The sequence below is a fragment of the Bombella intestini genome, assembly GCF_002003665.1.
Taxonomy (GTDB): Bacteria; Pseudomonadota; Alphaproteobacteria; order Acetobacterales; family Acetobacteraceae; genus Bombella; species Bombella intestini.
Genome location: NZ_JATM01000001.1, coordinates 230687 through 344292, shown reverse-complemented (window position 1 = coordinate 344292; position 113606 = coordinate 230687). Strand labels below are relative to the sequence as shown.

Here is a 113606-nt window from a genome sequence, read left to right as displayed (position 1 = left end):
TGAAACAAGCTCCGTAAGTGCTGTTGCCTGCTCTTGTTTCGTATTTTTTTAGGAAAAAGGCCACCTATGCGATGCATGGGTGGCCTTTTTCGCTGTCATGTTAACCTATAGCTGATTCCGCACGTGCTGCCTTGCTGGCGTAAGCAGCAGCAGCCCCGTACAGTCCCGGCTGAGGATGGGTGATAATTTTCACCGGCATCTCGCTCATCATGGTTTCAAAACGACCCTTAGCGATGAAACGTTCGGAGAAACCTGAATGTGGCAGGATATGGGCCAGACGCTGTCCCAAACCACCAGCTACGACAACACCGTGCGCTCCATGGGCAAGAGCAAGATCCCCGGCCACTGCACCAAGGCTCAGGAAGAAGCGTTCTAGGGCAGCGGCGGCTAGAGTATCCGTTCCTTCCATCGCTGTGGTCCATAGGGCACGATTGTCCTTAATGGTGATAGGACGATCCTGAAGCTCCGCAATAACCTCATACAGGTTGGTCAGGCCGGGGCCGGAAACGATTCGTTCAACCGAAACACGCCGGAAACGATCCCGTAGGGCTCTGAGAATATGATCTTCAACGGCATCTAGCGGAGAGAAGTCCATATGTCCTCCTTCCGTTTCGATCACATGATAGCCCTTCTCGCCCCGCAGGAGAGTCGCAACTCCCAGCCCTGTCCCCGGGCCTAGAATGGTGATGGTTCCCTTAGTAGGAAGATCAACATCCGGTCCGCACAGATGGTTCATATATTCTGGGCCAACCTGAGCCACTGCATGACCGATCGCGCCAAAATCATTTACCAGAGCGAAATCATCCAGCTTTAGACGACTACCAAGCTGTGCAGGCTGGATGATCCACGGGTTGTTGGTCATCTTCAGGATTTCACCGTTAATCGGGCAGGCCACGGCAATGCCTGCCTCCCGCGGTATAGGTCTTCCCAATGAACGACCGAATGCTTCCCATGCCAGTGCGAGAGAAGCATGTTCTGCACATTTCAGCGTGGTGGCCTCTCCGAGAGAGACCACATGACCATCCTTGATTTCAGCGATGGCAAAGCGGGCGTGGGTTCCGCCGATATCAACGGCAACAATTTCCTTCATACGTCTATTCCTTCAGTACGCAGAGAGATGTGTCGCCCCTTTTCCCACGCCGCTATCGTGTCTGCAAGCACCTAGCCCGTGAGGCTCTTCGCAATTAGGCTTTAGTGGTTTTTTCATTTTCCGGATGCTGCATAACATCCAGACGACGCAGGATGCGATGTGCAATCGGCCTAGGCAAAACCATTTCCAGAAGGCGGGTCAACTGGAACACCCAAGGGAATACCAGCACACCTTTACCCTGATTGATGCAGCGCGCAATCTTACGGGCGGCTTTATCTACTGGCACGAGAAACGCTTGGTCACCATCCAAACGCTGGCTCATAGGTGTGTCTACAAAGCCCGGAGCAATCAGGCAGACACGAACGTTATAAGGCGTCATGGCAGCCTGAAGAGCGGTACTGAAACGGCCTATCCCAGCCTTGGAACCGCTATAGACCGTTGCCAGTGGTAGATCATGGAAGGATGCTACGGACCCCATAAGAGCGATACGACCATGTCGGCGGGCGGCCATGCGGTTCGCCATCTCGGTTGCCATAGCTACCGGCGTAGCAAAATTAACCATAGACATCTTGAGAGCTGTCTCAGCTGATTCGGCTAGAGCATTATGGGGACGAATATCCGCCATGCCTGCCGAAAGGATCAAAATATCAATAGATAGAGCGTCATCTGCACTGGCCAGAGCTTTTAACGCTTCGTCAGCCTTTGTTAGGTCAATGCTAAGCGTATCTACGCTAGCGCCCTTCGTGCGTGCCACGAACGCCGTTTTTTCTAGCCGTTCTTTACTCCGTCCCCATAGTGTCAAATGTACGCCGGGCCGGGCATAATATTCCGCCAGAGCAGCCCCAATGCCACTAGAAGCGCCAGTTATGAGGATGTGATGCCGAGGCATCGTTGAGTTTTTTTCTGGTCTGGACATGAAGCCCCTTTCATTTTTGCCCTCTAGCGGGAAGGCTCGTGTACGAGTATAGCCATTGCTATGCAATGTGAAGCGCCAAACTCTCAGTCTGCCAAGGTCGATGTTCGTCCCGTGAACACACGGGGAGATTTACGTCGTTTTATCACACTTCCACGCCATATCTACAAAGGAATGGACGGCTTTGTTCCTCCGTTGGATATGGAGCAAAGACATTTGCTCAGCCCTAAGGAATCACCAGTTTTCCGCCATGCGGAGATACAGTATTTCCTTGCTTGGCATGGAGATCGTCCTGTTGGTCGAATCGCCGCTATCGTCGATCATAAGGCAATTGAGCATTGGCAGGAAGTTATCGGGCAGTTTGGTGCACTCGATGCTATTCCTAAAATGGAAGTCGTTTCAGCCCTTCTACAGGCTGCGGAAAAATGGTTTCAAAAACGGCAGATATCTAAGGTACGTGGGCCTGTCACGCTGAGTGGAAATGCGGAGAGTGGTACCATGGTAGAGGGGCAACGTTCTGCCCCCATGATTGCCATCCCATGGCACCCTAAAGGTCTGGATGCCCTTGTCCGCCAGTGCGGGTATGAGAAGGCTCAGGATCTACTGAGTTACCGCCTAGAACTTGATGGTAACATGGAAGAGCGCTTCAGAGTTCCTGGTGATATGAGACTCGGTGAAGGACGTCTCAGCAAGATAACCACCCGCAATCTTTCCAAAAAGGAGATCACCGCTCAAGGTGAAGTGTTGCGGAAGCTATATAATGATGCATGGTCGCATAAATATAATTTCGTGCCTATGCAGGATTACGAAATGACGGCGATGATTGAGCAAATTAAGCCGCTTTTACGCCCCGAGCATTATGTCCAAATTGACCAAAATGGTGAGCCAGTCGCCATGGCGATGGTTCTGCCTAATCTTTATGATATTGCGGGAGATTTAGGGGGAGCACCCTCACCTCTTGGTTGGCTACGCCTTGGTTACCGGTTAGCCACGCATCGTTTCCATTCCGCTCGTGTCATTTTGCTTGGTGTTTCCAGCAAAATGCGGGGAACGATACTTGGGTCACTACTTCCCTCTTTTGCTATCGTGGAGCTAATGCGCCGAGGGAATTCACTGCCTTATAAATGGGTTGAGCTGGGCTGGGTCCTAGAGAGTGATGCAGCGATGAGAAATCTAGCCGAATCTCTCGTACCCCATCCTCATAAGACGCACCGCCTCTACGAAAAGACCCTTCTTTCCTGAAATTTTCAGGAAAGAAGGCGTATTTCTCTAATATGGTTATTGAGTAGTCAGCTCAAAAATGCTGCCAACCTGTCCGTGAGAAATTTATGGGGCGTCGCTGTTTGTCCAACATGGCTACTCCTCGCCCCTCCCTCACCGTTCCTACTTTAGTGAGAGGGACATCGTGCTCTTTGCAATGGGCCTGTAAGGCCGCCTCCTGAGTAACAGGACAGGTCATGAGCAACTCATAATCATCGCCTCCAAGAAGAATCATTTCTCGATGCGTTTCCATGTGAGCCATAACCTCAGGTGCAAAAGGCAACTCTTCCTCAAACAGAGTGATGCCGACACCAGACTCTTCGGCAATATGTCCGCAATCCTGTAACAGACCGTCCGATATATCCATGGCTGCACTGACTATACCATATAAGGAAAGGCCAATGCGGGGTGTTGGTACGCGATATGCCTCTACAAGAGACGTTTTCCCACCATTCAGTTTACCTAGGCGAACCTGCAAACCTAATGCAGCTCGACCGAGGCTGCCAGTAACCCAGACGCCATCCCCCGGCTGGGCACCGTCACGTCGTAAAGCTTCTCCCTGACGAACCGACCCAAGGATGGTGACATTCAACATCAAAGGAGAGGGGCTACCAGTTGTATCCCCTCCCAACAGAGAAATATCATATTGTTTCTGATCCGCTGCCAGACCAGCGGCAAATCGTGTAAACCAGTCTTCATTATAATGGCGACCAGATGGGACGCTGACATTCAGCATATAGTGCTGTGGGCGACTACCCATAGCTGCCAAGTCAGAAAGGTTACAACGTAACAATTTCTGGGCCACAGTGTAGGGTGGATCATCTGGGAGGAAATGTAACCCTTCGACCATGGTATCGCTGGAAAGGACAAGCTCCCCTCCCTCTGGAAGGGACATAGTCGCTCCATCATTGCGGAGCTCCATAGCACCCCGGCCAGCGAGTGGCCGAAAATGCCGCGCAATGAAATCAAACTCTCCCATTAATTGCCGCCTTATTTTACGCTTTGTTCTCCGCCTTGTTGGCGAGCAAATTTATCCAAAATCCCGTTAACCATCTTTGGGGCGTCACCGCTGAAGAAACCATGGGCAACATCCAGATATTCATTAATGGCAATTTGAGCAGGAAGACCTGCCATCATCTCGCCGATGGCTGTCCGCAATAAGGAGCGTAAAACTGGGTCAAGTCGATCCATCGGCCAGCTTTCCGGAAGAAGACTGATTAATGTGCTATCGATCGCATCTTGTTTCAGAACAGCATTGCGAACAATCTCTTCCAACAAATTCAGATCTGCATCAGGAATATGGCCGTCTTCAAAACTGGCTGTAGGAGCAATATGCCTGTGCCGGATAAACTCCATGATGACGCTTTCAGGATTGGCCCCGGTCTGTTCGCATTGATACAGGGCCTGAGTTGCCGCCATGCGGGCAATGGTCCGGCTGCGTTTGCGGGGGGTAGCGGATGACGGTTCAGTCATGGGGTCTCCTGAGAGGGGGGATTGGCAGGCTTGTCCATATTCATATCAACAAGTATCTTGGAGAAGGCCTCAATCTCCCGAAAATCTTTATAAACACTGGCAAAGCGGACATAAGCTACGTCATCAATGTCACGTAGTGCATCCATGGCAAGTTCTCCGATCCTATAAGATGGGATTTCCTGCTCACCAGATGATTCCAGCTGCCTGACAAGTCCGTTAAGCAGGCGTTCCTGCCTTACATCATCAACCGGCCGTTTCCGTAAGGCGATACGGATGGATCGGGCCAGCTTGTCACGATCGAATGGAATACGCCTACCGTCCGCCTTGATGACGGTCAGTTCTCGCAGCTGCACACGTTCAATGGTAGTAAAGCGCTGGGTACAAGCACAGCAGACACGGCGACGGCGGATAGCAGCACCATCCTCCGCCGAGCGGCTATCCTTCACCTGCGTTTCCTGATTTCCACAAAAAGGGCAGTACATGACATAATCCGAAAAGCAACCAAAGCATGGTCTTCCTTGACCCTGCATGGTGCACAGTCTATCGGAAATGGCGGCACTGAGGAATATGGAAGGGTCTTTTTCTTTATGATTGCCCGGTATTTTCCCTCAGTTTAAAAGCGGGAGCAGGAATGATGAATAGGACGATACGCAACACCTTGACAGTGGCGGCCTTGCTAATCAGTCAGAGTGTAGGAAGAAGTGCCATTGCAGTGGGTAACGATGCGGCGCCCCCACCAGTTTCTATAAAGAGCATCACTATCAGTGATACCGCCCTGCATACACGGTATAAAGAAGCCCCTTTTATTTTCGGTACGTTTTCGCTGACAAATCATGGCGTAACGGACATGCTGCTTCGTGGTATCACTTCCCCCGGCTGCAACTCTGTCACATCAAACCGGAGTAGTCAGGTAGCGATTCAGTCTCCTCGGCAGACTTACGATATTTTCCAGCGTATGGCTGTCCCGCATGAAGGAACACTCGTCTTTCCTATCAGTGGTTATCATTTGATCTGCCACGGGCTGAAAGTTCCTTATCAGCCAGGTAACAAGCTGGATTTCACATTCCATTTTCAAGATGTTGGTGATGTAACTGCTTCCTTCACTATGCAGCCCATCGTGGAAGAAAAGCACGTCGGCCCTTGAAGGAATAAACCTTCAAGGTGCTTCTTGAAGAATCGCCAGAACAGCATCGCCGTAACGGTCGATCTTGCTTTGCCCAACTCCCCGTATCTCGCCTAGCTCCTGCTTGCTGGTAGGGTGGGCCCGGATGATATCCCGTAGTGTGGCATCACGGAAGATGATGTAAGGCGGAATCTCTTGTTGATAGGCCTCTTCTCGTCGCCACATTTTTAGCGCCAGAAAATAACGATGTTCTTCCTCTGAAAGCTCTTCAGAGGGGGAGCCCGGTGTAGTATTCCCCATGCTGGCTAGATGGCGTAATGTTGCATCTTCCCTCAAACTAACAGCAACATCGCCTCGTAGGATGGGGCGGGCCGTTTCCCGTTTCAGCCCTAGGCCACCGTGATCTCCTACCATTCCAATGGCACCACGGGCTATGAGCTGCCGAATAACCATTCGCCACCAAACATCCGTTCTATCCTTACCAATACCAAAGACTGAAAGATGCTGAAGAGCATGACGTTCTACAGCTTCGGTCATTTTCCCCTTCAGAACAGCAATAAGCTGTACAGCTCCAAACCGTTCTCCTGTTCGGTAGATAGTAGAAAGAACCTTCTGGGCAGCTTCAGTTGCATCGAAAGTAGAAGGCGGATGCAGGCAGTTGTCGCAATGTCCGCATGGTTCATGCAGTGCCTCTCCAAAACAGGCGAGGACAGCCTGTGTTCGGCAACCTGTCGTTTCTGTCAGAGAAATCATGCTTTCTAGGCGTCCCTGCATCGCCCGTTTTTCACTTTCAGGAACTTGCGCTTCCTCGAGCCAATAGCGGGCTCTGGCAACCCCCTCCCCATTATATAACAACAACGTATGCGAAAGTTCACCATCACGGCCAGCACGTCCTATCTGCTGGTAATATCCTTCTGGTGATGTTGGCATATCCAGGTGAATAACAGTACGGACATCGGGACGATCAATCCCCATACCAAAGGCGATAGTGGCGGCCACAACCATTGGTTCGCCAGAGCGAAACCGTAAAAGAACATTTTTCTTATCTGCTGGAGACATGCCAGCGTGGAATGAGAAAGCTGTATAGCCCTTCTCACGAAGCTGCCGGGCTAATGATTCCGTCTTTTTTCGACTGCCACAATAGACAATGGCCGCTCCCTGCCCCATATGGCGGCTCAAAGCATCTAGTACTTGCCGTGTCTCGGAGAGTTTTGGCTGCGCTTGAAGAAATAGGTTATTTCTGTGGAAACTACCCATTAGGATGCGGGCCTGCGGCATGTCCAGCGCAGAGAGTATATCACTACGTGTACGAGGGTCTGCCGTAGCTGTTAGCGCAATGCGAGGAACGCCGGGGAACAGTTCCTTCAGATTAGCCAGTTCCCGATACTCCGGCCTGAAATCATGCCCCCAAGCAGAGACGCAGTGAGCTTCATCAATCGCAATGAGGGATAGGCTGCATCGTTTGAGCAGATTGAGACTGTACGGGGTTAATAGCCGTTCTGGCGAAATATAAAGAAGATCAAGTTGATCACAGATTAGATCTTCCCGGACTGTCTGCTGATCCTGATGATCCATTTCAGAGTGCAGGGCGGCTGCCCTTACCCCGAGTTGCCTTAGCCCAGCGACCTGATCTTCCATCAGGGCAATTAGAGGCGAGATGATGAGTCCTACCCCTTTACGGCAGAGAGCAGGAACCTGATAACATAGGCTCTTACCGCCCCCTGTAGGCATGAGGACGAGAACATCCTCATGATTCATAACGGCCTGAACCGCACTCTCCTGGAGTCCTCGAAAAGCCGTAAAGCCAAATACTTTATGGAGGACTTCTTCAGGAGATTCGCCAACGTGGCGGGTGAAATGATCGATCGGGTTACCTATCCCTTCGTAAAGCTCCCCGTCACGCTGATCATGATACTGGATCAATGGTCGGCCAAATGAACCGTGACACGGCGGAACGCAACGCGTGAATTCTCAACATCTGTCGGGATGAAAGTTTCCTTCCGGATGTCTTCACGTTTGATGCCATCCTGCACCAGCACATCAATCACGGTATCTGCCCGCGCATCAGCCACTTTTTTCAACACATCCGCATCGCCACTTTTCCCGGCAGAGCCGGCCACAGTGATATGCGAAATGTGACGCTTATGAGCTGCCTCTACAGCACTAGCAATGATAGCTTTCCCCGTAGGGGTGAGCGTCACAGATTCTGTATCAAAGAAAATGACATAATCATTTCGCGGTAAGTGCGAAACACAGCCAGCCAGAAGCCCGGCTACCATGAGGGAAGTCGCCCCCACGGGAGCAAGACGACGCATGAAAGCAGAAACCTTCTTCATGGGAGCCCCTTTTCTCATCAGCGATAAAAAACCTCATCTTTAACTGCCCGTGCTTTGCTCTGTGGTCAATATGGCCCAGCGCTCAATAACAGTAAAAATGCCCCTCTTCTCAAAGAGAGTGGGAGGTTAAGGTGCCATCCTGAATCGTCCACAGATGGTCAAGCTGCTCTACCCCCGTAAGGCGATGAGTGATCAGCAAGATAGTACGGGAACGGTCCAACTGATTGAGGGTTGCCAGAAAAGCGCGCTCGGTCTCCATATCAAGCCCGGAACCGGGTTCATCAAGAATCAGTACCGGAGCATCGGAGAGTAGGACACGAGCCAGAGCAATACGACGCCCCTGCCCTCCAGATATGTGTGATCCATTTTCACCAATCCAGCTATCCAACCCATCAGGCAGGGAGCGCACGAAATCGGCAATCTGGGCTTGCTCAAGAGCCGCCCATATAACGTCTTCGGAGACGCCATCTCTCCCCAGCAAAAGGTTGGAGCGAACTGTATCATCAAAAAGATGGCTTGACTGTGAGAGCCACGCAACTTTGCTCCGCAGAGCTTCAGTCTGGATGGAAACGATATCATGCCCACCTAGAGTGATACTCCCCTTTTGAGGAGCAACCACCTTAAGAAGCAGAGCCGCAAGACTGGACTTTCCTGCGCCAGAAGGTCCGATCAATGCTGCTCTTTCCCCTTCCCGGATTCTGAAATTCACATTGTGCAGAATGGTCTTATCTGGAAGCCAGCCAAAGGTGATGTTCTTTCCTTCAATTTCATGCCCATTAGGCGCAGGCTCTGTTCCTTCCTTCGGCGTTCCGTCAGGAACGATCGTAGCTTCCACGACACGCTCTGCCGCATGACGGATACGACCAAACAGCAAGCCGGCTCTCGGGAGGTCTACAATATTGTCGAGAGCGGTCATGACAACAAACAGAATGGTAATTCCCATGACTGCTTGTTCTTTTGGGAAGAAGAAACCAGCACACCCCGCTAAAGCAAATATGACACCTAAACGAGTTAGTAACAGAGACAGTGCGTGGACATGCGCCATAGCACGTCCTTGTTGACGTTGCGCTGTATAGAAAACATCCTCAGCCGCTAGGAAACGCTTCGTGGCTGCATCTTCCTGTCCGAAAATCCGCAGTTCACGCATACCGCCAACAAGATCAAGGGCCTGATTATTCATTTCAGCCTGTGTTCTCTGGAGTTCTGGTCCCCAACGATATGAGATTCTTGCCATGAGGGCAGGTAAGGCAAAGGCGACCAGACAGAAAATAATTCCTATGCTGAATGCCAGTAAGACGCTTCCCTTCAGGCAGATCCAAAGGACGATGCACAGGCTAAACAGGGCGGTCGCCAGAGGAACCAAAATACGTAGATAGAAGCTGTCTAGGCTTTGCACGTCAGCAACAAGACGTGACAATAGATCACCAGAACGGCGGAATCCCAGTCCAGCTGCGGCTCCTTTGGCAAGCCCCCTATAAAACCAGAGACGTATATCAGCCAAAACCCGGAAGGTAGCATCGTGTGTTGCTAGACGTTCCAGATAACGCAGTATGATGCGGGAAGCCCCAGCAAATCTAAGTATTCCGAATGCAGCGACCCCACCAACAGCAATCAATCCGAGGCGAGACCCTGTCTGCCCCATGAGAAGAAAGGCGGCACAGACGGAGAGTTCAGCCAGAAGAAGCCCCACAAGCAGGCGACCTCCACGGGATTTCCATATATTCCATAATGGCTGTAGCTGTTTCATTACAGAATCTCCTGTTCCATAACCCGTCCTTTTTCGATAGCGAGATGCACAGTCTCGCCGATATTGTGGAACTGGGAAGAATGAGTGGAGATCAGAGCGGTGCGTCCCTTTAGAAGGCGCCGTAGGGAAACAAGTATGTCCTGTTCTGTCGCAGGGTCGAGATGGGCTGTTGGTTCATCCATGATGAGTAACGGTGCATCTTTCAGGAAGGCTCTGGCAATAGCGATACGCTGTGCTTGTCCGCCAGAAAGGCCATACCCTCCCTCACCTAGTTTTGTTTCCAGTCCATCAGGCAAAAGAGGCAGATAATCCACAATGGCAGAAGCCTCCAGAGCTTCTTGAAGCTGTTTTTCTGAGGCAGCCGGTGCTGCAAACATGATGTTCTCACGCAGAGTTCCAGCGAAAATAACCGGCTTCTGACCAATCCAACTGACCTGACGTGTTACATCGGCTGGTTGTAATGTTTGAAGGTCAGCACCACCAAGCAGGATATGTCCTTCAAGTGGACGGATAAAGCCCAAAAGCATCTCTATAAGAGTCGATTTTCCAGCTCCCGAAGGGCCAGTTAGCAGGGCAATATCGCCGGCTTTGAGGTGGAAGGAGACATCGTCTAGTGCTAAGGGGCGGTCCTCCACCCACTGATAGGAAATATTCCGCACAGCCAGATCAATACCCATATCCGTCCGTTCCGGGACGAGACGGGTGGCGGATTCTTCTACTGTCAATTTAGGTAGGAGCGGTAGTTTCTGGATGGCCTCACCACTGTTAGTAATCTGTGCCCTGTCCTGATAAGCTGCAGAGAGAGCTCGGAATGGTGCAAAGGCTTCTGGCACCATAAGAACAGCAAACAGGATGCTAGTTGTTTGTGTGATGGAACCACCATGGAGCAGACTGTGACGCTGGTCGATCACAATCCAGACTAGTGCGACAATCATAGCAATGTCGGTTGAAGCGGAAGTTAGGAACGCCATACGCAGCACCTTCATGGTCCGCTGACGTAACTCATCAGCGGCATGACCGAGGTTCTGGGCATCCTTTTCTGCATTACCCGAGAGCACAATGGTAGCGATACCGCGGATGCGGTCAAGAAAACGAACCTGAAGGCGGTTGAGTGCTAGCAGTTGGCGACGTGAGGCAATGGCCGTAGCAATACCAAAGACAGCTTGAAAGACTGGGAGAGAAAGGCAGCACCCTCCCAAAATGAAACCGGCACGATGATTCTGCCAGAATACAACGAGCACAACAGACCACTGGGCTACCACCCACAGGGCTGAGGCAGGTAGCCAACGGGCAAAATACCCTTCTAACGCTTCGATGCGATCTGTCAGAAGGGAGGCCAGTGCCGCGCTGTGCTGGTGCCGAAGTAACGCAGGCCCTTGTGCAAAGAAACGAGCAAGCAACTCACGCCTCAAGCGTTTGCGAGCTTTTTCACCGCTGGACACAGCCAGTTGTTCTTGCGCATAGCCCAGAATGACACGGAGGACAGAAGCTAGGACGAAGAGTACAAGCCAGCGCAGAGTTATCCCCTGCCCGTCTGCTAGTAGCTCCGCCAGAATGGAAGCGAGGCTCCACACCAGAACCATTCCGGTAAGAACGTTACACATCCCCACCAGAGCCATCATCATAGTAGCCGAGCGATTGGCGCTATTCTGCTGCCGTACCCAGCTTTTTAGCATCTTCTTGTCTGCCTTCATGCGGGGATATATACAGGTGAAAACAGGGAAATAGAAACAGACAGAGTAAAAGTTTTCTATCGGAAAAATCTTTCTTACATCTCTTTCCCTGTTTCATATTGCAAATCTGTTCAGTTTTCCGCACATCAGGCACATGTCTGCACCAATTCTCAATCTACAGAACATTTCATACACGCTGGGCGGGCGTCCCCTACTGGACGGCGCTACGCTCTCCGTACAACCGGGCGAGAGGCTCTGCCTTGTCGGGCGTAATGGCTCGGGCAAATCCACTCTGCTCCGTATCGCTGCAGGAGAGCTGGAGGCTGATAGCGGGAAACATTTTCTACAGCCCGGCCTAAAAGTACATTACCTGCCGCAGGAGCCGGATCTGTCCGTTTGGGACACAGTCTTCGATTATGTCACGGCAGATTTGGATGAAACGACACATTATCGAGCTCGTTCCATGCTCAGCGAGTTGGGTATGAGCGGTAATGAGAAATGTGCCAGCCTTTCTGGAGGGGAAGCGCGCCGGAGTGCTTTAGCTCGTGCCCTAGCGACTGAGCCTGACCTTCTTCTGCTAGATGAGCCAACCAATCATCTGGACCTCCCCTGCATCGCTTGGCTGGAACGAGAACTTTTAGCCTCGAATGCCGGGATGGTTATCATCAGCCATGACCGTCGCTTTTTGGAAACCTTGTGTAAGGCTGTTATCTGGCTGGATCAGGGTGGCACGCAGAGGCTTGATGCTAGCTTTGCTCATTTCGAGTCATGGCGAGATGAACAGATCGAACTTGCCGAACGAGCAGCTCATAAACTGGATCGCCAGATCGCTCGTGAAGAAGACTGGATGCGATATGGTGTGACAGCTCGGCGGAAGCGAAACGTCCGGCGTGTTGCCGAGTTAGCAGCCCTGAGAGCAGAGCGACGTGAGGTAGCTTCTCGTCAGAGAGGCACTCTAAAGCTTGAAGCCAGTGAAGCGGAGAACACCAGCAAGATTGTCATGGATGCCGAATCCATAGGCTGGACCTACCCCGAACGTCCCCTCATCTCTGATTTGACACTCAAGGTTACCAAGGGAGACCGGCTAGGTATTTGCGGCGCCAATGGCGCTGGGAAAACAACGCTCTTGCGCCTTCTTATAGGTGATATGGAGCCGCAAACAGGAGAGATTAAGCGTAGCCCATCTATTCAGATGGTCACACTGGACCAGCAGCGCAGTGCGCTGGATGGAGATCAGAGTGTTGCGAACTTCCTGACGGACGGCCATGGCGAGATGGTGCAGGTTGGTACAGAGAAACGTCATGTCATTGGTTACATGAAGGACTTTCTCTTCCGGCCGGAGCAAGCACGCACACCGGTTAGCCACCTTTCGGGAGGTGAGCGTGGGCGGTTGGCTTTGGCAGCAGCTCTTGCCCGCCCTTCCAATCTACTAGTGCTGGATGAGCCAACGAACGATCTGGATCTTGAAACGCTAGACCTATTGCAGGACATGCTCGGCGATTACGCTGGGACAGTCCTACTCGTCAGCCATGATCGTGATTTTTTGGATAGGTTAGCAACATCCACTTTAGTCGCGGAAGGTAATGGTAGCTGGATTGAATATGCCGGTGGCTATTCGGATATGTTGGTCCAACGCAGGGGGCAACAACCTGCGGAAAGACAGCAGAAAGATGCTGTATCATCTTCAGATGAAAAAAATTCATCCTCCGCTCGCTCTGAAAAAAGCCCTGCTAAATTGAGCTACAAGGAGCAGCGGGAACTAGACCAGCTGCCGGAAAAGCTCGAGAAACTCGAAAAAGATGCAGTACTCTGCCGGAACGCTCTGGCCGATCCTGAACTTTATACGCGAGACCCAGTCCGTTTTGAAAAAATTACAGCTGCATTGGCGGAGACTGAACAGAAACTAAGTCTCGCTGAAGAACGCTGGGTCGAGTTAGAGAGTAAACGGGAAGAACTGGAGGGGTGACCTCAGTAGGATTGTTCCAGCCCGTCTATTGCAGGTAGGCGGGCTGGAATGGCATTGCCTTACAGACGATTGATGAGCCGTTCTTTCGCCTTGGTAAATTCTTCTTCTGTCAGCGTTCCGTGATCTCTCATTCGAGCAAGTTGAGCTAGTGTCTCAGCTGTAGAGCCGGAACCGTCGAAAGATTGCGTCTGACTGTGTGCCTGATAAGGCCCCCAGCCCTGCTCTTGCCCGGCCTGGAAAGCGGTTAATTTTTCTTTTGGCCAAAGCGCCCAAATGAGCAGACCAATCCAGAAAAACCCGGTCCAGCCTGCAAATACGTTCAAGGCGATGAGTAACCATTTCTGTGGGTGCTGTCGCATAATAGCGATAATGCTAGGCAGGAAATATAGCACCAGCATGGAAAGCATAAGGATGGCAAAGATCAGCAGGCTAAGATACGGATTTATCGCATTAAGCTGCTGCGTATAGTCGGTCACGTCCATGAGAATTGTCTCTCCATAGTATAAGGAATTATGGGGCGGTAAGCCGGTCAGTCAATCAAGCCCGCCTGCCGGACCAGAGCCTGTGCAGCCTGTATCTCTTCTCCGACTCTCAAGGCGGCGTCAAGAGCCCTTAACCCAGCCCGTCCATCCACCATTACGGAGGCTCCATCCAGACAGGATGCAACAAAAGCATCATGCTCGGCGGCAAGGTTATCATGTTCTTTCCAATGAAGGCTCTGCCGTCTGAAACCGTTGCTGCTCGGCAAAAGTATGCCCTCATCACGATTGATGAAGGTTAACTTCCGGCTCATAAAATCTGCTGAAAGATAACCTTCTTGTGCAAAAAGGCGCATTCTACGCTCGGTTTTAAACGAAATGCGACTGGCCGTAATGGAAGCAACGCAACCATTTTCAAAACGGACACGAGCATTCGCGATATCTTCATGCGCACTGGAAACAGCAGCCCCCATAGCGTCAATATGCACGATGGGACTGTCTACAAGGGAAAGAATGAAATCTAGATCATGAATCATCAGATCCAACACGACAGATACGTCTGTTCCCCGCTCCTTGTAAGGGGCAATTCTTGTAGCCTCGATATAAAGGGGATGTTTTATGCGGGTACTAATGGCCTGATGCTCAGCAGAGTAACGTAACAAATGCCCTACTTGGAGAATGCGGCCCTGTTCCTCCGCATAACGAACCAGTTCCGCTCCTTCCTCCCTTGTAGAAGCAAGGGGCTTCTCAACCATTACATGACATCCGGCTTCTAAAGCCTGTCGGGCTAGATGATAATGTGTCTCGGCGGGAGAAGCGATAAAAACAGCGTCACACTGTTTCAGCAAGTCTTCATAGGTCTTGAAGGCAATAGTTCCTGCCTCTCGTGAGACTATTTGAGCCCGTCCATGGTCAGAGTCATAAAGCCCAACAAGATGCTCCCGCTTATGCCGGGAGGCCTGAAGTGCATGGAAGCGGCCAAAATAGCCTGCGCCTGCAATGGCAACATTAAGGGGCCGTCTCTCTATCATGTGGGCGATCATAGCACCCAGTGGAGGTTGTGCAAGACGCTATACACCCCTGCATAATGGTTGCAATAAAAGACCGGAACGGGCATGGTCACACCCCATCTGCGAGATTAGTTCTGGCCACTTCCTCTTCACGCTTTTGAGGTTCTCTGACCCCCTATGTTGTATTACAGTCGCCTCAGGATGTTAGGCGTGGTGGGCATCTGCCTGATCAGTGCCCTCCTCTGTCTTCCTAATTTCATGAAATCCCCCTCATCATTCCTGCCCTGGCATCAGGTGCATCTTGGGCTTGATCTGCGAGGTGGTTCCTATCTCCTGTTGCAGCTGGATACGAAGACACTCCAGCATGACCGGCTTCAGTCTCTAGAGGGTGAAGTACGCCAGGGATTGCTGACGGCTCATCTCGGCTATCGCAATATTGAGCGTGATGATGCTATGGCTTCCGTGCTGGTTACGCCTCGGTCAGATAGCGAAAAAGATAGCGACCGAAAAGTTCTAGAAGGGCTGACACCATCTAGTCCCGGTGAACTTGCTGTCAGTGAAAAGAATGGCCAGTTTATCGTCAGCCTGACACCAGAGGCCATCCGTAGCCGTGCCCGGGAGGCCGTTTCACGTTCTATTGAGATCGTGCGCCGCCGTATCGACAGCACCGGTGCCATTGATCCAAGCATCGCCCGTGAAGGTGAAGATCGTATTGTGCTGGAGCTCCCTGGCATTAGCGATCCTCAGCGTATCAAAACGTTACTCGGTACGACGGCTCGTATGACCTTTCACCTTGTCTCTCCAGACCCTATTCATGCTGGACCCGGCACAACTATGCTGCCTTTGTCCGAAGGGCGTGGGGAGCTGGCTGTGGAAGACAGAATTGATGTCGATGGTGCTAACCTGACGGATGCTGCCGCCACGATGAGCGAAGGACAGTGGGTTGTCGAATTGAAGTTCGACAATAAGGGAGCCGATGACTTTGCCCGCATCACAACACAGAATGTTGGCAAGCCATTTGCTATCGTGCTGGATGGCCGCATCCTGACAAGTCCGGTCATCAATGGCCCAATTACGGCTGGCCAAGGGATTATCACAGGCAGCTTTACGGCTCGGTCGGCCTCTGATCTGGCATTACTGCTACGTGCCGGTGCGCTTCCCGCCCCGCTTACCGTGGTGGAACAGCGGAGCATTGGGCCAAGCCTAGGTGCAGCATCCATTCATGCAGGTATTATCAGCCTTATTGTTGGCTTTGTGCTGGTCGTACTGTTCATGCTGCTCTTCTACGGTCGGTTTGGCCTTTATGCGGATGTTGCTCTTTTTGCCAACCTTGTCATGATTTTGGCTATTCTATCTCTTTTCGAAGCAACCCTGACATTGCCGGGTATGGCAGGCATCTTGTTGACGCTCGGTATGGCTGTGGATGCTAACATCCTCATCAATGAACGTATTCGGGAAGAAGTCCGGAATGGGCGCAAGCCACTTCAGGCTCTACAGGCTGGGTTCCAGCGGGCAACGAGTACGATTATCGACAGTAATGCCACAGCCTTTCTTGCGCATGTCATGCTCTTTGTCTTCGGTACTGGGGCTGTCCGAAACTTTGCCTTGACCATCACCATTGGTATCGTCACCACACTGTTCACGACACTGGTACTATCCCGCATGCTGATTGTCCGTTGGTATGCTCATAAACGTCCACAAGAACTGCCGGTCTGATCGCCATGTTTTCTCGCCCTCTTCTCCGTTTCGTACGTGATGACCGACAGATCCGCTTCATGCGTGGCCGTCATGCCGGTTTGATCGTTTCTGCACTCCTTTCCATCGCTTCGGTGGTGTTGTTTTTCGCACCTGGCCTGAATCTTGGGTTGGATTTCCGTGGCGGCGTTATCGTAGAGACCCACTCTCCAACTGCGGAAGACCCTGCACATATGCGGGCTGTTCTGAAGGCTGGTCAGATCAATGCGGCTTCTGTTCAATCCTTCGGGTCACCTCAGGATGTCCGAATTGCTATCAATCTCCCCCGCGGTGGGGAGGATGAGCATGTTACCCAGAAACTGGTCGATCATGTCCGGGCTGTCATTGTGCAGGCTATTCCCGGTGTTCAGATTCAAAGGGCCGATGCAGTGGGCGGGGCCGTTTCCTCTGAGCTGTTCCGTGATGGTGTTCTGGCACTCCTATTCAGTCTTGGAATGATTCTCATTTATATCTGGTTTCGATTTGAACGAGAATTTGCCCTAAGTGCCGTCATTACACTTGTGCTGGACCTAACAAAGACCATCGGTTTTCTGATAGTCACACGTTTTGAATTTGATCTCGTCATGGTAGCCGCACTGCTTACCATTCTTGGGTACTCCACAAACGATAAAGTCGTCGTTTATGACCGTGTTCGTGAGAATCTCCGCAAGTATCGGACAATGCCTCTACGGGAACTTCTTGACCTTTCCATCAATGAGACGCTTAACCGGACACTGGGAACATCTATGACAGTGTTTCTCGCTGCTTTGCCTTTGGCTCTGTTTGGTGGCAGTACCTTGACAGGCTTTGCTACCGTCATGCTGTTCGGTATCGTGGTAGGAACATCATCATCTATCTTTATTGCTGCCCCGCTTCTGCTTTTAATGGGACAGAAGAGATTGCGGCGGGAAGGATGAGAAGAAGTTTTTCAATAGTTGGATAAAAAAAGGGGGCGTGATGCCCCCTTTTTTATGACCTTTTTTCCAGACGTTCCTTCATTTCAAGATCAGGTCAAGATAACGGGTCAGCACCTGTTCTGCTTTGAAATCTGACCGGATCGTCTGGGAGTCTAGATTACGAAGCACTACTTTGCGGGTTGTTTCATCCATCTGGATCAACAGGGGCATATCCTTCTGGTGTAACTTACCAAGAAGAAAGGCCCCACGAGCCATACCGTTGATGATGAAATACGAATAAAGATGCACGTTGGGGGATAAGGGTACGCCAAAAGCAGTACTCTCCGCCCTTGCAGGACCGATAGAGACAGCCCCCGCCAAGACGAGGGCTGCCATAGAAACCCGCCCTAATGTTTTCGTAACAAGAGAACAGATCATTTTTCGGATGAACGCGCAGCCAGAATGTCGCGGATCTCGGTCAGCAACACTTCTTCTTTGGACGGTGCAGGCGGGGCAGCAGGCTGAGCCTCTTCTTTGCGGTGCAGTTTACTAAGAAGGCGCATCATCCAGAAGATAAAGAAAGCAATGATCAGGAATTGAATCACTGCATTGAGGAACAGACCAACATTGATGGTCACTGCTCCCACCTTTTGGGCTTCTGCTAGCGTATCCTTAACCGGCCCCTTCAAGGTAATGAAGATATTGCTGAAATCCACTCCTCCGGTCAGGAGGCCTAGAATCGGGGTCAAGATATCCTTGACAGCACTGTTGACGATGGAGCTGAACGCAGCACCAACGACCACACCGATGGCCAAGTCCACAACATTGCCACGCATGATGAACTTCTGGAAATCAGCCACCCAGCCAGGTGCTTTAATAGGGCTCTTTATGGGGCTCATATAGCCTTTCCCTGAAATTTGGAGAACAGACGCTGTTGGCAGATGCTCTGCCACTGGTTAGTACAGCGTTTACCTCATCGTAGCATACAGCGCATTATGGCAAAACTGTATGAGGTTTTTCAGAAATTGCCCTATCGGCAAAAAGAATGACACTCAACCTTTATTTTATGGGCTAAATCCTTTATGGAAGGCTCCGTCTGCTCCGGTCGGTATCGGAGCTTCTTTCATCAGGTTCAGGAAATATTATGAAATCCGGCATCCACCCCGACTACCACGAAATCACAGTCGTGATGGCTGATGGCAGCGAGTACAAGACCCGCTCCTGCTACGGCGAGCCTGGCGCTAAGCTGCGTCTGGACGTTGACCCCAAGACCCATCCGGCCTGGACTGGTGTTCAGCGTATTCTGGATACAGGGGGGCAGGTTGCCAAGTTCAACAAGCGCTTCTCCGGTATCGGTAATATCAAGAAGTAAAATTGACTTCACTCTGTGGGAAACCCGGAGCAAGACCCCTCCCTTCCCTTATGAGGAAGCGGAGGGGTTCTTTTTTTGCTGCAATATCCATTCAATTTTTGCAGCATTCGTATCTTGACCTCTCATACTCTCTAGCGCATTTTGGCGGGAATGTCGTGCATTATGCAGGCACCGCCCCTTATCAGGGTGGCGGGTGATTCTTTTCCAGAGTGGCCCGGGCCCTGCCAGATGCCGGACCATATTATCGCTCTGCAAAGGACTGCGTTGACATGACCCTGCCGCTAATGCCGAAGGCGACCGCCGTCTGGCTGATTGAGAAAACTGGCCTTACTTTTGATCAGATCGCTACTTTCTGCGGGATGCATCCGCTAGAGATTCAGGCTATTGCCGATGGCGAAGTTGGCGGTGGGATCAATGGTTATGATCCTGTAAAAAACAATCAGCTAACCGAAGTTGAGATCAAGCGCTGTGAGGCCAATCCTTCCGCTCGTCTTAAGCTGATCGCTACCCCGAATCCTGTAGCACGCCGTGCTAAGGGCGCACGCTATACTCCTGTTGCTAAGCGTCATGATCGTCCTGATGCGATTGCTTTTGTCCTACGGCAGTTCCCTCAGTTGAATGATACACAGATCGTTCGGCTTCTGGGTACCACGAAAGACACAATCGCCAAGATTCGTAATCGTGAACATTGGAATAGCCCCAACATCAAGCCGCGTGATCCGGTCATCCTTGGTCTTTGCACCCAGACAGACCTGAATGCTGCGGTACAGGCGGCCAATGACCGCCTCGTCCGTGAGGGTAAGCCGCTTGAGACCCTTCATGAGGACCTTGATCCAAACAGTCTCTTCTCATCCCATGATGGAACAGATTCCAACATCTAGGAAGGAGGAGAGAAAAGACGATGAATGCCTCACCGATGCCGACAGTGGGTGTGATCATGGGCAGTCAGTCCGATTGGGAGACCATGAAACATGGCTGTGAACAGCTGGAAGCTCTAGGTATTGCCTACGAGGCCCGGATTGTCTCTGCGCACAGAACCCCGGACCGTCTTGCTGATTATGCCAAAACTGCCCGTGAACGTGGCTTGAAGGTTATCATCGCAGGAGCCGGTGGGGCAGCACATCTTCCGGGAATGTGTGCTGCATGGACGACCCTACCCGTTTTCGGCGTCCCTGTGGAAAGTCGAACGCTCAAGGGACAGGATAGCCTGCTGTCTATCGTGCAAATGCCCGCTGGCGTTCCTGTAGGAACATTGGCTATTGGGAAAGCCGGGGCCATTAATGCGGCTCTGCTGGCAGCTTCCGTTTTATCGCTTTCTAATGACGAGCTTGCCGCACGGCTAAAAGGGTTCCGAGATAAACAGACGCATTCTGTTGCAGAGGTGCCTGTTGGATGAAGACTGAAGCATTAAAGCCCGGCGCCTGTATCGGTATTGTTGGTGGTGGACAGCTGGGGCGTATGTCTGCTGTTGCCGCCGCTAGGTTGGGCTATAAGGTTCATATCCTTTCCGATAGTCAGCCTAACCCCGCAGCAGAAACGTCCGCTTATTTGACGATCGGCTCCTATGATGACCCTATCTGTTTGGAGAAATTCGCTCGGTCCTGTGATGTCATCACTTTTGAGTTTGAGAATATCAGTGCAGAAGGTTTGAGCCATCTTGCTCGTTTTTGTCCGGTTCATCCATCGGGACGCATCTTGGAAATTAGTCAAGATCGTATAACGGAAAAGACAACGCTTGGCTCTTTTGGGTTGCCCGTAGCACCGTGGCGGGAGGTTGCCTCTCCAGATGAGTTACGTTCCCTGTCGTCATTCGGATTCCCTTGTATCCTGAAAACCACTCGTTTTGGATATGACGGGAAAGGCCAGTTCCGCTTAGATGATGAAGAGGCTTTCAGAACACTTCTAGAAAAAGCGGATGCTCTCCCCTACCCTCTGGTCGCTGAGCAAAAAATTGATTTTGCTCGTGAGGTCAGTGTGATGGTAGCCCGGAATGCTGAAGGGACTATTCGTTGTTTCGATGTGTCAGAGAACCATCATCGACAGGGTATTTTGCGTGTTTCCGTTGCTCCGGCGCCCATTATGCCTTCATTGGCTGAAAAGGCGCAGGCTCTAGCAACAGAACTAGCTGAAAAGCTCGGGCTAATCGGTATTATGGGGGTAGAACTGTTCGAGGATCGGAACGGGACCCTTCTGGTCAATGAGATTGCTCCCCGGCCTCATAATTCAGGCCATTGGACCATGAATGCCTGTCTTGTAGATCAGTTCGAGATGCATATTCGTGCCGTGACAGGGCTTCCTCTTCCTCCTGCCCGGCGTCATTCAGATGCGTATATGCATAATTTGATTGGCCCGGATGATATGGCCCTGTTGCCGGGGATTTTTCAGGAAGAAAATGCGTCCATCCATCTTTACGGGAAGAAAGAAGCTCGTCCCGGTCGTAAGATGGGTCACGTTAATCGAATCTTCCCTCGTGGGGGGCTACCTGGAAGCATGGTTCTATCTAGTTATCAACCTAGGCTTGAGGGGTGATCAATCATCATCAAAAAGCCCGAGCTGGCGAAAGCTGGTTTGGGCTTTTTTTGTGATGATGAAATGGTCAATCAGTTTGATATCTATGACAGCTAGGGCCTTTTCAATATTTTGAGTCATGATGATATCACTGCGAGATGGGTTGACCTGTCCTGATGGATGGTTGTGAACTATGATGATGCCCGTTGCTTTTAACTCCAAGCAGCGTTTGGCTATCTCTCGTGGATAGACTGATACATGGTTGGTTGTACCATGGTTCTGTACTTCATCACGGATAAGGTAGTTCTTCTGGTTAAGGAAAAGGATACGGAATTGCTCCACCTTTTCCCGAGCCATCTGAACCATCAAGTAGTCTTTCAGCACATCCGGTTGTTCTAACAAATTCCCTTCTGGTAGAAGGGCACGTCCATACCGATGGGCAAGCTCTTTCAATACAGCACAAAATACGGCCAGAGATATGTTCTCTTTGGCGATATTCTTTCGGTCCGTTGGTTGATCAAAAATAAGTGCAGCTAGTGATTCATGATGGAGCAGTAAATGTTTTGCTAATTCTTTACGTGCTTCTTCACTAGATACGATAAAAGACGCAACCCTGTGGAAGATTTCTTCCACGGATAATTGATGCTTTGTAATTATTTTTGCTCCTTATAGAAGCCCTGATTCGCTCATACTGACATACCACCCATCCCCTATGAGGACTCCCTCATGTACGAGGATATCCAAAGTTTGCAATGCCAACTTCAATCCACGTATTTCAGGGGCTAACGCTGTGGCTGGAGATTGTGAATGGTAATAAACGATGATAGCGGCCGTGGCATGACAAGAAAGAAGATGCTGCGCTATCAAGCGATGGGAGCTGTGTAAATTGCTGCTGGCAGGCAAGAGCTTTTCTGTAATGAGGCTGTTGTTACTATCCAGACAGATCAGGCCGATTTTCGGTTCGTGCATTCTCTGTAAGGTGCCCTTCAGATAATTCATCAAGGCTGAGGCATTACCCAGTTGGAGTGGTATGTCATCATCACTTTCCATGAGAGAACGAGCAACCAATACTGGGAGCTCCAAGAGGGTGATGAGACGGTCAGTAAGACCGTGCTGTTTCAGTTTGGCTTGAGAAGATTGCAGCAACCTTCCTAATGATCCAAAAGCCGTAAGCAATGCCTTAGCCTGCGGGTTCGTATCTCGTCTTGGTATGGCGTAAAAAAGTAACACTTCCAACAGCTCATAATCAGCAAGGGTCTCTGCCCCGTGTATGAGGATACGTTCTCGCATCCTAGCTCTATGTCCTTGTTTGGATGAAACTGCTTTTTTCACAATCTATGGTTATATCCTAGCCAGCGTGTATGAGCCGCATTATACCAGATAATCGTGATGGATGATCTTTTTTCCCCCCGCTTCCCGCCCGCAGGTCCTGATTATCTGCAGGGTCTGAATGAAGAGCAGCGTCTTGCCGTTGAAACAACACAAGGTCCCCTCCTGATTCTAGCTGGTGCTGGTACAGGAAAGACCAGGGTTCTGACAACACGGTTTGCTCATATCCTGTTAGAGAAACTGGCATGGCCGGAACAGATTCTTGCTGTGACCTTTACCAATAAAGCTGCCAGAGAAATGAGGGAGCGTATTAGTGCCATCCTTGGCAGGTCGATAGATAGCCTATGGTTGGGCACATTTCATTCCCTTTGTGCCCGTATGCTACGGCAACATGCACCGCTTGTCGGACTGGAGCGTAACTTCACCATTCTAGATACGGATGATCAGCTCCGCCTACTCAAGCAGGTTATTGAACCTTGGAAACTTGATCTTAAACGCTTCCCTCCGGCCCAGATTATGCATCAGATCCAGTTATGGAAAGATCAAGCTCTACTCCCTGACGCCCTCACTCCCGCACAGACATCTGAACTAGCGAATGGCCAAGCTCCGGCTATTTATGTGGCCTATCAGACCCGTCTTAAAGAGCTAAACGCATGTGATTTTGGGGATCTCATGTTGCATATGATGACTATCCTACGTCAGCATCCTGACGTACTGGAACAGTATCAGCAGCGCTTTCGGTATATTCTGGTTGATGAGTATCAAGATACGAATGCTATTCAGTATTTATGGCTCCGTTTGCTAGCTAAAAGGCAGGATGGAGAGGATTCGAATATCGCTTGTGTTGGAGATGATGACCAATCGATCTATTCGTGGCGTGGTGCTGATATTGCAAATATTTTGCGATTTGAAAAAGATTTCCCTGGTGCAAAAGTTATTCGATTGGAACAGAACTACCGTTCTACGCCTCGTATTCTGAGTGTAGCTTCACAGGTTATTGCCCATAATGAAGGTCGGTTGGGTAAGGTCTTACGTCCTGGGTTGAAGACTGAAGAAGGTGAACCTATCGAGGTGATCAATACGCCGGATTCAGATGATGAAGCGCGTGTTATTGGACGGCGTATTCAAGAGTTGCACACAGCGGGTCAGTCCTACGGTTCCATTGCTATTCTCATGCGCGCGGGTTTTCAGACACGTCCCTTTGAAGATGCATTAATGAAAATGGGGATTCCTTATCAGATCATTGGTGGTCTAAGGTTCTACGAACGGGCTGAAATACGAGACGCTATCGCTTATATGCGAGCGGTCTTATACCCTACTGATGATCTTGCTTTTGAACGTATCGTCAATCTACCCAAACGAGGCTTTGGCAAGGTTGCTTTAACCCGTCTGCGTGCGGCAGCAAAAAATATGGGCTGTTCTCTTCAGCAGACACTTCAGCATCAGTTACAGCAGGGAGAATTGAAGAGTAAGTTAGCGTCTAGTTTGACAGACCTAATGAATATTCTTGTAAAGATTCGGGAGGTTGTCAGTAAGGAGGGTCATGTTGTTGCAACAGATATGGTGCTTGAAGAAAGCGGCTATCTGGATATGTGGCGGGATGATCCTAAAACTGTAGAGGCAGCGGGACGCCTTGATAATATACGGGAATTGCTTCGAGCACTTGGTGAATTTCCGACAATGGATGCGTTTCTGGAGCATATTGCCCTTGTCATGGATAGCGATAATGCACAGGACGACCCGAATAAGGTCAGTTTAATGACTTTACATGCTGCTAAAGGGTTAGAGTTTCCGAATGTTTTTCTTCCGGGTTGGGAAGAAGGTCTCTTCCCTTCTCAGCGTTCTTTGGATGAAGGGGGAAATAAGTCCTTGGAGGAAGAAAGGCGGTTGGCTTATGTTGGCTTGACCCGTGCTCGTGAGCGAGTGGTTATATCGTATGCGAATAACCGTAGGCTTTATGCCAACTGGCAAGATTCTATACCAAGCCGTTTCCTTGATGAATTGCCTGAAAGCCACATCATCAGAAATGTTGCAAAAGCTGAACACGCTCTAGGTTCAAAGAGCTTTTTTAATCGTCAAGCTCCTTTCCCAGCAAAACGCACCATAAAGCCCTCCCCTGTACAGGCAACTATCCCTATAGGAGCAACAGTACGCCATAAACGTTATGGTGAAGGTGTAGTCATTGGGGCGGAAGAAGATCGTCTGTCTATCAATTTTGAAAATATCGGTCTGAAACGGATCATGGCCGGTTTTGTGGAGATCGTATCGTGAAGACCAAACAAAGTTCCATCGCCCCGTCCCATATTGGTACCCGCCACGCCCGGGCACTGGAAACACTCTCCATCGTAGTAGAGGAAATGCATGTACCTCTCTTCGAACAAGCTCTTCTTGGAGTGTGCGACACAGTCGGGATGTTTGAAGAAGATGATGAGCAGCGTTACTGGCGGCTAGAAGCCGTTAAGGAAAAGGGCCGGAACGAAGAGGAGTTGGACAATGCCCTAGCCCTTGTTCGTGCTATGACAGGTGTTGAAGCTCCCCTACACCGACAGAATATCGAGGCTGAAGGCTGGCTTGCACGCACGCAGGAGGCTTTCCCTCCACAATATGTAGGCCGGCGTTTCTGCATCCGAGGAACGCATTTGCAGGAAACACCCCCTTCTAACAAGCTAAACATCACATTAGATGCCGGCATTGCCTTTGGCTCTGGAGAACATGGCTCTACTCGTGGGTGCCTGAGGGCATTGGAAATGATCGCCCATCGCCACCCCCGGCATATTCTAGATATGGGGTGTGGGTCGGGTATTCTTGCTATGGCAGCGGCTAGTCTACTCCATCGCCCTGTTCTAGCCGTAGATATTGAGCCATGGTCCGTCCGTGTCGCTGCCTCGAATGCTCGGCTGAACGGTATCGGTCCACTGCTTGACTGCCGCTTCGGCAATGGCTGGCATACAGAAGCTGTCCGCCGGAACGCACCGTATGACCTTGTATTTGCCAATATTCTAGCCCGCCCGCTGTGTCGCATGGCCAAGGACCTTGCCCGTAATCTTCAAGCTGGGGGAACGGCCATTCTAGCTGGGCTGCTCAATACGCAAGCCCGTATGGTACTGGTAGCCCACCAGAGACAAGGCCTAGTCCTAGAAAAACAGCTCCGAGAAGGCCCCTGGAGTACACTCATCCTTCGGAAACCCGCCTAACCTTCTTCCTTTCATTTTTTCAATGGTGGCCTTGTGTCTCTCTCTTCCATCCCCCTACAGGAACGTCCTGCCCTCGTTCGCCAATATTTCAATAAGCTCGGTATTTCTGGCTTCATCATCACGCGTGGTGATGAATATTTAGGGGAATATGTCGCCCCACATTCCGAAAGACTAGCTTGGTTAACAGGGTTTACTGGCAGTGCTGGGCTTGCCATTCTTCTGGAAGAAAAAGGCAGCGTCTTTTCAGATGGCCGCTACACAGTCCAAATGGCCGAACAAGCACCTTCCACTTTATGGAAAACCCATCATAGCGGGCACGTTCCTCCCCGGCAGTGGCTATCCCAGAATGGACAAGGTCTACGTATTGGATATGATCCCAGATTGACCAGCCAAAGGGATCTCTCCTCATGGCAAACTGCTGGAGTTCAGTTAATTCCTTTATCTGAAAACCCGATTGATTTGGCTTGGCACGATCAGCCACCTCCACCAGCTGATCTGATTTATCATCAGCCTTTCAACCTTACGGGCGAAACCAGCCAGAGCAAACGGAATCGTCTGGCTCAGCAGCTGCGTGAAGAAGGACAGGACGCCATCATCCTTGCGGACTGTCCGTCCCTTGCTTGGCTTCTAAACATCAGGGGGCAAGATATTGCTATGACCCCCGTCGCTCACGCCTATGGTATCCTTCATGCTGACAGCACGGCGACTATTTTCGCCGATGCTTCACGTTTTCATGATGAAATTGAAGATTCAGGCATACACCCACGACACCCTGATGAACTTCCCGATGCTCTGAAGGCTCTTTCCAGCAAAGTGGTCCGAGTAGACCCGGCGACCACGCCCGTCTGGTTTAACATGATGCTCAAGGAGGCCGGAGCTCACATTATTGATGCAACGGATATTTGCACCCTTCCGAAGGCCATCAAAACGGTTGTAGAGCAGGATGGCAGTCGTCAAGCGCATGAGTTGGATAGCATTGCCCTTGCTCGTTTCCTCTACTGGCTGGAAGAGCATGGTATTGGCCATCATGAAACAGAACTGGCGGAAAAACTTGAAACTTTCCGGGCTATGTCTCCAGCCTATAAAGGTCCTAGTTTCGAGACAATTTCAGCAGCTGGACAGAATGGAGCCTACCCCCATTATCGGGCAGAGGTTGGGCGTGATAGCATACTTCAGGAGAATAGCGTCTATCTGGTTGATAGCGGTGCTCAATATCCTTTCGGCACTACGGACATTACACGAACAGTCTGGACCGGTCCGGATGAAGCCCCCCCTGCCATCCGACAAGCCTTTACAGCTGTTCTGAAAGGTCATATCGCCCTCAGCCGCCAACGCTTCCCCGTGGGGCTCCCCGGTTACCGACTGGATAGTCTCGCTCGCTCAGCCCTCTGGAATCAAGGGCTAGACTTTGATCACGGAACAGGCCACGGCATCGGCAGCTATCTTTCCGTGCATGAAGGGCCTCAATCCATTTCCGTGGCACCACGACCAACTGGCCTTGTGCCGGGAATGATTCTCTCCAATGAGCCAGGTTATTACGAAGTCGGGGCTTATGGCATCCGTATTGAAAATCTGCTTCTTGTACGAGAAAGCTCCCTTCCCGAAGGCACTCGACCTTCCCTTGAGTTCGAGGTTCTAACTCATACACCTATTGATCGCAGACTGATTGCCATAGAGCAACTAACCACAGAAGAGCGTCACTGGTTAGACCGCTATCACGCTGTGGTTTTAGACAAATTGCTCCCACTGTTGGAAACAGAGCTTCATCCTTGGCTGAAGCGTAATTGTGCACCTCTATCGTGAAGGCAAAAGACATAAAAAAAACCTCTCACCTTTTAGGGTGAGAGGTTCTGATCAACAAACTATCCCGTTGATCAGGCTGGGGGTAGATCTTCTTCCAATACCGTCATATTGATGGCGTAAGATACTTCGCCTTCATCTTCATCACGATAAACGGTTCCAACGACCTCACCAGCCACTGCAATTTCGACACTCATGCCCTTACGGGGTGGAAGCTGCACCGTCAATTCTGGCGAACCCAAAAGACGGCGTAGTGCTTTCTGCAAACGGGGGGCTTCAGCAGCTGAAATATCGGCCATAAAGAAAACTCCAAAAAGGGGAAACGGCCCTCCTCTCTAACCGATTGCTCCGGAGACTAAAACCCATCTTTCCGACAGAAAGAAAAACATGATACAGCATCTCATACTTACCTGCCTTTCTACTCTTATGGAGAGAGAATGACGTTTCGGAAAATCCTATTCCGGCTTACCTGTCTACTACCCATACCTTTGTCTGCTTGTGGTTACTGGGATGCTCTAGAAGCTCACAAAGCACAATATGAAATGGTGGGCATGACAACATTTGATCTACAGGCCTGCGCGGGAGCTCCCAACTCTACCAAAGCCCTTACCAATGATGTTGCCATATGGGAATATGATATAACCCGCTCTGTTGCGACAGTCAGCAGTACGCAGGGTACGTCTCTTTTTCCTATCAATATCCCTGATGTTATCAACGGGTATCAACAGCTTTTTGGAAAACCGGGTTCAGCATGCCGTATGCTCGTCCGTATTGACCATGACCGCATTTCTGAGATCCATTACGCGGGGGACAATGACGAATATGTAGGTGAAGATGGTATCTGCTCTATGATCACCCGCGGCTGCGCACGACAGCCTGAAGGAACAATGCGTAGTGCCCCGGGCTTCTGGCCAATGGGACCGATCTCAGCTTTCCATTCTATGCCGACAGAGGAGCAGCGTCCGGAGGCTACCTATTCCGACAAATCGGGCAAGTTTGTTCCAAACTACGATCATAAGCCGGGCGAACCTCTTATCCAGCCCGCCCCTAAGGATGGAGCTATCCCGAAGGTCTATCGGAATAATGGATTGCTCAACATCCATCAGGGTAATGACGGCTTGCCCATCATCAACATGCAATCCAAGTAACAACAACAGGAGAGTTTCCGCACCGGCAAGGAAACTCTCCATAAAAAGCTACTTGTTTTAAGAAAGTAGATCTTTCATTCGCCGTACAGATGCTCCCAACCCTACAAAAACAGCCTCACTAATCAGAAAATGCCCAATATTGAGTTCTCTCAAGCCTGGTAGTTTTGTAATGGGAGACACATTTTCATAGGTCAGCCCATGCCCTGCATGAAGTTCCAGACCACATTCTATAGCGATTTGGGCAGCCTTGTGCAGACGCTCCAACTCTCCTTCCTTCCCCAAAGCATAAGCCCCCGTGTGCAGTTCAATCACCGGAGCGCCCAGCGCAGCTGCCGTACGGATAGCTTCTGGTTCTGGGTCAATGAATAATGAAACACGGATACCTGCTTCCAGAAGACTTTTGATAGGCGACGCTATGCTATCCCGCAATCCTACGACATCAAGCCCCCCTTCGGTTGTCAGTTCTTCCCGCCTTTCAGGGACGAGACAACAAGCGTGAGGTTTCAGGTCACAGGCCATAGCGACCATCTCATCCGTAACTGCCATTTCGAAATTGAGAGGTGCAGACAGATCCCTAAGGCGTCTGATATCCTCATCCCGAATATGACGGCGGTCCTCACGTAGATGGGCAGTGATGCCATCAGCCCCATGCTCTAAAGCAAGTTTAGCGGCACGGACAGGGTCCGGGTAACACTCCCCCCGTGCGTTACGCAATGTCGCAACATGGTCAACATTGATACCAAGACGGATCATGGACCGTTCCTTTCCCTCTTCATGAAGTCTGCGCATCACTCATGACACGCTGGAGAGCCATATCATGGGCCATAGCGAGAGCAGACAAAAGGCTTGAAATACTTGCCTTTCCTGTTTCTTCCGGCCCGACAGCAATATCAAAGGCCGTGCCGTGGTCCGGCGAAGTGCGAATAATAGGCAGCCCTAACGTGATATTCACACCTCCGGCCATGTCTAGCGTCTTAACTGGGATCAACCCTTGATCGTGATATAAACAAATAGCCGCATCATACCGAGGACGGGCAGCTGCGCTGAACATCGTATCGGGCGGCATAGGACCGATTACATTCATTCCTTCTCTGCGAAGGGCCTCCACAGCAGGCTGGATGATCCGCATCTCCTCACCCCCCATCATACCATTTTCCCCGGCATGAGGATTCAAGCCTGCTACGGCAAGCCGTGGCTGAGGAAGGCCAAAATCCCGCCGAAGTGACGCTTCTGTCACTCGTGACACGGCAACGATCCGATCTGTCGAAAGTGTATCAATAGCTTTCTTTAAAGGAATATGGACGCTAGTCAGCGTGACCCTGAGCTCCGGGCAGGCCAACATCATAACCTCTTGCCCAGTCGCTCCACATAACGCTGCAAGAAACTCTGTATGTCCCGGATGAGGAAAGCCGGATGCCATAAGCACATGCTTGGCAATCGGATTCGTCACAACAGCACTGGCAGCACCTTCTAACGTGTAATGAACGGCCTTTCTGATACTCTCAATTACCGTTACGGCATTGCCCGGCGAAGGACAGCCAGAATAAACCGGCTCCGGGCAAGATAACGGCAGCACGGGCAATGCATCAACAAAACAGGAGGCCGCTTCTGAGGGATGTCGTATCTCACGATATGGAGTGTTCGCCCCCAATAGAGCGGGGTCACCTATCCAGAAAAACACCCGCCCGCTGGCCTTAAGGTTGCTCCATACACGACGTGTCAGTTCTGGCCCTATGCCAGCTGGGTCTCCCATAGTCAGAGCAATGGGCAATGCCATATCGGCCTCCTATAGGAATCAGCGTGCCAGAGCTGCCAGTATACGCACCCATGAGCGGATGCCATGGAAGAACGAATCCAGACCATACTGCTCATTGGGCGAATGAATCCGATCATCAGCCTGGGCAAAGCCAACCATGAGTGCATCCATCCCGAGGGCTTCACGAATTTCCTCGGCTACCGGGATCGATCCTCCGCACCCAGTCATGACGGCCCGCTGTCCCCATTCCGAACTTAATGCCTCCAACGTTGCCAGCAGAAAGGGACTTTCGCCATTCACCGCAAAGCCAGGGGAAGCTCCATGGCTCGTAAAAACAGCATCAACATCTTCAGGAAGAGCGGCACGAACATAAGCCCGGAACGCCTCTCGAATCTTTAGAGGGTCCTGCCCTGGTACCAGACGAAATGACAATTTTGCGGAAGCCCGTGCCGGAATAATGGTCTTAAATCCGTCATCTTGATAACCACCCGTCAGGCCATTGACTTCAAAACTCGGACGGCACCACGTCTGTTCAATAGCACTGAATCCCCGTTCCCCTGCCGCCTGAGAAAGACCGACACCTTCCAGTAGGGCCGCATCATCAGGATAAAGAGCCCGCCACTGCGCACGTACCTGTTCATCTGGTTCAGTCACGCCATCATAAAAACCGGGCAGTGTAACCCGCCCCTTCTCATCACGCAGACCACTAATGATCTGACAAAGCAGAAAAGCCGGATTGGCAGCTGCATTACCATACATGCCAGAATGAAGATCCTGACACGCAGCGACAAGTTCTATCTCCTCTGCCACAGTGCCACGAAGAGAGGTCGTGATAGCGGGTGTCTTCCGGTCCGGCATGGCAGTGTCGCAGATCAGAGCGACATCGGCTTTTAACTCCTCCAGATTCGCCTTGAGGAAGGGTAGCAGATTCTCCCCACCGGATTCTTCTTCACCCTCCAGTAGAAAACTCACGGCGACAGGCAATTCACCATGGACAGCCTTCCACGCCCGGCAGGCCTCGATAAAGGTCATCACCTGCCCTTTATCATCACTCGCCCCCCGTGCCACGATGACTTTACGGCCATCATCAGTTTCTTTCAGGCAAGGTTTAAACGGGTCTGTGTTCCAAAGCACTTCAGGGTCTGTCGGCTGCACATCGTAATGACCATAAAACAAAACATGCGTCTGCCCGCTCTGTAACTTCTCTTCATTGGCTTCATCATGTCCGACCACCATAGGGTGTCCCGGCTCCGCCCACGAAACCTCTCGAAGAGAAGCTGTAAAACCAAGCCCCCGTAGTTCATCAGCCAACCAGCCCGCAGCTTTTCGGCAATCAGCAGAGTGATGCTTTTGTGTAGAAATGCTGGGAATACGCAGCAGATCACACAGCCTTTCCAAAGCGGCATCCCCATTGCTCTCCACATAGCGGAGAACTTCTGCCATTTTTTCACTCATTTTCAGCATTCTCCTTCTGGCCCCGCTGTTCCTCTGGCAATGTCACGCCCAAACGGGTGGGAAGTGGCATGAGCTCGTCTTCCAATTCCTCGTCAAGCTCTTCTGAATTCTCTTTTACAGCAGATAACACTTCGCCACTTGGTTTCAGCACAATACGCAAGGGGGATGGCGCAAAAGCCCGGCGCTGTGGCCTGCTCTCCTCCCTACAAGGCCGTTCCATCGTGGTGGGCCCCTTAAGCAATGTCTCGATAAATTGTCCGAACATCTTATGCAGACGGTCATGACCATGCCTTTCACGCACCGTGTCACGCGCTTTGTGGCGTATCCGACTCCAAAGCTGCGGGTCTTCATAAAGACGGATGATCTGCTGGGCAAAGCGCTGCGGATCATTAAACCCACCATCCAACGCTTCTTCTTCATCCTTCCAGCCAAGACGCTCCATCTGGACGCTATTCAATACGGCCGGCACACCCCGCCCTGCGGCTTCCAGTATTTCAGTAGCCTGCGTCGTGAGAACTCGTGATGGATCCATAAGAATACGGCAGCGATCCATCATGCTCGGCAACGTGTCCATCTCGGCCAGCCCGTCCAGCGGTGCCAAACGTTCATAGAAGCCTAAATCAACCAGAGGGTGATGATATCCCCCAATGCCGATAGAGGGCTGTGTGCCAAAGTGACGCTGCAGATGCGGCATTACAGAAAGGCAAAACCAGTCAAAGCCATCATGCCCAGCATCCCCGGTACGATAGATGGACAGGGGGAAAAGAATACCCTGACGCCGCCCAAATTCATCGTCCCTCCCCAACTGACGAGAAGAAACAGCGTAAGGAAGAGACGTTACAATGCCATAGCCCAGCCTGTGCAACAGTGCAGCCGTCCGCTCATCGCCTGTTACAATCCCCTGACAGAGCCAAGCATATTCCAGCTCCTTCCGGGCCTCTCTCATGAGGCGTGCCGGCTCATCTACGACACCAACCAGCCGCCGTAGATGTTCTTCCATAACCTTGAGGGACGTGCCATCTTGATTGACGGTATCCAGAACAATCAGCCTGTCTTGGACAGCAAAGTCTCCTGTCGCAAGAACGGGGCCAAGGCTGGAAAGAACCTGCGTCCCACTTAGCCAGAGCATCTTCATGTCGGCCTGCCATTCTCGCAAGAAGGATGGAAAATCCTCTATGCCCCGCCAGCATTCCACATCAGCCGGATAGTCATGAGGGACAACCAGCCGATCCTCATGCCTCCGGTCCAGACCGACAATAAGCACACGCCACCCTAGCCAGCGGAAAGCGTCAATCTGCTGCATAATCCGCTGCGTTGGCCCCCCCTCAACCAAACGTGGCAGATGAGGGAAAACCATCATAACAAGAGGGCGATAACTTTTCCCGGTTCTGACACTTCCCCCAGCTATGGCATGTCCAGGTAGAAAAATAGGAAATAGTCGCCGTAATGCCTCCCTTTCCATGGTCCGGCTTGTATAATTTTCCGGCGTAGTATTTAGCATTTTGGCCTGAACAGTGGGCCAATATGACAACGTCCTTCCCGTTGCTCTCAATGCTATGGAGAAACAAGGAAAGAAAGGTTCTGCTTTATGTCCGTCTAGATACCCTAGAGCGTCTTCCAGACCCTTGCGATGGCAGAATAGCATCCCTCCCTGCACAGCCTCTACAATCCTCTGGAAACTGACGGATTGCGCTTGTGCTTTCTCTCCTTGCCCGTGGCAGGTCATACTACCATCACGCCACACGGCGCTGCCTGCCTCTAGTACAGTATTGCTGCTTGTTAACAGTTTACCGCCACCTTCAGTTCCTTCCTCCATCATGAAGGTCAAAGCGGTAGGAAGAGTCATTGGCAGCAATTGCACGCCAGATTCCAACAGCAGAATGCGCTCTCCAGCAAGAAGCGGCACAGCTCGCTGCAGTTGCTGCGCTTGTGGCAGAAGCTTATCACTGACGATATGCTGCAGGCCTTCAACAGCCTGATCTAGCCGTTGTCGAGACAGAGCATTACCCGTCCCCACTACGATAACCTGTAGGTTGGGAATACCCTGTGTGTGCAGGGAGGTCAGCGTAGCAATGTCGAGCAGGTAGTTGCCCTCTGAGAACAGAACAACACTCAGCTGTGGCTGCTCTTGCTGAACAAATCTCAGCGGACGACGAAAAAGAGAAGGCAAGCTGGCCTCTACCTTCTGCAAGGCCAGCTTGTTGGCTGCTGTCACGGATATCTCGGGCGAGTTGGCACTGACCTGCCCCTCTTGCCGCAGAACCCACAGTAGAAATGGATTATCGACATGAGCTAGATTAAGCACATGGGGTAGGTCCAGTGTTGCCACAAAAGACCGGAAGTCTAGGTCTGAAGATGGACTACGCTGCTCATCAATGCCTGCCCGTATAAAATGGGCGTAACCATTGCGGAATACCCCGCTTCTTACGGCCTCTGCAACATCGGGATTCTGTGCCAGATAATATGCTTCATCAAAATATGGGTTCGGGTCATAATCCCCCGGATTATCACAGCTCATGTAATGATGGAGAGGACTTACAAACACCCCATCATTGATCAAGGCTGCAACCTCAGGGTAACGCTCAAGATACCAAATAGGGTCAAAATACCATGATGTTCTGAGCGTCCTGACGTCCGAATTCTCAAGGGACAGATACTGGCTAAAAGCCCCTTGTGAAGGATCGAATGGGATATTCTCCCTTAAACATTCACGAATAAAAAGTTCGGCATCAAACAGAAAATGGGGTGAACGGAACCCATAATCTCCCACACATAGAAAATGGTCATACGCATTAACATAGCCAGCATCACGCATGGCCCGGAGGCTATAATCTGTATTTTCTCTGAGATAATATTCGGCCAAAAAAAGCCAGTGTCCTGAACAACTTTGATAGCCAACATCAACGTAATGTTGGAAGCCACTCTGGAAAATGCCTTTCTCCTGCACCCCACGCCGGACATCGGGATAAGCCTTCAGATACCATTCTTCATCAAAATACCTATTGGGAGATGCGCCTTCTTTTTCTTTATGATTTTGCCATCTTTCAACAAGCTGGGCATCCGTCCAAGTAGCTCCTGATTCTGCCAACTGACGAGCATAACGACGGCGATACCACGCAGCATCAAATTCACACCAGACAGGAGCCCTTGCCCGATCGTCTACAACTACTTCCAAAGAGGTCCCGTCCGTGTTCATTTTGTTCCCACAAGCCCTTCCATCATTAGGATGACGCCCAAGTGGCTATACCAGAGTTTCTTCCTTTTAGGGAGGATAACACCTCCCCCCGTTAGGGGCATCATGTAAAGATGAAACCCATAGATGACATAATGGGAGAGTTCTTCTAAAGTCCGCCCACAACATTCAACAGCATTCTTCATCCCTCTCTTGGTCTATCTTGTTCACTGCCATGAGGCAGGATAGGAGCAGTCTTCATGATTCGCCTTTTGATCATCGTTCTTTTTCTGGCCTTCACGGCCATTTTTGCCATGAGCAATCTGGATGATGCGACCGTCTGGTTGGCGTCATTCGGTTTCTCCATCAAAATGGGGAAACTCATCGCTCTTCTTGCTGTCCCCTCCTTGGTGCTGGGAATTCTGCTCGGCCTGACCGGTGAGCTACGCCAGCGTCGACGGGCTCGCAAAGCCGAATCACAGCTTCGCAGCTCCCACAAACAGCTCATTGAGCTCCATCAGCGTCTGGACCAGCTCAAATCCAGCAGTTCTGCCCCGGGCACAGAGACTGCCCAGCCTTCCTCACAGAAATAAGATCTTATTCCCTATGTCTGCTCATCGTACCCGCCTCATCGCCGCACTGGATACCGCTTCTTACGACCAAGCCCTACAATGGGCTACTGCACTCGATGGAATAGTCGATGCTATCAAGCTAGGACTGGAATTCACCTACGCCTGTGGGCTGGATGCCGTCAAAGCTCTGGGAAACCGGCAAGATCTGTTTCTTGACCTGAAGCTGCATGATATCCCCAATACAGTTTCCTCAGGCCTAAGGGCATTAACCCCTATCAAGCCGCGCTTGATGACTATCCATGCGCTCGGCGGTGCCGAAATGATTAGCCGCTCCCGTGCTACACTGGAAGATGCTTTCGATAATGATGAAAAGCGGCCTAAACTGCTCGCCGTCACCGTACTAACGAGCATGAATGAACAAAGCCTTAATGAAATCGGCATCAATGCCACTCCACTAGACGAAGTGGTGCGTCTAGGGCGAATGGCCATTCGTGCTGGGGCTGATGGACTTGTTTGCTCCGCTCATGAAATCACAGCACTCCGTGATGCTCTAGGCGACGGGCCGGAGCTTGTTGTGCCCGGTATCCGCCCTGCTGGCAGCAATACAGATGACCAGAAACGTATCATGACACCCGCACAGGCGGCACAGGCCGGAGCCGACTGGATTGTTGTTGGTCGCCCTATTACTAGAGCAGATGATCCAGCTGCTGCAGCACAAGCCATTCAGAACGAGCTTCAGGCCGTTACCCGATGCAGGTAAAGGTTAAAATCTGCGGCCTAACCCGCACAGAGGACATGCAAGCCTGTGCGGCAACGGGCGTACATTGGGTGGGGTTGGTGTTTCATCCCGCCTCCCCCCGTTTTGTAACACCCGAACAGGCTGCCAGGCTTCATAACGCCATTCCAACTGCCGATAAGGGCGGACCTCTCCGTGTCGGTCTTTTCGTAAAACCAACCTTTGAGCAGGTCGCTGCAACACTGAACCAAGTCCCGCTGGATATCCTTCAGCTGTATACAGATGAAAAAACAGCTCTGACGCTGAAACACCAGACTAACAAAAAAGTCTGGCTGGCCCGTGGAGTTGCCAGAACCGAGGACCTGCCCAGTGATACATCCTTTGATGGCTACATCATTGAAGCCCCTTCACAAAAAGGCGACACACGTCCTGGCGGTCTGGGACGTACCTTTAACTGGACCCTGACAGAACACTGGCATGCCCCTGCCCCGTGGCTTCTTGCGGGAGGACTGACACCGGATAATGTGGCACAGGCCGTGCGTGTCAGTAAAACGCGCGCCGTGGATGTTTCATCAGGGGTGGAAGAACGTCCTGGCATCAAATCTGCCCTTCTCATTGAAAAATTTATAAAAAATTCTCAGAAAGGGGCTTGCGTTCATCAGGAATAATGATATTGTTCCCTCATCGCTCGCGGAGAGATGGCCGAGCGGCTTAAGGCGCACGCTTGGAAAGCGTGTGTACGTTAATAGCGTACCGAGGGTTCGAATCCCTCTCTCTCCGCCACTTTTACTTCCCATGCCAAGTGAGCGATGTTAGAATATCATACCCACCGTAGATAGCCTAACCTCAGATGCTATGATAGTTTGATCCTTCAATAAGTTGTAGACTTGGACTATCTCCTATCGTGGTTTTTAGAACATTTCCAAAAAAAAAGAATTAACCAATTAATACTACCGATTGTATCAATGGTGGATTTTCAATGAGAAATCATCTACACAATTAAGTATAGATAGTGTGAATGCTATTTATTGTGTAGTTAGCTCCTATCGAAAGATTCTTCTTATACTATGACGATCCATCATACAGCCGCTTTTATCAGAAAAAATATTTCAATAGTTGTTCAAGGAGCTGTCACAAGAAAAAATATTTTCCAAGTTGCCAACCATTGTGCACATTGGAGAAATATATTACCCGATGCCGAAATCATTCTTTCTATATCAACAACAGATTGTCTATTTTTTGAAGGTACGTCGAGTAGCAATCAATTAATAAAAAGAATTATAAACAATCCACAAGATGATTATACGATTTTGCCTGCTATCAATACTTTTAACAACGCATGCAACTATCTTCTCTTTAATGAAAAATCTACGGCCCTTCCCCTTCCGCCTATTAAAGACGATACACGTAATCCCAATAATATTAATTACCTGATAGAAAGTTCATATAACGGACTATCGATTGCCAGTAAAACTTATACCTTACGCATTAGAAATGATGCTATTTTCCTCAATTCTAACTTTATTGATCTATATTGCAACAATCATGCGCTTCCCCGCAAATCCGAAACAGCCTTCTTCCAGAAAAGAGTGCTTGTTCCTTGGATATATACTCTCAATCCCTATTCAGATGAACGTCTTCCTCTACATATAAGCGACTGGCTAAATTTTGGTCTAACAAAAGATCTCAAAAAAATATGGGATATCCCTCCTTACACCTTTCAAGACGCTGTCTTTTTTGAAAAAAACAAACCAAGATATGCGAATATCTCAGAAAGACACTTCAATCTAAGATTGGCCGTAGAGCAATATATATATATTCAATATTTTCAAAAAATTCACCCTACTCTTAAAGTCGACTATCTTAATGACCTGAGCTCCCGGGAGCTATGCATGGATATAATGCTAGATAATTTTTATATTTTCAGCCACGAGGAGTTTGACCTAAGAATTAACAAAAATTATCAGAAAGAACTTACCAATCCATACAAACGTTCTGCCTGTCTTACAGAAGATGCCTGGCGCTTTATGGTCTTGAATAGATCAATACAATATGAAGAAATCCTTCAAGGGGATGTAGATAAGAACATTCGTAGAATATCTCAAAATACTTTTTCTTTTAAAGAATTTACAAAAAACGCTTCCCCCCTCCATGAGGATCTGACACCAATTCAGAAAATAATATTTTTTGTATACTCTCAAATTCTTTCTAAAAAAATGCGCAATAAATTTCTTTTATACCCTCAAGCCTTCTTTAGAGATTCAAAATCATTTTTCACACAAAAAATCATCGGAAGAATCTATATAAAACAACCATGATGCTTGTAAAGCAGGAGTATTATATATTCTTAATACTCCTGCTTAGACTAAGCTACATAAAATATTTCCTTCCAAATGAACGAACTAAACCTACCTTTGAATCCCTACAAAAAGCTCTAGGATTTTCTAATAACTTCCTCTTCTTATCGCCCTGATTCAATAGACGGAGAGTACTATAAAATAGTTTGAATACATAAGGCTTCAAATAAATATGAGCCATCCATTTTCTATCAGGATCATGAAACTTTTCCACGACCTGAATATATTTCTTCCAAGCTTTATCCCTAGATGCCCTAGCAAATGGAGCCTTTGCTATCCAAGCATTAGCACTAAGTACTACTCTCCTGTTTGTGAACTCCCCATCGCGCCAACTCCAAAATGAAAGAACATACTTATCGTCTTCCTGATAAAAAAACTTTTTCATTTCATCAATGTTATCTGCGACATTCAATACATCATTGCCCGCAAACGGGATCACACACCAATCAAGACCTCTCTTCTTATAAAGATTAATCTCTACTGACGGGTTATTATCATTATTAATAACCTCTACCCAGCACTGTCCTGTAAAAGGATTTTTAAATGATATATACAATGGCTCCGTTATTTTATTGAACATCAATGTTTCCATAGACTTCAATTTATCTGTAAAATACTCAGACAAATCATAAGAAATAGGCAGATTATCCGTCTTTGACCACCAAATATGTTCTTGATCATGTAGAACTCTACCAATATCAAAAATCTTCATTGGAAGCTCACGCATTAATGCATAAGGCAAGTCAACCATAAGTGGTTTAATTTGATGTTCTAATATATTTTTTAGAAGGATATATTCCGGATTAAAAAATAACTCACTAATATTTTTCTTAATATATGAAAATGTTCTAAAATAAGTCTCCATACATTTTGTTTCTCCAATAGCTATCTGATCATTAATTCCCTTTGAATGATAGTTCCTAGGGAAATAAATTGATCCTTCATTAAAATCACCTAAGTCGGTTATTTTAATTAAAATATCTTTCAGAGACAAGTCAGGATAGATATCAGGTCTCAGTCTCACAACAAAATCATACTGTTCTACATCATTCCCAATCAGATTAAATGCCTGCTCTAAACTATAAAACATAGATAGAGAACCATGATCACGGCCTTCTTTAAGTCTCGGCTCACGAAACCAAATTTCCTCTACTAACGAGGTAAAATCTTTTCTCTCTTCAAAAAGATACTTTTTAGGCTTTAATTCATTAATAATCAAAGCTTCTGACGTAGAGTGCCATCCATGGATGAAAACATCACATTCAACGCCAGATAAGAAAGATTTTAACATTCTAACTTGCTGTTCAGGAACACGGTGAATCTTATGCCTAAATTCACCAGAAATACAGACAGCAATCCGTTTCTTTAGCCAAATTGCATGATGCGAAGAAATAGTAGAAACTAAATATGGAGCTTTCTCCAACTCAAGCAAATACCTAGTATCAAAAAAAGCCGGCTCCAACCTTAAAAAAGGCAACCTAAATTTCTCCAAAAAAGGATAAATTGTCTTTATATCCTCAGGAGCCAATATATTTAAAATATAATCATTTCCAAAAAGCGAAAATGGAAGCTCATCTAGAATAAAACGTCCAGATATTTCCTTTGGCAACAAAAGAGAAAATTCTTCTTTCAAATCAAAAAAAACATATTCGTTATTATACTTCTTCCACAAGAACCCATAATAAAGAATATTTTCAAAAAAATCTACATGCCGTCCTTCATAGAGAAAATCACTATACCCCTGCTTCTTATCTGTAAGATAAGAAAAGAATAGCGTATCTCTACAATACTCTATAAGTTCATTAACCTTTTGTGTTTCATAGAACCAATGAAAACATTCCATAAACCAACGTGAGGTAATGTTAAATTTCAATGTATGAGAAACATTTTTATTCACTTGGCAGCCTAAAGAATTATTCCAAAGCTGCCCTCGCGCTTCTGTTCCTGAATAAAAAATATATTTTCTCTTTTTATAATCGTCAAGAATATCTCTTATAGAAAATCTCTTTAAAAAAAGTCCTTCACTATCGAGTATAATAGCCCATTCTGTCTTAATATATTTAAATGCTCCCAATTTTTTAGAAGTTTGGAAGGTAAATTTTCCTACCCTTTTTAAAAAAGAAGAAGCAGTATCCCCAACACCCCAATCAGATAAAATTTGTTCTGTCTCTACAATTCTAAAATTTTCTATACCCATCTCTTCAAAACGTTTTTCAAAAAGACGGTTATTAACCCTCTCTAAGACAACAACAAAATCAATTAAATGAAAATCAGTACAAAATTTCTTTATACTCCTGACCATAGAAAAGTACTGATCCACGTGCTTTTCATAGCTCGGCGTCAAAATTGATACACGTTCTTGAAGCATATTCCCCCTCCCCAGCATGATTATAAGCCCTCAGAAAGTAAAAATTCATACTCTGATGGTACGCCACAAAAAATTGTCTCACTATCCTCAATTAAATGGTAATTAACAAGCATTTTTTTTTCGAGAAGATGATTATACAATGGAGCAATATACAGCTCGTTAGAAGAAAAGTTTTCTCGTTCCAAAGCTAATGCCTCCAGAAAATATTTAGTCTGCGCAAAATAATACAAACCATTCGAACAAAGATCTGAAATAGGATCTTTTTCAGTAGTACGCTTTACAAAAGGGCCATTAGCATCAGGCATAGGCTCAACGTAAGACCAATTATTCCCCTCTCCCTTAAATACTTCCAAATACCCTGAACACTTCAAAAACCACTCCGTATTCGGATAGGAAAAATTCTTACGAAAACTATCAATATTAAAAATAGTCAAAGATTCAGCCATTGGCACTTCAGCTCTTTCCAAGCCAAGCTCCACAGTTTCAGCTTGACCAGAAGTAGCTTGGTCTAAAAGAACGATCTCATAGTTTTTGATACCTAACTCTTTAATTTCATTCGCTAAAAAACGTGCTGTATCCTGCACATCACGCGCAATAAAAAGAAATCTCTCACTTTCAAAATAACGAACAAAACTCATGAGAGAATGCCAAAAAACAGTCTTCCCAGCCAGCGGAAGCATATATTTGGGTTTAGCGTAACCTGCCTTCGTAAAGCGGCTTGAGAGGCCAGCCATAGGAATAACAATCATTAAACACCCTCCTCTATCTTAGAATAAAGCCTCACCGCATTTGCAACAAATGCCCTCTGCCTATCTGGACGATCAGCATGTAGAGGTAACATCGACACAAACAAAAGTGCCGTGATTGCCTGGATCTCTTTGCTATTAGTCGCCACACCGGCTATCTTCAATCTGGAAAATTTTCTTTTCAACCAAGAACGCAGTGGCACACACTCAAACTCAAGAGTCATCTCATAAGGTGACTGACTACTCAATGAATAACGGCCAGCTACAATTAAGTCGTAAAAACCTATGATAGAATGTGAAAGTTTGGCAATATCGTACCTTATATCACCATATATTTCAGCTCGATTAGGAAAAACATATCCTCTAGGATCTATTACGGATATTCTTTGTGTCCTAGAATTATATAATATGTTGCTAAAGCAAAAATCACCATGCATTACAGTAGAAAACTGCGTAGGATCATCTTTTACATAACCCTGTAAGCGCCGCACAATTTCCCTCATAGAGGGAAATTTTTCCCCATTTAGGGATAAAGGATGGTCAAGATCAAAACCAACATCATTCGCATAAGCGTTTATACGATCATTTGTTTTATTATGTACTAAATTAGAGAGATAGCTGTCACGCGGCATACTTCCCTTATATAAAGAAGCGGCCTGAAGGAAATCGGCACAGGAGTTTAATATTTTATTCCATGTTAAGCGCCCGACCCTAGAGAATACAAAAAGTTCCGCTAGGTTGGGTGCATATTGATAGTCCGTGGAATAATAACTTTTCGACTTATCTTCTGATATTCCACTATTGAAAATTCTTACCCCATAAGGCTGAATAGCCTCAGGAATACTCTTCAACCAATTTGCTTCAGCCGCCATCTTGAAATGATCAGAAGATGACTTTTTGACGGTATATTTAGTGATCTGCATAGAATTAAATGACCTAGCGGTCGTTACTAAACGACGCGAATGGAAATAATTCTGCAAATGCCCAAAATCATACCAAAAATCTACGGGTAATACTTTCATTTTGAAAATATTATTATATATATTCAGCGCATCAACAAAGTTATACTTTGCGATAACAAGGCTTCTTATTAATGAAATTGAGCTTGAGAAACTAAAAAAACCACAAGCAACAGGAGAAACTACCGCCTCTTCAGAAGAGGGTTTGATTTGAGAAAAATTTTCTACGAAAAAATTACGATGCTTTACGACTGCCCATGAATAATCATCTGAATCTTCATGTGTAACAACACAATCAGTTTCAACAGGCAACTTCTCAAACATCGTGTCGCCGTTTAAAACCCGGACAGATACAGGTCCACTCGCCAACATATTAATGGCATAGATAATAGCCTCGCCCAGTGTTTTATCATCCGGGACAAGAAGTAATGAGACATTCTTTTCCCTAAGCGCATCTTTATCGTATTGCGACAACTCAAAAGATTCAGGAAGCGTTAAGTAAATACTCTCCTTTTCACCAAGAGTTTTCTTAAATAATTCAATTTGCAGGTCATATAGACGCCCGACACCGACCGGCAGAAATGCTGGCGGAATCATACCGAATTCGGCTGCTAGCTCTTGCCCGACATAAGCTCCGGACATTATCAAATTCAAAGAAGACATCTTTTTTACTTTTCCTTATCTAATATTAAAAGAAGCTCTTCCATTGATAATTCTGCAAATTCAGATGGTCGTACAGCTCGATCATCAACATAAAACCCCTCACTACCACACCACGGTTTACCAACATAGATTTCATCGTATGGCACTTCGTGTTGATCAAGCCAAGCAATAATGGAGGGCAAGGTATGTACATTAATTTTCCCAACATCCCCTTCGTATGTTTTCATATTACGAGAGGTATGGATAGCAATACCAAACCCCTGTGCCTTATATTCACGCAAACGCATAATGACTTTTAAATTGGGCTTCTTTTTTGAATAATCCGCCTCTGACTTGTGAAGTGTTATTGTATTATCCAGATCTATTATAATACGCTTCATACGACCCTCATTGTATTCCTTAGGTAAGGTATTGTAGCTCTTTTAAAGAATCAACCTTAAGTTTTCTAGACCTTAGCAATCATAGCTCATGATACCTGTCTATCCCTTCATCTACAGAAAAACATTCATGTATTTTCCTCTGGTGAATCAAAACTGTCCTATTACAGGTAGACCTAATAAAGTCCATATTGTGAGAAACAATTAAGAGAGTTCTATCGGATCGTTTGTTAAACAACTCATCCTCGCACCTCTTAGTAAAACGTGCATCCCCCACCATAATAACTTCATCAATCAAATAACAATCAAACTCAATTGCTAACGACAAAGCAAAAGCAAGCCTAGCATGCATACCCGATGAGTATGTTTTTACAGGATCGTAGAACTGCTTCCCTAGTTGAGCAAACCCTTCAACGTAATCTAATGTTTCCTTATAGTCCAAATCGTAAACACGACATATAAAACGCAAATTATCGTGTCCAGAGAGACTTCCTTGGAAAGCCCCTCCAAATGCTAAAGGCCACGAAACCGTCATTCCCTTGACAATTTTTCCTGCGGTAGGCTGCTCTACTCCACCAATCAACTTAATAAGAGTAGACTTACCAGCACCATTTCTTCCAAGTAAACCTAGTTTATCACCTTCTTTCACATCCAAATTAATACGGTCTAAAATAAGACGTCTCTCTTTCCCAACATGAAAGCTCTTACTGAGACCAATACATCTAACACTGCGTTCCATACCATCTACCTTATGAAATCTTGATATGTGGTCTTATCCGCTGAGTCATATACAGACCCACTAAAAACTGCAGCGTACAAGAAGCGAGAAGAAACAAAATGGAATAATGTGGAACAACAGCTATTCCAAATTCACCAGAACGAATCATTTCTATGCAATTTGCCAATGGTGAATATTCAAGAATAAATTGATAACGTGCAGGAATCCATTCCGTCATCGCAAAGGCCCCAGTTAAGGGCAAAGACACATATGTGAGAATACCTACTGCTTTTTCCAACAACTCAGAAAGTTCACTTAACGCAGCAACAATTAATGCGAACCCATAACAAAAATACACTAAAAAAAATACGCCCACATAAACCAACCACCAATTCTGAGGAGCAGGCATATAACCTAGAATTTCAGAACCAAAAAACACTAAAGCTCCAGCAAGAATAGTTCCAAATATTTCAAGTGTAGATCGTGCTACGTTAATATCAAAAGGTGTAACCAATTGATGAAACAACAAACTTGAGTTCACCTCATATGCCTTAACAGAGCGCATTACGACATGTCGCCACATTGTCAATGGCACATATCCTGTAACAATCATTGCCGTCATCTGCAGGCCATGTTCATGTGAAGGTCGAATAGCCGTCCACACTATCGCAACACCTGCGCAGAAAAGAATTGGCTCACCAATAACCCATAAGAAACCAATATTCTCACGACCATAACGTGTATGTATTTCACGCATCATAAGCGCATAAATAACACGCCATTGCGTAGCAAAAGCCTGACGCAACGTCGGCGTAACGTGCCGTGCGGCACTTCGCCGACCATGCCTTGATACCCGCTGATTACTGGAGGGCATGTTCACGCGCCCCAGAAACAAGAAGCGAACCTGTAGCATATACAGTCAGACAGGTCAGGAACGTTATCAGCAGAAAGATTAAATTGCGCGGATATTCAGCGTAATCAGGCAAACTCGGCTGGGCAACAACTGTAACATAAAGCATCTGCCTATCAGCCTGAGCCTTAGCCATTTCCAAAGCCGTTGCCTCAGCAGCAAGCTTCTTCTCGATAATGCTACGTTTCACAGCCAACTCATCATAGTTCAGAAGCTTAGGAACTAAAGAACCTGATGTCCCCTTCTTCCCCGTTATATGGGATTGCATTTGCTGCACTTGCGCTTGAATAGATGCAATACGTTGGCTGTAGACCTTACGTAAAGGGCTATTAGGAGCCGTCATATCAAGCTGCTTCTTTTCAGCCTCCAGCATAGACAGTGTTGTCTCAAGCGATAAAGTAGCCCCCACCATAGGAATGGCTTGCTTCATTGGGTCAATCGTAGCGTTTGTGTACCGATAAGCAGCTAACTGCAATTCAGTATCATGAAGCTCTTTCAAGCTTGTATCCAGCTCAACTTGAGCTGCATGCAACGTATTATAACGCTGCCTATCATTCATTTCATTTACCAGTTTTTCAGCGGCTCCCAACAAAGTTTGGGCAATACGCTGAGAATCTTCAGCAGAAAAAGTACGTACCCTTAGATGAGAAATACCTGTCTCTTCATCAATACGTGCTTTCACGTGCCCTAAATAGAAATCATAGAAACTTTCAAAATCACTTCTTGTAAAAAGAGACGGGAAACGCGCTACGAAATCAGCATATGGACGATTAAAGATGCTCTTTATATCTACCTCATGAATTAACAATCTTAAAGCATCTCGAGACATCATATAATCTTGCACAGCATATGTGTCCTGACTTCCCCCATGACTAGACTCCAGCAGACTACCGAGCCCACCGAGGGAACCACTACCAGGAGCTTTACCACGCACAAGAAAATGCGTCTCTGACACGTATTGAGGCGCTGCAATGAAGCAAAGATATATGGCCATCATCAAGGTCGGTAACAAAACGACAACCGAGAATACCCACTGTCGACGCAACCACCCGATGATGCTCAAGCCAACCTTTCGTAGAAAGCTAACAGGAGTATTCTTCTCAGGGCTGTACACCTCAGATTTAGAGCTATTCTGTTCACCATAGGGAGCAGTCGCAGGTACATGCCCTATATTTTCTGAGAATGTTTCCTTCACCGTCAGCTTCCTAACATTTTTAGCGGCCATTTTATCCCGCGGTTTTACCAAGGGAAAATTTTCTCTGCAAGTTCGCTACATGCAACACTCAGGAAACGCTAGCAAAGATGAAAAACCTGAACATTATAGGATGTTTGAGCGAATTTAATTGATAAACACATAGAAACACTTATTTGCATTATAAAAAATAATCGTTTTTCCAATAAAATACCAGAGAGAGAAAGATCTCCCTCTGGTATGATTTTTTCTTAAGCCTTTGAGAAAACTACATCCGGAGAGAGACGAGATTTAGGACGTTTTGCATTATTATCCTGCTCCGCATGATAACCGAGAGATACAATCACCTGAGGCGTCAAGCCTTTCTCTTGCAAACCAAACTCCTCAACAAGGATATCCGGGTAGAAACCTTCAATTGGGGTTGCGTCAACCCCCAACAAACCAGCCGATAAGAGAAGGAAGCCCTGCGCCAGATACACCTGTTTCTGATTCCAGAAGGCAACATCGCCTGCCTTAACATGCTGCTGGACGTAACCCGCACGAGCAGCCTCTAGCCACTCACGATCGGCCTGTGTGTCATACCGACCATCCTGCTCTTCTTTATTCAGAACCTCTGTCAGGTAAGACTTCGGCAGCTCATCCCGTGAGCAGAGTAGAATAACGTGAGAGGCCTCAATAATTTTCTTCCGGTTATAAATAACCTCGCTATCAGCAGGCGTTGCTTTAGCCAAACGCTGTTTGCCAGCCTCATCATCAGCCACAATAAAGTGCCAAGGCTGAGCGTTAACGGAAGACGGGCTGTAACGCAAAGCTTCCAGAAGCTGCTTTACTGTTTCTTCAGGAATACGACGTGTGGCATCATATGCCTTAGTAGCGTATCGTGTTCTCAGAGTATGTGAAAGATCCATAACCCTTATCCCTTTCCAAAGTTATGTTCCATGAATATCAAACAATAAGAGTCCGGTAAAGCACCCCTCCTCCTGCCGATACCTTTATTAAGCAGGGAAAACCTATCATCGTAATAAGATTTCCAAAAACAACCGTAACACCTAAGAAATAGAACAATATCTCCAAAATGAATTTGATAATCCTTTTCAATAAAACTCGATGATAATGATTATCAAATACGAATACATGAAAAATATATTTTTTTATTGCATTCCATCCTATTAAAAACTAAACATCGGCCGTCGGATACGATCCAACAGTTCATACATAACATGATGGAGAGCCCAATGGCTGCGAAAGACCCAAAGGTAATTGAATATCTCAACGCACAGCTCGCCAATGAGCTGACAGCAATCAACCAGTACTTCCTCCACTCCCGTACCCTGAACCACTGGGGCGTTACCAAGCTTGGTAAGAAAGAGTATGAGGAGTCCATTGAGGAAATGCGTCATGCCGACTGGCTGATCGAACGCATCCTTTTCCTGGGCGGCCTGCCGAACCTCCAGCATCTGAATCCGCTTCAGATTGGTGAAAATGTTAAGGAAATTCTGGAGTGCGACCTAAAGGTCGAAGCTCTGGCTCTGGAAAACCTGCGTGAAGGCATCGCCTACTGCGAAAGCGTCCGCGACTTCGTGTCACGCGACCTGCTGTTCCGTATCCTTGCAGATGAAGAATCTCATGAAGACTTCATCGATACACAGCTAGACCTCATCAAGCAGGTTGGCCTGGAACGCTACATCACGCTGAACTCTGACAGCGCCGACCAGAACAACGGTCACTGATAACTGTCAGAAACTGACCTTATAAGAAGGAGCCTTCCCTCACAGGAAGGCTTCTTTTTTTTGTTCGATCTCATCATTATTAACAGCCTGCGCCGCCATATTCTGCTCAATCGCAACTGTTGTCGGGCAAGGACAGTGCTTCCGCCGAGCCTCTTTTAAAAGACAGGCAACGCCCTTTACACAGTTCCCGCACTTCACCTGACACTGGCGTGCTGAATAGACCTCAGAAACCTTCATGATCCCGGCCTGAATGGCAGCCTGCACATCCCTGTCAGACAAACCGTTGCACGAGCATATAATCATCTGAACCCCATCCCTCATTTGGCTCTTATTGAGACGCTAATGATAATGACATTCTTTCGCAACTAAAAATTTCATAGGTTCTGCTTTCACATTTCAGAATGAGATCGAAACAACATGCGAAAAAATCCTATCTTACTGAAAAAGAAAAGCGATTCATAAATAGGTCTCAGAAAAACAATTGCGCTTCATATAATATGCTGGATATGAAGCATAAAAAATCGCATATGCCACAAAATTGAAAAAAAATTACCTTTATGATATGCGTATCATACTTCTTCGTGCAGATAAGCGTACTGGTTTCTTATTCCAAGACCAGCAATAACAACGCTCACTGTACGGACGATCATTTAACGACCTGAGCACTCTCGTAAGGTCAGTCAGTCATCTATGGAAGATGAATGGTCGAAACACCGGCCTTTCTTCTTCCTCTATCAGTAAATGGAGAGAATTTATGACAGAACAACCAGACATAAAAAAACACCCTGTTGAGAAAATAGGCATACCCTCTGCCTTGTTCTGGGCCTTTATCGGGCAACTTCTCTTCATGGTTGGGGATGGTGTTGAGGCCGGGTACCTTGATACCTTTATGCTACATACCGGTCATCCTCAAAGTTTCGTCAATGAGCTGTTCACCTTTTACGGTATTACCGTGATGATTGCAGCGTGGTTTGCCGGCCCATTATCAGACCTCATGGGACCTAAAAAGGTTATGTGGATCGGGCTGATTCTTTGGGCCGTTCTAGAGGCTGGCTTCCTCATATTTGGACTAACTCCCAACAACAGCACGTGGATTCTCACTTTCTACGCTTTGCGTGGGTTTGCCTATCCCTTATTTGCTTACAGCTTTCTGGTCTGGATCGCAGCAGCAACCCCTACATCCATGCTTGGCGCAGCAGCAGGATGGTTCTGGTTTTCCTTCTCTGCAGGCCTGCCTACTCTTGGCTCCCAGTTTGCTCGTTTCGCCATCCCTGCCATTGGTGAAATCAACACATTCTGGTGCTCTCTGGGGCTAGTCATCATTGGCGGATTGACGGCACTACTTTTCACGAAAGAGCCAACCGGCACACGCCGTCTTCTTCCCGCTGATGTGTCTGCCAGACAGGTTTTCCTTGGATCCATCAGCATTGTCTGGCGGGAACCCAAGACCCTCATTGCAGGTATCGTGCGTACCGTTGACACATCTTCGGAATATGCCTTCTTGGCTATTATGCCGGGCTTCTTTGTCGATCATCTTGGCTTTACGCTGGGACAGTGGCTCAATCTTCTGTCACTCATTTTTCTGAGTAACATTATTGTTAACCTGATATCCGGTATGGTGGCCGATAAGATTGGCTATCGCTTTGTAGTTGCCGCTTTTGGGGGTGTTGGGGGCTTCATAACCATTCCCCTCTTTTATTACATTCCCCTCTGGTATCCCGGAAACTTTTTTGCCGCCGCCATAGTCGGCATACTCTACGGTGCCTCTATCGCTGCCTTCGTGCCTCTCTCCGGTTTGATGCCGCAGATCTGCCCACGAGAAAAAGCAGCGGCTCTCTCTATTCTCGGCTTGGGTGCTGGAGCTTCAACATGGGTTGGTCCTGCAATCGTATCACTCTGTGAAATGATCTTTGGCGTTGGGATGTCTTACGTCATCTGGACATTCGCCATCATCTATCTGCTATCAGCCGTTCTAACCATGACACTCACAGTCTCGCCAGAAGCACGCCGCTACACCAAAGAACAGGAGCAACAACGAACGAGAGCATAACATTCCTTCCAGAAAGACCATCCTTCCATGGATGGTCTTTTCTGCATGCTTTAGCATTCCTCATAACGGATATGCTCTCACAGACGGTGTTAAGTGTGTCTGAACCCTTGCAGTTCAGACTGGAGTGGCGCAATCTCCCCCTGTTGCTAAAACCTTATACATTAAGGAGTTCATCATGGCCGTAACAAAGCTTGTTCTGGTCCGTCACGGCGAAAGCCAGTGGAACCAGGAAAATCGCTTCACTGGTTGGTATGACGTTGACCTTTCGGAAAAAGGACGCAGCGAAGCTAAGGCTGCCGGCCAGTTGCTGCATAAGGAAGGCTATTCTTTCGATTACGCTTACACCTCCGTGCTGAAGCGTGCCATTCATACACTCTGGAATATTCTGGATGGTGTGGATCAGGCATGGCTGCCGGTTGAAAAGAACTGGCGTCTGAACGAGCGTCATTATGGTGCTCTCCAGGGCCTTAACAAAGCTGAAACCGCCCAGAAATATGGTGACGAGCAGGTGAAGCAGTGGCGCCGTGGCTTTGCTGTAACCCCGCCGGCTCTGGAGCGCTCCGACGAACGCTTCCCTGGCCATGACCCTCGCTACTCTGCTCTGAGCGCAGACGAGCTGCCGGTCACGGAAAGCCTCGCCCTGACTATTGAGCGTGTCATCCCCTATTGGGAAAACACCATTCTGCCGCGCATCAAGAAGGGCGAAAAGGTCATTATTGCTGCTCACGGCAATTCTCTGCGTGCTCTGGTGAAATATCTGGACAACATGACAGAGGATGAAATCCTGAACCTGAACATTCCGACAGGTGTGCCGCTGGTGTATGAGTTCGATGAGAACTTCAAGCCCGTCAAGCACTACTATCTTGGTAATGCTGAGGAAATCGCCGCCAAGGCAGCCGCTGTCGCCAACCAGGGTAAAGCCAAGTAATCCCTGCCTGATGACAGGAAAAGGCGGCTCTCTATGAGCCGCCTTTTTTATATCTGCTACCCACCAATATGTTTCAAGATGCTCTTATGTAACCCAGCTGGCGTTACATCAACGGGATTACCCGCTATCTCTGTGACTTCAGCTGCGTTAGGGCGCAAAATCACATAGTGCGTGCTCCTCTCCAACCCTTCGACAGCAGGCAGAGGTTCCAGAGCAGGTCTATGATCCCCAAAAAAGACCAACATCACATCTCGACCACTTTCCTTGATACCTTCAACCAGCTCACGCAGCATAGCATCGCCATTCTGTACGTGCTTATGCCATGCGTCCGCACCGCTTGGCTGCCCCAATCGTCCCTTCTTCCAAGGGCCATGATTTTCAATCGTGACGCAATAAGCCAGAAAATGATTATTCTGCTGAAGGTAACGCAAAAGCTCCGCCGTTAGAGCACGGTCACTTATATAAGGACCAACCCTCTCCCCCTCAGAAAAACGCTCACGGCCGATGATATCCGTGAATCCCCATAGAGGTAACAGACGGTTACGTCCATAAAACCGTAAATCATAGGGGTGTAGAAAAAGCGCTTTTTCATAAAACCTACTTAAACGCTTAGGCAATGCGTGAGAAGGCGATTGATCTGCCGTCAGAAATGGGTCGAAAAGGCGATAAGACAATGCCTCATCATCATCACCACACAGGACACCATATTCACTACGCATCGTGTATGCCCCTAACCCGCTGGGTAAAAACCGCCCCCATTGCACAGCTTCTTTTTTGTACTGGAGAAGCGCAGGCAAAGACGCCCACTCTTTCCTCAGGTCAGCAGGATCAGCAAACGATTCACACTGGATGATGATGACAGACTCTGGTGCTCCAGGTCTCTTTGGCACAGCCTCTTTCACCGGCAACGGGGACAACTTACGGCAACGCACCACATAGAGTAACAGCGTTGGCAAAAGGCCATTATTATATATATCTGCCCATAGAGCGGGCTGTCTCGCTTCAGTATCGCTATCCCTTTCAAGCAACCTCCAAAGAAGACCACCTGATGCAATAGCCCCTAACATACCAACCAACCTGCCTCTCAGGTCAAGTGAGGATGCTAGTATAATAAGAAAAATCAAAATAATAAAAACAAATATAGATAAAAATCTTACAAATAAAGGGATACCCTGAATATAAAAACGTGGGTGTTTAAAAAATGAACCAACCAGAGAAAAATCAGTAAAAACAAGAGGTTCATTCAAAAGACGCATTTTAAGATTCGATGCTGTCACCATGACACTCATCAAAACCGCTACGAGCAACAAGGAGATACCTACAGCCCCTGTCAAGCACAAAAAAATACTTCCAGCTATCATGATAGGCAGAGCACGTAACAAAATGAAACCTGGCTTCCTCAAACCTCGAGAAGGCCGGACAAAAAGATCAATTCCCTCCCCTATCAAGAAGCTCCCCACGATCATTATCAATAATGTTACGATATAATATGACATTTACAGGCTCTAGAACTCCACACTCAATCAAGTAGTTTTTATAGACTTATATATTTTTTTAACACAGCTATGAATTCCTCAAAAACAAGACTAAGTAGGCAAAATGAATATTCAATAAATTTTTATGGCCTCTCTTCTCCCTTTCACAGAAAAACACTTCCTGATAAGAGGCTACAAGCCCTGCCGTGCCCTTGGTATAAAAAGGCCTCTAATTTTCCCATGTCGCGCTTTTTTTCTGCATCTGGAACCAAACCGGCCAAGCCGATTGCCGCCTGCTACGGAATAACATGGTGGAAACGCGACCGTATCCGGGCTTTCTTGGCACAGGACGTATCACCACGTTTTTTCTGGTTTTCACGCTGTGCTCTCTTTTATGCTCGAAGAAAAAACAAGGGCCTGGCTGTCTGGGCCAATCGTTTCACGCCAGCTTTGCAGGCTCAGGCACGCGCCATGAATGTCCCTCTCTTTATCGTGGAAGATGGCTTCATCCGTTCACTCGGTTTAGGAAGTGGCTTCCTACCCCCTTGCTCCATCATTCTTGACAGTCAGGGCGCCTATGTCGACCCGTCCCACCCGAGTGACCTAGAGGATATGTTACGGGAGGCAGACATTGCCCCAGATACTCGAGAGCGAGCCAATAGCCTCATAGCTACAATAAAAGAACTCCATATTTCCAAATACGCTTCCAACTCTGCGCCACAAACTGAAATACCTCTTCCAGATGATGGTCGTCCCATTATCCTCGTTCCCGGTCAGGTCGCTGGTGATCTTTCCGTTGTAAGGGGTGGTGGAGCCATAACGAGCAATCTGGCTCTCCTTATGGAAGTACGCCGTTTAAACCCGAATGCTTGGATCATCTATCGTCCCCATCCTGACGTAGAAGCTGGCCATAGAGCCGGACATCTTTCAGACGAGACAATTCTCTCCTACGCTAATGCCATACACCGCGGAGGGAGCATCAGCCAGCTTCTCGAACAAATTGATGAGGTCCATACCCTGACATCATTAATGGGTTTTGAAGCCCTGATCCGCAATAAAAATGTCACAACCTACGGTGCTCCTTTTTATGCAGGCTGGGGCCTAACAACACATCTAGGGCCCGATCTACCTCGCAGAGGACGCAAACGAGATATCGTAGAACTTGCAGCAATAACTCTGATTCTGTATCCGCTCTACATCAACCCAGAGACAGAACAACATTGCGAGGTAGAAGACTTAATCGACTGTTTCGGCAATGCCGATTTCTGGCGACCGACATACATCATGAAGCTACGCCAGAAACAGGGCAAGATACGTCATTATTTTACTCGTCTTATCGCATCACATCGGACACCACATGCCTGACAATGCAAAAAAATACACAGAAAACATGGAAACCACGTCTCACCTTTTTGAAGACCCAGCACTCACAGAAACGGGAACGCTTATTCCCGCCTCGTTAGAGAACCCTCCAGTAAAAAAGCGTAATTTTCTTCTCCTCCAGGGCTTAATGGGGCCATTTTTTAGATATATCGGTCGCGCTCTAAAGGAACGTGGCCATAATGTCTGGAAGATCAATTTTAATGGTGGCGATGAACTTTTCTGGCGCTTAAGTGGCGGTATTGCCTTCAGAAAAAATTATGGTACATGGCCTGCCTTTTTTGAGAGCATCCTACGCAAACATGCAATTACAGACGTTCTACTTTTCGGTGACTGCCGGGAACTCCATCGTCAAGCCATCTTAATATGTCGTGAACTGGGCATCGCTGTTCATGTTTTTGAAGAAGGCTATATACGCCCAGACTGGGTTACACTAGAGCTCGGGGGAGTTAACGGTAACTCCACTCTCCCCAAGGACCCAGACTGGTATTATCAGCGCGCTAGTCAACTCGCACCTATTGCCCCTCATAAGTCTGTTCCTTCCTCCTTCCGGCGCCGTGCTCTGGAAGGCATTGCCTACAACGCCGCTACCATCTTGTTGAAATGGCGCTTCCCACACTGGGCAGATTACAGACCATGGTCTCCGTTAGAAGAAGGGGTTGGATGGTTACGCCGTCTCTGCCGCCGCAAAATGGCTCACAAACGTAGCCACGCACTGACAGAATGGCTGATTGAAGGGCCGAAGCCATATATGCTGCTGCCTCTCCAACTTGATGCAGATGCACAACTGCGGCTGCATTCCCCCTACTCCGGTGTAGCAGAAGTTATAACCGAGGTGCTTGTTTCCTTCGCCCGCCATGCTCCGCTAGAAATGCGCCTCCTTATAAAAGAACACCCGTTGGATAACGGTGTCCAAGACTGGAGAAAATTGGTCCAGCGCCTTGCAGCGACGCATGGTGTCAGCAACCGAGTTGATTATATGGAGCTAGGCGATATCGCTACACTCGTTAAGCATGCCCAAGGGGTTGTAACTGTAAATAGCACTACAGGTACGCTTGCTCTGGCCAGTAATGTACCTGTGCTTACGCTTGGAGACGCTATTTACGACTTACCCGGTCTGACAGCACAATCTTCGCTTGAAGAGTTTTGGCACTCACCTCCACCACCCGATCCAGTCGTTTTTGCCGCATTCCGACGCGTGTTGATTGAACAATGTCTCATCCCCGGAGGTTTTTTCTCCGAAGAAGGGTTAGAAAAACTGACACGAAATACCATCATTCGGCTAGAAAATTATTCCGCACAGAAGAACGTAAATAATCATGAGTGAACAATCTTTTTCATTTATCTTGGATATCTCACGCCTTCTCTCACGAGCGGGGCAGACTGTTCCAACGGGGATTGATCGCGTTGAACTTGCTTATGCAGAGTATCTTCTAACGCACCACAAAGATAATACATATTTTGCTGCATTCGCTTTTCCGGGTTGGATAGGTTTTCTTCCCAAAAAGGTCGTTCTACCATTCATCTCTGCTTTAGCGGCAGGGTGGAATCTTGGGAAAAAAAGTAATATTGCAAAAGCACTCAAGATTTCTAGGGCACTAAAAGCACGTTTATTCCTGCCACCAACATTTCCCGTTATAAAAGGAACAGCTATATACCTGCTCGTGTCGCACCATCATCTGATGAATATTAAGGCGATCAAGCGTTTCTTGTTGCGCACACACGCACATTTCATACCAATGATTCATGATATTATTCCCATCGAATATCCCGAATATTCACGCCCACGGGAAATGATGCGTCACAAAGCACGCATGAAAACTGTCATGGCACTCGCTGATGCCATTATCGTACCAACAGACCAAGTTGGTATTTCTGTGAAATCACTCTTTACATCTACAACCCGACACGACCTCCCTATCTGGACCATCCCGCATGGTGTCCATCAGAGCATACATCGCAAAGATGACTATTCTTCCAAAGATGACACCCCCTATTTTGTATGTTTAAGCACAATTGAACCACGTAAAAACCATATGCTTCTACTGCATTTATGGCGCAAAATAGTAGAAGAACGTGGCAAAGATGCCGTTCCACGGCTCATCCTTGTCGGAAAACGTGGCTGGGAAAATGAAAACATTCTCGACCTTCTAGAGCGTGCTCCGGCGTTACAGAGTGTTGTCATAGAGAAAAACTCCCTTTCTGATGAAGATGTGGCGTCTCTTCTTCAGAATTCAAACGGTCTTCTCTTCCCTAGTTTCACAGAAGGGTATGGCCTGCCGCTTACCGAAGCCATGAGTTTGAGTGTTCCAAGTATCTGCTCAGATATTCCTGTTCTGCGAGAAATCGGTGAAGATATTCCCCTCTTCATCGATCCTCTAGATGCTCCAGAATGGGAAAAGGCAATAGATGACTTTTGCCAACATGGCCCACTCTGGCAGGCCCAAAAGGAACGTCTCAAAACATGGACCCCCGTATCCTGGCCTCAGAGCGTCCACAACGCCTTAGAACACTGCATGACCATAAAATTATAAGACAGTATGGAAAAATAAGCTCGTATGTTTAAAGAAAAGCCGTCTACTCCTCCTCTCCCCCCCCAAGAAGTATGGCTTGATGGCCGTAATGTCGGACGCAAGAATGGGACAGGAGTGCACTATTATGCGTTGAACCATCAACGCATCTTGCAAGAGTCCGGTTTTAAAACGGCATGGCTCCTTGAGAATACCAATGACCGCCCTTTACAGTCTGGTTTCATCCGTTTCCTGAAAGCACTATGCTATCCTCAACCGCGCATTAGCTCCCCCTTTTCATCGGAGTGGGGAGAAGCACGCCTGGTGCATGACTTATACCGAATAGCCCATGTGCATTACCGATATCGCGGCCATATCCTAAAATTACGTCCAACCTCACCTCCCAACATCATGCATTGGACGTATCCTCTCCCCATACTTATGGAGGGATGCGTGAACTTGGTCACTATTCATGACTTGATCCCCCTTACACAACCGCATTTGACCCGTATAAACCCCAATAAGTTTCATCGTCTCATTCAAGATTTAATAAATAATCATGTCCATTTCATTACTGTTTCTGAAACAGTGCGCCATCAAATGCTATCCCTGTTTCATATAGAGCCTGAACGTATAACAACACTCTATCAACCCGTTCACTTTGATGAACACACCAAAGAAGCCATTCTCCGAGCACCTCAAATAGTTCCTGAAAACTCTTTCATATTTTATGGAAGAATTGAACATCGTAAAAATATTGAACGTCTGTTAGACGCTCACGCTATTAGCAATACAGAAACGCCTCTCGTGCTGATCGGTCCTGATGGCGATGATAAACCCGACTGCAGACCTAGAAATCCCCACAGTAAGGTTATTCGCCTGCCATGGTGTGATCGGTTCTCGTTACTTCGGGCCTTAAAAGAGGCAAAAGCTCTTCTCTTTCCTAGTCTAGCCGAAGGCTTTGGCTTACCTATTATTGAGGCCATGGCCTTAGATGTCCCAGTTCTTACCGGTTACGGAGGGGTGACAGAAGAAATTGCCGGGAATGCAGCTTTTTTATGTGATGCCATGGACGTTACTGACTTGGTACAAAACATCCAAAAGCTCGATGCTCTTTCTCCATTAGAGCGCCAAACGATAACCCAAAAGGGACGTATAAGAGCAAACTTCTTCTCCAAGACAGAGTATCAAAAGCGTTTCTCGATTTTTATGAGTAATTTCCAGAAACAGTGAATTGAAAAATTATTTTTTATTTATGCAGGCATTCCCTAGACGCATTTCTAATGCTCCATAATGCCTACCTTCCATTATCTAATCCTCCACTAAGGCTATAGCTGAGCTAGGCTTGCCTTACCTATAAAAAATAGATAATGACACATTAGCTTCTCTCGATCTGATCACCAGCAGGGCGACCAAATGTTCCGTTTCTCCTCAAACAGAAAAACGTTCTCTCGTACCACCAAAACGTCCACGTTTTTCCTCAAGGCCACGGTTGGACTGACAGCCCTGTTTTTCGCTGGTTGTAGCTGGGTGCCCCGCTCCAGCCCTACGCAGAAACAAGTTCATCATTACACTAAATCACCAGCAAACAAAGCTGCTCTTGATTACAAGTTACTTCCTGTAACACCTGAGATTGCTGACATTCTTTCCTCTGAAATCCGTCCTCTAATTTCTACGCTAGATAAGAACCAACTCCGAACATCACTGAATGATCACATCGGTGCGGGAGACATTCTTGGGATCACTATTTTTGAACTAGGAAATGGTCTTTTCTCGTCATCAGATAGAAGTCTCGCAGGAACAAGTTCAAGCGGTGAAAGTGCCGTAGGTGGTGCTCCCCGTATTTCAGCACAGAACCTACCTCCTACACAGGTCGAAGGTGATGGCACAATCATGGTCCCTTATGTGGGGCGCATGAATGTTCTAGGGAAAACCCCTAGTCAGGTAGCAACCATCATTCAGGATCACCTCAAGGATAAATCTCAAGACCCGCAAGTTATGGTCCGTATCCAAAACGATATAGGGAATACGGTTATCGTTTCTGGTGAGATTCTACATCCTGGCCGTGTTGTCCTTTCACTCGCTAATGAGCATCTATCTGACGTCATCGCTATTGCAGGCGGTGCAAAATATCCCCCCAAAGACTCTCAAGTAGAGCTAGTCCGTAAAGACAAGATTGGCGTTACAGACCTAGCTACTCTTGAAAACCATCCTGAAGAAGATATCAGAGCAGACCCGGGTGACCGTATCCGCGTTATTTACCAGCCACGGACCTTTACGGCCTTTGGGGCAGTTGGGCAGACCCAGCAGCGTAATGAGATTCAGTTCGGAACGGCCAATCTGAGCCTAGCTGGTGCTATTGCCCGTATAGGAGGGCCCTCTGATAGTCGAGCAGATGGGAATGCAGTCTATCTCATCCGCTATGAAAATGCTGATGTCTGTAGACGCCTTGGCGTACCCGTGAAAGTCGGCATGCAGTCAGCACCAGTTGTTTATGAGATTGATATGCTCAATCCAACACAGTATTTCTTAGCTCAAAGAATTCCTATGAAGGACCACGATTCAATTCTTATTGCTGATGCCTCGACAAACTCCATCTTCAAAGTCAACATGATTATCGGCGCACTGTTCGGGCAAGCTGCCTCTATTGCGGTCATGGCACGATGAATCCGAGCAGTTAGCTCGCAGATCATCAGCCTTTCACAAGAGGCTCGTAGTGTGTATGCTGGTGTGGCGTTGATATATTCTTTTTAATTCCTTGGTTGTCCTAATATATGTCAGAATCTTCTTCCAGACTGATCAGAGTCTCTGACCCAACCAACTCATCAGCTCCACACCAGAAAATATCAGGCAAGGCTCCCCCCGTCCGTATTTTTAAAAAAGATTGGATGGAGGCTTTTACTTTAATATCTTTCAGACAATTCCTGATTTATTGCTTCTTTTTTGAAGTGGTTCTTCTTTATGCAAATTATAAAAGCTTTGATAATCCGGGAAAAAAGATACTCTTTTTATTCTCGGGATTTGTTTTGTGGTTTTTTGCTGAGTATGTTTTACACAGATTTGTATTCCACTTCATAAGTGAAAGGAAAAGCATTCAAAGGCTTGTATATATTTTCCATGGCAATCACCATATACAACCTAACCACCCCTATCGCACCCTAATGCCTATAGTAGTTACACTACCAATAGCACTTCTAATATGGGCTATATCTGTTTATGGGGCAGGCTTCTCTCTGGGAAGTTCGTTCTTTATGGGTTTTTTCTCAGGATATGTTCTTTATGATACTATCCATTATGCTACACATAATTTCAATATGAAGATGTTTCCTCTTAATATCTGGAAACGCCATCATTTACTCCATCATTATAGAACCGAAGAGCATAACTACTCCATAAGTTTACCTTGGCTAGATACGTTGTTTCGTACGAGATATAAGAAAAATAAGTAACCTGGTACGCAGTACTGCAATTAATTAAAAAATAATTTTCGATCTAGCTCGTTGAAGCTTTTTCAGATTCATGTGCTTCTTATAAGAGAAAATAATTCAATATGCTGAGAACAACAATTTTCCCTATTTTCTAATGAGATTGAGGCCAAGGTGTCCCTACGCTCTTAACCTCATCACGAGCCTCTCCTTACCCGTAACAGAGAAAGCCCAAGCCTGGCCTAATTACCCCTCCCCCTACTTTTGTTCGAAATTGTAAGAGCTGCAAATCCATTAAATAATATTCCCAATGACTACATGTGCTCGTCAAGCTGTTCGGCATCACCCCTAACGGCCTAAACGCCTCATCCGAGGGCGAAATCCGGGTGTTCTACGATGAAATTGCCGCCTTTCAGGAAAACAACCTTCAGCTCGTGCAACTGCCTCTCTGAGGTAATGTGGATGATGCCAACCGCCCGGCCTATGGAGGCAGTTAGTTGGGCCATAGGGCCGCGTGGTTACGATACACGGCAGGAGGCGGCCATAAAACGCACCCTTGTACTGGGCGAGATTGCCCATCCTGATGATCCGTCCAGACTGGTACCGATCATCCTGCGAGAAGGCCGTCAGAAGACCTCAAAGCCAAACGGCAAAGGGCACGGACGGCGGCACATCGAGTTCACGCACGGCCAAGAAATTAGAGACTTGGGCTTTGAAGACGCTTTGGACTTCTCACACCATATTGTGATGAACCACAATATGGATCGGCAAAGCCCCCGGCATTACAGCCGAAACTTGTCCATTTTTAACGGGGGCAAAGAAAATATGAGAGAAGCTCTCCACCTCATGGACAGTGGTGACCATTACCGGGTTACAACGGCATATCCGTTGGAAGCTTTTATGAAAAAGGCGTAACGGGCAGAGGGCTCCAACACTTCTTGAGGACACATACACGGCCTTGGCCCAAAGGATTGTGACCAACACCCACCTACAGGCCGGGCGGGGGGATAATGGAAAATTCACCCGTTACACCCGCAAATATGGGAAAGGAGACGCCATCATGTCAAGCGATGATGATGACGATGCTCTTTATGAGGCAGCCCCCATCCCCCTGCTCCCGCCGCATCATTTCAAGAAGCGGCATGAAGTTGCTGAGACCAGTTCATTATACTAGACATTCTCTCTAGAATCGTTCTGGTGTCATATCGGCCTCCTTACCATGTATAGCCCAGATACAGGCCGCACAGCAGGCTGATAATCCCTATCACGGCTGACCTAGATTACGCCCTGCGGGAAAATGCGGCTTGCTGGGAGAAAAACGACTACTGAAATCCTGCCACACCCCTCCAAATAATTCCAAAGAAATCCCAATAGAATTACAAGGAGAGGGAAAGCTGCCCTTTTAGCGCACGGATCACCTCGCCCTCACCTCTAGTAGGTGGCGGCTGGTCATGGGGGCCTCAATTCCACGGAAATAATTTGGGGGCCTCGCTGGGGCCTCAAAAAAGAAAAGCCGCTCCAAAATTGAAGCGGCACCTTGCTTTTATAGGAAAACCGTGGCGGAGGGGATGGGATTCGAACCCACGATACGGGAGTTACCCGTATAACGGTTTAGCAAACCGCCGCCTTCAGCCTCTCGGCCACCCCTCCGCTGTAAACGGTTTTTACACGGCGTTTGCAAGAGTGTTTGTAGGGGGAAATGGCATCAGCGTAAACCCCCTACAGCACTATTTTTTTATAATTTTTTACGCTGTCAGCAACTTCTTCAGCAGCTCGTTCACCATGGCAGGGTTTGCCTTCCCTTTCATGGCCTTCATCGTTTGCCCAACAAAGAAACCGAACAGCTTGTCCTTACCGCTCTTATACTCAGCCACCTTGTCAGCATTAGCTGCCAAAATGTCATTAATAGCGACTTCGATAGCTCCGGTATCCGTCACCTGACGCAATCCCTTGCGGTCGACAATGACAGAAGCCTTCTCCCCTGTCTCCACCATATCCTCAAGGACTTCCTTAGCGATCTTCCCATTAATGGTAGAATCACTGATGAGGGACAGAAGTTCGCGCAGGGATTCAGCCGAGACTGGGCTGTCTTCAATAGTCCGCCCGGTGCGGTTCAGCGCAGCGAAGAAGTCACCCAAAATCCAGTTTGTAGCCAGACGAGCGTCAGCACCACGAGCAACTGTCTCGTAGAAATCCGCAACAGACTGCTCAGCCGTCAGAACACCCGACTCATAACGAGATACGCCATATTCTTTTTCCAGACGGGCCCGTTTGTCTTCTGGCAGTTCTGGTAGGGCAGCTTTCAGCTCATCTACCCAAGACTGTTCAATAACCAGCGGCAGCAAGTCTGGTTCGGGGAAGTAACGGTAATCATGCGCATCTTCCTTCGTCCGCAAAGAACGTGTCTCGCTCTTCACATGGTCGAAAAGACGGGTCTCCTGATCAATCTCACCACCAGACTCCCAGATATCAACCTGACGCTGTGCTTCGACCTCAATCGCCTGCATGACGAAACGTACGGAGTTAACGTTCTTGATCTCACAACGTGTGCGGTATCCCTCCTCCCCTTCACGGCGAACGGAGACATTCACGTCAGCACGCATGGAACCCTCTTCCATGTTACCGTCACACGTCCCCAGATAGCGCAGAATCTGGCGCAGCTTGCGGATGTAAGCCCCAGCCTCTTCCGGTGAACGGATATCCGGCTCACTGACAATCTCCATGAGCGCAACGCCGGCACGGTTCAGGTCAATGAAAGACCGTGTCGGGTCCTGATCATGAATGGACTTACCTGCATCCTGCTCCATATGCATACGGGTCACACCGATGTGACGGATCTCACCATCGGAAAGCTCAATCTCGACCGTCCCTTTACCGACAATCGGGTGCTCGAACTGGCTGATCTGATAGCCCGTGGGCAGGTCAGCATAAAAATAGTTCTTACGGTCAAACCGGCTAAAAAGATTGATCTGCGCCCGCAGCCCCAGCCCTGTCCGCACGGCTTGTGCCACGCACTCACGATTCAGAACGGGCAGCATCCCTGGGAAGCCTGCATCAACAAGGCTTACATGTGTATTAGGCTCCCCGCCATATTCTGCAGAAGCACCAGAGAAAAGTTTGGACTGACTAACGATCTGGGCATGAACTTCCAGCCCGACAATGACTTCCCATTCGCCAGTTTCACCCGTGATACGATATGTGCTCATGCTGACACCCCTGCATGAATGGTAGGACGATGGGTAAAGGATGCGGCCTTCTCCAACACGGAGCCAGCTGCCAACAGTGTCTCTTCATCGAAGAAACGACCAATCAACTGAAGACCGAGCGGCACGCCACGACTATCCAGCCCAGCCGGAACAGACAGTGCCGGAACACCCGCCATGCTAGCCGGTACTGTGAAGACGTCATTTAGATAAACCTGAACAGGGTCTGTCGGCTTTTCATCCCATGCAAAGGCCCCGGAAGGTGCCGTTGGTGCCAGAATGACATCAACCGTTTCATACGCCTTCAAGAAGTCACGCTGAAGCAAAGTGCGGACTTTCTGCGCACGGAGATAGTAGGCGTCATAATAACCGGAAGACAGCACATAAGTACCCAGTAGGATACGACGCTTTACCTCATCGCCAAATCCGGCTGCACGGGTAGCCTCATAAAGCGCATCCAAAGATGCACCGCTAACACGCTCCCCAAACCGAACACCGTCATACCGGGCAAGATTGGAGGACGCCTCAGCCAAGGCGGCGATATAATAAGCGGGCAGGCCATACTTCGTATGTGGCAGGGAAATGTCCACCACCTCAGCACCAGCTTCTTTCAGCCAGTTGATCCCCTGCTGCCAGATAGCTTCAATCTCGGCAGGCAGACCATCAATGCGATATTCCTTGGGGATACCGACCTTCAGGCCTTTCACGCCACGACCTAAAGCCGCCTCGTAATGTGGAACGGGCTTGTTCACACTGGTGGAATCCTTAGGATCAAACCCAGCCATAGATTCAAGAAGGATGGCACAGTCCTGAAGAGTGCGAGCCATCGGCCCTGCCTGATCCAGAGAGCTAGCAAAGGCGATCGTTCCGAACCGGGAACAACGGCCATAAGTCGGCTTGATGCCTGTGATACCACAGAATGATGCTGGCTGACGGATAGAACCACCCGTATCAGTCCCCGTTGCCCCCAGAACAAGCCCAGCGGCTACAGCTGCCGCCGACCCGCCAGAAGAACCACCCGGAACCAACTTTGCATCGGAGCCATGACGCTTCCACGGATTTTCTACACCACCAAAGGCAGATGTCAGGTTAGTGGACCCCATAGCAAATTCATCAAGGTTCAGCTTGCCTAGCGAGATAGCCCCATCACGCTTCAGATTTGCTGTCACCGTGCTTTCATACGGCGGTACAAAATTGCCCAGAATTTTACTGGCGGCAGTCGTGCGAACGCCTTCTGTGGCAAACAAATCCTTGATCCCGATGGGCAGACCACACAGGCTTCCACCTTCACCCTTGGCCAGCAGAGCATCTGCTTCCTTGGCGGCAAGACGAGCCTGCTCAGGTGTGCGTGTAATGAAGCTGTTCAAGCCATCATCAAGACGTTCGATGGCATCGATATGAGCATCGACCAATTCAACGGCAGAAATCTTACGAGCCCGGAGAGCCTCACGAGCTGAAGCAAGAGTATAATTAAAAATGCTGCTCATTATTCCACCACCTTCGGCACAGTATAGAAGGGGCCTTCACGGTCCGGTGCGTTGGAAAGCACCTTTTCCCGGCAATTACCGTCTGTCACTTGGTCATCCCGCAGTCGTGGCTGGGCCAGACCTGTTCCGATCATGGGCGGGACATCCGTCACATCGACCTCGTTAAGCTGGTCAACCCAGCCAATGATCCCCTGCATTTCTTTCTGATAGGTATGAACCTGCTCATCCGAGAGACCAACCCTCGCCAGTCTGGCCATTTTTGCCACTGTTTTCGCATCAAGCGACATGTATAATCCTGCTTTCAGACATCAATCACATCAGCCTATTAAGGCTATGAAAGCGATCATACCCTTTTGCCATGACACTATTCAATCCACATGACCTGCGTAATCAAATCTCAACAGCACATTCCATTCTGGGACTAGACCCCGGCAGCAAACAGATCGGCGTCGCCTTATCCGATACAGCACTTATGCTTGCTTCTCCTCTCACCGTGCTGAACCGTGGGAAAATGAAGCAGATGATCCCGGCATTTCAGACGCTCTGCCAGAAGCATGAGATTGGTGCACTAGTGGTTGGCTTGCCCCTTTCGCTAGACGGTAGCTTCGGCCCTGCGGCTCGTGCAGCCAGCGACTGGGCTAATGACCTCAGTGATCGGTTGGGCCTACCTGCCTGTTTATGGGACGAAAGGCTTTCTTCCAGTGCTGTGAACCGGTTTCTTGTGCAAGAAGCCGATATGACCCGCAAAAGACGTGGCGAAGTTGTCGACAAAATGGCGGCAGCCTACATGCTGCAAGGCTGGTTGGACGCTACAGCCCCCTGAATATAGAAAAGAAGGCCGTGCAGAACACGGCCTTCCCTTCTGTCATCTTACCCAATCCGAAAAGATCAGATAGTTTTGCGCCAGTCGCCCCAGTCCGTGGAGACTGGACGGCTGCCGGAATTGGCAGACTGATACATGGCACGAATCAGGCGAACATCCTGCATACCTTCCTCAGCCGTGGCAGCCAGCGGTGTATTATTCGCAACGCTAATGGCAAGATGGTCCAGCTGCGCAGAGAACTGGTTCAAGGCAGGAATGGTGAACATCGGTGTTGACCATGTATGCGTGTCCCCGCTCGTGCAGTGGCTAACACTGTTACACCAGTAGCTTGTTGCTGGGTCCATCCGCAGGGATGCTTCTGTCCCCTGCAGGTTAAAGCGGGACATGGCGTTCACGTTAAAGGAAGCACTACCATGTGCCACAGCCCCGGAACGGTACCGCATAATCCAGACGATCGTTTCATCAATCTCACGGAACATCGGATCTGAAGGCGGCATGATTGTAGCCTGCACTTCAATCGGGTCTTCATTGAGCATATAGCGTGACCCATTGATACCATAGATACCAAGGTCCATCAGAGCCCCACCACCAGACAGGGCACGCGTTAGACGCCACTGGTAGGTCGGATCTGTCGGATCGGTATTGTCCCCGTTATCCGTGCTAATGATCTGCGGCTTGCCGATGCTAGTACGGGCCAGCTCAATCGCTTTGTGAGTGACCGGATCGAAGTGACAGCGATAACCGATCATCAGTTTCTTACCGGCCTTCTTGCCAGCAGCAATCATGCGCTGACACTCTTCAACAGTAACTGCCATCGGTTTTTCACACAGTACATGCTTCCCAGCCCGGAAGGCACGCTCTGTAAAATCAGCATGCAGAGAGTTCGGCAGGATGATGTAGACAGCATCAACTTCCGGGTCCTGCGCAATTTTATCAAAATTATCGTAAGTGTAGAGGTGGGATTCCTCGATACCGTAATGCTTACCCAGACGGCGAGCCTTACCAATATCTCCACTGACCAGTGCCGTTACCTTGGCATATTCGCATTCTGCGAAAGCTGGAAGGATCTGGTTAACTGCATATTTACCCAGTCCGACAATAGCATAACCGAATTTGCGGGAACCATCATTCAAAGGACGAAGCAGGTTAGGATATGGGCGTTGACCTAACCCGGCAGGCGGTGCGGGGAAGCCAAGAGACTGGGCCATAGCCTTACTGGCGCCACCAGCTAATACAGAAGCACCAAGTGCTCCAAGAACATGCCGACGGCCTGCATTTACCGGTTTATTGGACGGTGAGTGAGAGCTCATTTTCAATACATCCTTTTCACTCAATAGGCAGCCCCGCACGATTACAAAGGCTGATGACGAACGAGGGTCTTTATTGTCCTCCGTACCGCCGCCTTAACGTTACGACCCTATGAGAGAAAATTGCAATTAACTGTGAAAAAGGAATTACCTTCATCGATAAGAGAGTGAATAAGTAAAATCTATTTTAAGGAAAAAATCTTTATATTACAGCATATTATAATCAGAATCGTTTTAGTCTATTTTAAATGCGTCAACTGTATGGTTGGGCTGCGTTTTAATCATGTCGCTACAAAATGGCCGTATCCTCCCGCAAAAAAGATACGGCCATTTCCTCAAAACAGCTAACCTATTCCAGGTTTCACATTACATTTTATGGAATGCACAGAGCTTGTTTCCATCAAGATCCCGCAAATAAGCTAGATATAGTGTCATACCCATAACGGTACGCTCACCCGGTGGATTTTCGATGCTCTGTCCTCCTGCCTCAACACCTGCTTTATGCCAACTACGAACCGCTTCTGCAGAAGGTAGAGCAAGCCCAATTGTTCCACCATTCGCGGCTGTAGCCGCTTCGCCATTGATAGGGCGCGTAATGATGAAGATTTGCCCGTCTTTTTGGTACACGACTCTGTTCGGATTATCTTGCGGACAGAACTCAGCCCCCATGACAGAAAAAAGGGCATCATAGAACTTTTTGGCCTTTTCCAGGTCATTCGATCCCACAACAATATGACTCAAGAACATCAGACTTTTCCTTTTTAACGTAAAAGCACGCCATAACATCCATGACGTACAGCCCTGCGTATATTGGAAAAGCAGACCCTAACGACAAGGCCCTCCAGATAAACCGAAGCATATCGACAGAAAGAGACGCAAGGTGCTGGACCAGCTGGAAAAGGCAGATGCCAACCCAGCACCTTACAGGGACAAGATGTTGAACATGCCCGCAACAGGCTACGATACGCGGCAGGAGGCGGCCATAAAGGCCCTGCCATGTCGTCCGTCACTGCCGCCGGTATTGTCTATACCGCCGCTGGGCATGTGTGCCAGATTATCGGGTAATCCCCTAATAGGAGACCACTTCTATCCTCTGTCAGGCTGTTTCCGAAAGGCAACTACCATTCGGTCAAGACGGCTTTCCTGACCAGCGAAGGCTACATCAAAAACATAAAGAAGCAGACGGAGAACTCGCAATGAATGGAAAGACCATCTCATCCTCCTAATGCTCGTTCCGATCATGGGCACAGGCCGTACATACCATGCCCCTGCTCACACCAAGAATTGGCAGACAGATTCTAATCTGGAAGATCACGGACTGCCTTCGACAGAATAAAGGAAATACATACGTCGCATCAAGTAAAGGCCATGCCAAACGAAAATGCAGATTGCGTGATGCCGGGGGCAATGAATTTAATGGAAAGTCATACTTCAGCCACCTTGCTCGCAGAGGATAGGATTTCAGGCAGACTGGCATGCAGAGTCAGGGGGCCACTCAAACACCGGGACAGACCGAACAACGAATATACATGCCTGTATGTACCCTCACACAGCCCCTGCCCGAAACCGTTTGCCCAGAGAGACGCAACATGACCATCTCACGGATCACATGCTCTCTCCAGAAAGCCGTGCGTCCCGATATCAAGGCCGTTTTTGGCCGGGAGGTTTCTCCATGTTGAGCCATACGCAGATCATTGCCATCTGGGGCGCCACCCCGGTCCTGTCTCCCGATAGATGGGTCCACAGAAGAACTGCAATCGAGACTTTTGAGAATGGGAGTTTAGCATGAATAGTCGTTTTCTTGATATGCTTCGCCGTGCCTTACCCCTAGTGCCACTGACTCTCTGCGTGTCTGGTCAGACAAAGGCTGCACCCTCACCCTCTCTATGTGCTCCAGACGAACAGGTCGCCTTCAGCTGCCCCATCGCCAGAAGCCACAAGATCGTTTCGCTCTGCCTGGCTCCAGGTAAAACAACCCCTCCCGCTGCACGTTATGTTTTTGGAACCCCTTCGCACCCAGAACTGATCTATCCAGCCGAAGGGCGGGCACGTGCCAATTTTCAGACATCTCGTCTCGCATATGCTGGAGGTACAGGCGGCAACGCTTATTCCTTTGTAAAAGACAACACGAAATATATCCTGTTCCATATATCTGGTGCCGGTCTACAAAACGCTGGAGTGATAGTAAAACTTGTCAACCAGATAGATGCTTCTGCTGAGTTGGACTGCCGACCCAGCACAGCGTCACATGCATTGAATGGACGCCTCCTCTTGGATATCACAAGAAGTTGGGGACCTGACCCAGAGCTAGATGGAAACGTACTTCCTGTAACAAAAAATACAAATATCCCTTTATAATTACAGGAATACCTGCGCCTTCCACAACTGCCCTGAGCCTAAGTCTTGAGGCTCAGGGCGGGTCTGTGATCTTGCGAGATTGGAGAGGGAAGAAATGTCAAAAGAAAATGCTGATCTTGTCCTGAAAGCGGCCATGGATTCAGGCATCACCAGTCGTAAAGAACTTGCCAATTTCATGGGCCAGGTGCAGGTCGAATCCGGAAATTTCCAGCATCTTGAGGAGAACCTGCACTATTCCCCAGAGAGGCTTCTGGAGCTATTTTCTGACAGAGGAGTGAAAACCCTAGGCCAGGCTCACGCAATCGTTGCAGGTGGTACTGAGTCTATAGGCAATGCTGTCTATGGTGGCGAGTGGGGACAACTAAACGGTAATCCTGAGCCAGGAGACGGCTATAAATATCATGGCCGCGGTTTCATTCAGTTAACTGGACGTGAAAATTATCGAGAGACAGGCCAGCGTCTAAATATGGATCTGGTCAATCACCCGGACGATGCCGCCAAACCAGAAATCGCCGCCAAAGTCGCAGTCGATTATTGGAGGGCCCGCGTAGTTTCCAAAGGGCAGCAGGAAGACATCACTCTGGCAACGAAAATTATCAACGGCGGATACAACAGTCTGTCAGAACGCATGAAGGCGGTGCATGAGTGGGAGGCACGCCTGGAGATGGGCTACAAGCCCGGGATGGCGGACCCGCTGGCCCCCACGCCAACATTGCGGCAGGGCTCTCATGGCAGCCAGGTCTCGCAGGTCCAGAACGAACTCAGGGACCTTGGTTACATGGACAAGAACAGCCGACCGCTTGCCGTTACCGGAAAATTCGACTCTTCGACAAAACAGGCGGTTGAAACGTTCCAGACGGCCAGCGGCCTGAAAGCCGACGGTATCATTGGCCCCGCAACCCGCCACAGGCTCGACGAAGCGCACCAGACCAGCCAGAGCACCAAGGCTGCGACCCCTGACAATGCGCCAGCCGAAGCCAAAAACCGTGCGTGCGCTCCTGAAGCAAAAACTTCCCAGGCGTCCGCATCGTCAAACGGTAAGCTAGACGAAGATTCGTACTTCAAGAATCTTCTCCGCAGAGGGCAGGAGATCAGGCAGACCAACATGCAGAGTCAGGGTGCCACTCAGACACCAGAAAAAACTAGAACAGCCGGCATACATGCCGGTCTGTAGATTCACACATTTCCCGCCCGAAACTGTTTGCCCAGAGAGACGCACATGACCATCTCACGGATCACATGTTCCCTCCAGAAGGCCGCACACCCCGATATCGAGGCGGTTTTTGGCCGGGAGGTTTCTCCATGTTGAGCCGTACACAGACCATCACCGTCTGGGGCACCACCCGGGTCCTGTCTCCCCATGACGGGCCGACAGAAAAACTGCAATCGAAACTTTTGATAATGGGAGTTTAGCATGAATAGTCGTTTTTTTGATATGCTTCGCCGTGCCCTACCCCTAGTGCCGCTGGCCCTCTGCGTATCTGGTCAGGCCAAGGCTGCACCCTCACCCTCTCTGTGTGCTCCAGACGAACAGGTCGCCTTCAGCTGCCCCATCGCCAGAAGCCACAAGATCGTTTCGCTCTGCCTGGCTCCGGGCAAGGCCACCCCTCCCGCTGCACGCTATGTTTTTGGAACCCCTTCGCACCCAGAACTGATCTATCCAGCCAAAGGGCGGGCACGTGCCAATTTTCGGACATCTCGTCTCTCATATGCTGGCGGTACAGGCGGCAACGCTTATTCCTTTGTAAAAGACAACACGAAATATATCCTGTTCAATATTTCGGGTGCCAGTTTAGAAAATTCTGGAGTGATAGTAAAACCTGTCAACCAGATAGATGCTTCTGCTGAATTTGACTGCAAACCCAGCACAGCATTCGATGCATTGAATGGACGCCTCCTCTTGGATATCACAAGAAGTTGGGGACCTGACCCAGAGCTAGATGGAAACGTACTTCCTCAAACAAAAGTACCTCCCAAAATAAAATAAGGTAATAAAATAGATCCATTTCAAATACGAAGATACCTGTGCTTTCCATAGCCACCCTGAGTCTTGCGTCTTGAGGTTCAGGGGGGCTGTGATCTTGCGAGATTGGGGGGAAGAAATGTCGAAAGAAAATGCCGATCTTGTCCTGAAAGCGGCCATGGATTCAGGCATCACCAGTCGTAAAGAACTTGCCAATTTCATGGGTCAGGTGCAGGTCGAATCTGGCAATTTCCAGCATCTTGAAGAGAACCTGCACTATTCTCCAGAGAGGCTTCTGGAAGTATTTCCAAACCGAGGAGTGAAAACCCTGGACCAGGCTCGTTCAATCGTCGCAGGCGGTCCTGAGTCTATAGGTAATACTGTCTATGGTGGCGAGTGGGGACAACTAAAGGGGGGCAACCCTGAGCCAGGAGACGGCTATAAATATCGTGGCCGCGGGTTCATTCAGTTAACTGGACATGAAAATTATCGAGAGACAGGCCAGCGTCTAAATATGGATCTGGTCAATCACCCGGACGACGCCGCCAAACCAGAAATCGCCGCCAGAGTCGCAGTCGATTTTTGGAGGACCCGCGTAGTTTCCAAAGGGCAGCAGGAAGACATCACTAGAGCAACGTACGGTATTAACGGCGGATACAACGGTCTGTCAGAACGCATAAAGGCGGTGCATGAGTGGGAGACACGCCTGGAGATGGGCTACAAACCCGGAATGGCTGATCCACTGGCCCCCACGCCAACATTGCGGCAGGGCTCTCATGGCAGCCAGGTCTCGCAGGTCCAGAATGAACTCAGGGACCTTGGTTACAGGGACAAGGACAGCCGACCGCTTGCCGTTACCGGAAAATTCGACTCTTCGACAAAACAGGCGGTTGAAACGTTCCAGACGGCCAGCGGCCTGAAAGCCGACGGTGTCATTGGTCTCGCCACCCGCCACAAGCTCGACGAAGCGCACCAAGCCATCCAAAATACCAAAGCCGCTACCCCTGACAATGCCTCAACCGAAGCCAAAAAACGTACGTTCGTTCCTGAAGCAAAAGCTTCCCAGGCATCCGCATCGTCGAACGGTAAGCCTGACGAAGATTCATACTTCAGGAACCTTGTCCGCCGAGAACAGGAGATCAGGCAGACCACCATGCAGAGTCAGGGTGCCACTCAGACACCGGAAAAAACCAGAACAACCGGCCTACATGCCGGTCTGTAGATTCACACATTCCCTGCCCGAAACCGTTTGCCCAGAGAGACGCACATGACCACCTCACGGGCGACTTACACTGTGCCCCGCCTGTGCGGGGATGATCTGGAGTTGTTTCAAGAAAAGGGGGCAGAAATGCCGCCCCCTAAACGTATGTAGTCAGGGAAAGCCCCATGACTGAAAACCGTTCTCCCTTATTGGGACGGATCAGGAGCCCCAACTTCCTCGCGCGTGCACGGGCTATCACGCTCCATGAGGCGAACCATCCCCTCGACAACCTTCTGGACTTTAACAAGCTTATGGGTAAGCCGCCCCTTGTCGTAAACCATCATGAGGTCGGTCAGCTCCTCACCACAGGAACTGTAAGGCCTGTTCCGAATAGCCCATGCCCCCCAGTGGGCATGATCAGCGGACAATCCCATTCTGCGAAGTTTAATTTCTGTTTCAACATCCACTTGACTACTGGGTGCCTCGATGCCTCTTTCATCAGGCTGATAGCCGTAGCTATGGTGACCACTTTTCTTTGTCCCGGCGATTGCCGCACCAGACAGCCCGATGATAGCGGCGGTGACGAGGATGAGGTGTTTCATGGTGTTGCTCCTAGCAAGGTCATCCATTTCCGATGGAATATTCATTTCTTTACATTTTGCCGTTCTAAAATAACGTAAAAATGAAAACCAAAATCTTCATCTTATTCGTTTTCAATAATACTATTTCATCGTTGAAATAACAGCTTGATATAATATCAATAATTGCACCTCTACATGCGCTTCATCGTCACTCCGGTCATACAATGAAGAAATTATCTCAGATGGGTCTTGTAGGCTTAAACGTGTTCCCCGCCTTAGCAGGTGACATTGTTATAATAAGCAAAAAAATTATTATTTCATAATAACCACAATTTGCGCATAGAATACTTATTAAGACAATGAAACTCGACAAAAATGAGGCTACTTATGAGAAAATCCTCCATCGTGAGGAAATAATCCTCTGGCTTGTCGTAGTACAAACAGTCTGCACAGTTGCCACAACGGTCAAAGACATGGGTTACTAGCTGGCCAGTCTAATTAAATCCCACTAACGGTATGAGGGGGAACCATCCCCCTCATATCACCACCACCATGAGGGAAGACAGTATGTAATGGCTTCTGGGATTGGTTGCCTTGATAGCTTTCGCCTACGGGCTGATAAGCCGCCGCCAATCTCATCACCCTGAACCGCACACAGGCGATTGAACGCACCCTGCAACGCTTTTCCGGCTGGGCCACGGCACAGAACCCTGGACGGGTGACGCCGGAGAAAGCACGGGAGATCAAGGCGGACATCGCCAAACCCGTACGGTCCCAGCCTTTCGAGAAGCGGCGGGTCATCATCGACCAGACAGCCAAGCTCAACTCGAACATCAATTACCTTGTGGCCTCGGACAACAAAGCCATCGCCGTAGTCTGGGACGCCAACGCCGGGCGGCCAAACTACAACCACCGCAAGGAACATCTGGCCCGGGATGGGAAAATCTACGTCCTTCGGGATGGCTGGGCCTACAAGCAGGGCCTCATCACCAAAGGGGCCGGGATTTACGAGGACATGGACAGCTTTGGAGAGCTGCCCTTCTGCTCCTGCCGGGGCCGCTACCTCTACCACCTCGACCAGCTGCCCGACAACATGCTGACAGAGAAAGCCCGCAAAGCGTTGGCCAAACCATAGGAAATCACCATGCCTTCCAGTGACGACCGCCCACGGGATGAATACGGGCGGTGGGTCAGCGAAGGCGGTGCCCAGCGCAAGAAATTGCAGGAGCGGCACGGCAAGCTGCTGGACCGACTGGAGAAGGAACATGCCAACCCGCCAGCTTATGGAGACAAGGCATGGAACATGCCTTCAACGGGGCATGATACGAGGAAAGAACCGCCCCTGAAACGCCCCGTCATCGTGGGAGAAATACCCCACCCTGAGGACCAGAGCGTTCAGGTGCCGGTGGGCTTCCATGAAGGAACGCAGGACACCCGCAAGAAGAACGGACGGGGTAGCGGCTATGGCCGCCGCCACATCGAATACAGGCACGGGAAGGAAATCAGGGACCTTGGATACAGGAACGCCCTGGAGTTCGTGGGACATGCCGTAGAGAACCATACGGATGACTTTCAGAGTCCCCGACATCCCACTAGGCAGCTTACGGCTGAAGACCCGCATGGGACGCCGTTACTGACAGCCCTGAACCTAGTCCCACATGGAGATCACTACTCCGTGCGGACGGCCTTTCCGACAAATAAAGGCTACATTGAAGGTTTGAGACAGCAGGCGGGGAGTTCGCGACCTTCCCCTAGTGGTCAACACGGCCATAACCACAAGTTAACAACCCAACGTCATTCCCTAAAGGCCGGGGAAGCGGGGCAAGGCGAAGATTCACCTGCTGCGCTAGATATGGAGCGCAAGGACGGCTTCCGTCAAGACGATTATGAGCCGGACGTCATCCCTCTCCTGCCGCCGGAGCATTTCCGCCACACGGTTCACGACCAGAAAGACGCTGCCATGCCTTCCAGTGACGACCGCCCACGGGATGAATACGGGCGGTGGGTCAGCGAAGGCGGTGCCCGGCGCAAGGAACTGCAGAAACGGCACGGCAAGCTGCTGGACCGACTGGAGAAGGCTGAAAACAACCGCCCCGCTTATGGCTCCAGAAGCTGGACTATGGGAGACACAGGGCATGATACTCGTGGCGAAGACGAAATACGCCGCCCCCTTGTCATCAAGGAGCTGCCTCACCCCAAAGATGCCGGTGTTGCCGTCCCGGCCCTTCTTGAGGAAGGGCGGCAAAACACAGAAAGGCCGGATGGGTCAGGCTATGGCCGCCGCCATATCGAGTACAGGCATGGCAAAGAAATCAGGGAGATGGGATTTCGCAATGCGCTTCATTTCATCTCGCACATCATGGAAAACTATGCTGATGACTTTGCAAGCGCACGACACGGCACACGCCAGATTGTTGGGGAATCCCCTAATGGAAGGCCGCTTCTATCCTCTCTCAGGCTGATTCCGAAAGGCAATTACTATTCAGTCAAGACAGCCTTCCCAACCAATGAAGGCTACATCAAAAACATGAAGAAACGGGCGGAGAACTCGCTAACTTCTCCCGACGACCGTCACGACCATGGTCGAAAGTTTCGTAACCAAAGCCACCCGGAACAGGCCGATGCCGAGTGCTGGATGAGCGAAGATTCACCCGCTTCGCCACCAAATATGGAGCGCAAGGACGGCTCCCGTCAAGACGATTATGAGCCGGACGTCATCCCTCTCCTGCCGCCGGAGCATTTCCGCAGCACGGATCACGAACAGAAAGACGCCGCCATGTCCTCCGTTACTGCTGCCGGTATTGTCTATACCGCCGCCGGGCGTGTGCTGCTGCTTAAGCGGGCTGATGGCACATGGGGCATTGTGGCGGGAAAGAGTGAAGGCAGCGAAACCCCGCCGGAAACCGCCGCCCGTGAGGCGATGGAGGAGATCAGCACCGCTCCGGAGGGCAAGACGCTCTGGTCTGTCCAGATGCCCCGCCATGATGGGCCGGGGGACTTCCGGGCCTATGCCATGCAGCTGGATGAGGAGTTCACGCCCCGCCTGAATGACGAGCATACGGGCTGGGGCTGGTTCGCAGGCAATAAACTGCCCTCCACCCTGTTCCCCGGCACGGCGGACGTGCTGGACCGCTTCACCATGAACATGGGCGGCATCTGCCAGAAGATGGCGGACGGCACCTATACCAGCCCTCAACGCTTCATGAATGTCACGCTCTTTGCCATGCGCATCAGCGGGACAGGCTGGGCCTACAGGGGCGGAGACCGGCAGGAATACGCCTATCGCAGCCGGGATGACTGGCTCACCCCGGAGGTCATGCAGGCCTGCCAGGGCATGCCGGTCGTTCTGGAACACCCGGAAGAAACACCCGTCATCACGGACGCCTTCTACCGGGAGCGGTCAGTCGGGCAGGTCGTCCTTCCCTACATCAAGGGGGATGAACTCTGGGCCATCGTCCGCATCCAGAACAGAGCTGTTGCCAAGGCTCTGACGGATGAACAGTGGTCCACCTCGCCGGGCGTACTGACAGGCAAGGACAGTGTCACCCGCCCTCTGGGGCAGGACGGCACTACCCTGCTGGTGGAGGGTGCCCCCTTCCATCCCGATCACCTCGCCATCGTCTCAGCCGGTGTCTGGGACAAGTACGGGCCACCCACGGGGATTGATTCCTCACTTTCACGACAAGATGGAGATACACACATGGCCGATCTGAACTCTGCCATGCGTTCCACCTGCGATGCGCTGACACAGCGTTGCACGGATGGGCGCAACGACGCCGAAGACAACGGCAACAAGGAAAGCTCTGCCCTGTTCGCCTCGCTGCTGGAGCAGCTGGACAAGCTCAAGGGGCTGATCGAAGGGGCCGCCACCGCCCGCACGGATGGTGAAGACAAAGGGCCGAATGAAAAAGAGATCGCCCAGCAGCTCATGAAGATTGGCAAGGACATCGCCCAGCATGATGGCGAAGGTGCCATGCCTTCCAACCACATCCCCGGCGAGCCGCTCCCCCAGACTAACGCCGAAGCTCCAGAGGACAAGGAAAAGCTGGCTGATGCTCTGGAGAAGATCGCCAACGACGCCCTGAAAGACCGTCGTGACCGCAAGGACAGTGCGGAAGGCGGCAAGGGGCAGGCTGAAAAGGCCGTGGAAGCCCAGACCGAAAAGGACAGCAAGGACGGTCTGGAAGGCCCGGCCACCGAGACAGTGGAACGCAAGGACATGACAATGCCCCCCGAACAGATGGCCCGGATGGTCGAGAACATGCGGGCCAATGGCTGCGATGACAAGGCCATTGCCCAGTGTGTGGCAGATTGCGGCGGCAACCCGGATGACTATGTGAAGGCTGAGACGGATGCTGAGCGGGAAACCCGTGAGCGTCTGGCCGAAATGGACCGCCGAGATGCGGAACGCCGGAAGGAGCTGGATGAGCTGAAGGCCAGCACCCGCCCCCTCTCTGACGAAGAACATAATGAGATCAGCGAGACCGGCCACACCCGCACTGATTACCGGGGCGGCTTCCGTGGTGCCTTCGGCAACTTCATGGCCTGATAAGGAACTTCCCTCATGGCAACAAATACGCCTTCTTTCTCCCCCTACGCCACGACACAGGCTTCCGGCCTGTTCAACAGCTCCACGACAGGGGCCATTCAGGGCCTCATGGTGGCCGACCCGGCAGCCCGCTACCGCCTCTCCATCGGCTATGTCGATCAGGAAGAAACGCTGCCCATGTGGGGCGGCGTTGCCGTCTCCGAGCGGATCGGGCGCATCCCCGGCATGGGGGCCAGTGTCAACAGCGGCACATCCCCCAATAATGGCCGCATGGGGTCCGCCCTCAAGCGGGCCACCTCCACAACGGACATCACCGGCTTTGCACTGTACGACCATGCCAACCACATGGTTATCACGCCCTCCAGCCGTGCCCCGCAGGCCTATCCCGGCAACTCCATCGGCTTTGCCCGCTTTGGCTCCAACGTGCGAGTGCCTGTTCCGGCTGACCCGGCCCTGCTCAATCAGGTCGGGCAGCTGACCAACGGTTCCTTCGGCTGGGACTTCCAGAACCAGCGTCTAGTGGCAGGGAGTAACGGCTCCACCATCCCGGTGCGCCTGCTGGAGGTCTATGAGACCGGCGGCCTGCTGGTGAATTACGACCAGACGGAAGGCACCCTCAACTGGCTGCGCTCAGACGACCCGAAGGCCAGCTCCGTTCTCGTCCTCATCCAGCTCTGACCCTCTGAAAGGATACGCTCATGGCACTGATTGCCCCCGCCCGGATGACGGTCAATCCGTCATTCACCTCTCCCCGCTTCTTGCTCAATAATGCCGTCCGCTCCGGCTTCATGAGGCTCTTTCCCGGTGATGGGCCGGATGTAAAGCTGACCGAAGGCGCAAAGGCCGTCTATGTCCCGGTGCTGGACCTCCGCACCCTCGCAAAGGGTAGCCAGACAGGCTACAACGAGCTGCCCAGCGTCAGCATCAAGGCCGACTACATCACCACCCCGGCTTACGAGCAGAAGGTACGTGTCGCCTATTCCCGTGAAGACCTCAACGCCGCCTCGAACTGGAACATCTCCCTGGCCAGTGCCTACACCATGGCCATGCGTCAGGCCCATTTCCAGCTCCTGCGTGATGCCGCCCTGTTCGGCTTCAATCCACAGAATGGCGAGGGCCTCATCAACAGTGCCTCCGGCACGGTGCGGGAACGGCTTCAGGCCGACAGTAACGGCAAGACCACGCTGGATGATTATGACCCCGGTCAGGCATTACAGGCGTTCCTACGAGCCATCACAGGCCGCCTGAACGCCTGCAACCTTCTGGGCATCTCCGCCCAGTATAATGCGGGCGGACCACCGGTACGGGTCGTCTTCCTCGCCCCGCAGCGTGTGCTGGGGCTTCTGGCCTCCCGCATCGTGGAGCTGACGTCCTACCAGCGTCCCGGTGCCGGGTCTGCCAGCATCATCCAGTCCATCATTGACGTGATGAAGGCCTCCAACGTGGACGTGCAGTTTGCGCCGGATGACACGCTGCGGGGTCGTGGTGAAAGCGGCACGGATGCGGTCATCCTGACCATCCCGGAACTGCCGGACATGGGAGCACAGGGCCAGTTTGATACCAACGTGTTTGGCGATGAGTTCCAGCCTGACGAGCGGGCCTGCAACGCCCTGTTCGTGGACCGTGAGGTACCCGCCGAGATCTCCGGGCCTATCGGGGCCGAGGGGACGGACACGGTGAGCTTCATGACAGTCACCTCCGGCTGGTCCCTGCGTGGTGAGGCCACGGCCATCCTCTCCATCCCCGTGGCGGACGGCAACGAGTTCTCCCTGAACACCGCCCAGGCAGCGCAGGCAACACAGACCGCCAGCACGGCCAGCGGCGGCACAGCGGCCAAGACAGGCTCGTAAGGGCCATAACGAGGCGGAGGGGCATGACCTCTCCCCTCTCCATCATTGAGGATCATCCATGAAGCTCTTTGTCGGCAATCCCACCAACCAGACGCATATTTTCACCTTCCGCAGGCCCGGCGACCGGGTGGACAACCCCAGCCGCTCCACCATCCGGCCAGGGGCGCAGATTGTCATTGATGATCTGGACCCTGAAGATGTGCGGGACATCATCCACCAGCATCGGGCCTTTGGCTTCTGTAACAGCCGGGACGCCCTGCGGAACCCGACCTACCGGGGACTGGTCTATTCCGAGGACAGGCCGGTCGATTTTCAGGCTCTGGCCGATGGCGTGCAGGACAATCACGAGAAGCTGAAGGCGGAAGGTGCCCGCAACCGCAGAGCCTCTGCCGAGCAAATCGCCGGGCAGACCATCGCCAAGACGAAGGGCCGCCGCAACAAGACACGCTCGCTTGATGTGGAAATCTCCACACAGTCCGACAGCGACACAGCCCCATCCGCCTTCTCCAAGGAAACGTATCACGCTGACGGAGAATGACCATGCCGGATGAAAGCACGCCAACACCGGAGGGCTTTCAGGCGTTCGTGCGGGACATCATGCAGGTGCCCGGCGGGGCCGTCCCTCCTGGTGGCGTGCTGGGCATGGTCTTCCGTCTGGCCAATGATCTCGTCATCCGTGACCTGCGGCTGATTGATGGCTCCCTGTACACGGACTGCGTGTACAATCTGGCAGCCTCCTACCTACTCAAGTTCGCTCAGGACACGACCAGCAGCACGCCACCGGGATACTGGGCCAAGGTACGGGAGCAGCTAGGTATGAACAGCACCACGCCGGGCCTCATCCAATCCAGCAGCGATAATGGTACCTCCCAGAGCTGGATGATCCCCGACAGCCTGAAGAACCTCTCCCTGGCTGATCTTGACGCCATGAAGAACCCCTACGGGCAATTCTATCTCTCCATCATGCAGCAATATGGCAGCGTCTGGGGCTGGGCATGAAAATCCATCTGGGTGTGATCGAGCAGGTGCATGGCGGCGGCAAGGATGATCCCCTCACCACGTCCAAGCTGGCCGAGATACTGGAGCAGGAATACGGCATCTTCTCCGGCTTCGTAGCGGCCAATGCGGAATGGATTAACGAGCAGATTGCCGAGGCTATGGCCGGAGCTGCTGCCTCTGCTCTTGTCAGCAATGAGGGCGTGGCCCTGCCTCTGGAACGTGTGGCGGCCGATCTGGCGCACCGGCTCCAGCAGGCCATCACTACCGGCCAGATTGAACGTCTGGACCTCGGGCCGGGCAAGGTGCCGACACAGGCCGCCCTCATGGGCATCAATCACCGCTTCAAATCTGGTTTGAACAATGTTTCGCCGGGCCAGAAAGCCGCCTTCCTCGAGGAACAGAAGACGCTTCCCAGAGGCGAACGTGCCAGCCCCGTTGGGGACCGCCGCCCTTCCTTTGTCGATACCGGCATCCTGCTGGGCAGTATCAGGGGTTGGGCTGAGTAAGGACCACTATCATGCCTTCCTTAGACGAAATCACCCGCACGACCGGAACGCCACTGGCCAATGCTCTGGCGGCGGGCCTTAATGACATCTCCTACAGCCAGACCGTCCGCTTCACCCGGTATCAGCGCACCGTGCTGCCGGTGGATGGGTTCGTGTTCTGGGTCTCCACAGGGGAAACACAGGATGTGCAGGGAGCCATCCACGTCACTACCGGCGATGAGCTGACCGAAGATCAGGCCTACGACCAGAGCAGCATCGTGCTGACCACTAAAACAGAGGTTCATCCTTTCCACGACCTCGCCCTGGACACGGTCTGGATCGGGGATTTCGAGGGGGTACGCTTTGCCATCAGCTCCCGCTCCAGCCGGTACAATCAGGCAGGACTGTTCCATTATCTGGGCAGTACCGTCACACCGGCCTTTCAGAGCCAGTTCATCAACAGTGCGGCCATGCTCCAGCAGATGGAGCCGGTCACCAGCAGCAGCCTTGCCCTCTTTCTGGCCCTGCCCACGCTGGGATCGGTCGCTCTGGACTGGTGCCCGTGGCCGCAGAGCGTGCCTGTCTTCCCCTCTTTCGCCGTACCGGACAACCAGCCCCCGCCCTATGTGGCGGTCCATAATGCACCAGATGGCGGCAAAGCCGTCAGCATGGGTACGCTTGATCCGCAGACCGCCACCACACACCGGCTGATGACCGAGCGGGTCCGGCTACGTCTCTACGGCCTGCCCCACCAGCAGGCGGAGAACCTGCTCAGCCGCATCCTGCACTGGGCACTGCTGAATGATGACCGTATGGGCATCATCAACAGCCCGCATATCCGGGATGAGAAGCAGGCCAGTGCCGAGATCAATGCGCTGGCCATGAGCAAGACCATCGAGCTGGACGTGATGTACAGCCAGACAGCCCTGCGGGACACGGCCCTGCAACTCATCCGCCATGTCACACCTACCCTCACGAGGTCTTCCTGATGCCCCAGATTGTCACCATCAATGAAAGCGTCGTCCGAGGCGCAGCCCCGAACCTGCTCCAGCAGAAGGGGGTTCTCGTCTCGCTGGGCGGCACAAATACAGCCGCCGGGACACTTTCCTTTCTCTCCGAGGCTGCCGACCTGACGGCCCTGCTCCCCTCGGCACAGACCAGCCCGACCGCCACCACATCCGGCACGGCGGCCTCGCCCTCCAGTACCACACAAGAATTACAGGCCATGGTGGCCTCATGGTTCGCCAATTCCTCAGCCGGTGTTTGGGTGTTGGAACTAGGCGAGACCAAGGCCATTGCGGATGGGCTGGGCAGCTTCATTGCCAACAACCCGCTCACCTTTTACGGCTATGTGCTGCCCCGTGGTTCTCAAAAGGCGGACGACAAGCTGCCTGCCTTCATGAGCAATCAGGGGGGCAATAATGCCCGCATTTACTTCTTCCTGTGTGGGGGAAAGGATGACGCTGGCAGCCTGACAGCCAGCCCTTCCAAGGCCGTCTTCTACGGGTCAGAAGCCTCCGGCGCAAACCAGACAATGGAGCATCTGGCCGCCGCCGCCTGTGCCCAGTTCCTGTCCGCCCGCCCCGGCCCGGTCAACCGTCTGGCTCCGATGAACTTCCGCTTCCTGACAGGCATCACGGCATGGGCAGAAGCCGGAAACGGCCCCGCCTTCGCCAACATGAAGACCAGCAACATCAGCTTCCCCGGCACGTCCCGGGAGGGTGGCGTGGAAGGCACAATCCTCTTCTGGGGCAACTTCATTAATGGCGACCCTATGTCAGAATGGTACGGAGCCGACTGGGCAGCCATCAATCTGGAGCTGCAACTAGCTAACCTACTCATTGAGGACAGCCAGCCCGGCATCCGCCCCCTCGTCTATGACCAGAACGGTATTGATCGCATCACGGCACGATCTGAACAGACGCTGGGCGGCGGCGAAGCGGCAGGCTGCGTAACCAGCTACAGCATCACCGCTACGCCGTTCGCCCAGTATGTCACGCAGAACCCGGCGGCCTACACGGCAGGCGACTACAGCGGCATCGCCGCCACCATCACCACACCACGAGGCTTCATCTCCCTCACCTTCAACCTTGCCGTGGATTTCAGTGGGCAGAGCGTTGCTGCCTCCACAACCACCACCAGCACGGAGGTTTAACCCATGTCCATCAGTCCCAATACGCCACAGGGGATGCTCAACCGCCTGCGTGGCTCCATCATCATCCCCTCCAACAGTGCGCTAAACGTCACCTCTGACTTCCTGACGCCGGAGGGCATCGAAATCCAGCCAGAAGGGAATGTCACGGACCTACTGGACACAATGACAGGCCGGGTTGGATCTCAGGCAGCCAAGCAGAACATCAACATCGTCATCAATCTGGTGCGCAGCCAGAGCCTCGCCACAGCCTATTACAACCAGATACTGAAGAACACCGCTCTGGGTGAGGTCAGCATCATCAGCGACAGCTCCGCCATGCCCCGCCGGACAATCCGCAACTGCTACATCATGTCCCGCCCGGAAGAAGCCCTGAACGGCACGCAGGTGAAGTGGAATGTCACGCTGGCCGGGTATGAGATCGTCAATGGCGACCTGTGGGAGGCCGCATGAGCGAGGTCAGCATCAACGAGGCCCTGAACCTCGCCGTGCCCGTGGGGGATGGGAAAGGCACCGTCCTCTGCCCGCCGCTCTCCAGAGAAGCCTTTTCGTCCTGCTGGTCCCTACTGGCCCGGACATGGAGCCGCTTGGAGGCTGAAGACCTCGGCATCACCGCCGGAGGAGCCGTAGCCGCCCATGCACTCGCCGACATCGCCCGCCAGAGCGGCCCAGAGGAGCAAGAGAAGCACCGGGCCTTTCTGGCCGAGCTGCGGCGCAACGCCTCCTATATCGGCCCGATGGGTGATGACGGCTTCGGCCCCGTCCCGCTGGGCACAGCCCTGCAACGAGGCTGGATTGATGAGGATGAACGGGACGAGCTGGAAAACATCCTCGTTTTTTTTACGCTCGGCTCCCGCCTCCTGCCACGGGCGAGACGGCAGATCATCTTTCGCCTGATGCTCTCGCTGCGCACTGTGGCCGCTTCCTCATTGAACGCTACGGAGTACGCCGCTTCCGTTGCGACCTCGCAGAAGGGCGCACCTATTGGCGGGACGGAGGGGGCATCATCGCCACCGTCTTCGACTGGCTGACCGGCCCCGCCTTCCGGCAGCTTATGGGCGAGGACAGTCCCTTTGAGAACGCTGCCCAGTACCGGGCATGGATGGTAAGACATGGCTAACCAGACCAGCATCATTGATATTCAGGTCAATGACAGTGCCTTCCAGGCCTATCTGTCCTCCGTGCGGGACTATCGGGACCTACTGCGGGAGTCCGGTGCGGAACTCCAGAAGGCTCTGGATGAGGTGGATGGCGGCTCCGGCCAGAACAGGGCACTGAAGGAGGAACTCAGGACCCGCAAGGCCATTGCCAAGGCCAGCCGGGACGCCACCTTTGAAGAAAACCGGGGCGAAGATGCCGGGAACCGGCAGAACACCCGCCTGCGGGACCGCATCCGCCTAACCCTTGAAGCCGGACGGCACCAGAGGGAGAACATCAATGCGGCGATGAAGTTCGCCAAAAGCCCCATTGGCAAGTTAGGCATTGCCGGGGCCGCTGCCGCCGGGCTGGTCAAGGCCCTCAATGCCGCCGCCAGCCTCGCCCAGCAGGGTACGGACCTACGCACACAGGCCAAGATGGCAGGCATGGACGCCGGGCACTACACGGCATGGCAGCGCAATCTGGAACCGTATGACCCTAACGGGGTTCTGCTCCAGCACGCCGTAGAAGCCACACGGGACGGAGCCGAGGCAGCGAAGCTACAGGCTATCGGGGTGGATACCTCCAGCAATGACCCGTCCAAGATACTCGCCTCCCTCGTCCCGGCCCTGCGCCAGTTCCGCAACGCCCATCAGGGACCGGCAGAACGGCAGGTCTTCGAGGGGATGCAGCTTGGCGATCTGGTCGAGACGGCTGATCTTCTGGGCCGTACCGGTGCGGATGAGGTCAACGCCATCCCCGGCACAGTGGAGCAGAACGCCCGGAACAATCAGGTCTCTGATGACGTCCTGCGCCGCCATCAGGAAGCCTCCCTCAATGTCGGCCGCCGTCATGATGAATGGACAGCCACGAAGCTGAACACCCTCGCCCCCGTGGTGGCGGGCATGACGCAGGGAGCCGAGAAGGCGCAGGAGCATCTGGACGACCTCGCCCTCTCCGCTGCAAAGGCTGCCGGTAGTCTGGACAGCCTGACGGACGGGAACGGTGCGCTGGTCGGGGGCATTGCCGCCGCTCTGGGGCCGTCCCTTCTCAAGGGCGTTGGACTGAAGGCCCTACCGAGGCTCGGCGGGGCGTTGCTGGGGAGCGGCGTGGCCAGTCCCCTACTACGGCTGGCTGGCCCTGTCGGTGCCATCATCGCTGGCCTCACCCCGCATGAACTGGGGACAGACGATACGTTCGACATGGCGCACCGTAACCCCGGCTCCATCCGCCGGGTCACGGCGTCCTCTAGCGCACCCCCTGCCAGCACCTCCGATGCGGACCTCGACCGTCTCACCGGGGCCGTGGCAATGGCGGAGAGTCACGGCGATCCAAACGCTGTCAGCCCGGTGGGAGCGCAGGGCCTGCTCCAGACCATGCCTCAGACGTTCCACAGCCTGGGCGGGACGAACCCGTTTGACCCTCAACAGTCATGGCAGATCGGCCGGAAATACCTGAAGCAGCTTCTTGGCCGTTACCACGACACGGAGAAAGCATTGGCCGCCTACAACTGGGGGCCGGGCAATCTGGACGCAGACATCCGCTAGCGGGGCGACAACTGGCGGGACGGCCTGAAGAAGGAAACCCGTGAGTACATCCCACGGGTCATGAACAACCTTCAGAATAACACCATCATCCGCATCGAAAATTACAGCGGGCAAGACCTGTCCGTAGCAGCACGGCAAGGATCAGTCCTATGAGCATTGGCGGTATCCTCAACAGCGTGGGCCGAACGGTTCTCAAGCTAGGTTACGAAATATCTCCCATCTTGCTGACGGGCGGTGTGGCCGAAAAGCTAGGAGGCACCGTGCCCATCCTGCTCTATACCGAAGCTATCGCCGCCGTGAATGGGCTGATTGCCGGGGGCCTCTCCGGCAAGCTGAACCTGCCTGATCTAGACAATATGTGGTGCACATGGAACCAGCTTAGCGGATCCACGCTGGTGGATAATGACGTGGCGACCTACCCCTTTGCCAACCAGACACTGGCCGCCAATGCGGTGGTAAACAAGCCTCTAACTGTCTCCATGCAGATGCGCTGCCCGCCCAACGGCCCCGGTGCCATGGTGACGAAGCTGGCCACGCTACAGGCCCTCTCCGCCGTGCTGAACAAGCATGTCACGATGGGCGGGGAGTTCGTGGTCATCACGCCGGGACAGATTTACACCAACATGCTTCTGGTCCGCATGGCAGATACCTCCCCCAACCCGGCGACACAGCCTAGCAGCCAGTTCCAGCTCGATTTCACACGGCCCCTGACACAGGCTGACGAAGCCGTACAGAAACAGGGCACGCTGATGAAGAAGCTCTCCGGCGGGATGCCCGGCATAGGCGGCTGGGGCAGCACCGGCAGCGGAAACCTGCTGGAAGGCCCGCTCACCGGACTGGGGGTTATCTGAAAGGGATAAAAGGCGGGCATCGTCTAGTTATAGACACAATCAATTTGCACATTCGCCAATTTGCTATACTGCCCATTGGGGTATGCAACGTTATGGCGTTGAATGTATCCTCCACCTCGCAGAAGGAGCAATTATGCCTATTAGCGCATTGGCCGCTGCTAAGCACATTTGCGAGCGCAGTGGCTGGACAATCTCAAATCTTAAGCTTCAGAAAATTCTTTACATGTCCCAGATGGCGTACATGGGAGAAAACAATGGTACGCCTTTATTCTCAGGGCAATTTGAGGCGTGGAATTATGGCCCAGTTGAGCCCCGCATTTATAGAACGTTTTCTCGTTTTGGTCGTAGTCCAATTGAGAATATCTTTTGGTGCCACACTGAAGAATGCGGATCGTCACATGAGATTGAATCTTTAAATAGATACACGGACTCTCTATTGAAATTTTCTGCACCAGAGCTTGTTTCTATCACGCACTGGGAGCACGGAGCTTGGGCTAAGCACTACAAAAAGGGCGTGAAGGGAATTAGCATACCCAATCAGGATATTTTTGAAGAGTATTGTGCCCGTGTCAGGGGGAAGTAGGAAAAAGAAACGCCACAGGCGCATACGGCCTTATAGCGGTAAGAGTAGTGCCTCTTGCGTAACAGCTCGTAACCTCTCTACTCAAAGAGCCTTTCACGCTCACGCAAAAAATGACAATGAGGAGTTAGCAGCCGCATATGATGATGTTTCCGAAGATTGTGCATATTTAGAAGAAAGATTGAAAAAGGAAAGACTTGCATTTAGCACCGTCATATTGATTTTAGCCTTGGTGATTACCGTATCTTTTCTTAAGTATATGTTTAAATGCGGAGATGGTTTATGTGTTATTATTTCATTTTTCTTTCTGATGTTATTTGCAGTTCTTTGCAATGTCTTTGATTGCTTAGGTATGATTGACATAATCCAAAAACTTTTTTCATGTTTTAGGAAGAGCTAATACCAACCCTCCCCTCACCGGGAGGGTTTTTTATTACCCCACGAAAGAAGCCCCACCATGCCCGACACAATCATCCCCTTCACGCCGGACGAGAACAGTGCGCCGCCGTTTAAGGCGCAGATCACCGTGGCGGAAGGGCAGCTCAACATCTCTGCATGGTGGAACATGGCAGGCCAGCGGTGGTACCTGAAGGTTACCGAACCACGAGGGGAAGACAAACTGTTCCGGCCCTTGATTGGCTCCCCGCAGAACTATGATATAAATCTCATAAGTTCGATTTCGACTTCCAAGCTGGTCTATCGTGAAGACAATGGAACTCTGGAAGTAACAGTATAGGAGCCTGAACATGGCTACTCCCGGCACACTTGCCCTTATCTTTCTAGTCTGGAGTTCAGCCTCACAGCCGGGAAGTCCGCCCAACTACTCCCGCTCCGTCCTGACCCCGCCAGAGCCCGGCGAAAGCGCAGAGTTCCTCGATCCCAATGCCCCCATGCACGACTTTTACGATGCCAAGGCGAGACTGGAAGGCGGCAATGAGGTGTCGGGCGAGGTCGGGTCACTGGCAGGCCGCCCTGCCTTCGCTACCCTGCCCGCAAAGACACTGGCTGGATGCCGGGCCTATCTGCGGACTCATTACCGTTTCTACGAAGAAGCCGCCGAAAGCGCAGGCCATGTGATTCAGGATGCCCGCTGCATGGTCATCCCGCCGGGCAAGCACCTCTCCCCCTATTTCCCCGGCGGATACGGACTTGATGGAAAACCGCAGGACCCATTCGGGTTATTGGATATCCCGGTAGCCCCGAAACAGGAGGGGCCAGCATGTGCGAATATGAGGCCGGAATATCCAAGCGAAGCACAGGAATACCTTGCTCCTAGTGATAACTGGGAGGCTGAGGTAGAAGCCGAATGTTCTTCCAGTAAGGAAGATGATGGATACTGGCATCATAAGAACTGCAAAGTTCTTAAAACAACCAGTGAACCAAGTTACCAGAAATATTTTTCCAAATCTGCCCTAGATTTTCTGTATTTGTCATGCTCATCCCAGCACGGAGATGCTACGGCTACGCCCAGTGTTTATAGATATCACGTCAATTACACAGCAGGAAGTGAATAAATCTGTCCTACGTCCCACCTTAGTGAGACCTCAACCCTCCCCTCACCGGGAGGGTTTTTTTATTACCCAGCGAAAGGAAAGAAAGGCCGTGCGCTTCTATAATTTAAAAATCACCGAACAAAAAAATCCTAATAAAGTTGATGCAAAGTATCGGAAAACATCAAACCGCCCATTCGCCCAAACCGCTACGTTGGGCGTAGGAAACAAAACGCTTCTTCATCTCTCCTCCTACGTCAAGCGGGACCCCAACGGGCCGGGCTGGGTGCCCGGCTTTGCCACGGACAGGTTTGACCCCGGTGCGCTGGACATTCAGTTCCAATTCACAGAGAACAGCCTGACCACGTTTGATGCATCCTCCGGGGCAGCCAACATCACGATCAAGGGCGTGGACATCGCCACGGTCAAGGCGGCCGAGAACCTGCGGGGCAAGACGGTTTCCCTCTATGCGGGCATGGGACGTGGGCTACCCCTCTCCAAACCAGAGCAGTCCGGTGAGATATTGCTGGGCACCGTCATGAGCTCCGTTGGCAACTGGGAAGGCACGGACCTCAGCCTGACGCTCTATGTTCTGCCTTACATCGTCCCGCCGGAGCAGTGGGGCACCCCTATTGCGCCGGGCCTGACCCCGACAGGGCAGCAGCCGGTGGACAACCTGCAATTCCATTGCCGATGGGGTGAGGATTTGACGATGGCAACAAAGCAGGCCCTGAAAGCTGCGGCGACCAACTACCGCATCGACTTCAAGATTCCCAACGCCGTGCGACTGGCCTCACGAGAATACACAGGCCGCTATCACAGCCTGAAAGACCTCTGCGTTGGCATAGGGCGTATCTGGAAGGAGTCTGAAGGGCTTGATCTCGCCATCTCCATCCGTTCGAACAGTCTGGTCGTCACGACCGATGACCACACTAAAAAGGCGGCTAAAGTCCCGTTTGAAGAACTGATGGGCCAGCCTGCCTGGAACGGCCCGACAGAGATTTCCTTCACCACAGCCATGCGGGCCGACATCTGCGTGGGTGATCTGGTCGAACTGCCCAACATCAGCGAAGCGGGCCTGATTATGGCGCAGAACAGTGCCGCCATATTCGCCCTGCGCCAGCACTCCCTGTTCGCCGGCACATACGTCGTGCGGACGATCTCCCATCTCGGCCAGTTCCGCTCCCCGGACGGCCTGCAATGGGCCTCCACTTTCACCTGCTACCCCAAGGGACCGAAGGCCAAACAATGAAAAACTTCCGCAAAAGCCCGCCTTCTGACTGGCTGCCCCGTCTGGCCCGCACGCACGCCCGGTCTGTGGGTGAACATGATGGCAAAGCACTCCCTGCCAGCGTCATCGCCGTGCAGGGCCGCATCGTGACGGTGCGCCTTGAGGTGGACTGCAACCCCGCCCTGCCCCCGCTGAACGTACCGATTGCAGAAAGCGAGTATGTCCGCACCCCCATCCAGCCCGGATGCAAGGGCGTTGTCATCAGTGCTGATGTCTCGCTAAGCCAAATGACCGGCTTGGGATCACGCCGCCCTGCGCTGGATGACAGCAGCCCCAACCTTTCTGCCTGCATCTTCCTGCCGCTCAGCAACGCCGAATGGGAGGCTCTGGATAATGATACGCTGCACATGTACGGCGTGGCGGGCGTGCAGATCACCGACCGCCTCAACGGCTCCAGCACCGTCACGCTGACAAAGGGTGGCGTGACCCTCTCCACCGGCTCCGCCACTGTGACGCTCTCCGGTGGACGAGTGGAAATCAGCGGCGAACTCATCATAAACGGCCAGCCTTACAAGACGCATGAACACAGCAACGGCAACAATGGTGCCCCAACAGGTGGGGTTATCTGATGCGCGTATGGACCCGTGTTCACCAGCCGGATGGCCGCCGGGTATGGAAGGCTGTGACAGGCGACCAGGGTAACATTGCGTGGCTTCAGAACGCCCTACTGCTCCAGCTTGGCGAAAGCCCCTTCTGGGCGGACTGGGGCATCCCCGTGCAACAGACCCTCGTCTCCCGTGTCTGGCCGGATTATTACCTGAACCTCACCCAACGCCGCTTCCGGGACATCTTCCCCAGCCTCCAGATCACCCGAAAAGATGGCGGCAATGGAGCGGACCCCGTGTACGACATTTCCGTCATCCTCAATAATGGCACGCTCTATTCCAGTGCCCGACAGTCCTTCAATCAGGATTACAGCCAGACAGGGCCGTGGAGCTGACCAGCCGCCCCCTACCGTTCCTCATGCTGCCCGCCCTTCCGGCGGGTTTTTTTCATGCCCGGAGATCCCCATGGCGACCATCGACATCAGCACCGCCCAGATTGCCCTGCTGGAAGACCAGTATCCCGGCCTGCTGACAACCCTCCAGAATAGCGGTGTCCAGCCCACAGCCCCGCAAACCTTACAGGATCAGCTTGTCCAGCTTGCCACACAGCTCAGCCCGGGCGTGACCACCAACCTCCCCGGCTCCCTGGTAGAAGACATGGCCAGCACAGCCATCGGTGCCCTCGCCCAGATCGACCAGGCAAAGGTGGACACCATCAACAGCGTCTCCCCTCTGAACGCCACGCCCTCTCTGCTGGATGAGTTCGGAGAGGTTTATGGCGTCCAGCGTGGTGCCGGGGCCAATCCCTCCGCTTATGTGACCTTCACGGGGCCGCCGGGCCTGTATCTGGCATCCGGCTTTCAGGTCTCGGACGGAATCTACACCTACGAGACGCAGGAAGGTGCCACCATTCCCTCCGGCGGCGTGCTGGTGAACAGCTACGTCCTCTCCACCACGCCGGGCACGACCATCATCCCGGAGAACAGCATCACCACAGTCGTGACGGGCACGAAGGAAGGCACGCACCTCGCCGTCACCAACCCGCAGAAGGGCACGCCGGGCACAGGGGCCGAGACGGACAGTGCCTATCGTGCCCGCATCCTCCAGACCGGGATGCGTACCGTGCAGGGCACGCCGGGCTTCATCCGCTCCCGCCTGCTGAACGTGCCGAACGTGATCCCCCGCTCCATCGGCGTGTCCCTCACCTCCGGAGCAGGCTACAGCGTCATGGTGGATGGCGGCGACCCGGCCCAGATTGCCGGAGCCATCTATGAAAGCTGCTTCGATCTGGTCAACCTTCAGGGCAGCACGAACACTATTGCCAGCATCACCAGCAGCAATCCCTGCATTGTCACGACCACGCTAACGCACGGCCTGAAAGACGGCCAGCAAGTCACTATCAGCGGAGAAACTGGGGCCATCGCCATCAATGGCACATTCACCGCCACCGTGCTGGATGCCAGCCGTTTCTCCATCCCGGTTGATACCACCACGGCCTCACAGCATTCCGGCGATGGCATTGTGGGAACCAACCCCCGCAACATGGTGGCCGTGGCCATTGATGGCGTGGACAGCTACCCTATCCGCTTCATCCGCCCCCTCCAGCAGCAAGTAAGGCTGGTGGCTCACTGGAGCATCACCTCCGGCAATGTCGTGGATGATGCCACAGCGACCCAGATATGCGGGCCGCCACTTTCCAACTACATCAACGGCCTGACGATGGGCGCACCCCTCTCCACTCTCCAACTAGGCACAATCGTGGAGGCCACGCTGCTCCAGATCATGCCGGGGGCGATCATCTCCAGCCTGCGCTTTGACGTGTTCCTTGATGATGTATTGGCCAGCCCGGCGGCGGATAGCGTCATCATCGCCTGTGACCCGCAAAGCTACCTCGTCACCAGCCCAGACCAGATCAGCCTCGTGAGGGAGTGACATGGCCACAGAACTGACAGCTCCCGCCTATCCGTACCAGCAGTTCAGTGATGACGCCGATATTGTGGCCCTGTTCGAGGCGTATAACCGCCTAGCGCAGGGCACGCTGACATGGATGGATGACCACATCCTGCCCCTCTACATGCGCTCCAGCATCACGGGAGGCCTGCTGGATTACGCCGCCTACTGCCTCTATGGCCAGCGACGGTACCGCATCGGCTATGTCGATCTGGTCGATGCCAGCGGTGCCATTGATACAGCCCTAATCAACGCCCTCGCCATTGACGGCACGGACACCTTCGTCAGCACTGGAGGCACCTTTGTTTCCGATGACATCTTCAAACGTGCTCTGACGTGGAACTACTACAAGGGGGGCGGCTGCCAATTCTCCATCCCGTGGCTGAAAAAGCGCATCATGCGCTTCCTGACTGGAGATCAAGGCCACGCATGGCGTTTTAACAGCACCCTGCCCGTCAGCATCGCCATCTCAGACCGCACCGTAACCATCACGGTCACCGCCGGGCTGGCGGACGGCACGCTCATCACCGCCCTGCCCGTCCTCATCCAGCGGGGCGTTCTTTCAGTCCCGCCAACCTATTCCTACAATGTGAAAGAAGGCAGGTGATGTTCCAGTTTTCCAACCGTGTGCGGACCATTCTGGCCCGCAACATCACTGTCGGCGATACAACCCTTATCGCTGCCAGCGGCACGGGAGCGGAGTTCCCAAGCCCAACGGCACCGGGGGATGCCATCGCCCTGACACTCGTCTCTGCCAGCAACAGCCGGCACTATGAGATCGTCTATTGCGTGCAGCGCAATGGCGATACGTTCACCGTCTGGCGGGGGCAGGAAGGCACAACGCCACTGCCCTTCCAGAGTGGAGACCTGATCTCCCTGAACATGACCGCTGCCCTGTACCGCCGCATGGCGCAGGCGGGCTATCTGGGACAGTTCTCGCCGGAGGTGGCACAGTCTCCCTCCGCCTACAGGAAAGGGGCCATCGTCTGCGACGGGACGGATGCGGCTGTCTATTGGATCTCTCTTCAGGACCAGAACAGCACTGCGCCCGGCGCAGGCAACCCCACATGGATGAAGCTGGACCTCCCGTCCTTCCAGAAGGCCATCCAGAATGGCGGCGGAGGTGGCGGCTATGGCGGCCTCATCCCCACCACTGTTCTGGGCAGCACGCTGGATGATGTGGATGATGGATTTTTCGACCGTGAACAGGCCCGACTTCTGGCTGCATTAGAGACCCAGCAGCGACACGCCCAACTCACCCAACAGGCAGCACGGGCCGAACAGAAGATCACACTAGCCCTGAAAAAAATCGGAGTGACACCATGACGGCCATCTGGAGACCAGGATCGGCCTTGCTGGACGCTGTAGCAGCCTCGCAGGGACGTACCTTTGCACGGTACCTTCCGTTGGCCCATCCAGCACCGACCCCGTACCACACCCGTGCGTATGCCTCTCAGCACGCCGGGAAATTTCCGGCTGACGTGGCTGCGTTCGAGAAAACACAGCCGCAACGCTGGGTTAAGCCGTGGTTCAATGACCCTTCTTGCCTAGTGTGGGATGAGAAAAACCAGATTTACAGGGGGTTTTCCATCTCCCAGAGCAACCCCGACAGCCAGGGTGGTGACCAGCAGACATGGATGGAAATCATCACGCCAGACCTTGTCACCTTCATTAACAACCGCAGCCCGTTCTATCTGGATAACCTGCCCTATCCTGCACTCTGGGGCGGTTCATTCCTGATCGACCAGCACAATGCAGCGGGGTATGGGGCTGGGGCCGTCCTCTACTACATCTCAGTTCCCGGCAGCGACACCAGCTCGCTTCAGTGCGTCTCCCTTTGGATCGCCCCGGCCCTCGGTCTGGCCCCAGTCTATCACGGTATCGTGCTGGAAAATCCGGGCGTTGGTGCGATCGTTTACGCTCCCGGTATGGATTTCCGAGATCCAAGGGTGAGCTGGGATGATGCCCGTAGTCGGTTCGTCATGAAGCTGACCATCGGTCGAGGTATCGCCTTCTACAGCTCTACGGACGGCCTAAACTGGTCCTTCCTCTCCCTGATTGATCTCTCCGACTGGCAGCAGATTGAGACGCCGGACCTTGTACCCATGGAAGCCCCGGACGGTTCTGAAAAATGGCTTCTGGCCTTCTCCATCAAACAGTGGAATGGGCAGGCAGCCTCCAGCGTGGCCTATCTGATCGGTGACTGGGATGGAACGACCTTTAAGCCTGACTTCACCACGCCCAAACGCCTAAACTGGGGTAGCGACTATTACGCTCAGGCGATCAGCCAGCACGAAGGCAACACCTATTGCTGGGGCTGGATGGGCAACTGGAATTATATGGAGCTTCCGCAGCAGGGCTTCGGCGGCAACCATTCCCTGATAACCCGGCTCTCTCTGGCTCAGGACGTAGATGGCTCTCTGGGCTTGCGAATGCAGTTCATGCCTGACCAGCTGAACTGCTACGCCGAGTTCACGGACGCTATCCTGTCCCTGCCCCTGTCCAGCTCTGGCACGAGCCAGTGGCAGCCTCCGGTGCAGAATATGGGCGTCTCATGGCGGCTTGATCTCCAGTTGTATCGTGATGCGCCAGACCCGTGGCCAGACGCCATCAGCATCAATTTCTGTGTCGGCCCCAAAAACCGCACAACCCTGACACTGAACCCGCAGGCCGGGACCGTCACCCTGTTACGGGCCCAGAGCGGCGGCGGCCCTCTGGATACAGCTGATACGAAGAAATGGGCGATCTGGAACGCCGATCAGGTAGCAACCCTGCCTAATCGGGCACGGTATTTCATCTCCATCATTGTTGATGTCTCCACTATCGAAATCATCATCAACGATGAGGTGTACATCTCCAGCCTGTTCTTCCCGCCAGAAGACGCATTTTCTTCAGACGTGACTGTTTCGGGAAATGGAACAGCCAGACTTCTCTACTTCAAGCAGAGTTACTGACATGAAACTTCAGCAGACTTCCGTTATTGCGGGCAAACCGTCCACCGTCACCCTGGTGGTGAAAGACGAAAACGGCAACATCATCAATGATAACTTCGATGCCCCTCCTGGCCCATCCGTCACCCTGCCCGACAATCTGGTAACGACTGCCGATCTGGCCCAGATGGTGGCTGGCACGTTACAGCTGGGAGCCAACGATCTCAGGGCTGTAGGGGTGAAATGGGCTGGCGCAATAGGTGCGCCACGTCTGGACTATGGCGGAACCGGCGGGACTGATCCGTCCCTCTATTCCCATCTACTCGGCACGAACCAGAAGGGCAATTACCTCTGCGCCAACGGCAACTCCGTGGCGCAGATTGTGGGTGAAGCCGGACCTCTCATGATTCAGCGGTTCAGTATCGCAGGCCAGAACCCGGCCACAGTATCATTTCCAGTGCCGTTCGCTGGGGATAACGTGCTGGTTTTTATCTCGACTTACGCTGAAACAATCAACGGAACCCCTCATTTCAGGTGCGTTGAGCTGCTGGAGCCAGCCACACGCTACGGTTGCCGTCTCTCCTGTTACGATCTGATTGCCCGTAACTGGGAGAATGTGAACTTCCGCATCGACTTACTGGCTATCGGCCCTGCGCCCTCTACCGTCTGATAGGAAAATCTCCATGTATTACGCCGCCATTTCTTCTGGTTCATCCTTCCCTGCCTCCGTCATCGGATGGGATTATGACCGTCAGAAAACCGTCAATAATGCTGATGGTACCCAGCAGGTCACGACAGAGCCACCACCTGCTGACCCACGCTTCACACTGATTCCTCTGCCAGACAAGGACGCTGCCTGGTGGAACAACGCTGCCCGTTGGCAGCAGAGCTGGCAGGTCGATGAAAAAGGCAGCCTAACGGCAGCCCCGCCGCCGGTTGTTCCTCTGAAGGAACAGGCTCAAACGGCGTTTCAGCAGGCACGTCAGCAGTTTACCAACCTCCAGATGATGGGACAGACATTCGGGCCACAGATGCAGGGCTATATGCGGGCACTCAACGCCATCATTAACGGAACGGACACCACTAGCACCACATTGCCCACAGCTCCGACTGATCCGACTGCTTAAGGATTTTCCGTTATGGCTCAGGCTCCTTCTGGCCCTAATGTCGGGCTGACATGGTACAGCTCTTTCAGCGGGGGCATCATGGCTCCCCTGATTGGCTATCGGTCCGACATGGAGAAATGGCACTCCGGTGCTGCTGAACTGACCAACTTTTTCGTGCATGTGCAGGGCGGTATCTCAAACCGCCCTGGTACACAGTATATCGGCACGTCAAAGGCCAATTCTTCTGGTCCGCCACCGAAACTTATCGCTTTCATCTACAACAACAGTCAGTCATATGTGCTGGAGTTTGGCGACCACTATCTCCGCTTCATCAGCAACGGGGCTTATCTTGCCAATGCTGATGGCAGCCCCTACGAGCTTGCCACGCCTTACAGCATTGCGGATGCCTTCTGGTTGCGCCATGCCCAGTCTGCTGACGTGATGACCCTGACCCATTCCAGCTATCCCGCCATGAACCTATCCCGCCGTGGGGAAGTTGACTGGACGCTTGATGTCATCTCATACAGCTCTGGCATTGATGCCCCTTCTTCACTTGCGGCCTCTGCTGTGGAAGGAAACGCCGCCAATACGGGAACGACACCGGGCGTATCAAAGGTGACGTATGAATATGCCGTCACATCCGTCTCCAATGAGAAGAACACGGAGAGCAACGCCACGCTGGCCCCATCCCAGACGGAGATGACTACCCAGACACAGACGATCACAGACCCTTTGACTGGCAAGACAAGCACAGTCACGTCCCAGGTCCCGGTCGAGGTCGGGCGGTTCGTGACGAATTACAATATCGGCTACTACACGAACTACGGGAACTATAACACGCTCTCATGGCCTGCCGTGTCTGGGGCTGATTATTACAACGTCTATCGTAGATTTGCAGGCCAGTGGGGGCTGATCGGCAACACCACGTCCCTCAGCTTTGACGATGTGAATTACGCTCCTGATACCGAGAACGGGCCGCCCGCCCATCGCAACCCCTTTGATGGCAATAACAACCCGGTTTCCGTCACCTATTTCCAGCAAAGGCGGGTCTTTGCCGGGTCTCTCGCCTATCCCCAGACGGTATGGATGAGCCGCTCGGCTAACTATACCAATTTCGACATTCACACGCCGGTCGTCTCCGATGATGCCATAACGGCTACCATTGCCAGCCAGCAGGTCAACACCATCAAGCATCTAGTGCCGATGGCGGACCTTCTGGCTTTTACCGGAACGGGCATCTGGAAGATCTCCGGCGGCCAAACTGGCACTCCCATAACACCAAGCAATTTCACCGCCATACCGCAGATGTTCGTTGGCAGCTCAGATGTCCAGCCGCTGCCCATCAATACTGACGTGCTGTTCATCGAAAACAAGGGAAGCCATATCCGTGACCTGCAATATGACTGGTACGCACAGATCTATCAGGGCAATGACCTCTCCGTCCTGGCTGACCATCTCTTCTATGGCTACACGATATCAGACTGGTCCTTTGCTCAATTCCCTTTCAACCTAATCTGGGCTGTTCGATCGGATGGCGCCATGCTCAGCATGACATATTTAAAAGAGCAAAACGTCATGGCCTGGCACCAGCACAAGACGGAGGGCGGGGCCTTCCAGTCGGTTGCAGTCGTGCCAGAGGAGAATGGATACGGGGCCATTGAAGATACGCCCTATGTCGTGGTTAAGCGCACCATTGCAGGGCGACAGAGCTACACGATAGAGCGCATCCAGTCCCGCCAGCTGGGGGCAGAGAATGATGACATTACCCGCTCATGGTTCGTGGACTGTGGCCTACGCTATGAAGGAAAGCCGACCAGCACCGTCTCAGGGCTAGGACATCTGGCGGGTGCCAGCGTGTCGGCCTGCATTGATGGCCGAGGTTTCACGGGGCTGATGGTGGGTAATGATGGCACCCTCGCCCTGCCCCGTTCCGGTAGCGTGGTTACGGTAGGACTGCCCATCCATGCACGGGCCGTCACCCTCCCGTTGGATCTAGGGAACCCACCGCAGTTTGCCCGACGCAAGCGCATCAGCAAGGTTTATGCCTCGCTCTACAACACGTCTAGCTTAAGTGTTTCCACCAATGAGGGCCAGACATTCCATGATCTGGACAATCAGGGGGCCGCTGCTGGCCCATCAGCTCCCAATCCCTACCAAAAGAAAGACACCGGCCCTACGCTCATCTCCGGCCTGACCATGCGGATAACCACGCCAAACTGGACACAGAAGGGCAGATTCATCCTCCAAACAGACCAGCCGTTGCCTGCGACCATAACGAGCATCAGTGTTGATGTGGAGTTGGGGAATTAAAGCTAATCTGTTGTTTCTTCCTCCGCCAGCCCCAGCACGGCGGCGGTGAGTAGTAGGTGTTTCATGAAAGGCTCCTAGAAGGGGATTTCTTCATCTAGGTCATCATCTAAGCTATCGGGCGGTACGCTCAAACCAGCTTTTATCAAAGCTTCATTCATAATTGCTATGACTTTTTTTCGGTCTGTAGCCTTTGTTTCGTCCCAAAGGGCCAACAGTTCAGATATTCTAGGCCAGAGAACATCAAAATTAGCCCTTTGGGGGCGTGAAAGATTTGTATCCTCATAAAAGTAAGCAGCGTGGTTTTTTACAAAATCCCACATTTCTTCTTCGTCAAAATTTGGATGGGTATCATCGTCTCGGGCTAAATTTATTGCCCGAATACCCTCGTTTACGTCCCAATAATCTTTCCATGTGAGACTTGGCGCGTTCCAATCTACTTCTGAAGCTTTGCTGATTTTCTCATTATCCGCGCGGTCAACGATGGCTCTTTCAATTACCTTCGTAATTGTTTGCTCTCTAATGCGCGCAACAAACTCCAAAGCAAACCTCATTTTGGGATCGAGCCTGATGGTTAGAGACTCTGTCTTGGGGATCTTCTTTTTTTTGCGCTCAACCGCCATCTGGCTACTCCAACTATCTTGTTGTCTTCAACACATACAAGCACAGAAAAATAATTGCAATTTTCTATTGACCGCCAAGAATCTCATGTGCGAATAATGTATTGCACATGATGTGCAGAGAAATAAAAAGGATTGCGATATGAAAGACCAATCATCCCGTCCTACCAGCACACGTATTGATGCCGATATCCACGAGTGGATTAGAAAGCGGGCGTTTGATGCTAGGCGGACATTCACCGCGGAACTGAATGTTATTTTGCGAGAAACCTACGAGCAAAAGACCGCAGCACATGCAGCATCGTAACCAGTTAACAAAAAAAGGCGTTGGAAAGCCACAAAGCCAATCCCAACGCCTCTGAACAATGAACCTCGAAAGGAACACTCTATGACTGATACTAACCTAATCCCCTTCTCTTTTGAAGGAAAATCTGTCCGCGTCATAAAACAGGGCGATGCGCCCCATTGGGTTCTAACAGACGTATGCAATGTGTTGGATATCCGTAATGCGCCAGATGCTGCAAAACGGCTGGATGACGATGAAAAGATGACTGTCGGTAATACCGATAGTCGGGCTGGAAACGGAGCGCAGACCTATACCATCATCAATGAGTCCGGCTTGTGGTCTCTCGTCCTTACAAGCCGCAAACCGGAGGCGAAGCGGTTCAAAAAGTGGCTAACCTCGGAGGTCATCCCCGCCATCCGCAAGACCGGCGGTTACATGATGGCAACCCCGGAGGAAACGCCGGAGCAGCTTGCCATGCGGGCAATGGCCGTTCTGCAAGCCACGGTTGACCGGCAGAAGGCAGAATTGGAAACCGCCATGCCCAAGGCTCTCGCCTTTGATGAACTGGCCAACCTGTCTGGCGAGCACAACCTGCGGGACAGCGCCAAGCAGTGTGGATGGCCGGAACGACGCTTCATCCAGAGGCTCATGGAACTGAAATGGCTGTATGCCAGCCCGATTACGGGACGGAAATGCGCCTATTCTGACAAGATCAAGGCCGGGTATCTATCGGTCAAGAACGTGCAGATTCATCATAACTCAGGCGAGATCGAGGGCGTAGCTCAGCCGGTCATCACGCAGAAGGGCTTGTCACGACTGAAGACCATCCTTCCCCCATTCCCGACCAATGAGAACGTCAAGTCTTCTAGAAAGAAGGAGAGCAAGGCATGAGCAAGACCAACGCTTTTACAGCCTCCACACCAGAGGATCGTCTTGAGCGACTTCTTTCCACCTGTCGCTATGTGCAGCAAAATTGGGACAACCTACTATCCGCACTCTCTGTCGTGGAAGACAGCATCCCAGACAGAGAAAACGCCGGTGTTCCTTTGGCTGGTCTCGTACGCCTGCTTATCACACATCAAAGCGAAGAATACAGCGATTTTGCCTCTGAAATCAGACGGGCAGCGGGGGACGCGGCCTGACTATTCTGAGGGTCTGTCCAAATCTGGGCATACCCTCTTCTTCCCCAGTTTGAGGAAACAGGACTAGACTGGAAGAGTGGTCCACGCCCTAGCGTAGGAAGCGGAACCTTAGCATATGCCCATTCCTACGCCAGATGAAAGTCAGCCTTCACGCCCAACGCGCGCATGATGCCAAGCAGGCTGGAAAGGCTCGGATTACCCTTTTCAGAGAGAGCCTTATAGAGCGCAGGGCGGGTAATGCCTGCTTCCTCAGCAGTAGCTGACATACCACGGGCCTTTGCAATGACAGAAAGCGCATGTGTGATGGCTTCGCTGTTTCCATCTTCCCACGCCATGTTGAGCAGTTCGATCTGCACGGCGGGGTCTTTTGCAGCTTCGACAGCATCAAATGTAGTGAGTTCTATTTTGTTGCTCATAACTGCCCCTCCAACTGCACGGCAATGGCCTTTGCCTGCTGAATATCATTGGATTGTGTCCGTTTCGTCCCGCCACCCAGCATGATCACCAACACACTCCCCTTCTGTACGAAGTAGAGACGATACCCAGGTCCATAATGAATCCGGCTTTCAGAGACACCGCCGCCGCACGGTTTTACATCCCCGAATGAACCGGCCTGCATGAGTGTGAGGCGAGCCTCGATCTTCGCTATAGCCCGCTGGTCCTTCAGTTTTGCCAGCCAGTCCCGGAACGATGATGTCTGCTTGATCTCCAACATGTGTAAACTATAGATTACATACGCCGCCTTTTCAATATCATTCCATAAAGACACACCAAAATTACAAACGCATGATGATCTGTCCGTCCTGATGATGGAAACGGACAGATCATGCGCTTCACACTCGCACTTCTTGCATCCCTAATGGGCGGCACAGCTCTCGCCGATAGCATTACCGTTCCTCCTGCCCAGCATGGGATTTTTGATGGAGGACAGCTTCCTCCATCAGCTCAGGGCATTATGACCTTTGGGGCATCTGGTGGGGTAAGCCTGAAAGCCCTTCCCTATTCCGCCCTGCCCCTTTCTGCCCCAGTTGGCACGGCTTTCTTCTGCACGGACTGTGCCAGAACGGGTCAGCCCGTTTTCTTCAATGGCAGTGCATGGGTGGATGCTTACGGGGCTGGAGTGAAAAATCCATGAGCGATCAGTACCTGACCCGTGCCGAGGGGCTGGAGATTAAACAGGATATTCGGGCGGCTGAAATGGACATTGCCGTCATCAAGGACAGGCAAGCAGCCCAACAGCAGACACTCGAACAGATCCTTTCTCAGGTCCGTCAGGGCAATTCATGGCGCTCCATGTTCATCGCCGGTGGAGCCGGTGCGGGCGGATCAATCATTGCCATCATCCTGAAAATTTTCCACATCGGAGGGTAAAACCCATGGAAGTACGGGGTATCCGCAACAACAATCCGGGCAATCTGAACTATGTCGGACAGGCCGGGGCGCATCTCGAAAAAGGCGTTCATCCACGCTTTGCCGTGTTCGCTACACCAGAAGCTGGACTGATGGCCCTGAGAGGCCAGCTACTACGCTACAATCAGCGTGATGGCATTGATACGGTGAAGGGCATCATCAGCAAATGGGCACCCCCAACTGAGAACGATACGGCCAGTTATATTGAAGGCGTGTCCCATGCCCTCGGTGTCACACCAGACCAGAAGCTCGGTCCTTTTACGCCACAGCTTATGGCGGGACTGATGCGGGCCATCATCCTCATGGAAAATGGGAAAAATCCCTATGGCCAGCTGGTCGATAAGGTGGCTGGTGTTCAGGAGGCGGCAGCATGAAGCCTCTGCACTGGCTTAGGCAGCCAACGACGTTGCAGGGTCTTTCTCTGATTATTGCAGGTCTGGCCGGTGCTGTAACGGGCGGGATTGATGCCAATCTCGCCTCCACCCTACTCATCGCCGCCGTCCCCCTTCTCCTACCTGACAACAGCACGGCTCGCACTGTGGCCTCCGCTGCCATCCCTCCGGTTGTCGAAGTTCTGGAAAAGAACGCCACAGCCGGGAAGGAACCCAGCAAACCAGGTTGACTAAACCCGGCTCTTTCATCCCTCCTAGAAAAGGAAATCACCATGTCTGACACTGACACCAATACTGCCTCTTCCGTCATTGACGGTCTGTTCTCCCTCATTGAGGGAGCAATGGGCGACAGCGAGAGCGTGAAAACCAAAACACGCCTGCATCTGGCGTCCACCATTCTCGGCGGCATCTCCGATGAAGCGGCCTCTCTTCTAGCTGACCGTTTTGATACCCCTGCCCTCTTTGCTGGCATCAGCCGTGTTGAGGGTGGGCTATCCGAAGTGGAAGGGGGCATCCATGATGTGCTGGCTGCTCTGAAGGAGAAGAAACCTGTGCTGAATGCAGCGCAGGTCAGTTCTGCAGCGTGATGTATGTCTATGCTGGTTTGGGGGTGGCGACAATCGCCGCCCTCACCCTGTTTGGCTGGGTTCTGTACCGGGCCGGACGAAACGCCGCCCGTGTTCTATCTGAACAGCAAAACGTAACTGAGGCCAATGCCCAGAACGCCACCATGGCCCGCATGAACGAGGCCTCAGCCAGTGCGCCACAGACAGATGATGAAGTGCTGGCCAAACTGCGAGATGGAAAGGAGGGCCAGTGATGAAGCAGGAAAGCCCGCTCTGGCTATACATCCCCTGCGCTCTAGTGCTGGCCTGTGGCATCGCCCTACTAGGTGGGTGCAGTGAGGTCCGCATCCGCCAGCAATGCCTCAACCTGCGGACTCCTACAGTAGAGCAGCAACAGGGTGCCTATGCAGAGATGGTGGCCCATCCTGAGCTGAAGAACGTCCGTATCCAGGCGGCTGATCTGGATTATGCCCTGCGGGAAAATGCGGCCTGCTGGGGGGAAAGCGTTCCCTGAAAACCCTATCTCACCCCTCAAAATGGGTGGGCAAGAATTGGGCAAGAAACTACGGAAAATCGTAGGAAGAAACGGGACGAAAAGGGAAAATAGGAAGCACGAATTTCCCTGATCATACCTTCCAATCTGGAAGAAAATATCTTATTTTTCAAGGAGATAATCACCAGAGGGGTGGTGGGCGCAACAGGGATTGAACCTGTGACCCCTACCATGTCAAGGTAGTGCTCTACCGCTGAGCTATGCGCCCCCGTCTGGTGTGAAATGGTATTTACCTCAGCCTATGAATTGTGGCAAGCCCTTATTGTGAAAAAAATTCAAAAACATCCATGCACTAGCACTGCACGCCCGTCTTCCGCCGTTGGAATACACCTCCCTTCATGCCGAAACCGGACACCCCTCCTCCTGTCCTCGCCTCATTCAGGGCGTAATTATCCGCAGGACTTCCTCGATATGACGGTTCTGCCTATGGCTGAGCTGGAACGCATGGAAGATCGTTTTACCGATCAGCTTCTGCAATACGCCCCCGAAAATGGCTGGAGCCTCGTACAGGCACTTTTTCCCCGCAGCTTCTGTGATGTGAATCGGGACTGGAGAGAACTAGACGCCACCATGTTTTCTCCTCCCTTGCTAGAAAAAGACCTCATCCTCAGTACAAAGGTCAGTGCGGGATATGGTGTCATTCCACGCTGCACATCGCCCGGGAAGAGCATTTACCGCTACTGCCTGCCTTTGGAAGAAGCTGGACGCCGTCTTTCGCAATATTGGGAGCCGTATCACGCAGCCCTCGAGGAGACGCAAAAAACGCTGCACGAACAATTTGGGGCTTCCATTCTACTGGATATTCATTCTATGCCACCGCTGGCACAGTCACGCCCCTGCGATATCGTGCTAGGGAACAGGCATGGAAAGACCTGCTCCAGTGAACTGATCAACACAGTCGAACAGCTGTTTACCGAAAGGGGATACCACGTTCAACGCAACACACCTTATTCAGGTGGCTACATAACGGGCAGATACGGACGTATGGATCAGAATCAGCAGAGTCTACAAGTGGAGATCAATCGCGCCTGCTATCTAAATATGCAAACGCTGCAACCCAACCGTCATTTCTCAAAATTACAACAAGACATCACGGACATTTTGTCCCAAATGGCACGCTCCCACTCTGCCCTATAATAGACAGGGCGGAAGCTGCACATAAAGCCTTATTCCCCTAGTAGGAAAGCCACTCCAGCAAGGCGGTTACTCTGCGCAACCTGCGCCACGGCCACGCCCTTCGCATTGTGGACCACGCCCTTCGCATCAATCGACCCTACGACTGTCCCCGTATTGTCATACACAACACCGGCCCGGTCGATTTCCCCGATGATTTTCCCCGTCTTGTTATTCTCTACAGCCCCTGCCGGGCTTACAGAGCCAGAAAAGGGAGCTGTAAGCTGCTTCAGCTCTCCTTTGGAAGCCGCTACACCATGCGCAGCAGCAAACCCCATAGAAGAACTACAAATCCCAAGGACCACGCCGCTCAGCAATAACGTACGTGCCATCATCGATGTTAAAGACATAACCACCTCCCTTTCCCGGCCACAATCAGAACAAACTGAAAAACCAGAAAAGCACTTTTACACAAGCAGGACGTAGAAGCACACAGGCACCTACCTACGAAAGAGAGAACAACTCTACCAGCCCTGCACTTATCCTACTCTCACATATCATGCCGGGCACAGAGTTTGTTACCATCTGGATCTCGCAGATAAGCCAAGAAATACTTACTGCCCCCAACGGTCCGCACACCTGGAGCGTCCTCTATGGCTTGGCCGCCATGCTCAATCCCGACTTTGTGCCATGCTTCCACAGCCTCAGCACTCGGCAACGAGAAGCCTAGAGTGAAACCATTAGAAACGGTAGCAGGATGACCATCAATAGGATGACCGATCATAAGCATCTGGCCATCCTTCTCGTAAAGAAGTTTACCTTTTAGCTCACCGAGGGCTTTCCCTCCGATAACCTCAAAAAGGGCATCATAAAACGCCTTGGCCCGAGCCAAATCGTTCGTTCCGAGAACAACATGCGTATACAGCATACACACTCTCCGTCCACCTAATAGACACCTCAAACAGATCTAAACATGGGGGGGATGGAAGAAGAGTTCAATGTTCTATGGAAAACTTAAAATTACGTTCCGGCCTCACAATATCAGGAAACCCTCTGTAACGAGACAAAATTGGCAACATGTAAAGGCCGCTGCTGCGCTCCAATGTTCAGCACTTCCTTTTATAAGGGGGCTCCGCATCAGATCCTACGTCATGCTCACCAAACAATCGGCTCCACGCTTTACGAAATCCGGGAGCAAAATATGGTCTGCACCTTCCCTTCAAGCCAGTCTGCAATGACGCAATAGTCCACAGGAGAACGTGCCCCCTACGTTCTCAGCACCGGCAAGGAAGCGTATATCATCATTAATGGCGGCTGTTTGAATGAAACTTTTACGCCATTACCAGTCCTATCAGTGACCGATCCCGCAAAATATTATCTTGACGCTTGCCACTATTATCAGAGAATAAATCCAAATTGATAGGTATCCAGAAATCCGAAAAAGTATGATACAAATAATTATAATTATTTTTTATTTAAAAAATTAAAATACTTATTTAGTGAATTTATTAGAAATAGAGAAACAACCATTGCAGACACTGCATTTATTATATTTGAATGAGGAAGATTTAAATATCTAACAAAACGCTCTATTATATACCCACACACAAACAATAAAGTAAAAAATATTATTAAAAACATCGAATTTCTTATTAATCGAGACATTAGAGGCCCCCTCGCAAGGAAATGCGGCCCCACCAAGGAGCCGCACATAATGGAACACAATAGAATCAACGATGATGGTGATGGTGGTGATCATGATTATGATGGTCATGATGATGAGATCTATGTTCGTGATAATAATTCCTTGCTGCATTTATAGCAGGAGCACAAAATTTATTACCAACATAATTGCCGATCGCTCCACCGATGAATGCACCCACCTTCCCACCTTCAGGGAAGGCTGCTTCACCTGCCAATTGGCCTATACCAGTAGTCACAAATTTGCATGTTTCTACGGCATCATTGTAATTGAACACATCGAAATCACCCCATCCCCCAGCGACCATGTTAATTTCACGATCAGACAGGACAGTAATCCCACGAGAGGCAACATAAGAAGCAGTCATCTTTTATAACTCCAAAGTATTTTACCTCAATTCCAAAGTAACGGAACGGGCAAAACTTTGCTTACCGGATGTACATTTAAAAAATATTGAAAATTCATCATAATGATAATTATTATCAATAAAAAATAATTTAAACATATCCATCTGAAAACAAATGATTTTTTCATATTATCTGAGAAAAAACTAACTCTACGATAGATTTATAAATAATTCCTATCTACTACTTACATAGAGGTTACAAAAACCATTGGATAATTTCTTCCACGAGAGAATTATCATGCTCACATTCCGATGTACCAAAGCATGGAAGAGCACTAGGAAGGAGACCAATCCTGCGAAAAAATACGTCCCGCCGAAAAGTTCCCTAAACGCTGTATCAATTCCCATAACATTGTATACATCTTGACAGTCGTTGATGAACGGCAGCGAACAAATGCACCTTGATTATGGAAGATAGTGGTCCCATTCACTCCTTCCCTGCTAGGCGCACTCAAAGAGGTTTATACCAGAAAAGGAACCTTCTGAACGAGTTCCTCCTCTTACGTTACCTTCACCGGACCTATATCTGGCGTTCGACTGACACGCCTCAACCATTCAGTCATCTTTTGACCAGTCTTTAGGTGCTTCCATTGTTGATGGCATCAATGACATGCCCACCATTCGCATTGGGAGCTGGCTACAGCGTAAGAATGAGGGAAGCGAAGGAGATATTCTAACTCCAGAAGATGCCAATGCCCGCTATGGCATCACGGATGTTCTCAATTTCGACAAGCCTATTTCTTCCTCGGTTGCCCAGACCCTCAATGAGGATAAACAACAGCAACTCATCAGGCAGAACACCATTCGGAACGGTCCTGGTGGTGTCATCAATCGCACATTAACAGCAGTTGCCGGTGCGGCTCCTTCCTTTCTGGACCCCATAAATTATGCTGCGGCCTTTATTCCCGGCCTAGGTGAAAGCCGCATCGCCATGGTTTTAGGCCGTGCCGCTGCCCGTGCCGAGGGCTTTGGCCTAGAGAGTGTGGCTGATGGTCTTCTCAGTGCCGAAGGGCTAAATCGCCGTGTCGGGGCAGCTTTATCCAGCAATCTTCCTGGTCGTGTGATCCAAGGTGCTAGTCAAGGTGCTGCTGGCATGGCGGCTTTGGAACCGCTTAATTTCTATCTTGATCGTGACGAACATAACGATTGGAGCATGGGGCAGGCTCTGGGGAACATCGCCTTTGGTGGTTTCATGGGCGGTTCTCTGCATGGTCTTGGCTATGCGCTCGGGAAGCGTCTGGACCGTGCAGGCACCGATGCCAAGGGGCAGGTTCTGGCTGATGGCATGTCATCAATGGCTAGCGACAGCCCTAGCAATGCCGAAAGCCTGCTAAACATCCATGAAGTACAGAAGACTAGAGAAGACCTTGACCGTGCCATGTCAGAGCATGGCGATACGCCCGACATCGGTACCGGTAGTGATGAAAATTCTTCTGCTTCTGAGGGAAACGAAGACGGTGCGCCCGAGGCACAACAATACCCTCCCCTGCGTGATAGGATATCCTCGGACCTCTCCGACATCAAAAAAAGCCATGCTGAAACGCTTGATGAGTCTGCGCTTTATGAAAAGCCAAACGATACACAAAATAATGTCGTATCTGCTGAACCAGTAAGGATCAAAAAAACTAAAAACCCTCCATCACTTTTTACTTTTCTTAACCGTTATGGCGGGGTGATTGACCAAGGTGGAGACCTAAGAGGACAAGACATCCATCGCCAGCGCATCGGGCTTATCAGACGCCGTGGGGGTATGCCGCTGGATGATGCTCGAAGCCTAGCCATTCAGCATGGCTACTTAAAGCCTGATGCCGACATAAACGACCTGATAAATGCAATGGTCGAAGAAAGCCACGGTCGGAAGGTGTTCCCCGATGGGCAGATTTTTGAAAAAGAACGTGACTTCGCTGCATTAGATGACCACTACCGTGAGATTGCCGCTGATGATGCCGATGAAGCCTCTTACAACGCTGGCATATCACTGACACCAGAAGAACATAGACACGCTATTGAAGCCATCCTCTCTGGTATTCATCCAGATGCCGCCATAGAAGAAGCGATGATGTCCCATCGTCATTCCACATGGGACCGCTATGCCGACATGATGGATGAAGGCAGGGCATTCCATATGGAGCGCATCGGCACAAAGCAGATGCTCCTTCATTCTATCGCCCGCCAGCGTCTTGGTCTTTATGCCAAACATCTTGATTCTGACATTGATAATCTCAGCCTATACGATCTGGCCGAATCAATTCTGAAACATGATAGTTCAGATGACGCCGTAGAACACGCCCTACGTCTCATCGAGAATGGCAAAGGAAAAGGCCATGATGCTTCTTCCTGGCAGGAAACTGTGCAGGAAGCCTATCAGGCAGCGCATCAGCGTCTCGATGAGCTGCAACAGGGTGCAGCCGAAGCCATCATGCGGAACCTGCATGGGTATGAAGACCATGAAGTAACGCAGAGCCGTGCAGGCCTATCTGCCCATAAAGAGGCCGCTCCCAGCCCGGAAACAGGACAGGACGTTTCCCCACTCCCAACTGGCGGCATTGAGCATCTTGATCTGTCGGCGGCTGGGAATCATCCTGATATGATTTGGCATATGCCAGCTGGCATGAAAGATACGCCAGCGTGGCCAACTATCATTGCCGATGGGAAGCATACCGTCAGGCTTAACAAGGAAGGCATAGATATTGGTGGGGGTCATGGAAGACTTCATATCGAAGCCAGACATGGAAACGAGATAAGAGCGCTTGGTTTCACCAGTGTTGATGACTTTGTTCGGCATGTTCTAGGGAACGCAACAGAAATAAGGCAGGACCGTCCCAAACGGAATAACTCCACCGGCTCTTACGTTATCGCCAATATGGGGGGGAAATACCGACGAAAAAAGCCTGCACAAAGTGGCTGTCCTCCATCTCATGAAAGAGGATGGTTATTACCGCATTGCCACGGCAGGAATGTTTGAGAGAAAATACATCGAAGGAAAATCGCTGCTTAGTGGGGACCACACCCCACCGCATCCCCACAGCAGAGATGCCGGACCCACCGGACCCATGCCTCCAAAGGCTGACGGGCATGGCCGTGATGACGGTATCCGTCACAGCGACATTCTGGATAATGGGAATCACTCTTCCCAAAGTCAAGCCATTATCGAAGCACAAACCTATTCCGACCAGATAGACCGTCAGCTTGCCGCCCTAGGAGATCAGATAAGCCCTGAAGAACTGGCAGAGGTCCAACGTGAGAAAACCTTCTCCGATGGCAATGTAGATGCCCTTACCTCCGCTGCTGCCTGCCTAACAAGGAAAGCCCCATGACCCATGAGAACCCCTGCTACAACGAGGCAGAGAAAGCCGCTGGCCGTGAAATGTCCAAGGCAGAACTTGATGAGATGTTCGGGCGGCTGGAGAAAGAAGCCGGACGCTACATGAAACAAGGCCTGTCCCCACGGGAAGCACTGGAGAAAGCCGGTGCCCGCATGGCCGATGAGGAACGTCTGGCCGGTATCATCGAGGCTAATGCCCGCAAGAAAAACCTCATCGTCCGGGCCGAACTGCGCCGCCGCATCGTAGCTAGTGATGAAGCAGCCTCTCTGGAAGGTATTCTCGCTGGGAAGCAAACTAGGGAGCGTGATGCCGCCCTCTCTGTGGATGGACTTGTCTTTCTGGTTGATGACCATACCCTCTGTCGCATCAATGGCCGACACACGCCCATTCTGAATCGCATGAGGCACAGCCCTATCCACCGGAGCATAGGAATTGAACCCGAATTGCCAATGAACAGGGATATCACTCCATTCCTCACCGGCCACCTTCCGTCAGCCCGACTTTCCATTTCCATGATCCAGCCCGCTGCTGGAGACGGATGACCAATTCGGGCACTGAGATCAGTGCTATGGTTCTCATCCAGAACGATTTTGCCGGATTCCAGAGATGCCTTTATGACAGAATCTGGGTTCACTACATGATAGGTCTTCTTACCGCCTGCGGCCTTGAATGACCCAGCAGACAGCGGCATGTAGGCTAATTCACTCACGCCACCAAGATGGCCGGGCCAGGGCATTTCTTTCAGGGTTCAAACCTTTACCCCGGAACAGGGTTTAAGGGCTGAAAAATGGGAACCCTCATATTTGCCTGCACATGGGCCTTACCATACTGGCCGCACCAATCCACCCACAATAGGCCACAGAACGCCCACAACCCTGTTTAACGTTGTTTAATTGCTGTTTAAAAAAACAGTGTGGGGATGTGAATAGCGTCACCCGCCCATGCACCGCCTGAAAAATGTCTCCAAGGTGTCCACTACCGCCTGCCTGTCTTCATGATTAAACCCTAGATAAGGACGGGCCGGGATGGTGACTGACTGTCGTTTGAACAGATCCCTGCCCATCCTGAAGACAAGAGCGGGGGCTTTCACCGGCTTAATGATCGCTCCGAACTGATGCACTGCCGCATATATGCGGTTTGAACCCCAGACAAGACTGTTTCCCTGAATGGTAGAGGTCAGCTCGTTGCGCAGGCTGCCACTCCTCTTCAGGATCGGGTCACCAGACGGCTTACCAGACGCATATAACGGATTGAGGGGAGCAAAGGGAGTGCCCTCTGGCATTACACCATCATCAATACGCTGCCTGGTACGGTCCACCATCTCCAGACCGAGAGCCGCCAGAAACTCCTGCGGTTCCTTTCCCAGCGTCTGCAGCCGGGACAATGCGCCTGAAATCTTATTTGTGGTTCCGGTGATCTTGCTTAACGCCATGGAGCTTCCTATCATTTGCAGCGTAGTGCGTGGCGACACGGTGATAAATCTACCTGCCGTAGCTGTGGCCCTTGCGGGTCACTCGGCGATATGTGGGTTCCTGGTAGGCCCACCCACGCACTATTTTTTCTCGTACAGCACGGCCTTATTTCTCAGCAGCTGGGGCAAGTCTTTTAGAGACTGCCGGATAACGCTCATGATAAAATTGGTGTCCTTCTTTCGGGTTGTTCTGACAGCAAGACGGCAGCTGTTTTACTATCAAGCAATTTCTGAATGGCTGGATGGAAATTACCTGCTTCCACTATGCCATTGGGTCGGTTCCCAGCTGCCTTATCCTCCATGTCATAGAACTGCCGCAGCTGTTTCCGATGAACGTCCCGCTGCTCGTGGGCTGGCAGAACGTAACTGAGGCCAATGCCCAGAATGCCACCATGGCCCGCATGAACGAGGCCGCTGCCAGTGCGCCACAGACAGATGATGAAGTGCTGGCCAAGCTGCGAGATGGAAAGGAGGACCAGTGATGAAGAAGGAAAGTCCGCTCTGGCTTTTCATCCCATGCGCTCTGGTTCTGGCCTGTGGCATCGCCCTACTAGGTGGGTGCAGCGAGATCCGCATCCGCCAGCAATGCCTCAACCTGCGGACGCCTACAGTAGAGCAGCAGCAGGGTGCCTATGCAGAGATGGTGGCCCACCCAGAATTGAAGAACGTCCGTATCCAGGCGGCTGATCTGGATTATGCCCTGCGAGAGAATGCGGCTTGCTGGGGGAAAAACGACCACTAAAACCGTTGCCCACCACTCAAAATGGGTGGGCAAGAAACTACGGAGAATCGTGGCAAGAAACGGGACGAAAAGGGAAAATAAGGGATGACAGGAGCAGAAGTGGTCCCCAGTACGACCGGCAGTTTTCAGCCATTTTTTAGGAAAATCCATGGTGGATGCGACAGGGATTGAACCTGTGACCCCTGCCGTGTGAAGGCAGTGCTCTACCGCTGAGCTACGCATCCATCTCTTTGGATGGCCGTCTTATACCCCTACCCTTTACCTCTGGCAAGAGGAGATACAGGATAACATACAGATTATTTTAACATTATCCTTCAAAAACCAAACATATGGTCCAGAGAAAAGCCCCCTGCTCCATTCTCCAGCCCATGATAACCAAAGAGACGACAGGTCAAATCCCGTATCAGAACGTAACCACCCTCTCCGGCCTGATGTAACAATTCCGAATCAAACAGATCATCAGGCTTCACCAGATAAGAGCCGGAAGGCTGAATGGTAATGGTCTTCTGCGCCAACTCATGACCATCGACACCATAAAGATACAAACATGTCTGTGAAGGTTGACGCCCCTCACGCAAAGACGTGGGGTAAATCAAGTAACAAAAACTCCGCAACACCCCACCATCAAGCCGCTGACCCAACTTCAGAAATAGCC

119 protein-coding genes, 4 tRNA genes and 1 pseudogene (1 of these 124 cut by a window edge) are annotated in these 113606 nt (G+C 51.2%); 76 read left to right on the top strand and 48 right to left on the bottom strand.

What is annotated here, in order from left to right:
• Positions 1-100: 100 nt before the first annotated feature.
• Together glk and AL01_RS01625 are read right to left on the bottom strand one after the other, a co-directional pair.
• On the bottom strand, positions 101-1090 hold the full coding sequence (glk, locus tag AL01_RS01630; protein ID WP_077395523.1) for a glucokinase: 990 nt from the start codon (positions 1088-1090) through the stop codon (positions 101-103).
• A 94-nt stretch (positions 1091-1184) separates the two neighbouring features.
• On the bottom strand, positions 1185-2006 hold the full coding sequence (locus tag AL01_RS01625; RefSeq protein ID WP_077395522.1) for an SDR family NAD(P)-dependent oxidoreductase: 822 nt from the start codon (positions 2004-2006) through the stop codon (positions 1185-1187).
• A gap of 60 nt (positions 2007-2066) precedes the next feature.
• On the opposite strand from AL01_RS01625, the gene AL01_RS01620 reads away from it, so the two are divergent.
• Positions 2067-3245 (top strand): hypothetical protein, encoded by a 1179-nt coding sequence (locus AL01_RS01620; RefSeq protein ID WP_077395521.1) that lies wholly within the window; start codon positions 2067-2069, stop codon positions 3243-3245.
• 52 nt (positions 3246-3297) lie between these two features.
• Here AL01_RS01620 and thiL read toward each other — a convergent pair whose 3' ends face one another.
• The 3 genes from thiL to nrdR are packed head-to-tail and all read right to left on the bottom strand — an operon-like array spanning position 3298 to position 5218.
• Positions 3298-4242 (bottom strand): thiamine-phosphate kinase, encoded by a 945-nt coding sequence (gene thiL / locus AL01_RS01615; protein ID WP_077395520.1) that lies wholly within the window; start codon positions 4240-4242, stop codon positions 3298-3300.
• 11 nt (positions 4243-4253) lie between these two features.
• On the bottom strand, positions 4254-4736 hold the full coding sequence (gene nusB, locus AL01_RS01610) for a transcription antitermination factor NusB (RefSeq protein WP_077395519.1): 483 nt from the start codon (positions 4734-4736) through the stop codon (positions 4254-4256).
• Positions 4733-5218 (bottom strand): transcriptional regulator NrdR, encoded by a 486-nt coding sequence (gene nrdR, locus AL01_RS01605; protein ID WP_077395518.1) that lies wholly within the window; start codon positions 5216-5218, stop codon positions 4733-4735. The genes nusB and nrdR overlap by 4 nt, the downstream gene beginning before the upstream one ends.
• 149 nt (positions 5219-5367) lie before the next feature.
• Here nrdR and AL01_RS01600 point away from each other — a divergent pair, with 149 nt between their 5' ends.
• Entirely contained in the window at positions 5368-5880 is a 513-nt protein-coding gene (locus AL01_RS01600; protein WP_077395517.1) for a copper chaperone PCu(A)C, read from the top strand.
• 12 nt (positions 5881-5892) lie between these two features.
• On the opposite strand, the gene recQ is transcribed toward AL01_RS01600, so the two are convergent.
• The 4 genes from recQ to cydD form a co-directional block, all read right to left on the bottom strand.
• Positions 5893-7737, bottom strand: a complete 1845-nt coding sequence (recQ, locus tag AL01_RS01595; RefSeq protein WP_077395862.1) for a DNA helicase RecQ — start codon at positions 7735-7737, stop codon at positions 5893-5895.
• A 41-nt stretch (positions 7738-7778) separates the two neighbouring features.
• A complete protein-coding gene (locus AL01_RS01590; protein ID WP_158075912.1) occupies positions 7779-8195 on the bottom strand; it encodes an OmpA family protein in 417 nt (138 codons plus the stop codon).
• Positions 8196-8304: 109 nt separating this feature from the next.
• Positions 8305-9942 (bottom strand): thiol reductant ABC exporter subunit CydC, encoded by a 1638-nt coding sequence (cydC, locus tag AL01_RS01585; protein WP_077395515.1) that lies wholly within the window; start codon positions 9940-9942, stop codon positions 8305-8307.
• Positions 9942-11618 carry a thiol reductant ABC exporter subunit CydD gene (gene cydD, locus AL01_RS01580; RefSeq protein ID WP_241502650.1) on the bottom strand — a complete coding sequence of 559 codons (1677 nt, stop codon included), beginning with the start codon at positions 11616-11618 and terminating at the stop codon, positions 9942-9944. Before cydD ends, cydC begins: the two co-directional genes overlap by 1 nt.
• Before the next feature lie 151 nt (positions 11619-11769).
• On the opposite strand from cydD, the gene AL01_RS01575 reads away from it, so the two are divergent.
• On the top strand, positions 11770-13581 hold the full coding sequence (locus AL01_RS01575) for an ATP-binding cassette domain-containing protein (RefSeq protein ID WP_077395513.1): 1812 nt from the start codon (positions 11770-11772) through the stop codon (positions 13579-13581).
• A gap of 59 nt (positions 13582-13640) precedes the next feature.
• On the opposite strand, the gene AL01_RS01570 is transcribed toward AL01_RS01575, so the two are convergent.
• Both AL01_RS01570 and AL01_RS01565 read right to left on the bottom strand, forming a co-directional pair.
• Positions 13641-14063 carry a superinfection immunity protein gene (locus tag AL01_RS01570; protein WP_077395512.1) on the bottom strand — a complete coding sequence of 141 codons (423 nt, stop codon included), beginning with the start codon at positions 14061-14063 and terminating at the stop codon, positions 13641-13643.
• A 47-nt stretch (positions 14064-14110) separates the two neighbouring features.
• Entirely contained in the window at positions 14111-15091 is a 981-nt protein-coding gene (locus AL01_RS01565; protein WP_077395861.1) for a Gfo/Idh/MocA family protein, read from the bottom strand.
• 156 nt (positions 15092-15247) lie between these two features.
• Between AL01_RS01565 and secD the strand changes: the two genes are divergently transcribed.
• Positions 15248-16786, top strand: coding sequence for a protein translocase subunit SecD (gene secD / locus AL01_RS01560; RefSeq protein WP_077395511.1), 1539 nt, complete (start codon positions 15248-15250; stop codon positions 16784-16786).
• 5 nt (positions 16787-16791) lie between these two features.
• Entirely contained in the window at positions 16792-17721 is a 930-nt protein-coding gene (gene secF, locus AL01_RS01555; protein ID WP_077395510.1) for a protein translocase subunit SecF, read from the top strand.
• Between the two features lie 78 nt (positions 17722-17799).
• On the opposite strand, the gene AL01_RS01550 is transcribed toward secF, so the two are convergent.
• Both AL01_RS01550 and mscL read right to left on the bottom strand, forming a co-directional pair.
• A complete protein-coding gene (locus AL01_RS01550; RefSeq protein ID WP_143280634.1) occupies positions 17800-18096 on the bottom strand; it encodes a hypothetical protein in 297 nt (98 codons plus the stop codon).
• Positions 18097-18134: 38 nt separating this feature from the next.
• Entirely contained in the window at positions 18135-18599 is a 465-nt protein-coding gene (mscL, locus tag AL01_RS01545; protein ID WP_077395508.1) for a large conductance mechanosensitive channel protein MscL, read from the bottom strand.
• Between the two features lie 245 nt (positions 18600-18844).
• Here mscL and rpmE point away from each other — a divergent pair, with 245 nt between their 5' ends.
• The 4 genes from rpmE (at position 18845) to AL01_RS01525 (ending at position 21601) form a co-directional block, all read left to right on the top strand.
• Entirely contained in the window at positions 18845-19072 is a 228-nt protein-coding gene (gene rpmE, locus AL01_RS01540; RefSeq protein ID WP_077395507.1) for a 50S ribosomal protein L31, read from the top strand.
• Between the two features lie 269 nt (positions 19073-19341).
• The gene (locus tag AL01_RS01535; RefSeq protein ID WP_077395859.1) at positions 19342-19953 is read left to right on the top strand and encodes a DUF1013 domain-containing protein; all 612 of its coding nucleotides are present in this window, start codon (positions 19342-19344) and stop codon (positions 19951-19953) included.
• Positions 19954-19973: 20 nt separating this feature from the next.
• Complete coding sequence (gene purE, locus AL01_RS01530; protein ID WP_077395506.1) at positions 19974-20468, top strand: 5-(carboxyamino)imidazole ribonucleotide mutase; 495 nt, start codon at positions 19974-19976, stop codon at positions 20466-20468.
• A complete protein-coding gene (locus AL01_RS01525; RefSeq protein ID WP_077395505.1) occupies positions 20465-21601 on the top strand; it encodes a 5-(carboxyamino)imidazole ribonucleotide synthase in 1137 nt (378 codons plus the stop codon). Before purE ends, AL01_RS01525 begins: the two co-directional genes overlap by 4 nt.
• Here AL01_RS01525 and AL01_RS01520 read toward each other — a convergent pair whose 3' ends face one another.
• Positions 21602-22213 (bottom strand): JAB domain-containing protein, encoded by a 612-nt coding sequence (locus tag AL01_RS01520; RefSeq protein ID WP_241502649.1) that lies wholly within the window; start codon positions 22211-22213, stop codon positions 21602-21604. It abuts the gene before it with no gap.
• Positions 22214-22246: 33 nt separating this feature from the next.
• Positions 22247-22870 carry a JAB domain-containing protein gene (locus AL01_RS01515; protein WP_077395503.1) on the bottom strand — a complete coding sequence of 208 codons (624 nt, stop codon included), beginning with the start codon at positions 22868-22870 and terminating at the stop codon, positions 22247-22249.
• Positions 22871-22969: 99 nt separating this feature from the next.
• Between AL01_RS01515 and AL01_RS01510 the strand changes: the two genes are divergently transcribed.
• From AL01_RS01510 to AL01_RS01500, 3 genes are read left to right on the top strand one after another with little or no spacing between them, the layout of a single operon-like run.
• On the top strand, positions 22970-25180 hold the full coding sequence (locus tag AL01_RS01510) for an ATP-dependent helicase (RefSeq protein WP_077395502.1): 2211 nt from the start codon (positions 22970-22972) through the stop codon (positions 25178-25180).
• 17 nt (positions 25181-25197) lie between these two features.
• The gene (locus AL01_RS01505) at positions 25198-26103 is read left to right on the top strand and encodes a 50S ribosomal protein L11 methyltransferase (RefSeq protein WP_241502672.1); all 906 of its coding nucleotides are present in this window, start codon (positions 25198-25200) and stop codon (positions 26101-26103) included.
• Between the two features lie 33 nt (positions 26104-26136).
• Entirely contained in the window at positions 26137-27906 is a 1770-nt protein-coding gene (locus AL01_RS01500) for an aminopeptidase P family protein (RefSeq protein ID WP_077395501.1), read from the top strand.
• A gap of 71 nt (positions 27907-27977) precedes the next feature.
• Here the strand turns inward: AL01_RS01500 and AL01_RS01495 are convergent, their stop codons facing one another.
• Entirely contained in the window at positions 27978-28202 is a 225-nt protein-coding gene (locus AL01_RS01495) for a DUF3126 family protein (RefSeq protein WP_077395500.1), read from the bottom strand.
• A gap of 138 nt (positions 28203-28340) precedes the next feature.
• On the opposite strand from AL01_RS01495, the gene AL01_RS01490 reads away from it, so the two are divergent.
• Complete coding sequence (locus AL01_RS01490) at positions 28341-29051, top strand: hypothetical protein (RefSeq protein WP_241502648.1); 711 nt, start codon at positions 28341-28343, stop codon at positions 29049-29051.
• Between the two features lie 57 nt (positions 29052-29108).
• Here the strand turns inward: AL01_RS01490 and AL01_RS01485 are convergent, their stop codons facing one another.
• The 4 genes from AL01_RS01485 to AL01_RS01470 are packed head-to-tail and all read right to left on the bottom strand — an operon-like array spanning position 29109 to position 35437.
• Positions 29109-29804 carry a pyridoxine 5'-phosphate synthase gene (locus AL01_RS01485; protein WP_077395499.1) on the bottom strand — a complete coding sequence of 232 codons (696 nt, stop codon included), beginning with the start codon at positions 29802-29804 and terminating at the stop codon, positions 29109-29111.
• A gap of 19 nt (positions 29805-29823) precedes the next feature.
• Complete coding sequence (gene pdxA, locus AL01_RS01480; protein WP_077395498.1) at positions 29824-30828, bottom strand: 4-hydroxythreonine-4-phosphate dehydrogenase PdxA; 1005 nt, start codon at positions 30826-30828, stop codon at positions 29824-29826.
• Positions 30829-30846: 18 nt separating this feature from the next.
• The gene (locus tag AL01_RS01475; protein ID WP_077395497.1) at positions 30847-32262 is read right to left on the bottom strand and encodes a M20/M25/M40 family metallo-hydrolase; all 1416 of its coding nucleotides are present in this window, start codon (positions 32260-32262) and stop codon (positions 30847-30849) included.
• A complete protein-coding gene (locus AL01_RS01470; RefSeq protein WP_158075911.1) occupies positions 32255-35437 on the bottom strand; it encodes a glycosyltransferase in 3183 nt (1060 codons plus the stop codon). The genes AL01_RS01475 and AL01_RS01470 overlap by 8 nt, the downstream gene beginning before the upstream one ends.
• A gap of 257 nt (positions 35438-35694) precedes the next feature.
• Here AL01_RS01470 and AL01_RS01460 point away from each other — a divergent pair, with 257 nt between their 5' ends.
• From AL01_RS01460 to AL01_RS01440, 5 genes are all read left to right on the top strand, one after another.
• Positions 35695-36027: a hypothetical protein gene (locus AL01_RS01460; protein ID WP_077395494.1), complete on the top strand. Its 333-nt coding sequence runs from the start codon at positions 35695-35697 to the stop codon at positions 36025-36027.
• Between the two features lie 13 nt (positions 36028-36040).
• Positions 36041-36766, top strand: coding sequence for an orotidine-5'-phosphate decarboxylase (pyrF, locus tag AL01_RS01455; protein ID WP_077395493.1), 726 nt, complete (start codon positions 36041-36043; stop codon positions 36764-36766).
• A complete protein-coding gene (locus AL01_RS01450) occupies positions 36757-37410 on the top strand; it encodes a phosphoribosylanthranilate isomerase (RefSeq protein ID WP_077395492.1) in 654 nt (217 codons plus the stop codon). Before pyrF ends, AL01_RS01450 begins: the two co-directional genes overlap by 10 nt.
• A 24-nt stretch (positions 37411-37434) precedes the next feature.
• Positions 37435-37525 (top strand) — tRNA-Ser (locus AL01_RS01445).
• A gap of 284 nt (positions 37526-37809) precedes the next feature.
• The gene (locus AL01_RS01440; RefSeq protein ID WP_077395491.1) at positions 37810-39060 is read left to right on the top strand and encodes a WavE lipopolysaccharide synthesis family protein; all 1251 of its coding nucleotides are present in this window, start codon (positions 37810-37812) and stop codon (positions 39058-39060) included.
• Positions 39061-39112: 52 nt separating this feature from the next.
• Here AL01_RS01440 and AL01_RS01435 read toward each other — a convergent pair whose 3' ends face one another.
• The 8 genes from AL01_RS01435 to nfsB form a co-directional block, all read right to left on the bottom strand.
• Positions 39113-41467, bottom strand: coding sequence for a DUF6492 family protein (locus AL01_RS01435; RefSeq protein ID WP_077395855.1), 2355 nt, complete (start codon positions 41465-41467; stop codon positions 39113-39115).
• A 20-nt stretch (positions 41468-41487) separates the two neighbouring features.
• Positions 41488-42216: a glycosyltransferase family 2 protein gene (locus tag AL01_RS01430; protein ID WP_077395490.1), complete on the bottom strand. Its 729-nt coding sequence runs from the start codon at positions 42214-42216 to the stop codon at positions 41488-41490.
• The gene (locus tag AL01_RS01425) at positions 42216-43835 is read right to left on the bottom strand and encodes a capsular biosynthesis protein (RefSeq protein WP_077395489.1); all 1620 of its coding nucleotides are present in this window, start codon (positions 43833-43835) and stop codon (positions 42216-42218) included. The genes AL01_RS01430 and AL01_RS01425 overlap by 1 nt, the downstream gene beginning before the upstream one ends.
• 5 nt (positions 43836-43840) lie before the next feature.
• Complete coding sequence (locus AL01_RS01420; RefSeq protein ID WP_077395488.1) at positions 43841-44215, bottom strand: HAD family hydrolase; 375 nt, start codon at positions 44213-44215, stop codon at positions 43841-43843.
• Positions 44216-44294: 79 nt separating this feature from the next.
• Positions 44295-44951: an ABC transporter ATP-binding protein gene (locus tag AL01_RS01415; protein WP_077395487.1), complete on the bottom strand. Its 657-nt coding sequence runs from the start codon at positions 44949-44951 to the stop codon at positions 44295-44297.
• A 10-nt stretch (positions 44952-44961) separates the two neighbouring features.
• Positions 44962-45804 carry an ABC transporter permease gene (locus AL01_RS01410; RefSeq protein ID WP_077395486.1) on the bottom strand — a complete coding sequence of 281 codons (843 nt, stop codon included), beginning with the start codon at positions 45802-45804 and terminating at the stop codon, positions 44962-44964.
• Positions 45791-47065, bottom strand: coding sequence for a hypothetical protein (locus tag AL01_RS01405; RefSeq protein WP_077395485.1), 1275 nt, complete (start codon positions 47063-47065; stop codon positions 45791-45793). The genes AL01_RS01410 and AL01_RS01405 overlap by 14 nt, the downstream gene beginning before the upstream one ends.
• 218 nt (positions 47066-47283) lie before the next feature.
• Positions 47284-47940 (bottom strand): oxygen-insensitive NAD(P)H nitroreductase, encoded by a 657-nt coding sequence (gene nfsB, locus AL01_RS01400; protein ID WP_077395484.1) that lies wholly within the window; start codon positions 47938-47940, stop codon positions 47284-47286.
• Between the two features lie 327 nt (positions 47941-48267).
• Here nfsB and bfr point away from each other — a divergent pair, with 327 nt between their 5' ends.
• Entirely contained in the window at positions 48268-48762 is a 495-nt protein-coding gene (gene bfr / locus AL01_RS01395) for a bacterioferritin (RefSeq protein ID WP_077395483.1), read from the top strand.
• A gap of 39 nt (positions 48763-48801) precedes the next feature.
• Here the strand turns inward: bfr and AL01_RS01390 are convergent, their stop codons facing one another.
• A complete protein-coding gene (locus tag AL01_RS01390) occupies positions 48802-49065 on the bottom strand; it encodes a (2Fe-2S)-binding protein (protein ID WP_241502647.1) in 264 nt (87 codons plus the stop codon).
• A gap of 451 nt (positions 49066-49516) precedes the next feature.
• Between AL01_RS01390 and AL01_RS01385 the strand changes: the two genes are divergently transcribed.
• Both AL01_RS01385 and gpmA read left to right on the top strand, forming a co-directional pair.
• Entirely contained in the window at positions 49517-50812 is a 1296-nt protein-coding gene (locus AL01_RS01385) for an MFS transporter (RefSeq protein WP_077395481.1), read from the top strand.
• Between the two features lie 175 nt (positions 50813-50987).
• A complete protein-coding gene (gene gpmA, locus AL01_RS01380; RefSeq protein ID WP_077395480.1) occupies positions 50988-51740 on the top strand; it encodes a 2,3-diphosphoglycerate-dependent phosphoglycerate mutase in 753 nt (250 codons plus the stop codon).
• 56 nt (positions 51741-51796) lie between these two features.
• On the opposite strand, the gene AL01_RS01375 is transcribed toward gpmA, so the two are convergent.
• Positions 51797-53020 (bottom strand): LTA synthase family protein, encoded by a 1224-nt coding sequence (locus AL01_RS01375; RefSeq protein ID WP_158075910.1) that lies wholly within the window; start codon positions 53018-53020, stop codon positions 51797-51799.
• A gap of 285 nt (positions 53021-53305) precedes the next feature.
• On the opposite strand from AL01_RS01375, the gene AL01_RS01370 reads away from it, so the two are divergent.
• The 8 genes from AL01_RS01370 (at position 53306) to AL01_RS01335 (ending at position 61445) form a co-directional block, all read left to right on the top strand.
• Positions 53306-54580, top strand: coding sequence for a capsular polysaccharide export protein, LipB/KpsS family (locus tag AL01_RS01370; protein WP_077395478.1), 1275 nt, complete (start codon positions 53306-53308; stop codon positions 54578-54580).
• Entirely contained in the window at positions 54573-55922 is a 1350-nt protein-coding gene (locus tag AL01_RS01365) for a capsule biosynthesis protein (protein WP_241502646.1), read from the top strand. Before AL01_RS01370 ends, AL01_RS01365 begins: the two co-directional genes overlap by 8 nt.
• Complete coding sequence (locus tag AL01_RS01360) at positions 55915-57129, top strand: glycosyltransferase family 4 protein (RefSeq protein ID WP_077395477.1); 1215 nt, start codon at positions 55915-55917, stop codon at positions 57127-57129. The genes AL01_RS01365 and AL01_RS01360 overlap by 8 nt, the downstream gene beginning before the upstream one ends.
• 24 nt (positions 57130-57153) lie before the next feature.
• Positions 57154-58338, top strand: coding sequence for a glycosyltransferase family 4 protein (locus tag AL01_RS01355; RefSeq protein ID WP_077395476.1), 1185 nt, complete (start codon positions 57154-57156; stop codon positions 58336-58338).
• A gap of 183 nt (positions 58339-58521) precedes the next feature.
• Positions 58522-59772 (top strand): polysaccharide biosynthesis/export family protein, encoded by a 1251-nt coding sequence (locus tag AL01_RS01350; protein ID WP_077395475.1) that lies wholly within the window; start codon positions 58522-58524, stop codon positions 59770-59772.
• A 107-nt stretch (positions 59773-59879) separates the two neighbouring features.
• Positions 59880-60554, top strand: a complete 675-nt coding sequence (locus AL01_RS09525; RefSeq protein ID WP_077395474.1) for a sterol desaturase family protein — start codon at positions 59880-59882, stop codon at positions 60552-60554.
• Positions 60555-60850: 296 nt separating this feature from the next.
• A complete protein-coding gene (locus AL01_RS01340; protein ID WP_241502645.1) occupies positions 60851-60982 on the top strand; it encodes an anti-CBASS protein Acb1 family protein in 132 nt (43 codons plus the stop codon).
• Positions 60983-60992: 10 nt separating this feature from the next.
• Positions 60993-61445 carry a hypothetical protein gene (locus AL01_RS01335; protein ID WP_077395473.1) on the top strand — a complete coding sequence of 151 codons (453 nt, stop codon included), beginning with the start codon at positions 60993-60995 and terminating at the stop codon, positions 61443-61445.
• A 642-nt stretch (positions 61446-62087) separates the two neighbouring features.
• On the opposite strand, the gene AL01_RS01325 is transcribed toward AL01_RS01335, so the two are convergent.
• The 4 genes from AL01_RS01325 to gatC all read right to left on the bottom strand — a co-directional run bounded on the left by AL01_RS01325 (position 62088) and on the right by gatC (position 65507).
• Positions 62088-62180 (bottom strand) — tRNA-Ser (locus AL01_RS01325).
• 95 nt (positions 62181-62275) lie between these two features.
• Positions 62276-63736 carry an Asp-tRNA(Asn)/Glu-tRNA(Gln) amidotransferase subunit GatB gene (gatB, locus tag AL01_RS01320; protein ID WP_077395471.1) on the bottom strand — a complete coding sequence of 487 codons (1461 nt, stop codon included), beginning with the start codon at positions 63734-63736 and terminating at the stop codon, positions 62276-62278.
• On the bottom strand, positions 63733-65220 hold the full coding sequence (gene gatA / locus AL01_RS01315; RefSeq protein ID WP_077395470.1) for an Asp-tRNA(Asn)/Glu-tRNA(Gln) amidotransferase subunit GatA: 1488 nt from the start codon (positions 65218-65220) through the stop codon (positions 63733-63735). Before gatA ends, gatB begins: the two co-directional genes overlap by 4 nt.
• Positions 65220-65507 (bottom strand): Asp-tRNA(Asn)/Glu-tRNA(Gln) amidotransferase subunit GatC, encoded by a 288-nt coding sequence (gene gatC / locus AL01_RS01310; RefSeq protein ID WP_077395469.1) that lies wholly within the window; start codon positions 65505-65507, stop codon positions 65220-65222. The genes gatA and gatC overlap by 1 nt, the downstream gene beginning before the upstream one ends.
• Positions 65508-65578: 71 nt before the next feature.
• On the opposite strand from gatC, the gene ruvX reads away from it, so the two are divergent.
• A complete protein-coding gene (gene ruvX, locus AL01_RS01305) occupies positions 65579-66043 on the top strand; it encodes a Holliday junction resolvase RuvX (RefSeq protein ID WP_077395468.1) in 465 nt (154 codons plus the stop codon).
• Between the two features lie 65 nt (positions 66044-66108).
• On the opposite strand, the gene AL01_RS01300 is transcribed toward ruvX, so the two are convergent.
• The gene (locus tag AL01_RS01300) at positions 66109-67353 is read right to left on the bottom strand and encodes a Gfo/Idh/MocA family protein (RefSeq protein ID WP_077395467.1); all 1245 of its coding nucleotides are present in this window, start codon (positions 67351-67353) and stop codon (positions 66109-66111) included.
• Positions 67354-67716: 363 nt separating this feature from the next.
• Positions 67717-68136: a VOC family protein gene (locus AL01_RS01295; RefSeq protein ID WP_241502644.1), complete on the bottom strand. Its 420-nt coding sequence runs from the start codon at positions 68134-68136 to the stop codon at positions 67717-67719.
• A gap of 1666 nt (positions 68137-69802) precedes the next feature.
• On the opposite strand from AL01_RS01295, the gene AL01_RS01285 reads away from it, so the two are divergent.
• The 3 genes from AL01_RS01285 to AL01_RS01275 all read left to right on the top strand — a co-directional run bounded on the left by AL01_RS01285 (position 69803) and on the right by AL01_RS01275 (position 72893).
• Positions 69803-70882, top strand: a complete 1080-nt coding sequence (locus AL01_RS01285; RefSeq protein WP_077395464.1) for a peptidoglycan-binding protein — start codon at positions 69803-69805, stop codon at positions 70880-70882.
• Positions 70883-71122: 240 nt separating this feature from the next.
• Complete coding sequence (locus AL01_RS01280; RefSeq protein WP_077395463.1) at positions 71123-71695, top strand: hypothetical protein; 573 nt, start codon at positions 71123-71125, stop codon at positions 71693-71695.
• A gap of 115 nt (positions 71696-71810) precedes the next feature.
• Entirely contained in the window at positions 71811-72893 is a 1083-nt protein-coding gene (locus AL01_RS01275) for a peptidoglycan-binding protein (RefSeq protein WP_143280633.1), read from the top strand.
• A gap of 185 nt (positions 72894-73078) precedes the next feature.
• Here AL01_RS01275 and AL01_RS01270 read toward each other — a convergent pair whose 3' ends face one another.
• Positions 73079-73519, bottom strand: coding sequence for a hypothetical protein (locus tag AL01_RS01270; protein WP_143280632.1), 441 nt, complete (start codon positions 73517-73519; stop codon positions 73079-73081).
• 293 nt (positions 73520-73812) lie between these two features.
• On the opposite strand from AL01_RS01270, the gene AL01_RS09500 reads away from it, so the two are divergent.
• The 27 genes from AL01_RS09500 to AL01_RS01140 all read left to right on the top strand — a co-directional run bounded on the left by AL01_RS09500 (position 73813) and on the right by AL01_RS01140 (position 99225).
• A complete protein-coding gene (locus tag AL01_RS09500; RefSeq protein ID WP_275077761.1) occupies positions 73813-73938 on the top strand; it encodes a hypothetical protein in 126 nt (41 codons plus the stop codon).
• A gap of 233 nt (positions 73939-74171) precedes the next feature.
• The gene (locus AL01_RS01265) at positions 74172-74588 is read left to right on the top strand and encodes a hypothetical protein (protein WP_077395460.1); all 417 of its coding nucleotides are present in this window, start codon (positions 74172-74174) and stop codon (positions 74586-74588) included.
• 9 nt (positions 74589-74597) lie between these two features.
• Positions 74598-78002: an NUDIX hydrolase gene (locus AL01_RS01260; RefSeq protein WP_077395459.1), complete on the top strand. Its 3405-nt coding sequence runs from the start codon at positions 74598-74600 to the stop codon at positions 78000-78002.
• Between the two features lie 15 nt (positions 78003-78017).
• Positions 78018-78680: a hypothetical protein gene (locus AL01_RS01255; protein WP_077395458.1), complete on the top strand. Its 663-nt coding sequence runs from the start codon at positions 78018-78020 to the stop codon at positions 78678-78680.
• Positions 78681-78700: 20 nt separating this feature from the next.
• On the top strand, positions 78701-79852 hold the full coding sequence (locus AL01_RS01250) for a major capsid family protein (protein WP_077395457.1): 1152 nt from the start codon (positions 78701-78703) through the stop codon (positions 79850-79852).
• A gap of 58 nt (positions 79853-79910) precedes the next feature.
• On the top strand, positions 79911-80390 hold the full coding sequence (locus AL01_RS01245) for a hypothetical protein (RefSeq protein WP_077395456.1): 480 nt from the start codon (positions 79911-79913) through the stop codon (positions 80388-80390).
• Between the two features lie 2 nt (positions 80391-80392).
• Positions 80393-80851: a hypothetical protein gene (locus AL01_RS01240; RefSeq protein WP_241502643.1), complete on the top strand. Its 459-nt coding sequence runs from the start codon at positions 80393-80395 to the stop codon at positions 80849-80851.
• Positions 80848-81357: a hypothetical protein gene (locus tag AL01_RS01235; protein ID WP_077395454.1), complete on the top strand. Its 510-nt coding sequence runs from the start codon at positions 80848-80850 to the stop codon at positions 81355-81357. The genes AL01_RS01240 and AL01_RS01235 overlap by 4 nt, the downstream gene beginning before the upstream one ends.
• 11 nt (positions 81358-81368) lie before the next feature.
• A complete protein-coding gene (locus AL01_RS01230) occupies positions 81369-82325 on the top strand; it encodes a hypothetical protein (protein WP_077395453.1) in 957 nt (318 codons plus the stop codon).
• Positions 82325-83491 carry a hypothetical protein gene (locus AL01_RS01225; RefSeq protein ID WP_077395452.1) on the top strand — a complete coding sequence of 389 codons (1167 nt, stop codon included), beginning with the start codon at positions 82325-82327 and terminating at the stop codon, positions 83489-83491. The genes AL01_RS01230 and AL01_RS01225 overlap by 1 nt, the downstream gene beginning before the upstream one ends.
• Before the next feature lie 3 nt (positions 83492-83494).
• The gene (locus AL01_RS01220; protein ID WP_077395451.1) at positions 83495-83941 is read left to right on the top strand and encodes a hypothetical protein; all 447 of its coding nucleotides are present in this window, start codon (positions 83495-83497) and stop codon (positions 83939-83941) included.
• Complete coding sequence (locus tag AL01_RS01215; RefSeq protein WP_077395450.1) at positions 83938-84519, top strand: hypothetical protein; 582 nt, start codon at positions 83938-83940, stop codon at positions 84517-84519. The genes AL01_RS01220 and AL01_RS01215 overlap by 4 nt, the downstream gene beginning before the upstream one ends.
• Positions 84520-84600: 81 nt before the next feature.
• Complete coding sequence (locus tag AL01_RS09425; RefSeq protein ID WP_077395449.1) at positions 84601-86172, top strand: lytic transglycosylase domain-containing protein; 1572 nt, start codon at positions 84601-84603, stop codon at positions 86170-86172.
• 149 nt (positions 86173-86321) lie between these two features.
• Entirely contained in the window at positions 86322-87023 is a 702-nt protein-coding gene (locus tag AL01_RS01205; RefSeq protein ID WP_077395448.1) for a hypothetical protein, read from the top strand.
• Positions 87024-87156: 133 nt separating this feature from the next.
• Positions 87157-87606 (top strand): Panacea domain-containing protein, encoded by a 450-nt coding sequence (locus tag AL01_RS01200; protein ID WP_158075908.1) that lies wholly within the window; start codon positions 87157-87159, stop codon positions 87604-87606.
• Between the two features lie 454 nt (positions 87607-88060).
• Positions 88061-88339 carry a hypothetical protein gene (locus AL01_RS01195; protein ID WP_077395446.1) on the top strand — a complete coding sequence of 93 codons (279 nt, stop codon included), beginning with the start codon at positions 88061-88063 and terminating at the stop codon, positions 88337-88339.
• Positions 88340-88349: 10 nt separating this feature from the next.
• Entirely contained in the window at positions 88350-89117 is a 768-nt protein-coding gene (locus AL01_RS01190; protein WP_077395445.1) for a hypothetical protein, read from the top strand.
• An 88-nt stretch (positions 89118-89205) separates the two neighbouring features.
• Positions 89206-90345 carry a hypothetical protein gene (locus AL01_RS01185; protein ID WP_077395444.1) on the top strand — a complete coding sequence of 380 codons (1140 nt, stop codon included), beginning with the start codon at positions 89206-89208 and terminating at the stop codon, positions 90343-90345.
• On the top strand, positions 90342-90953 hold the full coding sequence (locus AL01_RS01180) for a hypothetical protein (protein ID WP_077395443.1): 612 nt from the start codon (positions 90342-90344) through the stop codon (positions 90951-90953). Before AL01_RS01185 ends, AL01_RS01180 begins: the two co-directional genes overlap by 4 nt.
• A complete protein-coding gene (locus tag AL01_RS01175; RefSeq protein ID WP_077395442.1) occupies positions 90953-91324 on the top strand; it encodes a hypothetical protein in 372 nt (123 codons plus the stop codon). The genes AL01_RS01180 and AL01_RS01175 overlap by 1 nt, the downstream gene beginning before the upstream one ends.
• 70 nt (positions 91325-91394) lie before the next feature.
• Entirely contained in the window at positions 91395-92861 is a 1467-nt protein-coding gene (locus AL01_RS01170) for a baseplate J/gp47 family protein (protein ID WP_077395441.1), read from the top strand.
• A gap of 1 nt (position 92862) precedes the next feature.
• Positions 92863-93486, top strand: coding sequence for a hypothetical protein (locus tag AL01_RS01165; RefSeq protein WP_077395440.1), 624 nt, complete (start codon positions 92863-92865; stop codon positions 93484-93486).
• On the top strand, positions 93486-94205 hold the full coding sequence (locus AL01_RS01160) for a hypothetical protein (RefSeq protein ID WP_077395439.1): 720 nt from the start codon (positions 93486-93488) through the stop codon (positions 94203-94205). Before AL01_RS01165 ends, AL01_RS01160 begins: the two co-directional genes overlap by 1 nt.
• A complete protein-coding gene (locus AL01_RS01155) occupies positions 94202-95833 on the top strand; it encodes a GH32 C-terminal domain-containing protein (protein ID WP_077395438.1) in 1632 nt (543 codons plus the stop codon). The genes AL01_RS01160 and AL01_RS01155 overlap by 4 nt, the downstream gene beginning before the upstream one ends.
• A 1-nt stretch (position 95834) precedes the next feature.
• A complete protein-coding gene (locus tag AL01_RS01150; RefSeq protein ID WP_077395437.1) occupies positions 95835-96479 on the top strand; it encodes an Ig-like domain-containing protein in 645 nt (214 codons plus the stop codon).
• Positions 96480-96492: 13 nt separating this feature from the next.
• On the top strand, positions 96493-96936 hold the full coding sequence (locus AL01_RS01145) for a hypothetical protein (protein ID WP_077395436.1): 444 nt from the start codon (positions 96493-96495) through the stop codon (positions 96934-96936).
• Between the two features lie 12 nt (positions 96937-96948).
• The gene (locus AL01_RS01140) at positions 96949-99225 is read left to right on the top strand and encodes a hypothetical protein (RefSeq protein ID WP_077395435.1); all 2277 of its coding nucleotides are present in this window, start codon (positions 96949-96951) and stop codon (positions 99223-99225) included.
• Positions 99226-99299: 74 nt separating this feature from the next.
• Here the strand turns inward: AL01_RS01140 and AL01_RS01135 are convergent, their stop codons facing one another.
• Entirely contained in the window at positions 99300-99845 is a 546-nt protein-coding gene (locus AL01_RS01135) for a hypothetical protein (protein WP_077395434.1), read from the bottom strand.
• A gap of 139 nt (positions 99846-99984) precedes the next feature.
• Here AL01_RS01135 and AL01_RS09355 point away from each other — a divergent pair, with 139 nt between their 5' ends.
• The 3 genes from AL01_RS09355 to AL01_RS01125 all read left to right on the top strand — a co-directional run bounded on the left by AL01_RS09355 (position 99985) and on the right by AL01_RS01125 (position 101270).
• Positions 99985-100149 carry a hypothetical protein gene (locus tag AL01_RS09355; protein ID WP_158075907.1) on the top strand — a complete coding sequence of 55 codons (165 nt, stop codon included), beginning with the start codon at positions 99985-99987 and terminating at the stop codon, positions 100147-100149.
• Between the two features lie 81 nt (positions 100150-100230).
• Positions 100231-101019 carry a phage antirepressor KilAC domain-containing protein gene (locus tag AL01_RS01130; protein ID WP_077395433.1) on the top strand — a complete coding sequence of 263 codons (789 nt, stop codon included), beginning with the start codon at positions 100231-100233 and terminating at the stop codon, positions 101017-101019.
• Complete coding sequence (locus AL01_RS01125; protein ID WP_077395432.1) at positions 101016-101270, top strand: hypothetical protein; 255 nt, start codon at positions 101016-101018, stop codon at positions 101268-101270. Before AL01_RS01130 ends, AL01_RS01125 begins: the two co-directional genes overlap by 4 nt.
• A 125-nt stretch (positions 101271-101395) precedes the next feature.
• Here AL01_RS01125 and AL01_RS01120 read toward each other — a convergent pair whose 3' ends face one another.
• Positions 101396-101686, bottom strand: a complete 291-nt coding sequence (locus AL01_RS01120; protein ID WP_077395431.1) for an addiction module antidote protein — start codon at positions 101684-101686, stop codon at positions 101396-101398.
• The gene (locus AL01_RS01115; protein WP_338024784.1) at positions 101683-102039 is read right to left on the bottom strand and encodes a type II toxin-antitoxin system RelE/ParE family toxin; all 357 of its coding nucleotides are present in this window, start codon (positions 102037-102039) and stop codon (positions 101683-101685) included. The genes AL01_RS01120 and AL01_RS01115 overlap by 4 nt, the downstream gene beginning before the upstream one ends.
• A 57-nt stretch (positions 102040-102096) precedes the next feature.
• On the opposite strand from AL01_RS01115, the gene AL01_RS01110 reads away from it, so the two are divergent.
• From AL01_RS01110 to AL01_RS01080, 7 genes are read left to right on the top strand one after another with little or no spacing between them, the layout of a single operon-like run.
• Positions 102097-102405, top strand: coding sequence for a hypothetical protein (locus AL01_RS01110; protein ID WP_077395429.1), 309 nt, complete (start codon positions 102097-102099; stop codon positions 102403-102405).
• The gene (locus AL01_RS01105) at positions 102402-102641 is read left to right on the top strand and encodes a hypothetical protein (RefSeq protein ID WP_077395428.1); all 240 of its coding nucleotides are present in this window, start codon (positions 102402-102404) and stop codon (positions 102639-102641) included. The genes AL01_RS01110 and AL01_RS01105 overlap by 4 nt, the downstream gene beginning before the upstream one ends.
• A 5-nt stretch (positions 102642-102646) precedes the next feature.
• Positions 102647-103054, top strand: coding sequence for a structural protein P5 (locus tag AL01_RS01100; protein WP_077395427.1), 408 nt, complete (start codon positions 102647-102649; stop codon positions 103052-103054).
• On the top strand, positions 103051-103302 hold the full coding sequence (locus tag AL01_RS01095; protein ID WP_077395426.1) for a hypothetical protein: 252 nt from the start codon (positions 103051-103053) through the stop codon (positions 103300-103302). The genes AL01_RS01100 and AL01_RS01095 overlap by 4 nt, the downstream gene beginning before the upstream one ends.
• Positions 103303-103344: 42 nt before the next feature.
• Positions 103345-103659: a hypothetical protein gene (locus AL01_RS01090; protein ID WP_077395425.1), complete on the top strand. Its 315-nt coding sequence runs from the start codon at positions 103345-103347 to the stop codon at positions 103657-103659.
• On the top strand, positions 103656-103892 hold the full coding sequence (locus AL01_RS01085; RefSeq protein ID WP_143280631.1) for a hypothetical protein: 237 nt from the start codon (positions 103656-103658) through the stop codon (positions 103890-103892). The genes AL01_RS01090 and AL01_RS01085 overlap by 4 nt, the downstream gene beginning before the upstream one ends.
• Positions 103892-104152, top strand: coding sequence for a hypothetical protein (locus tag AL01_RS01080; RefSeq protein WP_077395423.1), 261 nt, complete (start codon positions 103892-103894; stop codon positions 104150-104152). The genes AL01_RS01085 and AL01_RS01080 overlap by 1 nt, the downstream gene beginning before the upstream one ends.
• A 172-nt stretch (positions 104153-104324) precedes the next feature.
• Here the strand turns inward: AL01_RS01080 and AL01_RS01075 are convergent.
• Positions 104325-104399: transfer RNA gene (locus AL01_RS01075), tRNA-Val, on the bottom strand.
• A 14-nt stretch (positions 104400-104413) separates the two neighbouring features.
• Between AL01_RS01075 and AL01_RS01070 the strand changes: the two genes are divergently transcribed.
• A complete protein-coding gene (locus AL01_RS01070) occupies positions 104414-105328 on the top strand; it encodes an N-formylglutamate amidohydrolase (protein ID WP_077395422.1) in 915 nt (304 codons plus the stop codon).
• Positions 105329-105357: 29 nt separating this feature from the next.
• Here AL01_RS01070 and AL01_RS01065 read toward each other — a convergent pair whose 3' ends face one another.
• From AL01_RS01065 to AL01_RS01055, 3 genes are all read right to left on the bottom strand, one after another.
• Positions 105358-105714, bottom strand: coding sequence for a hypothetical protein (locus AL01_RS01065; RefSeq protein WP_143280630.1), 357 nt, complete (start codon positions 105712-105714; stop codon positions 105358-105360).
• Positions 105715-105854: 140 nt separating this feature from the next.
• Positions 105855-106229: a VOC family protein gene (locus AL01_RS01060; RefSeq protein ID WP_077395852.1), complete on the bottom strand. Its 375-nt coding sequence runs from the start codon at positions 106227-106229 to the stop codon at positions 105855-105857.
• An 805-nt stretch (positions 106230-107034) separates the two neighbouring features.
• Entirely contained in the window at positions 107035-107373 is a 339-nt protein-coding gene (locus tag AL01_RS01055) for a hypothetical protein (RefSeq protein ID WP_077395420.1), read from the bottom strand.
• Positions 107374-108022: 649 nt separating this feature from the next.
• Between AL01_RS01055 and AL01_RS01050 the strand changes: the two genes are divergently transcribed.
• The 3 genes from AL01_RS01050 to AL01_RS09460 all read left to right on the top strand — a co-directional run bounded on the left by AL01_RS01050 (position 108023) and on the right by AL01_RS09460 (position 111280).
• On the top strand, positions 108023-110377 hold the full coding sequence (locus AL01_RS01050) for a hypothetical protein (protein ID WP_077395419.1): 2355 nt from the start codon (positions 108023-108025) through the stop codon (positions 110375-110377).
• Positions 110378-110465: 88 nt separating this feature from the next.
• Complete coding sequence (locus AL01_RS01045; protein WP_077395418.1) at positions 110466-110729, top strand: hypothetical protein; 264 nt, start codon at positions 110466-110468, stop codon at positions 110727-110729.
• Positions 110726-111280: a hypothetical protein gene (locus AL01_RS09460; protein ID WP_077395417.1), complete on the top strand. Its 555-nt coding sequence runs from the start codon at positions 110726-110728 to the stop codon at positions 111278-111280. Before AL01_RS01045 ends, AL01_RS09460 begins: the two co-directional genes overlap by 4 nt.
• Positions 111281-111282: 2 nt before the next feature.
• Here the strand turns inward: AL01_RS09460 and AL01_RS09520 are convergent.
• Together AL01_RS09520 and AL01_RS01035 are read right to left on the bottom strand one after the other, a co-directional pair.
• Positions 111283-111429 (bottom strand): annotated as a pseudogene (locus AL01_RS09520) (hypothetical protein); the annotation flags it as partial.
• Positions 111430-111669: 240 nt separating this feature from the next.
• On the bottom strand, positions 111670-112209 hold the full coding sequence (locus AL01_RS01035; RefSeq protein ID WP_077395416.1) for a phage virion morphogenesis protein: 540 nt from the start codon (positions 112207-112209) through the stop codon (positions 111670-111672).
• Positions 112210-112451: 242 nt separating this feature from the next.
• Here AL01_RS01035 and AL01_RS01030 point away from each other — a divergent pair, with 242 nt between their 5' ends.
• Positions 112452-112691 (top strand): hypothetical protein, encoded by a 240-nt coding sequence (locus AL01_RS01030; RefSeq protein ID WP_077395415.1) that lies wholly within the window; start codon positions 112452-112454, stop codon positions 112689-112691.
• The gene (locus AL01_RS01025; RefSeq protein ID WP_077395414.1) at positions 112691-112951 is read left to right on the top strand and encodes a hypothetical protein; all 261 of its coding nucleotides are present in this window, start codon (positions 112691-112693) and stop codon (positions 112949-112951) included. The genes AL01_RS01030 and AL01_RS01025 overlap by 1 nt, the downstream gene beginning before the upstream one ends.
• A gap of 149 nt (positions 112952-113100) precedes the next feature.
• Here the strand turns inward: AL01_RS01025 and AL01_RS01020 are convergent.
• Both AL01_RS01020 and AL01_RS01015 read right to left on the bottom strand, forming a co-directional pair.
• Positions 113101-113175: transfer RNA gene (locus AL01_RS01020), tRNA-Val, on the bottom strand.
• Between the two features lie 90 nt (positions 113176-113265).
• Positions 113266-113606, bottom strand: partial view of a hypothetical protein gene (locus AL01_RS01015; protein WP_077395413.1) — the 3' end only. Its footprint extends 1549 nt past the window's final position; the window shows 341 of its 1890 coding nt (coding positions 1550-1890); its start codon lies beyond the right edge, outside the window; its stop codon occupies positions 113266-113268.

Excerpts from the sequence above, each read along its gene's own strand:
- glk (WP_077395523.1), bottom strand. The coding sequence starts at position 1,090 with ATGAAGGAAATTGTTGCCGTTGATATCGGCGGAACCCACGCCCGCTTT.
- AL01_RS01625 (WP_077395522.1), bottom strand. The coding sequence starts at position 2,006 with ATGTCCAGACCAGAAAAAAACTCAACGATGCCTCGGCATCACATCCTC.
- AL01_RS01620 (WP_077395521.1), top strand. The coding sequence starts at position 2,067 with ATGCAATGTGAAGCGCCAAACTCTCAGTCTGCCAAGGTCGATGTTCGT.
- thiL (WP_077395520.1), bottom strand. The coding sequence starts at position 4,242 with ATGGGAGAGTTTGATTTCATTGCGCGGCATTTTCGGCCACTCGCTGGC.
- nusB (WP_077395519.1), bottom strand. The coding sequence starts at position 4,736 with ATGACTGAACCGTCATCCGCTACCCCCCGCAAACGCAGCCGGACCATT.
- nrdR (WP_077395518.1), bottom strand. The coding sequence starts at position 5,218 with ATGTACTGCCCTTTTTGTGGAAATCAGGAAACGCAGGTGAAGGATAGC.
- AL01_RS01600 (WP_077395517.1), top strand. The coding sequence starts at position 5,368 with ATGATGAATAGGACGATACGCAACACCTTGACAGTGGCGGCCTTGCTA.
- AL01_RS01590 (WP_158075912.1), bottom strand. The coding sequence starts at position 8,195 with ATGAAGAAGGTTTCTGCTTTCATGCGTCGTCTTGCTCCCGTGGGGGCG.
- cydC (WP_077395515.1), bottom strand. The coding sequence starts at position 9,942 with ATGAAACAGCTACAGCCATTATGGAATATATGGAAATCCCGTGGAGGT.
- cydD (WP_241502650.1), bottom strand. The coding sequence starts at position 11,618 with ATGCTAAAAAGCTGGGTACGGCAGCAGAATAGCGCCAATCGCTCGGCT.
- AL01_RS01575 (WP_077395513.1), top strand. The coding sequence starts at position 11,770 with ATGTCTGCACCAATTCTCAATCTACAGAACATTTCATACACGCTGGGC.
- AL01_RS01570 (WP_077395512.1), bottom strand. The coding sequence starts at position 14,063 with ATGGACGTGACCGACTATACGCAGCAGCTTAATGCGATAAATCCGTAT.
- AL01_RS01565 (WP_077395861.1), bottom strand. The coding sequence starts at position 15,091 with ATGATAGAGAGACGGCCCCTTAATGTTGCCATTGCAGGCGCAGGCTAT.
- secD (WP_077395511.1), top strand. The coding sequence starts at position 15,248 with ATGTTGTATTACAGTCGCCTCAGGATGTTAGGCGTGGTGGGCATCTGC.
- secF (WP_077395510.1), top strand. The coding sequence starts at position 16,792 with ATGTTTTCTCGCCCTCTTCTCCGTTTCGTACGTGATGACCGACAGATC.
- AL01_RS01550 (WP_143280634.1), bottom strand. The coding sequence starts at position 18,096 with ATGGCAGCCCTCGTCTTGGCGGGGGCTGTCTCTATCGGTCCTGCAAGG.
- mscL (WP_077395508.1), bottom strand. The coding sequence starts at position 18,599 with ATGAGCCCCATAAAGAGCCCTATTAAAGCACCTGGCTGGGTGGCTGAT.
- rpmE (WP_077395507.1), top strand. The coding sequence starts at position 18,845 with ATGAAATCCGGCATCCACCCCGACTACCACGAAATCACAGTCGTGATG.
- AL01_RS01535 (WP_077395859.1), top strand. The coding sequence starts at position 19,342 with ATGACCCTGCCGCTAATGCCGAAGGCGACCGCCGTCTGGCTGATTGAG.
- purE (WP_077395506.1), top strand. The coding sequence starts at position 19,974 with ATGAATGCCTCACCGATGCCGACAGTGGGTGTGATCATGGGCAGTCAG.
- AL01_RS01525 (WP_077395505.1), top strand. The coding sequence starts at position 20,465 with ATGAAGACTGAAGCATTAAAGCCCGGCGCCTGTATCGGTATTGTTGGT.
- AL01_RS01515 (WP_077395503.1), bottom strand. The coding sequence starts at position 22,870 with ATGCGAGAACGTATCCTCATACACGGGGCAGAGACCCTTGCTGATTAT.
- AL01_RS01510 (WP_077395502.1), top strand. The coding sequence starts at position 22,970 with ATGGATGATCTTTTTTCCCCCCGCTTCCCGCCCGCAGGTCCTGATTAT.
- AL01_RS01495 (WP_077395500.1), bottom strand. The coding sequence starts at position 28,202 with ATGGCCGATATTTCAGCTGCTGAAGCCCCCCGTTTGCAGAAAGCACTA.
- AL01_RS01490 (WP_241502648.1), top strand. The coding sequence starts at position 28,341 with ATGACGTTTCGGAAAATCCTATTCCGGCTTACCTGTCTACTACCCATA.
- AL01_RS01485 (WP_077395499.1), bottom strand. The coding sequence starts at position 29,804 with ATGATCCGTCTTGGTATCAATGTTGACCATGTTGCGACATTGCGTAAC.
- pdxA (WP_077395498.1), bottom strand. The coding sequence starts at position 30,828 with ATGGCATTGCCCATTGCTCTGACTATGGGAGACCCAGCTGGCATAGGG.
- AL01_RS01475 (WP_077395497.1), bottom strand. The coding sequence starts at position 32,262 with ATGAGTGAAAAAATGGCAGAAGTTCTCCGCTATGTGGAGAGCAATGGG.
- AL01_RS01460 (WP_077395494.1), top strand. The coding sequence starts at position 35,695 with ATGATTCGCCTTTTGATCATCGTTCTTTTTCTGGCCTTCACGGCCATT.
- pyrF (WP_077395493.1), top strand. The coding sequence starts at position 36,041 with ATGTCTGCTCATCGTACCCGCCTCATCGCCGCACTGGATACCGCTTCT.
- AL01_RS01450 (WP_077395492.1), top strand. The coding sequence starts at position 36,757 with ATGCAGGTAAAGGTTAAAATCTGCGGCCTAACCCGCACAGAGGACATG.
- AL01_RS01440 (WP_077395491.1), top strand. The coding sequence starts at position 37,810 with ATGACGATCCATCATACAGCCGCTTTTATCAGAAAAAATATTTCAATA.
- AL01_RS01435 (WP_077395855.1), bottom strand. The coding sequence starts at position 41,467 with ATGCTTCAAGAACGTGTATCAATTTTGACGCCGAGCTATGAAAAGCAC.
- AL01_RS01430 (WP_077395490.1), bottom strand. The coding sequence starts at position 42,216 with ATGATTGTTATTCCTATGGCTGGCCTCTCAAGCCGCTTTACGAAGGCA.
- AL01_RS01425 (WP_077395489.1), bottom strand. The coding sequence starts at position 43,835 with ATGTCTTCTTTGAATTTGATAATGTCCGGAGCTTATGTCGGGCAAGAG.
- AL01_RS01420 (WP_077395488.1), bottom strand. The coding sequence starts at position 44,215 with ATGAAGCGTATTATAATAGATCTGGATAATACAATAACACTTCACAAG.
- AL01_RS01415 (WP_077395487.1), bottom strand. The coding sequence starts at position 44,951 with ATGGAACGCAGTGTTAGATGTATTGGTCTCAGTAAGAGCTTTCATGTT.
- AL01_RS01410 (WP_077395486.1), bottom strand. The coding sequence starts at position 45,804 with ATGCCCTCCAGTAATCAGCGGGTATCAAGGCATGGTCGGCGAAGTGCC.
- AL01_RS01405 (WP_077395485.1), bottom strand. The coding sequence starts at position 47,065 with ATGGCCGCTAAAAATGTTAGGAAGCTGACGGTGAAGGAAACATTCTCA.
- nfsB (WP_077395484.1), bottom strand. The coding sequence starts at position 47,940 with ATGGATCTTTCACATACTCTGAGAACACGATACGCTACTAAGGCATAT.
- bfr (WP_077395483.1), top strand. The coding sequence starts at position 48,268 with ATGGCTGCGAAAGACCCAAAGGTAATTGAATATCTCAACGCACAGCTC.
- AL01_RS01390 (WP_241502647.1), bottom strand. The coding sequence starts at position 49,065 with ATGATTATATGCTCGTGCAACGGTTTGTCTGACAGGGATGTGCAGGCT.
- AL01_RS01385 (WP_077395481.1), top strand. The coding sequence starts at position 49,517 with ATGACAGAACAACCAGACATAAAAAAACACCCTGTTGAGAAAATAGGC.
- gpmA (WP_077395480.1), top strand. The coding sequence starts at position 50,988 with ATGGCCGTAACAAAGCTTGTTCTGGTCCGTCACGGCGAAAGCCAGTGG.
- AL01_RS01375 (WP_158075910.1), bottom strand. The coding sequence starts at position 53,020 with ATGGTGACAGCATCGAATCTTAAAATGCGTCTTTTGAATGAACCTCTT.
- AL01_RS01370 (WP_077395478.1), top strand. The coding sequence starts at position 53,306 with ATGAATTCCTCAAAAACAAGACTAAGTAGGCAAAATGAATATTCAATA.
- AL01_RS01365 (WP_241502646.1), top strand. The coding sequence starts at position 54,573 with ATGCCTGACAATGCAAAAAAATACACAGAAAACATGGAAACCACGTCT.
- AL01_RS01360 (WP_077395477.1), top strand. The coding sequence starts at position 55,915 with ATGAGTGAACAATCTTTTTCATTTATCTTGGATATCTCACGCCTTCTC.
- AL01_RS01355 (WP_077395476.1), top strand. The coding sequence starts at position 57,154 with ATGTTTAAAGAAAAGCCGTCTACTCCTCCTCTCCCCCCCCAAGAAGTA.
- AL01_RS01350 (WP_077395475.1), top strand. The coding sequence starts at position 58,522 with ATGTTCCGTTTCTCCTCAAACAGAAAAACGTTCTCTCGTACCACCAAA.
- AL01_RS09525 (WP_077395474.1), top strand. The coding sequence starts at position 59,880 with ATGTCAGAATCTTCTTCCAGACTGATCAGAGTCTCTGACCCAACCAAC.
- AL01_RS01335 (WP_077395473.1), top strand. The coding sequence starts at position 60,993 with ATGATGCCAACCGCCCGGCCTATGGAGGCAGTTAGTTGGGCCATAGGG.
- gatB (WP_077395471.1), bottom strand. The coding sequence starts at position 63,736 with ATGAGCACATATCGTATCACGGGTGAAACTGGCGAATGGGAAGTCATT.
- gatA (WP_077395470.1), bottom strand. The coding sequence starts at position 65,220 with ATGAGCAGCATTTTTAATTATACTCTTGCTTCAGCTCGTGAGGCTCTC.
- gatC (WP_077395469.1), bottom strand. The coding sequence starts at position 65,507 with ATGTCGCTTGATGCGAAAACAGTGGCAAAAATGGCCAGACTGGCGAGG.
- ruvX (WP_077395468.1), top strand. The coding sequence starts at position 65,579 with ATGACACTATTCAATCCACATGACCTGCGTAATCAAATCTCAACAGCA.
- AL01_RS01300 (WP_077395467.1), bottom strand. The coding sequence starts at position 67,353 with ATGAGCTCTCACTCACCGTCCAATAAACCGGTAAATGCAGGCCGTCGG.
- AL01_RS01295 (WP_241502644.1), bottom strand. The coding sequence starts at position 68,136 with ATGTTATGGCGTGCTTTTACGTTAAAAAGGAAAAGTCTGATGTTCTTG.
- AL01_RS01285 (WP_077395464.1), top strand. The coding sequence starts at position 69,803 with ATGTCAAAAGAAAATGCTGATCTTGTCCTGAAAGCGGCCATGGATTCA.
- AL01_RS01280 (WP_077395463.1), top strand. The coding sequence starts at position 71,123 with ATGAATAGTCGTTTTTTTGATATGCTTCGCCGTGCCCTACCCCTAGTG.
- AL01_RS01275 (WP_143280633.1), top strand. The coding sequence starts at position 71,811 with ATGTCGAAAGAAAATGCCGATCTTGTCCTGAAAGCGGCCATGGATTCA.
- AL01_RS01270 (WP_143280632.1), bottom strand. The coding sequence starts at position 73,519 with ATGAATATTCCATCGGAAATGGATGACCTTGCTAGGAGCAACACCATG.
- AL01_RS09500 (WP_275077761.1), top strand. The coding sequence starts at position 73,813 with ATGAAACTCGACAAAAATGAGGCTACTTATGAGAAAATCCTCCATCGT.
- AL01_RS01260 (WP_077395459.1), top strand. The coding sequence starts at position 74,598 with ATGCCTTCCAGTGACGACCGCCCACGGGATGAATACGGGCGGTGGGTC.
- AL01_RS01255 (WP_077395458.1), top strand. The coding sequence starts at position 78,018 with ATGGCAACAAATACGCCTTCTTTCTCCCCCTACGCCACGACACAGGCT.
- AL01_RS01250 (WP_077395457.1), top strand. The coding sequence starts at position 78,701 with ATGGCACTGATTGCCCCCGCCCGGATGACGGTCAATCCGTCATTCACC.
- AL01_RS01245 (WP_077395456.1), top strand. The coding sequence starts at position 79,911 with ATGAAGCTCTTTGTCGGCAATCCCACCAACCAGACGCATATTTTCACC.
- AL01_RS01240 (WP_241502643.1), top strand. The coding sequence starts at position 80,393 with ATGCCGGATGAAAGCACGCCAACACCGGAGGGCTTTCAGGCGTTCGTG.
- AL01_RS01235 (WP_077395454.1), top strand. The coding sequence starts at position 80,848 with ATGAAAATCCATCTGGGTGTGATCGAGCAGGTGCATGGCGGCGGCAAG.
- AL01_RS01230 (WP_077395453.1), top strand. The coding sequence starts at position 81,369 with ATGCCTTCCTTAGACGAAATCACCCGCACGACCGGAACGCCACTGGCC.
- AL01_RS01225 (WP_077395452.1), top strand. The coding sequence starts at position 82,325 with ATGCCCCAGATTGTCACCATCAATGAAAGCGTCGTCCGAGGCGCAGCC.
- AL01_RS01220 (WP_077395451.1), top strand. The coding sequence starts at position 83,495 with ATGTCCATCAGTCCCAATACGCCACAGGGGATGCTCAACCGCCTGCGT.
- AL01_RS01215 (WP_077395450.1), top strand. The coding sequence starts at position 83,938 with ATGAGCGAGGTCAGCATCAACGAGGCCCTGAACCTCGCCGTGCCCGTG.
- AL01_RS09425 (WP_077395449.1), top strand. The coding sequence starts at position 84,601 with ATGGCTAACCAGACCAGCATCATTGATATTCAGGTCAATGACAGTGCC.
- AL01_RS01205 (WP_077395448.1), top strand. The coding sequence starts at position 86,322 with ATGAGCATTGGCGGTATCCTCAACAGCGTGGGCCGAACGGTTCTCAAG.
- AL01_RS01200 (WP_158075908.1), top strand. The coding sequence starts at position 87,157 with ATGCCTATTAGCGCATTGGCCGCTGCTAAGCACATTTGCGAGCGCAGT.
- AL01_RS01195 (WP_077395446.1), top strand. The coding sequence starts at position 88,061 with ATGCCCGACACAATCATCCCCTTCACGCCGGACGAGAACAGTGCGCCG.
- AL01_RS01190 (WP_077395445.1), top strand. The coding sequence starts at position 88,350 with ATGGCTACTCCCGGCACACTTGCCCTTATCTTTCTAGTCTGGAGTTCA.
- AL01_RS01180 (WP_077395443.1), top strand. The coding sequence starts at position 90,342 with ATGAAAAACTTCCGCAAAAGCCCGCCTTCTGACTGGCTGCCCCGTCTG.
- AL01_RS01175 (WP_077395442.1), top strand. The coding sequence starts at position 90,953 with ATGCGCGTATGGACCCGTGTTCACCAGCCGGATGGCCGCCGGGTATGG.
- AL01_RS01170 (WP_077395441.1), top strand. The coding sequence starts at position 91,395 with ATGGCGACCATCGACATCAGCACCGCCCAGATTGCCCTGCTGGAAGAC.
- AL01_RS01165 (WP_077395440.1), top strand. The coding sequence starts at position 92,863 with ATGGCCACAGAACTGACAGCTCCCGCCTATCCGTACCAGCAGTTCAGT.
- AL01_RS01160 (WP_077395439.1), top strand. The coding sequence starts at position 93,486 with ATGTTCCAGTTTTCCAACCGTGTGCGGACCATTCTGGCCCGCAACATC.
- AL01_RS01155 (WP_077395438.1), top strand. The coding sequence starts at position 94,202 with ATGACGGCCATCTGGAGACCAGGATCGGCCTTGCTGGACGCTGTAGCA.
- AL01_RS01150 (WP_077395437.1), top strand. The coding sequence starts at position 95,835 with ATGAAACTTCAGCAGACTTCCGTTATTGCGGGCAAACCGTCCACCGTC.
- AL01_RS01145 (WP_077395436.1), top strand. The coding sequence starts at position 96,493 with ATGTATTACGCCGCCATTTCTTCTGGTTCATCCTTCCCTGCCTCCGTC.
- AL01_RS01140 (WP_077395435.1), top strand. The coding sequence starts at position 96,949 with ATGGCTCAGGCTCCTTCTGGCCCTAATGTCGGGCTGACATGGTACAGC.
- AL01_RS01135 (WP_077395434.1), bottom strand. The coding sequence starts at position 99,845 with ATGGCGGTTGAGCGCAAAAAAAAGAAGATCCCCAAGACAGAGTCTCTA.
- AL01_RS09355 (WP_158075907.1), top strand. The coding sequence starts at position 99,985 with ATGAAAGACCAATCATCCCGTCCTACCAGCACACGTATTGATGCCGAT.
- AL01_RS01130 (WP_077395433.1), top strand. The coding sequence starts at position 100,231 with ATGACTGATACTAACCTAATCCCCTTCTCTTTTGAAGGAAAATCTGTC.
- AL01_RS01125 (WP_077395432.1), top strand. The coding sequence starts at position 101,016 with ATGAGCAAGACCAACGCTTTTACAGCCTCCACACCAGAGGATCGTCTT.
- AL01_RS01120 (WP_077395431.1), bottom strand. The coding sequence starts at position 101,686 with ATGAGCAACAAAATAGAACTCACTACATTTGATGCTGTCGAAGCTGCA.
- AL01_RS01110 (WP_077395429.1), top strand. The coding sequence starts at position 102,097 with ATGCGCTTCACACTCGCACTTCTTGCATCCCTAATGGGCGGCACAGCT.
- AL01_RS01105 (WP_077395428.1), top strand. The coding sequence starts at position 102,402 with ATGAGCGATCAGTACCTGACCCGTGCCGAGGGGCTGGAGATTAAACAG.
- AL01_RS01100 (WP_077395427.1), top strand. The coding sequence starts at position 102,647 with ATGGAAGTACGGGGTATCCGCAACAACAATCCGGGCAATCTGAACTAT.
- AL01_RS01095 (WP_077395426.1), top strand. The coding sequence starts at position 103,051 with ATGAAGCCTCTGCACTGGCTTAGGCAGCCAACGACGTTGCAGGGTCTT.
- AL01_RS01090 (WP_077395425.1), top strand. The coding sequence starts at position 103,345 with ATGTCTGACACTGACACCAATACTGCCTCTTCCGTCATTGACGGTCTG.
- AL01_RS01080 (WP_077395423.1), top strand. The coding sequence starts at position 103,892 with ATGAAGCAGGAAAGCCCGCTCTGGCTATACATCCCCTGCGCTCTAGTG.
- AL01_RS01070 (WP_077395422.1), top strand. The coding sequence starts at position 104,414 with ATGGTATTTACCTCAGCCTATGAATTGTGGCAAGCCCTTATTGTGAAA.
- AL01_RS01065 (WP_143280630.1), bottom strand. The coding sequence starts at position 105,714 with ATGTCTTTAACATCGATGATGGCACGTACGTTATTGCTGAGCGGCGTG.
- AL01_RS01055 (WP_077395420.1), bottom strand. The coding sequence starts at position 107,373 with ATGACTGCTTCTTATGTTGCCTCTCGTGGGATTACTGTCCTGTCTGAT.
- AL01_RS01050 (WP_077395419.1), top strand. The coding sequence starts at position 108,023 with ATGCCCACCATTCGCATTGGGAGCTGGCTACAGCGTAAGAATGAGGGA.
- AL01_RS01045 (WP_077395418.1), top strand. The coding sequence starts at position 110,466 with ATGCCTCCAAAGGCTGACGGGCATGGCCGTGATGACGGTATCCGTCAC.
- AL01_RS09460 (WP_077395417.1), top strand. The coding sequence starts at position 110,726 with ATGACCCATGAGAACCCCTGCTACAACGAGGCAGAGAAAGCCGCTGGC.
- AL01_RS01030 (WP_077395415.1), top strand. The coding sequence starts at position 112,452 with ATGGAAATTACCTGCTTCCACTATGCCATTGGGTCGGTTCCCAGCTGC.
- AL01_RS01025 (WP_077395414.1), top strand. The coding sequence starts at position 112,691 with ATGAAGAAGGAAAGTCCGCTCTGGCTTTTCATCCCATGCGCTCTGGTT.